The following is a 105673-nucleotide window of genomic DNA, read 5'->3' as shown; positions in this document are numbered from 1 at the left end:
AAAGCGACATCTGCATCGGCACGCCGATCGCCAATCGCCAACGGGCCGAACTGGAGCCGCTGATCGGCTTCTTCGTCAACACGCTGGTGCTGCGCACCCAGGTTGACGGCGATGCCGCGTTCAGCGACTTGCTGCAACAAGTGCGCGCCACCGCGCTGGGCGCGTACGCGCACCAGGACCTGCCTTTCGAACAGCTGGTCGAGGCGCTGAACCCGGAGCGCCACGCCAGCCATGCGCCGCTGTTCCAGGTGATGCTGGCGTTGCAGAACGCACCGATGAGCGGGCTGGCACTGCCGGGCTTGACCATCGAAGTACTGCCCGGTGCGGAGGCGCCGGCCAAGTTCGACCTGACCTGGAATGTGCGGGAAGAGGGTGGGCAATTGCTCAACACCTTCGAATACAGCACCGACCTGTTCGACGCGGCGACGATGCAGCGTATGGCGGGGCATTTGACGCGCCTGCTGGAAGCGGTGGTGGCCGAGCCGGACATGCGCGTGGCCGACCTGCCGCTGCTGCGGGACGCCGAGCGGGACCAGTTGCTGGTGGCGTGGAACCAGACCGGACAAGCGTATCCGACCGAACTGTGCATCGAGCAGCTGTTCGAGGCGCAAGTGGCGCGCACACCGGAGCGGGTGGCGCTCAGCTGCGCCGGCGTGGAACTCAGCTACGCGCAATTGAACCAGCGCGCCAACCGCGTCGCCCACCTGCTGCGCCGCCGGGGCATCGGCCCGGGCGCGGTGGTCGGGGTGTGCCTGGAACGCAACGCGGACCTGATCGTCGCCCTGCTGGCGGTGCTCAAAGCCGGCGCCGCCTACCTGCCGCTGGATCCGGACTACCCGCGCGAACGCATCGCCTTCATGCTCGAAGACGCCGGCGTGGCGCTGGTGCTGGCGCATGCGCGCTTCCAGGACTTGCTGAGTACCTGCCAGGCGCCCATCGCCCTGGTCGACGAGCAGCTCGGCCAGGCGGAAGCGGGCGACAACCCGGCGCCGCTGGCCGGCGCGCGCGACCTGGCCTACGTCATCTACACCTCCGGTTCGACCGGCCAGCCGAAGGGCGTGGCCATCGAGCACCGCGCCACCGTCACCCTGCTGCACTGGGCGCGCGACACCTTCACGCCGGAGCAACGCGCCGGCATGCTGGCCTCGACCTCGGTCTGCTTCGACCTGTCGGTCTTCGAAATCTTCGTTCCGCTCAGCTGGGGCGGGCGCATCTTGCTGATTGAAAACGCCCTGCACCTGCCGGCGCTGCAAGACAAGAGCGCCCTGACCTTCATCAACACCGTTCCCTCGGCGATGACCGAACTGGTGCGCATGGGCCAGGTGCCGGCCAGCGTCAAGGTGGTCGGCCTGGCCGGCGAACCGCTGCAAAACGCGCTGGTGCAAAGCATTTACCAGGCCGGCGTGGACAGCGTCTACAACCTCTACGGCCCGTCCGAAGACACCACCTATTCGACCTTCGTGCGGCTGGAACGGGGCAGTACGCAAGCGGTGTCGATCGGCCGGCCGATTGCCAACACCCGGCTGTATATCCTCGACGCGCGCATGGAGCCGGTGCCGCTGGGCGTGGCGGGCGAACTCTACATCGGCGGCGACGGGCTGGCGCGCGGCTATCTGCACCGCGCCGAGCTGACGCGCGAGAAATTCATCGCCGACCCGTTCAGCGGCGACCCCGCCGCGCGCCTCTACAAGACCGGCGACCTGGTGCGCTACCGCGCCGACGGGCAGGTCGACTTCCTCGGCCGGCTCGACCACCAGGTCAAGCTGCGCGGCTACCGCATCGAGCTGGGCGACATCGAAGCGGCGCTGCTGGCGCACGGGCAGGTGCGCGAAGCGGTGCTGCAGGTGCGCGAGGACCAGCCGGGCGACCGGCGTCTGGTGGCCTACCTGGTGGCGGCGACGGCGGAGGCGCCGGGCGCGGCCGAGCTGCGCGCCTTCCTGCAGGACAAGCTGCCGGGCTACATGATCCCGTCGGCCTTCGTGCCGCTGCCGCAGATGCCGCTGACGCCGAACGGCAAGATCGACCGCAAGGCCTTGCCGGCGCCGCAAGGCGCGGCGCTGGCCAGCGCCGCGCAGTACCTGGCGCCCGCCAGTGCCACCGAAAAGCAGGTGGCGGCGGTCTGGCAAACGGTGCTGGGGGTGGAGCGGGTTGGCGTACACGACAACTTCTTCGACCTCGGCGGCCATTCGCTGCTGGCGATTCAGCTGGTGGCGCGCCTGCGCGACGCGGTGTCCATCGACATACCGTTGCATACGCTGTTCCAGACGCCCAGCCTGGCTGAATTCAGCCAGCGCATCGACACCTTGCGCGCCCAGGCGGGCGGGCGGGTATCCGCTATCCCCCGGGTTTCCCGCGACGCGCCGCTGCCGCTGTCTTTTGCCCAGCAGGGTGTGTGGTTCATGCATCGCTTCGAAGGCGCCAATCCGGCCTATAGCATGCCGGCGGCGATCCGGCTGGAAGGACACCTCGACACGGCGCTGCTGCAACTGGCCTTCAATGAAATCATCCGGCGCCACGAAGTGTTGCGTACCACCTTCCCCGAGGTGGACGGCCAGGCGACGCAAAAAGTGGGCGTGGCGTTCAACCTGGACATCCCACTCGTCGACCTGAGCGGCCGGCACGTCGATGCCGCCCGGGACGCCATGCGCCAGGCGGTGAAGCAACTGGCGCTGCACCGATTCGACCTGGCCACGGGGCCGTTAATCCAAGTCGCCTTGTTCCGCCTGGGAGCGCGCGAGCATGTGCTGTTCTTGAATCCCCATCACATTGTTTTCGATGGATGGTCGATGCACATCCTGATTCGAGAGATGGGCGCGCTGTACCAGGCATTGCTGGAAAACAAAGCATCGCCGTTGCCCGAGTTGCCCATCCAGTATGGGGATTTTGCACATTGGCAGCGGACCTGCTTACAGGGGGAGGAGTGGGCCTCGCAGTTGCAATATTGGCAGCGGCAACTGGCACACGCGCCGGTGCTGTTGGCGCTGCCGACCGACCGGCCGCGGCCCGAGGTGCAAACCTTCGAGTCCAGCATGGTGCATTTCGAAGTCAGCGCGGAACTGTTGACGCGCCTCAAGAATATTTCACAACAAGCCGGGGTGACGCTGTTCATGACCCTGCTGTCGGCCTTCGGCACGCTGCTCTCGGTCTACAGCCGCCAGAGCGACATCGTGATTGGTTCGCCGATCGCCAACCGGGTCCGCACCGAGGTGGAGTCGTTGATTGGATTCTTCGTCAATACGCTGGTGTTGCGCATCGATCTGGCCGGCGATCCGCTCTTTATGACGCTGCTCGAACGTGTCAAACGGGTCACGCTGGAGGCCTATGCGCATCAGGACGTGCCGTTTGAAAAGCTGGTCGACGTGCTGCGGCCGCAACGTAGCGTCAGCCATACGCCTATTTTCCAGGTCTGGTTCAATTATCAGAGCAACGTCGACGTCAATTTGACGTTGCCGGATCTCCAGATGACCCCGCTGTACCTGGACGAGACCGTTGCGAAGTTCGATGTGATGTTGAATCTGACGGAAACCGGGCCGACGTTGACGGGTTCGCTGGCATGTAACGCGCAGCTGTTCGATGCCTACACGGTCACGCAGTTGAGTGTCATGTTCGGCATTTTGCTGGAAGAAATTGCCAACCGGGCCGAGCTTGCCGTCAGCGAGTTGGGAGCCGCGCTCGACAACAAAATGAGGGTAATCAATGCGGAGAAAAATACCCAACTTGCCAGCGCCGACAGAGAGCTACTGCATGGCTTGATCAATAAACGAAGGAACAAGCAAACTGTTGTTAAAAAATAATTCTATTACACAATTGATATCAATGTAATAATATGCAACATTGATTTTCAGGGAACAGCGAGACTGCCGCGGCTGCGCAATTTCAGCGCCAGGCACCTCAAGAACAATATCCGTACTAGAGGGTTTGGCCGATGATTGATAAGAAAATGGACGATATTCAAGAGGCGGGGGAGCTGTACGCCCTCTCTCCTCAACAAAAACATCTGTGGTCGATACAAGAAAATGGCAGTCCGGCCTATCGTTCCCAATGTGCGATCGAAGTCAGCGGCGCGGTGGATAAAGATCGGCTAAGGAAGGCGGTGCGCGACGTGGTCAGCCGCCATGAGGTGTTGCGCACCCGCTTCATCGCCTCATCCGGTACGCGGTTTCCGCGCCAGATGGTGGCGGACGAGGCGGCGTTTGTCGCGCAGGAATACGACTTTTCGCTCGATCTCCCATCTACCGCGCCCAGCCTGGAGGCGCTGTGGCAGGAAATGGCAACGCTGCATGTCGACCTTGTGGACGGGCCGGCCCTGCACTATGCGATCGCCATATTGTCCGAACACAAGAGCTTGTTCTTGCTGTGCCTACCGGCCCTGTATAGCGACAAAACCGGGCTGGAAACATTGGCCCGTGAGATTTGGCATTCCTACGCGTCGCTGTCGCAAGGCGCGCGGCGGCCCGACGAGCCGGTTCAGTATGTCGACCTGTCCGAATGGCTGAACACGCTGCTGGAGTCGGATGAACGGGCTGCCGGCCGCGGATATTGGGCGAAACAGGGACAGTATGTCGACCTTCCCTTGCCGCTTGATCGGACGCCGTATGCGGCGGCGGCGTTTCAGCCCCGCAGCGTCGACTTTGCCATTGACGCGTCCCTGATGGCACGCATTGACGACATCGTCGGCGAAAAGAATATCTCCGTGGAGGCATTTCTATTCTCGTGCTGGCAGTGCCTGATCGCACGCCTGACGCTGTCGCAGCATATTCCAATCCGGCTGGGATCGAGCGGGCGCCGGCACGCCGAAGTAGCGGAAGCGGTGGGCTTGCTTGGAAAATATGTGCCGGTCCATGCGCTGGTCGAATTTGATCAGCCGTTTTTGACGGTACTGATGGCGACGGCGCAGTCCTGTCGCGACGCCCACGAGTGGCAAGAGTATTTTCACGCCGCCGACGCCGCGCCGGGCGGCCGGACCTATCCGCTCTTCTTTGAGTTGACGACGTGGCCGCAAGACTTTCATGCCGCCGATCTGTCTTTTTCGTTTAAAAAACACTTCGCGTGTATCGACAGATTTAAAATCCTGCTGTCCTGTGCGCGTGCCGGGAAGCAGGTGAACGCGCAATTGGCCTACGATGCGCAGGCGTTTTCCGAGGATTACGTCAAAATTCTTGCGAAACAATACCTGGCCCTGCTGGCGAGCGCGCTCCAAGATCCGCATGCGCCGGTATCGACACTGGTGGTAGTCGGGGAGGATGAGAAGCGCAGCTTGCTGGTCGATTTTAACGATACGGATCGCGACTATCCAAGCGGACCATGCCTTCATCAGCTATTTGAAGAACAAGCCGGCAGAACCCCGGCCAAGATCGCGGTTAGTTGCGGCGACCAGCAGCTCAGCTATGCCGAACTGAATGGGCGCGCCAATCAACTGGCCGGCCATTTGCGCGGCATCGGCGTCACGACGGAAACCCTGGTCGGCGTGTGCCTGGAGCGTTCGCTCGACCTGGTGGTCGCGCTGCTGGGCATACTGAAGGCCGGCGGCGCCTACGTGCCGCTGGACCCGGCCTATCCGAGCGCCCGGCTGGCGTATATGCTGGAGCACGCCGGACCGCGCGTATTGCTCACCCAGGACAGCCTGCTCAAGGGCTTGCCGGCCTGTTCGGCCCAACTGTTTTGCATGGACCGCGACTGGCCGATGGCGGCGCGGCATGCCGGCGGCAATCCGGAGTATCCGGTCGAGGGCGAGCACATCGCGTACGTCATTTACACCTCGGGTTCGACCGGCAAGCCCAAGGGCGTGCAGGTGCCGCACCGCGGCGTCGTCAACTTCCTGCACACCATGCGGGAAACGCCCGGCGTCGCCGCCGACGACGTGGTGCTGAACGTCACCTCGCTGTCTTTCGATATCGCCGTGCTGGAAGTGTTTCTGCCGCTGGTGAGCGGCGCCCGCACCGTGCTGTGCCCCGGCGCCGTGGCGAACGATCCGCAACAGCTCGCCGCGCTGATCGAACGCGCGCAGGTCACGGTCATGCAGGCCACGCCAGTCACCTGGCGCATGCTGGCCGAGCATGGCTGGCCGCGGCAGGGACACCAGTTGAAGGTATTGTGCGGCGGCGAAGCCTTGCCGATCGATCTGGCCCGCCAACTGCTGACGCACGTGCCGGCGGTCTGGAATATGTACGGCCCCACCGAAACCACGGTGTGGTCGACGCTGCACTGCTTCGAACAGAACGCGGCAAGCCTGTCGATCGGCCGTCCCGTCGCCAACACGCGCATTTACGTGCTTGACGAGCACCTCAACCCGGTGCCGATCGGCGTCGCGGGCGAATTGCACATCGCCGGCGAGGGGGTGGCGCGCGGCTATTTGAACCGTCCCGACCTCACCGGCGAACGTTTTATACCGGACCCGTTTTCCGCCAGCGGCAGCCGCATGTACAAGACCGGCGATTTGGCCAGGTATTTGCCGGACGGCGCGATCGAATGCCTGGGACGGATGGACCACCAGGTCAAGATCCGCGGCTTTCGCATCGAGTTGGAGGAAATTGAAACGGCGCTGGCGCAGCACGCCGGCGTGCGCGAAGCGGTGGTGCTGGCGCGCGAGGACGCGCCGGGCGACAAGCGCCTGGTGGCCTATGTCGTGCCGCACACCGGCGATATGGCGGCGCCGGTGGCGGCCGACGACATCAGCTTCAGCCTGTTTTACTTCGGCGCGGATACTTATGCCGAGGACAATAAGTACCAACTGTATCTGGAGTCCGCTAAATTTGCCGACGAGCATGGGTTTGAAGCGCTCTGGACGCCGGAGCGGCATTTCCATCAAGTCGGCAGTCTGTACCCCAATCCGTCCGTGCTGAACGCGGCGCTGGCAGTGCTGACCAAGAACGTCAAGCTGCGCGCCGGCAGCGTGGTATTGCCATTGCACCATCCGGCCCGGGTGGCCGAAGAATGGGCGGTGGTGGATAACCTGTCGCACGGACGGGTGGGGCTGGCGATTGCCGCCGGATGGCACCCGCGCGACTTCGTCCTGGCGCCGGGGAATTTTGCGCCGGCCGCGCGTCTGGCGGCCGTGCGCGACGGTATTCAAACGCTGCAAGCCTTGTGGGCGGGCGAGGCGGTGACGCTGGCCGACGGAGCCGGGAAGTTCTCCGAGGTGCGGGTCTTCCCCCGTCCGGTGCAGCCGGAACTGCCGCTGTGGATTACCGCGGCCGGCAACATCGAGACCTTTCTGTATGCGGCCCAGATCGGCGCGAATGTCCTGACCCATTTGCTTGGCCAGACGGTGGAGGAAGTGGCCGAGAAAATCAAGCTTTACCGCACGGCCCTGCTGGCGCACGGGCACGACCCGGCCACCCGCACGGTGACGCTGATGGTGCACACATTTGTCGGCGGCGACTTCGAGAGCACGCTGCGGCAGGCGCGCGGGCCGTTCATGAATTACATGCGCGCGCACTTGGGACTGATGGAGTCCCTGGTCAAGAGCTTGAATATTTCAATCGACAATCCTAGCGCGCAGGATCTCGAACATGCGGTTGAATTCGCTTTTGAACGCTACTCCAGGAGCGCGTCGCTGATCGGCACGCCTGAGACTTGTCTGCCAGTGGTGCACCGGCTCAAGGATATCGGCGTCGACGAGATTGCCTGCATGGTCGACTGGATGGATACGCCCGATGTGCTGGCCGGCCTGGCGTCGCTGCAAGTGCTGCGCGAGCGCGCCCGCATGGCGCGCCCGGTGAGCGCCGGCGCCCTGCAGCGGCACTGCCGCAACAGCTTGCCGGACTACATGGTGCCAAGTGCCGTGGTTTTGCTCGACCAATTGCCGCTGACGCAAAACGGCAAGATCGACCGCAAGGCGCTGCCGGCTCCCGAGGTGGACGGCGGCGACGTCGAGTACCTTGCCCCGCGCACTGCATTGGAGGAAAACCTGGCCGCGATCTGGCGGCAGGTATTGAAATGCCAGCGCGTCGGCATCCTGGACAATTTCTTCCATATCGGCGGCGATTCGATCCTGGCCATTCAAGTCATCGCCAGGTCGCGACAGGGCGGCTTGCATTTCACGCCCAAGCAGTTGTTCCAGCATCCGACCATTTTCGAACTGGCGCCGGTCGTGGAATTTGCCGCCGTTATCTCGGCGGACCAGGGCCGGGTGGACGGCGCCGCTCCTTTGACGCCGATCCAACACTGGTTCTTCGCGCAGGACCTTGCCGCGGTGGAACACTTCAACCAATCGCTGTTTTTCACGGTGCGGCAGCGCCTCGATGTGGCCGTGCTCAAGGAGGCCTTGGAGGCCCTGGTCGCGCAGCACGACGCCCTGCGGCTCGGCTTCGCCCGCAGCGGCGATGGGTGGCGCCAGGCGCACCAGGACAGCGTGGCGGACAAGTTGCTCACCAGCGTAGACCTGGCGCATTTGAATTCGGCCGATCAATTGCTGGCCATGCAGGCCGGCGCGCAGCAAATGCAGGCCGAGTGCGACCTGGCCGCCGGCCCCTTGTTCCGGGTCGGCTATTTCCAATTGGGCGGGCAGGGCAGCCGCCTGTTATTGGTATGCCACCACTTGATCATCGACGGTATTTCCTGGCGCATTCTGCTGGAAGACCTCCAGACGGCGTACCTGCAACGGTTGAAGGGGCAGCCTATCGCCTTGCCTTTGAAGACCTCGTCGTTCAAGGAATGGGGCGAGCGCCTGACGGCCTATGCGGCCTCGGCCGCCTTGGCCGGCGAGGTCGACTTCTGGGCGGCGGCGTCGGCGCACACCGCGCTGCCGGCCGACGCCCTGGCCGACGCTCTGGCGGAGGTCGCCACCGCCGGGTCCAGCCGAACGCTATCGGTGGAATTGAACGAACACGACACCGGCCTGCTTTTGAGCAGCGTGCCGGCGGCATACCGCACCCAGATCAACGACGTGCTGTTGACGGCCCTGGCGCTGGCAATGACCGATTGGCTTGGAGGAAACGCGATCACCATCAGCGTGGAAGGGCACGGTCGCGAAGATCTGTTCCCGGATGCCGACTTCGGCCGCACCGTCGGCTGGTTTACCTCGCTGTTTCCGGTACGCCTGGAGCTGGGCGGCGGGCGCGATTACGGCACCGCCCTGAAAGCCGTCAAGGAACAACTGCGCGCGCTGCCCAACAAGGGCATCGGTTATGGACTGTTGCGCTACCTGGCCAATGAACCGGCGTTGAGCGGCCAGCCGGCCGGCTCCTTGTGCTTCAATTACCTGGGCCAAACCGGCCAGGAATTGGACGAGGCGGCGCTGTTCGAGCCGGCGTCGGAGCCGCACGGGTCGGAGCGCGCGCGGGCGAACCGCGCGCCGCACGATATGGAAGTGAATGCGATCGTGGTCCAGGGACGCTTGAGCGTGGGCTGGGACTATCGCGGCGAGCGTTTTGCGGCCGCCACCGTGGCGGCGCTTGCCCAGAACTATTTGGCGCATCTGCAAGGCTTGATCCGCCACTGCACTGAAGGCGCCGGCGGCTATACCCCTTCCGATTTCCCGCTGGTCAAACTGAAGCAGTCCTGGCTCGATGCGCGGCACGCGCAACACGACGCGCTGGAAGACATGTATCCGCTCACGTCGATGCAGCAGGGCGTGCTGTTTCACGCCATGATGGCGCCGGAATCGGGCGTCTACGTCCAGCAAATGCGCTGCACGCTGGACGCGTCGATGGATCTGGACGCGTTCGAGCAGGCGCTGCAGACCATGGTTGACCGGCACGCCGCCTTGCGCGCGGCGGTGGTCTGGCAAGACGTCGACGTGCCGATGACGGTGGTGCATGCCAAACGCGGCATCGCCATCGCCCGGCAGGATTGGCGCGGGCTGTCCGACGGCGACAGGCAATTGCAGATGGAGCGCTTCCTGGCCGACGACCGGCGCCAAGGCTTCGACCTGAGCCAGGCGCCGCTGCAACGCTTCGCCCTGATCCGCCTGGAGGACGAGGCCTACCACTTTGTCTGGACGTGCCATTATCTGTTGTTCGATGGCTGGTCATTTGCCGCGCTGTTGCAGGAACTGCTGGCCAATTACACCGGCCTGGTGGAAGGGCGGCCCCACACCCGTGAGCCGGTACGCCCGTTCCGCGACTATGTCGCCTGGCTGCAGCGGCAAGACCTCGCCAAGGCGGAAGACTATTGGCGCGCCGCCTTGGCCGGATTCGCCGCGCCGACGCCGCTGTCGATAGAGCGCCGCAACCCGCAGCGCTCCGGCTACGCCGAGCGCCAGCACAGCTTTGGCGCGGCCTTGACCCAATCGCTGTCCGCCCTGGTGCAGGGCCATGGCATTACGATGAACACCTTCACCCAGGGTGTGTGGGCCATTCTATTGAGCCGCTACAGCCAGCAAGACGATGTCGTGTTCGGTAGTACCGTGTCCGGGCGTCCGGCCGAGATTCACGGCATCGAGTCGATGATCGGGCTGTTTATCAATAGTTTGCCGGTGCGAACACGGGTGCCGCGCGAGGCCAATTTCATCGACTGGCTGAAACAGCTGCAAGTCCAGAACGTTGAAATGCGCCAATTCGAGTTCGCGCCGTTGACGCGGATTCAGTCCTGGAGCGAGATCCCATCCGGCCTGGCCTTGTTCGACAGCCTGTTCGTGTTCGAGAATTTCCCGGTCGACGAATCGCTGGCCCGGGCCGGCCACAAGCTGGCGATCAGCCAGGTGCGGGTGTCCGAGCAAACCAATTTTCCGCTGACCCTGACGGTGGTTGGCGGCGCCCGCCTGTCCGTCAGCTTCAGCTACGACCGCGGTCGCTTCGACGATGCGGCAATCGAACGCCTGGTTGAAAACTTCAAGACCCTGGTCGAGAGTATCGCCGCCTCGCCCAACGCGCGCATCGAAGAGTTCACGGTGTTGTCGCCGGCCGAGCGGGACCAGTTGCTGGTGGCGTGGAACCAGACCGGGCAAGCGTATCCGACCGAACTGTGCATCCAGCAGCTGTTCGAGGCGCAAGTGGCGCGCACACCGGAGCGGGTGGCGCTCAGTTGCGCCGGCGTGGAACTCAGCTACGCGCAATTGAACCAGCGCGCCAACCGCGTCGCCCACCTGCTGCGCCGCCAGGGCATCGGCCCGGGCGCGGTGGTCGGGGTGTGCCTGGAGCGCAACGCGGACCTGATCGTCGCCCTGCTGGCGGTACTCAAAGCCGGCGCCGCCTACCTGCCGCTGGACCCGGACTACCCGCGCGAACGCATCGCCTTCATGCTCGACGACGCCGGCGTGGCGCTGGTGCTGGCGCATGCGCGCTTCCAGGACTTGCTGAGTACCTGCCAGGCGCCCATCGCCCTGGTCGACGAGCAGCTCGGCCAGGCGGAAGCGGGCGACAACCCGGCGCCGCTGGCCGGCGCGCGCGACCTGGCCTACGTCATCTACACCTCCGGTTCGACCGGCCAGCCGAAGGGCGTGGCCATCGAGCACCGCGCCACCGTCACCCTGCTGCACTGGGCGCGCGACACCTTCACGCCGGAGCAACGCGCCGGCATGCTGGCCTCGACCTCGGTCTGCTTCGACCTGTCGGTCTTCGAGATCTTCGTCCCGCTCAGCTGGGGCGGGCGCATCCTGCTGATTGAAAACGCCCTGCACCTGCCGGCGCTGCAAGACAAGAGCGCCCTGACCTTCATCAACACCGTGCCCTCGGCGATGACCGAACTGGTGCGCATGGGCCAGGTGCCGGCCAGCGTCAAGGTGGTCGGCCTGGCCGGCGAACCGCTGCAAAACGCGCTGGTGCAAAGCATTTACCAGGCCGGCGTGGACAGCGTCTACAACCTCTACGGCCCGTCCGAAGACACCACCTATTCGACCTTCGTGCGGCTGGAGCGGGGCAGTACGCAAGCGGTGTCGATCGGCCGGCCGATTGCCAACACCCGGCTGTATATCCTCGACGCGCGCATGGAGCCGGTGCCGCTGGGCGTGGCGGGCGAACTCTACATCGGCGGCGACGGGCTGGCGCGCGGCTATCTGCACCGCGCCGAGCTGACGCGCGAGAAATTCATCGCCGACCCGTTCAGCGGCGACCCCGCCGCGCGCCTCTACAAGACCGGCGACCTGGTGCGCTACCGCGCCGACGGGCAGGTCGACTTCCTCGGCCGGCTCGACCACCAGGTCAAGCTGCGCGGCTACCGCATCGAGCTGGGCGACATCGAAGCGGCGCTGCTGGCGCACGGGCAGGTGCGCGAAGCGGTGCTGCAGGTGCGCGAGGACCAGCCGGGCGACCGGCGTCTGGTGGCCTACCTGGTGGCGGCGACGGCGGAGGCGCCGGGCGCGGCCGAGCTGCGCGCCTTCCTGCAGGACAAGCTGCCGGGCTACATGATCCCGTCGGCCTTCGTGCCGCTGCCGCAGATGCCGCTGACGCCGAACGGCAAGATCGACCGCAAGGCCTTGCCGGCGCCGCAGGGCGCGGCGCTGGCCAGCGCCGCGCAGTACCTGGCGCCGGCCAGCGCCACCGAAAAGCAGGTGGCGGCGATTTGGCGAACGGTGCTGGGGGTGGAGCGGGTTGGCGTACACGACAACTTCTTCGACCTCGGCGGCCATTCGCTGCTGCTGTTGCAGGCGTACAGCAAATTCGGCGAACTGGCCAAGAACGGCGCGACGCTGTCCCTGGTCGACCTGTTCGCCTATCCGACAGTCAGGGCGCTGGCCGATCACATCGACCAAAACCAGGGCGGCCGGCAAGTGACGGCGGAAAAAATCCAGCAGCAAGCGGCGAAGCAGAAGCAATCCTTGAGAAAAAATAGACAAAAACACAATGGATCACACAATGTTCGATAAAAACACAGACATGGAAACGCCGGCCGACGCGATTGCGATCATCGGTCTCAGCGGCCGGTTTCCGGGCGCCGCCAATGTGCGGCAATTTTGGGAAAACCTGCGCGCAGGCAAGGAGTCGATTCGCTTCTTCAGCGACCGCGACATGGCCGAGGCGGGCGTCGACGCGGCCCTGCTCAAGGACCCCGGGTATGTCAAGGCGGGCGCCGCGCTCGATGGCGCCGAGGATTTCGCCGCGTCCTTTTTCGGTTTCACGCCCAAGGAAGCCGAACTGACCGATCCGCAGCACCGCGTTTTCATCGAGTGCGCGTGGGAAGCGATGGAGGACGCCGGCTATGTCGCCGAGCATTTCCAGGGCCGCATCGGCGTCTACGCCGGCACGGGGCTGAACACCTATATGATCGCGAACCTGTTGCCGAACTACCGTTTGCTGGAATCGATGGGCGTACTGCAATTGGTGATCGGGAACAAAGCCGATTTCATGCCGACCAAGGTGTCCTACAAGCTGAACCTGAACGGCGCCAGCGTGAATGTGAACACCGCCTGTTCCACCTCGCTGGTGGCGGTCCACATGGCTTGCCGCAGCCTGCTCAACTACGAATGCGACATGGTGTTGGCCGGCGGCGTGACGATCGAAGTGCCGCAGCAGAAGGGCTATCTGTACCAGCAAGGCGGCGTCTTGTCGCCGGACGGCCATTGCCGCGCCTTCGACGCGAAGGCGCAGGGCACGGTCAGCGGCAGCGGCGCCGGCGTGGTGCTGCTCAAGCGCCTGGAAGAGGCGCTGCAGGATGGCGACCATATATACGCAGTGATCCGCGGCTCGGCGATCAACAACGACGGCGCGCAAAAAATCGGCTATACCGCGCCCAGCGTCGAAGGCCAGAAGGAGGTCATCGCGCTGGCGCTGGCCATGGCCGAAGTCGAGCCGGACAGCATCAGTTACGTGGAAGCGCACGGCACCGGCACCGCGCTGGGCGATCCGATTGAAGTGAGCGCCTTGACGCAGGCGTTCCGCATGGGTACCGATCAAAACAATTTTTGCGCGATCGGCTCGGTGAAAACGAATATCGGCCACTTGGACGCGGCCGCCGGCATCGCCAGCCTGATCAAGACCGCGCTGTGCCTGGAGCACCGTGAACTGGTGCCCAGCCTGCATTACGAGCAGGCCAATCCCAGCATCGATTTCGCCAGCACGCCGTTCTACGTCAATACCGCGCTGCGCCCGTGGACGGCGGGCCGGGACGGCGCGCCGCTGCGCGCCGGGGTCAGTTCCTTCGGCATCGGCGGCACCAATGCGCACGTGATATTGGAACAGGCGCCGCAGGGCGCGCGCGCCGACAGCCGCCGGCAATGGCAGTTGTTGCTGTTGTCGGCGCAGAGCGGGACGGCGCTGGAAGCGGCGACCGACAATTTGCAGCGGCATCTGCGCCACGGCCCCGGCGCCAAGCTGGCCGACGTCGCCTATACGCTGCAGACGGGACGCCGGGCCTTCCCGCACCGGCGCATGGTGGTGTGCAAGGACAGCGGCGATGCCGCCACCGCGCTGGAGCTGCGCGACCCCAAGCGCAGCCTGTGCGGCGTTGCCGCGGCGCGCGAGAGCGGCGGCGCCGACGTGGTCTTCATGTTCCCGGGCATCGGCGACCAGAGCGTCAACATGGCGGCCGGCCTGTACCGGGAGGTGCCGGTGTTTCGCGAAACCATCGACGCCTGCGCCGCCATCCTGCGCCCGCTGCTGGGCCTGGACTTGCGCGAGCTGCTGTATCCGCAAGGCGGCGCGCAGGAAGAGGCGGCGCACGGCACTATGGACCTGCGCAAAATGTTGAGCCGCCCGGCCCAGGGCGCCGCCGCGCAAGAGCCGGAGCGCGCCGGCCCGGCGTGGATGCGCAAGACCAGCCTGGTGCATCCGGCGCTGTTCATGGTCGAATACGCTTTGGCCAAAACCTACATCGATCTGGGCGTGCGGCCGGCGGCGATGATCGGCCACAGCCTGGGTGAATATGTGGCGGCCTGCGTGGCCGGCGTGATGTCGCTGGAAGATGCGCTGACGGTCGTGGCCCGTCGCGCCAGCCTGATCCAGGACCTTCCCGAAGGGCGCATGCTGGCCGTCGCGCTGGCGGCCGCGGCCTTGCAGCCGATGGTTGCCGACGGCCTGTCGGTCGCGGCAATCAACGGGCCGGCGGCGTCGGTCGTGGCCGGGCCGGGCGCGCTGATGGGCGCGCTGGAACGGCATCTGAAGAACCAGGGCATTGCGCACCTGCCGGTGCAATCCTCGCACGCCTTCCATTCCAGCATGCTGGCGCCGTTGCAGGCGCCGTTGCGGGCTTTGTTCGCGTCGATCGAACTGAAGGCGCCGCTGCTGCCCTACATTTCGAACTTGAGTGGCACCTGGATCAGCGCCGAGCAGGCCACCGATCCAGACTACTGGGTCAAGCATACCTGCCAGACGGTGCGCTTCGGCGACGGCATCCAGACGCTGTGCGACGGCGCGGCCGCCACCTTTATCGAAATGGGACCGGGCCAGACCCTGTCCAGCTTCCTGCAGCAACACCCGGCGGCGCAGGCGCGCGACAACATCGTCGCGCTGCCGTCCTTGCCCGGCGCGCACGGCGGCGCCGCCGACGCCTTCGTGCTGACGCACACGATCGGTACGCTCTGGTGCCTCGGCCATCCGATCGACTGGGCCAGTTATCAGCGCGATGAAACGCCGGCGCGCGTGTCCCTGCCGACGTATCCGTTCGAGCGCGAACGCTATTGGATCGACGCGCTCAACGCGCCGGCGCGCACCGGTGCGCCCGCGCCGCAACAGGGCGCGGGCTTGCTGTATCAGCCGGTCTGGTCGAGCAGCCGCATCGGCGCCGACGCGGCGCGCGCCGTCGAAAGGCGCCATTGGCTGGTTTTCCAGGACGAGGGGCCGATCGCCGCCGCGCTGGTGCAGCGGCTGTTGCAGCGCAATCAACTGGTGGTACTGGTCGGTCGCGGCGAGCGCTTCGAGCGCCGCGGCGACGCTTCCTATACCGTGCGCGCCGGCAGCCTGGACGACTACGCGATGCTGGCCGCCGCGCTGAAGGACGGCGCGGTGACGCCGCACAATGTGCTGCATCTGTGGGCGCTGGCGCAGCGGGACGACGTCGGCGAGACCTATGCCAGCCTGCTTTGCCTGGCCAGGACGTTTGGCGCCGCCGAAGCGGATGCCGGCGCGACCTTGCAGCTGGCGGTGGTGACGGAGGGGCTCCACGCGGTCACCGGGGAGGAACAGGCGGCGTCGGAAAAAGCGCTGCTGCTGGGACCTTGCCGGGTGCTGCCGCTGGAGTTTCCGAATATCCGCTGCTGCAATATCGACGTGGCGATGTCCGGCGCGGCGCAAGCCGGCGAACGGATGATCGACGGCGTCATGCATGAATTCGACAGCGGCCTGCCACGGGACATCGCGGCATACCGCGGCTACCTGCGCTGGACGCGCGCCTACCAGGCCCTGGCGCCGCTGGCGGCGGCGCCGCCGGTGCCGCGGCAAGACGCGGTCTACCTCATCGGCGACTATCGCGCCGGCGACCTGTCGCACCTGCTGGCCGGCTACCTGGCGCGGCAGGGCGGCGCGACGCTGCTGTTGATGGTGCAGGCGGCGTTGCCGCCGCGCGATGAGTGGGCGCGCCACCTGGCGGCGCCGCAGGAGCGGGCGGCGCTGTGCGAAACCATGCGCGGCGTGCTGGAAATCGAAAACCTGGGCGCGCGCGTCGAGCTGTTCGATGGACTCGGCCAGGGCGGCGACGCGGCGGCGTACCGGCAGGTCGCGGCGCGCCACCCGCGCCTGGCCGGCGTGCTGCACGCGCTGCCATCGTTCGGCTACGGCCTGATCCAGTTCGAGAACGCCGCGCTGGGGGCCGCCGTGGCGGCGCAAACGCAGCGCGCGCGCGCCTTGACGCTGGCGCTGGAGCAACTGGCGCCGGATTTCGTCGCGTTCTTTTCATCCAACCTCGGACTGGCCGGCGCCGCCGGCCAGCTCGACGCCTGCAGCGCCAACGCCTATATCCAGAGTTGCGCCGACCAGTTGTTCGCGGCGCGCCGCAAACCGGTCCTGTCGATATCCATCGACGTGCGGGGCCTGGGCACGGCGGACGACGCCTCGGCGGCCTTTCCACCGGCACTCTCGGGCGCCATCGAGGCGGGCCGGCAACGCTATGCGATCGACCGGGAACAACTGGACGCGGTGCTGGCGGACGTCTTGCGCGCCGGCAAAGCCCAGCTTGCCGTCAGCGCAAGCGAACTGGGCGCGGTGATCGACGGGCTGCGCGGCGCCACGCTGCCGGCCTTGCTGCAGCAGGTCAAGCAGGCCGGCGCCGTCCGCTCGCACGGCCAGCGGCCGCCCTACGCCGCGCCGCAGACGGATATCGAACTACAGGTCGCGGCGATCTGGGAAAACCTGCTCGGCTCGAAGCAGATCGGCCTGGACGACAATTTCTTCAACCTGGGCGGTAATTCGCTGCTGGCGGTGCAGTTCATTTCGCGGGTGCGCGAGGCGTATCAGATCGACCTGTCGCTGAAGAGCCTGTTCCAGGCCGCGACGGTGGGCGAAGTCTCCGGCGTCGTCGAAGGCATCCTGCTGCGGGAAATCGAAGCCTTGTCCGACGACGAGGTCGGGCGGCGCATGCGGCAAGCGGCCGAGCCGGCCGACGCCGAAGCCGACCGCGACCGCGACAGCGACCGCGGCCGCACCAGCGTCGAGCCGAGCCGCTACGAATTGCCGAACAAGCTGGTGGTGCAGCAATTCAACCAGGTGGAAACCGACCACTTCTACCATGACATTTTCGAGTCGAAGGTGTATTTCAGGAACGGCATCACGCTCGATGACGGCGCCGTCATTTTCGACGTCGGCGCCAACATCGGCCTGTTCTCGCTGTTCGCCCACCATCAATGCAAGGATGCGCGGATCTACGCGTTCGAACCGGCGCCGCCGGTATTCGAGCTGCTGCAAATGAACCTCAAGGCGTATGCGGTCAACGCCACCTTGTTCAAATGCGGCGTCGCCGATCTGAGCCGCAAGGAAAAGCTGACCTTCTATCCGCACAGCACCGGCATGTCGTCTTTCCACGCCGACAAGGAAGATGAAAAAGACGTGCTGCGCGCGATCATGCACAACCAACTCGACGAAGGCATGCCCGGCATGCAACAGGTGATGGCCCACGTCGACGAGATCCTGGAGGAACGCTTCAGGGATACCTCGTACGAATGCGAACTGGTCACCTTGTCGGACATCATCGGCAGCCATCGCGTGGAACGCATCGACCTGCTCAAGATCGATGTGCAGAAAAGCGAGCTGGAGGTGCTGGAAGGCATACAGGCGCGGCACTGGCGGATCATCCGCCAGCTGGTCATCGAGGTGCACGACCTGGATGGCCGCGTCGAGCGCGTGCGCGCCTTGCTGGAGGCGCGGGGTTATCGCGTCGTGGTGCAACAGGAACTGCTGTATCGCACCTCCAGCATTTCCAATCTGTATGCGATACGGGCATAAAAGTAGATAAAAGCAGTTGAACGTAGTCGATCGTTGAGCGTTTCAAGAACAATGGGAGAACGGAAGATGAATGTAGTCGGTGTGATAGGCGGCGGCGTGATGGGCGTGGGGGTGGCGCAGAACCTTGCCGAATCCGGTTTCGAGGTGATCTTGATCGACCTCGCCGACGCGGTGCTGGAGCGCGCCAGGACGGACATCAAGAACAACCTGCGTTTCCAGGGATTGTTGAACCAGTCCGGGCGTCGCAGCGACGTCGGCGAGACCATGCAAAGGATCGCCTTCACGACCTCGTACGAGGGCTTGGCGCGGGCCGATTTCGTGATTGAGAACGTGGTCGAGAAATGGGAAGTCAAGAAGCGGGTATATCCGCTGCTGGAACAGCATTGCCCCGCGCATTGCGTCTTTGCCGCGAACACCTCGGCGATTCCGATTACGCGCATCGCCGCGGTCACCCGGCGCGCGCCGCAGGTGATCGGCATCCATTTCATGAACCCGGTGCCGATGAAAAAGACCGTGGAAGTGATCAAGGGCTTTCATACGACCGAGGCGACGATCGAGATCACCGCCGGCCTGTTGCAGCGCATGGGCAAGGACTTCGTGTTGGTCAACGATTCGCCCGGCTTTGTTTCGAACCGCGTGTTGATGCTGACGATTAACGAAGCGATCAACCTGGTCCAGGAGCAGGTCAGCTCGGCGGAGCAGGTCGACCAGATTTTCAAGTCTTGCTTCGGCCACAAGATGGGGCCGCTGGAAACCGCCGACCTGATCGGCCTCGACACGATCCTGTATTCGATCGAGGTGCTGCAAGAGTGTTTCGCGGACAGCAAATATCGACCCAGTCCGCTGCTCAAGAAAATGGTCGACGCCGGCCTGCACGGGCGCAAGAGCGGGCGCGGTTTTTATCACTACCCTACGCACTGAGAGCCGCAATGGACGGTATTTATATGGAAGACGGAACGCACATGAATGAAATCAAGGAAACACTGAGAACGTTTATCGGCGGCTTTGTCCGCAGCAAACAGTTCAAGGACAGCGACAATATTTTCGAGGCCGGATTTGTCAACTCGATGTTCGTCATGCAATTGATCCTCTTCATCGAGAAGGAGTATGCGCTGGCGGTCGACAACGCCGACCTTGAATTGAAAAATTTCAGCAGCGTCGACGCGATGGGCGCCTTTGTTTCAAGCAAGCTGGGCACGCCACATGCCCAAGCTTCCTGAGGCCATGACCATGCTTGCGGAAAAGAGCGCACCGGCGCGGCGCCAGCACCTGCGCGAGGTCATCGCCAAGGCCGTCGGCGCGCAGGCCGGCCAATTCGACCTGGACCAGAAAATTCCGGCCGGCCTGATCGCCGAATTGGCGGCGGAGGGCATGCTGGGCGCCCATGTGCCGGCCGAGTACGGCGGCGCGCCGGTCGACGCGCGCCAGTTCGGCGAGCTGTGCGAAGACATCGGTTACGCCAGCGCCTCCGTGTTGAGCCTGCTGACCGTGCATACGATGGTGTCGGCGGCGATCGCCAAGTGGGGCAGTGCGGCCCAGAAAGACCGGTGGCTGCCGCGCCTGGCCAGCGGCGCCACCATCGGCGCCTTCGCCTTGAGCGAACCGAACGTCGGCAGCGACGCGAAAAACGTCGAAACCAGCATGCGCCGCGAAGGCGATGCCTTCATCGTCAGCGGCACCAAGAAGTGGATTTCCTTCGCCCAGATCGCCCAGCTGTTTCTGGTGATCGGCAATTGCGAGGGCCGGGTGACGGCGCTGCTGGTGGCGCGCGACACGCCGGGCCTGACGGTCGAGCCTATCCACGACATGCTGGGCTTTCGCGCCGCGATGCTGGGTCAATTGCACCTGGACGAATGCGTGATCGGCAAGGAAAACCTGATCGGCAGCCTCGATTTCGGTTACGCGCAGGTGGTCGGCTCGGTGCTCGATCAAGGCCGCTATTGCATCGCCTGGGGCTGCGTCGGGCTGGCGCAGGCCTGCCTGGACGCTTGCCTCGACTATACGGAGCAGCGCCAGACCTTCGGCCAATACCTGAAGGAGCACCAGCTGGTGCAGCGCAGCATGGCCGACATGATCACCAACGTCCAGGCCGCGCGCTTGCTGTGCGAGGACGCCGCGCGGCTGCGCGCCGGCGGCGACCCGGGCATGATCATGGCGACCGCCACCGCGAAGTACTTCGCGGCGCGGACGGTTGAAAGCGCCGCCAACGACGCGGTGCAGATCCACGGCGCGAACGGCTGCGGCAGCGAGTATCCGGTGCAGCGTTACTTCCGCGACGCGAAAATCATGAACATCATCGAGGGCAGCGCTCAGATGCAGCAGATTCTGATTGCCCAGCACGGCTATCGGCGCTAACGGCCGCGGCAAACCAAGCGAGAACCTTATGCAAAGAGACCAAATGGCGGCGCCGGACGCACGGCGCGGCAAAGTGAAGTGCCTGGTGTGGGACCTGGACCACACCTTGTGGCAGGGCGTGCTGTCGGAAGGCGACCAGGCCACGCCGGCGCCCGGGGTGGCGCAGATTATCGAGAGCCTGGACCGGCGCGGCATCCTGCAGTCGATCGCCAGCAAGAATGACGCCGCCTTTGCGATGGCGCGCCTGCGGCAACTGGGGCTGGCCGACTATTTCTTGTATCCGCAAATTAATTGGGGGCCGAAAAGCGCGTCGATCCAGCAAATCGCCGAGCGCCTCAACATCGGCGTCGACGCGATCGCCTTTGTCGACGACCAGGCTTTCGAGCGCGACGAAGTGGCGTTTTCGCTGCCCGCCGTGCTGTGCCTGGGCGCCGCCGACTTGGGCGGCCTGCTGGAACTGCCGGAATTGACGCCGCGCTTCCTGACCGACGAATCGCGCACCCGCAGGCTGATGTATGCGCACGACGCCGCCCGCGGCGTGGAGGAAGACAGCTTCGCCGGACCCAAGGAGGAATTCCTCGCCGCGCTGAACATGACGTTCTCGGTGGCGCCGGCGCTGGAAGTGGACTTGCACCGGCTGGAGGAATTGACGGCGCGCACCAACCAGCTCAATACCACCGGCTATATCTATTCGTACGAGGAACTGGATTTTTTCCGCACCTCGGACCGCCACGAATTGCTGGTGGCGGCGCTGGAGGACCGCTACGGGCCGTATGGAAAGATCGGTTTGACCTTGATTGAAAAATCCGACACGGTTTGGACCATCAAGCTGATGCTGATGTCGTGCCGGGTGATGTCGCGCGGGGTCGGGACCATTCTGCTGAACTCGGTGATGAACATGGCGCGCGCGCGCGGCGTCAAATTGCGCGCCGAAATGATCTTGAACGAGCGCAACCGCATGATGTACGTGACCTACAAGTTCGCCGGATTCCTTGCGCTGGAAAAGCATGGCAACACCGAGATTCTCGAACACGATTTGCAGGGGGTTGCCGCCGTGCCAGGCTATGTGCAGCTCCACTTGGCGCCGGCGCTGTCCGGAGTTTGATTAAAGAATCAGAACCCCACTATTGTAAAGACTATATGGACAAGAAAATTTTGCCGGCGGGCAGTGCCGCCGATATGCAGGCCAGGCGCTCGAATCTTTCCGACGAGAAGCGGAAACTGTTGGCGCTGCGCCTCAAGGGCGCGGCCGCGGGACCGGCCAAAGCGGCCGGCATCGCCCGGCGCGGCGCCAGCGGCCCCCAGCAATTGTCGTTCGCCCAGCAGCGCCTGTGGTTCCTGGATCAATTAATGCCGGGCAATCCGTACTACAACGTACCCTCGGCCCATTTCATCGAGGGCGCGCTGCGTGTTGCCGTCCTGGAAAAAAGCATCAACGAGATCGTGCGGCGCCACGAAGCGCTGCGTACCACCATCGTCACCGAGGGCAACGAGCCGCTGCAAGTGGTCCAGCCGTTCGCGCCGACCACGCTGGCGCTAGTCGATTGCCGGGGTCTCGGCGCCGATGAGCGCGACGCGCACATCGCCGAGCTGGTCCAGGCGGAAGCGGCGGCGCCTTTCGATTTGTCCCAGTCGGTACTGCGCGTCAAGGTGGTGCGGCTCGGCCCCGAGCTGCATCTGCTGCTGCTGACGATGCACCATATCGTCACCGACGGCTGGTCGAACGGCGTTTTCATGCGCGAGTTGATGGAACTGTACCTGGCGTTTTCGATGGGTCTGCCGTCGCCGCTGGCGGAGTTGCCGATACAATACGGCGACTTTTCACAATGGCAGCGCGAGCGCCTGCAGGGCGGCCTGGAGCAAACCCAGGTCGGCTACTGGAAACAGCAATTGCGCGACGCGCCGCTGCTGCTGCAATTGCCGATCGATCGCCTGCGCCCGGCGACCCAGTCCTTCCGCGGCGCGGTGCAGAACATCCGGCTCGACGCCGAACTGACCCGGGCCTTGCGCAGCCTGAGCGAGCAAAGCGGCGGCACGCTGTTCATGACGCTGCTGGCCGGTTTCAGCGCGCTGCTGTTCCGCTATAGCGGCCAGCGCGACATGGTGATCGGCACGCCGACGGCGAACCGCAACCACACCTCGATCGAGCCGCTGATCGGCTTTTTCGTCAACACGCTGGCCTTGCGCATGCAGGTCAGCGGCGAACTGAGTTTTTCGCAATTGCTGGCGCAGGTGCGCGACGTCACCTTGCAGGCCTACGACCACCAGGACGTGCCGTTCGAAAAATTGATCGACGAGCTGGGGCTGGAACGCGACATGAGCCGCAATCCGCTGATCCAGGCCACCTTCGCGCTGCAGAACGCGCCGGCGGTATCGGCGCAGGTGCCGAACCTGAGCATCCGGCCGTACGATACGCCGGTGGAAGCGGTGCGCTTCGACATGGAGGTGCACCTGTTCGAGGACGCCGGCGAACTGTCCGGCTGTTTCGTCTACTGCACCGATCTGTTCGACGCCGCCACCATGGCGCGCATGGTCGGGCATTATGAAAACCTGCTGCGCGCCGCCGTTGCGCAACTCGACCGGCCGCTGTCGACGCTGGCGCTGCTGAAGCCGGAGGAAAGAAAACAACTACTGAGCGACTGGAACCAGACCGACGCCGACTACCCGCGCGAGCACTGCGCGTACCAGTTGTTCGAGCAGCAGGTGCTGCGCACGCCGGCGGCGGTTGCCGCCGAATGCGCCGGCGCCACGCTGAGCTACGCCGAACTCAACGAGCGCGCCAATCGCGTCGCGCGCACGCTGCGGGCGCGCGGCGTCGGGCTGGAGAGCCTGGTCGGCGTGTGTTTCGAACGTTCCCTCGACCTGGTCGTCGCGCTGCTGGCGGTATGGAAGGCCGGCGCCGCCTACGTGCCGCTGGACCCGGCCCATCCGGCCGAGCGCCTGGCGTTCATGGTCAAGGATTCGCAATCGTCGCTGGTGCTGACCCAGGCTTCGCTGCGCGCCGCGCTGGCCGGCTGCGGCGTGCCGTTGTGGTGCCTGGATACCGAACGCGACGGCCTGGCCGACGCCGCCGGTGCCAACCTGGAGCCGCTGGCGCGGCCGGACAACCTGGCCTACGTGATCTATACGTCCGGCTCGACCGGCCTGCCGAAGGGCGTGGCGATCGAACATCGCGGACTGGTCAACTACCTGAGCTGGTGCGGCAAGGCCTACCACGTCGAGGCGGGGTATGGCGCGCCGGTGCATTCATCGATCGGCTTCGACGCCACCATCACCAGCCTGTACGCGCCGTTGCTGGCCGGCCGGCGTGTCATCCTGGTGCCCGACGGCGACGAAATCGCCGGCTTGATCGAGGTCCTCAACGCCGACCACCGCTTCAGCCTGATCAAGATCACGCCGGCGCACCTGGACTTGCTCAACCACGCGCACGGCTTGCGCAGCAAACAGCCGCAGACCTTTGTTATCGGCGGCGAGGCGTTGCTGGGCAGTACCCTGGCCACCTGGCGTTTGCGCGCCCCGGCGAGCCGCTTCGTCAACGAGTACGGCCCGACCGAAACCGTGGTCGGCTGCTGCGTCTACGACGTGCCGGCCGGCGCCGGGCTGAACGGGCCGGTGCCGATCGGGCGGCCGATCGCTAATACCCGGCTGTATATCCTCGACGGGCATGGCGAGCCGGTGCCGGTCGGCATCGCCGGCGAGTTGCACATCGGCGGCGACGGCGTGGCGCGCGGCTATTTGCACCGGCCCGAACTGACCAAGGAAAAATTCATCCCCGATCTGCTGAGCGGGCGCCCGGGCCAGCGCCTGTACAAGACCGGCGACCTGGCGCGCTACCTGCCGGACGGCACCATCGAATTCCTCGGCCGCCTGGACCACCAGGTGAAGATCCGCGGCTACCGCATCGAGTTGGGTGAAATCGAGGCGGCGCTGCTGAGTCATCCCGACGTGCTGGAGGCTGTCGCGCTGGCGCGCGAAGAGCGCGCCGGCGACAAGCGCCTGGTGGCCTATGTGGTGGCGCGCGATGTGGCGCAACAGTCCGGCGGACAGGCCCGGGGCGCCGTCGGCGGCGCGGCGCGCGACGAGATGGTCTTGCAATGGCAGCAGGTGTTCCAGGACAGCTATGGCAAATCGGCGGCGCGCGACCAGGCGGTGCCGGACTTCGCCGGCTGGAACAGCAGTTATACCGGCCTGCCGATCGCCGACGCGGAAATGCGGGAGTGGGTCGACAACACCGTCGCGCGCATCGCCGGCTTGCGGCCGGTACGCCTGATGGAGATCGGTTGCGGCACCGGTTTGCTGTTGAATAAACTGGCGCCGTCGTGCGACTACTACCTCGGCACCGACTTCTCGCGCGAAGCCTTGCACCACACCCAGCGCATGCTGGAAGCCTCGCCCGTGCGCGCGCACATCGAACTGCTGCACCAGCCGGCCCACGATTTCCGCAAACTGGAGGGCAAGTCCTTCGATACCGTGGTGCTCAATTCGGTGATCCAGTACTTCCCGAATCTGGACTATCTGCTGGACGTGCTGAAAAACGCCGTCGCCGCGGTCGCCGCGGGCGGCCAGATTTTCATCGGCGACGTCCGTAGCCTGCCGCTGCTGGAGGCCTTCCATGCGTCGGTGCAGGCCTTCAAGGCGAGCCAGCCCTTGAGCCGGGAGGAGGCCGGGGCGCGGGTACGGCAGCGCGCGGCGATGGAGGAGGAACTGCTGATTCATCCACACTTTTTCTATTCGCTGCAGCAGCAATTTCCGCAGATTAGCCACGTCCAGGTGCTGGTGACGCGCGCCCGCTACCATAACGAGCTGTCCAAGTTCCGCTACGACGTCGTGCTGCACGTCGCACGGCCGGTACAGCGGGTCGCGGCCATCGACTGGCTCGATTGGCGCGCCGCTCCGCTGACCAGCGACTATATTAAGCGGCAACTGCTGCTGGACCGGCAGCCGACCGTCGCCATCAGGAACATCGCCAACGCCCGTCTGCAGCACGAGGTTCGCCTGCTCGGCTGGTTGCATGGCGCCGACGCCGGCCAGCCGATGCCGGCGCCTGCGGCCAGCGGCGACGCGGCCATCGATCCCGAGCTGCTGTGGGCGCTGGGTAGCGAGCTGGGTTACCACACGGAGATTCGTTACGCCGCGACGGCAGAGGGCGAGTTCGACGCCATTTTCACCCGCCGCTCCGGGGAGGAAGCTTTGCTGTGCTTCGACGATGCCGTGGCGACGGCCACGCCGCCGGCCGGCGGCTGGTCGAACAATCCGCTGCAAAACGCCTTCAAACGGCAACTGGCGGTGGCGTTGCGGCAGCATATCAAGACCAAGCTGCCGGCGTTCATGCTGCCGTCGGCCTATGTCGTGCTCGACGCGCTGCCGCTCACGCAAAACGGCAAGGTCGACCGCGATCTGCTGCCGCCTTCGGCTGGCCTGGGGGGCGAGCCGGAGGGCGCGCATATCGCGCCGCGCACTGAAACCGAACGGGTCCTTGCCGCCCTGTGGTCCGAGCTGCTGGGGGTGGAGCGGGTCGGTGCGGAAGATAATTTCTTCGACCTGGGCGGACACTCCTTGTTGACCACGCAAGTCATTGCCCGCGTGCGCGACTTGTTCAAATTGAACCTGCCACTGAGCATACTGTTCCAGCAGCCGACCGTCGCCGCGCTGGCGCAGGTCATCGACGCCGCTGTGCGCGACGGCATCACCGACGTGCCGGCCCCCAACGCACGCGTCAACCTGGCCGCGGAAGTCGTGCTCGACGCGGCGATTCAACCGCTCTCGGCGTTGCCGCAGATCGCCAACCAGGCTGCCGCCAAGGCGATTTTCCTGACCGGCGGTTCCGGCTTCCTGGGCGCCTATCTGCTGCACGACCTGCTGCGCGGCAGCGACGCCCGCCTGTACTGCCTGATACGGGCGGACGGCGAGGAAGAGGGTTTGCAGCGGATCAAGGACAACCTGGCCACTTATGGCTTGTGGCATGCGTCGCTGGCCGCCCGTATCTGCCCGGTGCCGGGCGACTTGGCGGCGCCGCTGCTCGGCCTCACGCCCGAGCGCTTCGCCGCGCTGGCGCAGCAAATCGACGTCATTTATCACAACGGCGCATGGGTCAACTTCACCTTCCCGTATCAAAGCCTGAAGGCGTCGAACGTGGCGGGGACCCAGGAAGTGATCCGGCTGGCCAGCCAGACCCGCAGGAAGCCCTTGCATTTCATCTCGACGGTGTCGGTGTTCCCGGCAACCAAAGACGCCGCCCTCACGATGCTGGAATCGGACCCGCTCAACAATTGGGAAGGTCTTTCCAGCGGTTATGCACAGAGCAAATGGGTGGCGGAAAAACTCGTCAGCCTGGCGGGCGAGCGCGGGCTTCCGGTCAGCATTTACCGGCCCGGCACCATCACCGGCGACAGCAAGACCGGCACCTGCAATACCAGCGATCTGATTTTCCGGATGCTCAAGGGTTGCGTGCAGCTCGGGCTGGCGCCGCAGACCGACGCGATGGTGGGCATGGTGGCGGTGGACTACGTCAGCGCGGCGATCGTGCATCTGTCGCGCCAGCAGGCGTCGCTGTCGCGGGCCTTCCATATCGTCAATCCACGCTATGCGCCGTTGAACGAGCTGGTCGGCATCGTGGTTGCCCTGGGATATACGATCGACATGACGACGTACGCGCAGTGGCGCGCCGAGCTGCTGCGCCGCACCCGGCAGCCGGCCGACAATGCGCTGCATCCTTTCCTGCCGATGTTTACCGAGCAGTCGTCCGATGAACGGGAGCCGCAGTTCGATTGCCGCTACACGCTCGACGGGCTGGCCGGAACGGGTATTGCCTGCCCCGAGGTGGACGAGCAATTGATGCGGACGTATTTCCACTACTTCAATCAAAGCGGTTTCCTGAGCCGGGAGGGCGCTGCGGAGCCGCGCTAAGGAAAGCAGTCGAATCGGCTGCGGCGCACGCACTTGCCGCAGCCGCTAGTCACGTTCTGCCATCAAGACCGCAGATGTACTTGCCAGGCCAACACAGCACGCCAACTATGAAATTGCATTATGAAAATGATTAACTACCTGTTCCGCCAGTCTTGGAAGTTGCTGCTTTTCTCGACCGTGTGCGCGATCATCAGCGGTATCAGCGGAGCCGGGCTGGCCGCGGTGATTGGCAGTGAGATCAATGGCAACGTCCCCGGCGCAACGCTGGCATGGTTGTTTGTGGCACTGGGCCTGATCTCCTTGCTTACCAGAACCTGTTCCGCTTTTTCCTTGATGCATCTGGTGCAAACCGCGATTCTGCGGCTGCGCATAAATATCAGCGGCCGGTTGCTGCAAACCTCGTTTAAAAAACTACAGGAACTGGGCAAGCCGGCGCTGCTGGCGATTTTGACGAACGATATTAGCACCTTGATCAACGCGTTTCATTTGCTGCCGATTACCTTTGGCAACGCAATTCTGATCGTCATCTGCCTGGGATACCTGGCCTGGGTGTCGTTGCCGGTATTTTCGGTGATCGCGGTGATTCTGGTTACCGGTATCTTTCTTTACCATTGGCTCGAACGCAAGCCCTTGCAATCGATGGCGGAACTGCGCGAACACATGGATATCCTGTACCGAAATTTCCGCAGCCTGATCGACGGCAGCAGGGAGCTGCAATTGAATGCGCAGCGCGGCACCTTATTCGTTGACAAGGTCATCGCGCCGGCCGCGCTGGACAACAAACGCCTCTTCATCGCGGCAATGAAGGGCTATATATTCGCCGACAATATCGGCACCTTGATGTTTTATTGCGGCTTTGGCGCGCTGCTGTTCGTCGTGCCGTTTTGGATCGCGCCGGATACCGATACCCTGACCAAATTCACCATCGTCCTGCTGTTCCTTATCGGGCCGATTTCCCAGTTGATGGGGGCGCTGCCGGTACTGCGCAACGCCGAGATTTCCCTCAAGAAAATTCAGCAGCTGGAAGGCAGCCTGGCCGCCGAGAATATGCGGAAATTACTGCGCGACCCCTTCGCCCACGGCTTGCCTTTGCATCTGGAATTGCGTGGCGTCTGCCACCATTATTCCCTGGCCGGCGAGAGTAACCGTTTTATGCTCGGGCCGCTCGACCTGAGTATTCGGCAGGGCGAAACCTTGTTCGTGGTGGGCGGCAATGGCAGCGGCAAAACCACGTTGGCGATGCTGCTGCTTGGCTTTTACCAGGCGGAGCAGGGAAATATCCTGTTGAACGGGAAAGCGGTGAACGCGGAAAACCTGGGCAACTACCGCGAATACTTTTCCGCGATATTCTCCGACTTCCATTTATTCGAGCAATTATTGCTGGCGGATCAGGACGAGTTGAGCGAGCGCGCGGCGCACTACGTCAGGGAATTCGGCTTGGCGCACAAGGTCAACGTGGTGAATGGAAAGTTCACCACGATTGATCTTTCCACGGGTCAACGCAAGAGATTGGCCATGGTATCATCGTATCTCGAAGATCGCCCCGTATATCTCTTCGACGAGTGGGCGGCCGACCAGGACCCGGTGTTCAAACGGGTCTTCTACACCGAGCTGTTACCCGAGCTGAAAGCGCGCGGCAAGACCATCATCGTCATCACGCACGATGACACTTACTTCTCCTATGCCGACCGCGTCATCAAAATCGAACATGGACAAATTCAATCTATCGATAACGGCATGGCAATCCATGCAATGAGTGGGAGTTAATCTTGAAAAAACTGGTGTATAGCGGATTGGTCCTGACCGTGCTGGCGCTGGGCGCCGGCTTTGCCAACAGCAAATATCTGAATGCCGGAATCAAGGTGAAGACGGTGGCGGTCGAGCGCGGGGCAATCACGACTTTCGTGTCGGCGCCCGGCAACGTCATCAACCGTGAAGAATTGACGGTGAATACCCCGGTCGCGGCGCAACTGCTGAAGGTCCACGTCGCGGAAGGGGATAAGGTTGAAAAGGGACAGGTGCTGGCCGAGTTCGACGATCGCGAAAATGCGATCCAGATCGGCATGGCGCGCGCCACCCTGACCTTCGCCGAGCAAACCCAGGTGGAGGCGCGCGGCGCGCTGCTGCGCATCCGGCAGATATTCGAGGTCGGCGGCGAATCGCGCAACGCCGTCGAGGCGGCGCAACAGCGGGTTCAGGGCGCGCAGAAAGATATCGAGTTGGCCAAGGCGGAACTGCAAAAAATCCAGCTGCAGCGCAGCCAGCTTCAAATCGTTGCGCCCAGAGCCGGTGTGATCACCGCCAGCCAGGCCCGCGCCGGCGTCTGGAGCAAGCCCGGCGACAGCTTGTTCAAGTTGGCGCCGGACGGCGTGCGCGAAATAGAGATCAGGCTCGATGCGGCCGACGGCGCCGCCGCCACGCCGGGAAAAAGCGTCGCTGTCACCAGCGATGCTTTCGCCGATCGCGGCTGGAACGAGAAGGTTACCTGGGTGGCGCCGGTGACCAACAAGGACAGCATGGCCAATTCCCTGAGCGTGCGCATCAGTCTGGGCGCGGACGCCCCGGCGCTGGTGCTGGGCCAGCAAGTCGACGTGAAAATTTCCACCGCGACGCGCGGCCAAATCCTGAAAATACCCTCGGGGGCGATCACTTTGATGCAGGGCAAACCCATGGCGGCGGTGGTGGAGAACGACAGCGTGCATTTCGTGCCGATCGAGGTTGGCATCGGCGATATCACCCATACCGAAGTGGTGCGGGGTCTGAGCGCGGGACAGCGGATCATCTTGGCACAGGGCAAGCCATTGAAGGAAGGCGACAAGCTGCATCTGGATGCGGAGCGGGAGCGGCAATGATCGTTTTGCGGGATGTCTATAAGTCCTATATGTTGGGCGAAGTGCCGATTCCGGTCTTGAAGGGGATTTCCTTGCAGATAAAACGCGGCGAATTCGTCGCGATCATGGGCCCTTCCGGTTCCGGCAAATCGACCTTGCTCAATTTGATAGGCTGCCTGGACAACGTCGACCAGGGCGACTATACGCTGGCCGGCGTGCCGATCGCGGGGGCGTCCGAAGACGCGCTGGCCGAAATACGCAGCCAGCGCCTTGGATTCGTCTTCCAAATGTTCAATCTGATACCGCGCATCAACGCATTGAGGAATGTCGAACTGCCGCTGGTGTATTCCGCGACGCCGCCGACGCAGAGGAAGCAGCGCGCCAGGGAGATGTTGGAGGCGGTCGGCCTGGCCAACCGGGCCGACCATGCGCCGTCGCAACTGTCCGGTGGACAGCAGCAGCGCGTGGCCATCGCCAGGGCGCTGGTGAACCGCCCAGATGTGTTGATTGCCGATGAACCCACTGGCAGCCTCGATTCGCAAGCGGGGGAGGGAATCATGCAGTTGTTCGACCAGTTGAACCAGAGTGGTATCACCATCGTGATGGTGACCCATGAAGAAGATGTCGCGGCGCACGCCGGGCGCGTGATCCGCTTGCGCGACGGCGTGATTGAACAGGATGTGCGGCGATGAATATATTTTCCTCCAAACGCTGGCGCTTTTTCCTCGACGGTATTGGCCAGTCGAGCCTGGCACTGAAGGACAATCGCCTGCGTACGGTGCTGAGCATACTCGGCATTACGATAGGCATTGCCGCGGTGATGGCAATCGGCACCGTCAGCAAGGGCGGGCATTTCCTGGTGCTGAATGAATTGCGCACCTTCGGCTTGAATTCGGTCTGGATTTACCGCGCCAACGCCGAAAAAGATCCGAATCGTATCGTCCGCCAAGGCACCGGCATCGAAGTCGGGGACCTGAGCGTGCTGGGCGCCTCGTGCTGCTCGGCGGTGCGTCGGATTTCCCCGCTTGTCTACAATATCGGGCAGGTCCGCCGGGTGATCCGGGTCGGCAATCGCTTCAGCAATGCGGAGGTGTCCGGTGTCGGCGCGGAATTCGCCGCGATCAATAACGACGTCCTGACGGCCGGTTATTTCCTGCGGACGGAAGACGTCGCGCGCCGGCGCGCGGTGGCGGTGATCGGCACGACCGCGCGCGACGATCTGTTCGGTCCGGCGGCCGATCCCATCGGCAAGGAATTTCATATCGGCGATAAAAAATACACGGTCATCGGCTTGCTCGAACACAAGAAAAGGGATTTCCTGGCCAGCATTCGGTCGATCGAGGACGCCAACAACCGGATTCTCTTGCCGTATACGACGTTTCATGTGCTGAGAGGCAACCAGGATGTCCACGCGGTCCAGGCCGAAGCGACCGAACCGGAATATGCCGACCTGGCCGTGGCGCAAATTACCGGCGTGCTCGATCGCCTGCATAACCGCCGCTTCGCCTACAAATCGGAGACCATGGAAACGTATATCGGCACCACGGACCGTATTTTGCGGGGCGTCTCACTGATCGGTATCTTGGCCGCCTCGATTTCCCTGCTGGTCGGTGGCATGGGCATCATGAATGTCGTCAGCAATTCAGTTCTGGAGCGTACCAAGGAAATTGGCTTGCGCAAGGCCATTGGCGCTTCCCAGGCCCACATCATGTTCCAGTTCCTGATGGAGTCGGTGATCATTAGTACCATCGGCGGCGTGTTGGGATTAACGCTAGGGGCGGTGCTCAGTCTGATATTGACCTGGGTAACAGGATTGCCATTGATCCCCTCGTGGTCGCTGGTGATCACGGCATTGGTCGTTTCGATCATGGTCGGGGTGTTGTCGGGTTATTACCCGGCGCGCCGCGCGGCGCGCTTGCGTCCGGTGATCGCGCTGCGCTATGAATAGGGTATTCGGCGGCCGGCGCGCGCTTGGCCGGGATAGTTGACACAAGATGCTAGAACTCGACGTGGAAGATATTCATCTGTGGTGCGTTTTCTATGAGCAGATAAACGACCCGCTGTTATTGGCCCGGTACGACGCCCTGTTGTCGCCCGCTGAACGCGAACGCATGCAACGTTTTCATTTTGCCAAAGACCGGCATTGCTTCCTGGTGAGCCGTGTCCTGGTACGCACCGCGTTGTCGCGCTATTCGAGCGTCGCACCGCAACAGTGGTCGTTTCACGCCAGTCCCCATGGCAAGCCGCGGATCGCCAACGGCGAACTGGATGCGCAAGACCTGTCATTCAACCTGTCGCATACGCAGGGCATGGTGGTACTTGGACTTACCCGGCGGATGGCACTGGGCGTCGACGTCGAAAATATGGCCCACCGCACGGCCCCGCTGGATGTCGCCGAGCGTTTTTTTTCGCGCGCTGAAGTCGCCCAGCTGCATGCGCTGCCGGTCGCGCAAAGGCAGGAGCGTTTTTTTCGATTATGGACACTCAAGGAGTCGTATATCAAAGCGCGTGGCCTGGGCTTGTCGATTCCGCTGGACCGGTTCGGGTTTGATTTCACAGAGGAGGGCGTCGCGAAGATGTCGATTGATCGGGAATTAAACGATGATTCCGCCAACTGGCGTTTCTGGCAATGCCGGCCAAGCGCCGACCATCTGCTCGCAGTCTGTTCGGCACATGGCGGACGGGCGGGGCGGAAGCTGGTGGTAAAAAGTATAGTTCCCCTGACCGGGGCGGAGAGTTTGATCGCAATTGTATAGTTCAATGAAAACCACTCGGGCGTACCGAGCCAGATACCAACATGATGAATAAAAAAATACTGAGCAAACTTCTCTGCCTGAGCCTCGGCGCCGGCGCGCAAGGCATGGCAGGCGCGGCCCCCGCCATCGATTATCCGACCGGCTTTACCGATGCGATCCGGCTAGCCCAGGCGCGGCGCGTCGAGTTGAAAATCGCAGGAATCAATGTTGACAGCACGGATGCGCGGATCGACGAAGCCAAGGGAGCCAACTTGCCTTCGCTTAACGCCTATTCGACGGTTCAACGCATCAAGTCATACCAGGATTTTAGCGGGGTGGAGGTGGAAGCGGTGGTCAACAACGTTACCATTCCCGTGGACGTCAGGAGCGTCACTCCGGGATATCAGATCCATGCCGGCCTGGAACTGAGCCAGGCCCTGTATTCCGGCGGCTTGAATCAGGCGCGGATTGACGAGAGTTTGGCGGTAAAGCGCGGCGTCCAGGCGCAGCAAGAAATAGTTCGGAAAAAAATTGTCCTTGAAGTCAGCGGCGCCTATTGGGACTTGTATAAGGCGCAGCTCAAATATGCGCTGATGGAGCGGCGTGTCGAACACGCGAAGGAAGCGGTAACGTTGGCCCAGGATCAGCTCAGCAAGGGCCGGATTGCGCAAATCGAGCTAACGACCAAAGGCTTGTTAGTGGAAACAGCGGAAATCGAGCTGCGCAATCAGGCGCGCCGCATCAGCGACGGCCGGCGCCGCTATGTCCGTGCCGTGGGCGGGGACGCCGTGGCCGAGCGTAATGGCACTTCTCCGCCGCTGAATGGCAGAACGGAGGAGATCGAAGCGCTGCTTGCCGATTTTCGACCTGCGCCGTCGCCCGAAATGCTGATTGCCCAAGCCGACCTGGACGGCGTGAAAGCGCGCGCGCTGCAGGTGGAGTCGGAATATAAACCGACGATCGACCTGTTCGCCCGCTACAACGGTATCGGACGCGACAACGGCAACATGGGCGATGCGATATCCCGCTACGGCAGGGATAATTTGAGCATTGGGGTGCGCTTCAAATGGAATTTGTTCGATGGTTACCGCAGCAATGCGCGCGCTTTGAAGGCGTCCTTGGAAACCGAACAGGTGCGCCTCAAGTTGGAGCAGACCCGGCGCGAACTGGAGAACGATTTTCAGGACAAGCAGTCGCTTGAAGCGGAGCTGCAAGACCAGCTTTCACTTGCCATCAAACAAGCGGATGTGGCGCAAAGCGAACTCAAGATCGCCAACAAGCGTTGGGAAAACCGTCTGATTTCCATGGTTGACCTGCACGGCGCGCAATTGCGGGTAGAGGAGGCGCAGGATAAAATCAAGGTCGCACAGATCGACGTAATGATCGCGCGGCTTGCCGCCACGCTGGCGAAGACAAACTAGCGCATGGTGAAGTGGCTATGAGAATTGCACATTGCCTGCCTCTCAGAGTACAGGCAATGCGCATTAACCCGTGGTCGAACAGCGTTGTTCAGAATGTCATCAACGGTGGGGTTGCTTAATTCGATGCGAAGCGTTTTTCCGCGTGTTTTTCCGGCAAGCCGTCTTGAAACAGCGTATCGAACATGATGACCCTGGCCTCTAAGCCGGATATGAAATACTCGTCATGCGTTGAGATCAGCATGGTACGGCTAGTCCGCGAGGCTTTCACAAGGCCGATCAACACTTCGCGCGCCGCCAGATCCAAGCCATTGCTCGGTTCATCGAATAGCATGACGAGCGGCTCGCCGATCCACGCGGCGGCCAGCATGGTTTTCTTTTGCGTGCCAAGCGACATGTCCGAAATCCGGGTGTCGAGGTGCTCCGCCAAGCCGAGGCTTGCCGCGATTCGGAAAACCTCCGCGCTGATCTGGCATTGCTTGGCGTACGCGACAAACTTCAAAAATTCGCGGCCTGTCATGAACGGATACACCGGACATTCGTCGGGAACGTAAGACAGGCAGGCCTTGGCAAGCAGGGGGGAATTCCGCATGGAGTGCGGACCGATCTGAATTTTTCCGCTGTCTGGTTCGACTATGCCAGCCAACATGCTCAACAGTGTCGACTTACCAATTCCATTCGGCCCGCGTAGAGCGAATACGCCATGGCCTAAGCGATCAGTAGCGTTGTTCAGAACATGTTTATGTCCAAACGACTTACACAGCTTGTCAAAATGCAGCACGATTCGCCCCTAAAGATGCACAAATAATGTCAGCACGGCCCATAGCGCGGCGCTTACTGAGCTTAAAAAAACGGCTTGGCGTTCCGCATTGACTTGTGGCAAGCGGAGTATCCCTATCAGCGCGACGTAGGTTGCGCTGGCAAGGAGTACGGCGGCAAGCAATCGGGCGTGATGAAATACGATCACGCTGCCGAGCACCGCGGCGAAGGGCATGCCCAGCAGCATCAGTAGCGCCGTGTCAAACTTGCGTTCCCATTTGTCGGGCAGCGGAAGCGCGGCGACGATGGGCCTGGCGGCGCTATGCGCCATGTGCAAGTCGCGATACAAGCCGCTGATCACCAGCGCAATGCAGGCTAGCGCAATGACCGCCAACGGAACAATGCGTTCGTCATATTCCCACACTGCCATCAGTCCCAGCGCCAGCGCCGCGATGCCGATTGAGACGACGACTTTTCCCAGCGTTTCCGCAAGGGATTGGCGCAGCAGGAAATGTAATGGGATAAAGGCCGCCGGATGCACACGTGACAGTGACGCCATCGAGAGGGCTTTGAAAAAACTATTCTGCAAGGCGCGCACGAAGGGGATATGGGCGGGGGCCGGGACTACGGACTCCCACAGGCCGACACTGGCCAGTGTCAATCCCAGTAGGATCAACTGTGCCGTTGGGCTGCTGCCCGGTGCCCAAGCCAGCAAGATATTGGCGAATGCAATGCCGGTCCAGGCGGTATATTGTCGATGCAGGGCTTGAAGTTGGGTGATGGTCATCAGCACCAAAAAAACCAGGATGAACAGACAGTGCAGGAGCCATGCGAATGCGCTCTGATCCTGGACGAAGAACCAGCATATTGCCGCAATCGGCATGAGGAATAGGGGACTGTTTGCGGTCGACACGATGAGCAGGTCGACCGTGCTCCGCTGCTTGCGCGTCAACGGAAGGGACTGCGCGTACTGCATGAATTCGCCACCGCCGACTTGATCGCGTTGCATCATTATCCAGATCACCGCGAGCGCCTGCATGGTGCAGATATATGTATAGCGCCACGCAAAGCTATCTTCCGGCGACATTAACAGCAGCACCGGAAAGGCCAGCGATTTAACCTGGGATAGCAGCGAAACACCCATAGGCGCAAGTACGGCGAGAGTCAGCAGGAGTGCCTGCCAGCGTCGCAGCAACAGGCGGCCGGTAGCGAGGGCGTACCATCGCAGCCGGCTGCGCAAGAGAATTTCGATCATTTATTTGCGTGAGGCGGGAGGCGAAGGTGCTGTTCCAGCACTGGAGCGGATGGTGGCTTCATAGATGGCAATTGCGTCCGTTAGCGACTCTTTTTCTCTTCAGCGGCGAGATACTCGGCCAAATCGGCAATGGTTGAAAAATCCCAGGCCAGCGTCGGGGATAGTTTCAAATTCAATAAATCGGACAGTTCGCCGGAGAGGGTGAAGGCTTCAACTGACTCCAGGCCGAAGTCGGACAGTCGGTCGCTTACGCTGATCTTGCTGGGTTTCACTCCGAGCAAGCTAGCCGTGCGCTCGACAATCCAGGACTGAATCGATTCGACAGTATGCTCCAATGCGAGCGCGGTATGTACCTCAGCCATAGATCTCCACCATGATGTTTTGTAATGTGATGTGAAAGCGCGGGTGCTACGAAGGGTGTGGCATAGCTCTGCCGAAGGGCTGAACTATCTAATGTAATGATAAAAATGCATGGTATAGCAATTAACAACGCTGATCAAGCGAAATCCTGAGGCCGGCGGCGCGCTTCGCCGAAGGGAGATCAGCTTGTTGCTCATATTGAAATTGTTTACTATTATATAATATTCTCACATATCCGAGGCGGCAATTCGGTGAAAGAGTGAATGCTTGCTACAGTGAAATAAAATGTGCTAAGCCGCATGTCGATGCTGTCTGTAAGGCCATACAAGGGTGCAAATATGGAAAACAACGTGGTACATCGCGCGGCGGAAGACCTTGAAAAACACTTGGGCGACCCCCGACGGGAAGAGAATCCATTTTCTTATCGTCAGGCACTTCTTGACGATGAAAAGGAGAGCTTTCCTGAGGCGCTATACGAGGCGCTGAATACTTGGGGGATGGCTTCTTACTATATCCCCCCCGCCATTGGCGGCCGCCTGCACTCGTTTCAGGAGCTGGTCGCAATAGTGAAGGTCGTCGCCAGACGAGATCTGACCGCCGCGATTGCGCACACCGCGATTTACCTCGGTTCGGCGGCTGTTTGGCTGGCCGGTACACAAGCCCAGAAGGAGGGGCTGGCGAGAACTGTCCAGGGCGGCGGTCCGGTGGCCTTTGGCTTGACTGAAAAAGAACACGGCAGCGACCTCCTTGCCTGTGAAGTTAGCGCAGTAAGCGTGGACGGCGGCTTTCTGCTCTCGGGGCAAAAATGGTTGATTAATAACGCCCAACGTAGCGCGGCGATGGTGGTGTACGCAAAAACCTCCGCGCAGGGCGGGCCTAGAGGATTTTCCTTGTTTGTCCTGGATAAAGAGCAACTGGATAAAAATAACTACGAGTACATCCCTAAATTAAAAACCCACGGTATCCGCGGAGCGGATATCTGCGGAATCACGTTTGATCGCTGTTTTGTTGCATCGGATGCAATCATTGGAATGCCCGGGTCCGGGCTTGAGTTGACGCTCAAGTCATTGCAGGTGACCCGGACAATGTGCGCCGCATTGGCCCTCGGCAGCGCCAACACGGCATTGTTCACGACCCTCGATTTTTCCCTTTCGCGCGCTCTATACGGAGGCAGCATAACGGACATTCCAGCCGTGCGAAGAAAACTGGTGAATGCCTTTCTCGACATGCTGATTAATGACTGCGTGACGACTGCCGCGGCTCGCGGACTGCATATCGTGCCTGAGCAGTTCAGCACCTGGTCGTCTGTGGTGAAATATTTTGTTCCCGTTACGACTGAAAACATGATGCATGATTTGTCGTCGCTGTTGGGGGCGCGGTATTATCTCAGGGAAGGAAACGAGGCAATCTTCCAGAAAACCTTGCGCGACAGTGCGATCATTAGTCTTTTCGACGGAAACACGGCGGTCAATCTTCAAAATATCGCTTTGCAACTGCGTTTTTTGTTGAGTGGCTCAGGTGGGGGCAGCAAGGGGAATGAGGGACTCGCCGACCGTCTCGACAAGGTATTTTGCCTGGGGACCGAATTGCCGGCATTCGACGCCGCCAAGCTTGCATTGTTTAATCATGGGCAGGATGACGTGCTACAAGGCTTGCCGCGATGCGTAGAGCTTCTGCATACTCTTAAAGAACAATCCGTCGGCAACCGCCTACTGGTCGATAAGCTGCTCGGTTTCTCCGACCGGATCGCCCAGGCTCTTGCGTCGATCTTGAACAGAGTGCAGGACGAGGGGGTGCGATCCGATAGGGGCCGTTTGAAATCGCCTGTGGTATTCGAACTCGCCGAGGAATATTGTTCTTGCCATGCCGCCGCATCCTGCCTGCAAATGTGGCTGTACAATCGGGATATCCTGGATGCCTATTTCTCTCGCGGCGAATGGTTGCTCTTGGCACTAGCCAGGTTGTTGAAAGTGGAAAATTACTCCGTAGATTCGCCGTTGTTCGACAATGCGTTTGACAAATTAAAAGATATGCATGCAGCTGATCAATTCATTTCCATATTGCCGTTCAAGATGGCCGCGAAGTGAGCACGCTGCCGTCGAATTGATACGACTTTCAGAGCTAGTAACAGGTTTTAAGTAGCCTGGTTAAATCCAAATTCAACGTTTCCAGAACTTTTTCACTCTCGGTGTTGATGAAAAAGTGATCTCCTTCAAACCAGTTGAAATTGCATGCCGCCGCAGTCTCTTCCGCCCATCCGAAAATTTTCTCCGGTGAGACTTCTTTATCTAGTTTTCCGGCTAGTACGGTGATAGGGATGTCAAAATTATCGAACGGTTTATACTGAAAACTCTCAAGAAGAGAAAAATCGTCTCGGATGGGCGGCAGGAACAGTCCGATCAACTCTCGATTTTGCAAAATTTCGATAGGAGTGCCGTTATAAGCTTTGAGTTTTTCGATCAACTCGTCGTCGGCAAGGTCGGAGAATTTTTCTTTGAGGTCAAGTAATTGCGGCGCGGAAGAGGCGGAAAGGAATAGCATCGTTGGCGGCGGGATGCTATTTCTGAGGCAATGCCGTGCCAGTTCGAATGCAATTAAGCCGCCTAAGCTATGGCCAAAAAAGGCGAAGGGCAGGTCGCTATTGTCCTTGATCACATAGGCTAGCACTTCAATCAACTGGGGAAACGACCTGATTGGCTTTTCGTTAAAGCGCGCGCCGCGACCGGGCAGTCTGATTGCGCAAATCTCTATCTCAGGGGAGACCATGTCCTGCCAGCGCGAGAATATGCTGGACGAGCCGCCCGCGTAGGCGAAGCAAAACAATCGGAATTTTCGCCGCGGGCCGGTTGCCCGTCCTAACCAAGAGTCTGATTTCATCGTTCTTCTTAAAATATACAATCCAAGGCCGCACCGCCCCGTCCGGACTTGGGGGCGGCGGAATAGAACGCTATTGTCTCAGGAATGCGCTATGGCCGGCACTGTTTACGTGCAAATAAATCAATATTTTCCCTGCAAGGGGCGTGCGTGCTTAAGGGCTTGGCTGGACGCGCCAAGCGTTGCGAAATCCGCGCTGGCGGGGAAGTCAGGCGGAGGAAATGTCACCGATTGTCACTTCGGGACGGGCAATTATTCCGCTTGACTTGGCATTGTGATCACGCTATCTTTTACTTAAATGGAAAACAATTTTGCTTATTCAGCATTTTTGTTGGATGATTCAATTGGTGGCTATGCGCCGTCGCGAGCGTTGGAAGGCGGCTGCTATCGACAGTTCCGTGAGACTTAAGGACCCGGATGACAATGCTAAAGAATAGAATTAAGACCTTGGCCGGCTATGGCTTGATCGTGGCGCTGGGACTGGGCGCCGGCTATGGTTTGTCTCTGCTCCCGGCCGCTCTCAAGCCGGCCTATACCGAAGGCGACTACGCGGCTTACTTCCCCGACAAAAACGTCAAGGTGGTGTTGTATGGCACCACCCGCTGCGGCTTCTGCGCCAAGGCGCGCGCCCATTTCGCGGAAAACAACATTCCCTTTACCGATCTCGATATCGACCAATCGCCGCAAGCGAAGTCCGAGTTCGCCAAGTTGGGCGGCGGCGGCGTGCCGCTTCTGCTGATCGGCAACCGGCGCATTCAGGGATTCAATCCCGGCGCGATTGGCGCGGCCCTGAAAAAGTTAAGCGACTAATATCCGTGCGCTGGTTTTGATGGCGCGGCATGAACTAGACGCGCCGCTGCGGAAGAATCCTCCGGTGAGCCGCGTTTGTGCTTACAATCGTGGCATGACCACGCCTTTCCCACTCCAATGAGCAGTACCCCGTCCGGTGCGGCGTTCAGCGCGGCCCGTCAACAAGCCGTCGTGGCCGCTTTGCTGGCGGTGCTGCCGCAGCGTTGCGTGCTGGCCGATGCCGAGGACACGCGCCCGTATGAATGCGACGGTCTGGCCGCCTACCGGCGGTTGCCGATGGTGGTCACGCTGCCCGACGACGAGGAGCAGGTGCTGGCGGTGCTGAAGGTGTGCCGCGCGCTGGGCGTGCCGATCGTGCCGCGCGGCGCCGGCACCGGCCTGTCCGGCGGCGCGCTGCCGATCGCCGACGGCGTGGTGCTGTCGACCGCGCGCCTGAACCATATCCTGCGCGTCGACGCCTACGCGCGCACGGCGGTGGTGCAGCCGGGCGTGCGCAACCTGGCCATTTCCGACGCCGCCGCGCCGCACGGCCTGTACTACGCGCCCGACCCGTCGTCGCAGATCGCCTGCACCATCGGCGGCAACGTCGCCGAGAATTCCGGCGGCGTGCATTGCCTCAAGTACGGCCTGACCGTGCACAACGTGTTGCGCGTGCGCATGGTAACGATGGACGGCGAGGTGGTGGTGCTGGGCGGCGAGTCGCTCGACGCGCCCGGCCTGGACCTGCTGGCGGTGTTTATCGGTTCCGAAGGCATGCTCGGCATCGTCACCGAGGTCACTGTCAAGCTGATCCCCAAGCCGGCGACGGCGCGCGTGATCATGGCCTCGTTCGGCGACATCGTCACCGGCGGCAACGCGGTGGCCGACGTGATCGCCGCCGGCATCATCCCGGCCGGGTTGGAGATGATGGACCAGACCAGCGCGCGCATGGTCGAGCCCTTCGTCAAGGCCGGCTACGACCTCGACGCCGCCGCCATCCTGCTGTGCGAGGCCGACGGCACGCACGAGGAGGTGGAGGAGGAGATCGCGCGCATGACGGCGGTGCTGCGCGGCGCCGGCGCCAGCGCCATCTCGGTGTCCGGCTCGGAGGCCGAGCGCTTGAAGTTCTGGTCCGGGCGCAAGAACGCCTTCCCGGCGGCCGGCCGCATTTCGCCCGATTACTATTGCATGGACGGCACCATTCCGCGCAAGCGGCTGGCGCAGGTGCTCACCGGCATCGCCCAGATGGAGGTGAAGTACGGCCTGCGCTGCGCCAACGTGTTCCACGCCGGCGACGGCAACCTGCATCCCTTGATCCTGTTCGACGCCAACCAGCCCGACGAGTTTGCGCGCGCCGAGGCCTTCGGCGCCGAGATCCTGGCGCTGTGCGTCGAGGTCGGCGGCACCATCACCGGCGAGCACGGCGTCGGCATGGAAAAGATCAATTCGATGTGCGTCCAGTTCACGGCGCAGGAAATCACCGCGTTCACGGCGCTCAAGCGCGCCTTCGACCCGGCCTACCTGCTGAATCCGGACAAGGCGATTCCGACCCTGAACCGCTGCGCCGAATTCGGCAAGATGCATGTGGCCGGCGGTCAGTTGAAGTTCGCGCATTTGCCGCGTTTTTAAGATTTGGAGCGAGTGTGCAAGAGATGATCGAACAATTCAGGGCGCGCATCCTGGCGGCGGGCGCCACCGGCACCGCGCTGCGCCTGCGCGGCGGCGGCAGCAAGGATTGGTACGGCCAGGCGCCGGCCGGCGAACTGCTCGACACGCGCGCCTACGCCGGCATTGTCGACTACGAGCCGACCGAGCTGGTGATCACGGCGCGCTGCGGCACGCCGCTGGCCGAGATCGAGGCGGCGCTGGCGCAGAAACGGCAGATGCTGGCGTTCGAGCCGCCGCATTTCGGGCCGGGCGCGACCATCGGCGGCGTCGTCGCCAGCGCGCTGTCGGGGCCGCGCCGCGCCAGCGCCGGCGCGGTGCGCGACTTCATGCTGGGCGCGGTGCTGATGGACGGCAAGGGCGAGGTGCTGACCTTCGGCGGGCAGGTGATGAAAAACGTCGCCGGTTACGACGTGTCGCGCCTGCTGGCCGGATCGCTCGGCACGCTGGGGCTGATTTTGCAGGTATCGCTGAAGGTGCTGCCGCTGCCCTTGTGCGTGGCCAGCCTGCGCTTTGAAGCCGATGAAATCGCGGCGCTGCGCATGCTCAACGAATGGGCCGGCCGGCCGCTGCCGATCTCGGCCAGTTGCTGGCACGACGGCGCGCTGAGCGTGCGCCTGTCCGGCGCCGACGCGGCGGTGGCGGCGGCGCGGCGCGAGCTGGGCGGCGAGGAGTTGGCCGACGCGGCGGCGTTCTGGGCCAGCCTGCGCGAGCAGACCCACGCCTTTTTCGCCGACGCCGGCCCGCTGTGGCGCCTGTCGCTGCCGCCGGCCGCCAGCGCCATTATTTTGAAGGGCGAGCACCTGGTCGAGTGGGGCGGCGCGCAGCGCTGGCTGAAGGCCGGCGGCGACGCCGCCACCGCCGCCGGCATCCGCGGCAGCGTGGCGGCGGCCGGTGGCCACGCCGTGCTGTTTCGCGGCGGCGACAAGGGTGTCGGCGTGTTTCATCCCTTGGCGCCGGCCGTGGCCGGCATCCACCAGCGCCTGAAGCTGGCGTTCGACCCGGCCGGGGTGTTCAATCCGGGGCGGATGTACCCCGCCGTATCCGTTCAGCCGGATCTGTTAAGTTAGCCGACCATGCAAACCAATCTCGCCGATTTTATCAAACACACCCGCGAGGGCGCCGAGGCCGAAGCGATTCTGCGCGCCTGCGTCCACTGTGGTTTTTGCACCGCGACCTGCCCGACCTACCAGTTGCTGGGCGACGAGTTGGACGGCCCGCGCGGGCGCATTTACTTGATCAAGCAGGTGCTCGAGGGCGAGCCGGTGACGGTCAAGACCCAGACCCATCTGGACCGCTGCCTGACTTGCCGCAACTGCGAAACGACCTGTCCGTCCGGGGTGCAGTACGGGCGCCTGCTCGACATCGGCCGCAAGGTTGTCGAGCAGCGCGTGCAGCGCCCGCTGGCCGAACGGGCGATGCGTTTCGTGCTCAAGCAGGGCTTGCCGCGCCGGTGGTTGTTTACGGCGGCGCTGCGGGCCGGGCAGTTGGTCAAGCCGGTGCTGTCGAAGCCGATGCAGGACAAGCTGCCGCGCCTCGCCTTCGCCGGGCGCTGGCCAACGCGCACGCACGCGCGCAAGATGCTGGTGCTGGCCGGCTGCGCCCAGCCGGCGTTGGCGCCGAACATCAACGCCGCCGCCGCGCGCGTGTTCGACGCGCTCGGGGTGCAACTGCTGGTGGCGCGCAAGGCCGGCTGCTGCGGCGCGCTGCGGCACCATTTGAACGAGCAGGAGGCGGCGCTGGACGACGTGCGCCGCAATATCGACGCCTGGTGGCCGTATGTGGCCGGCGCCGACGCGGTCGAGGCGATCGTCATGACGGCGTCCGGTTGCGGCGTGATGGTGAAGGATTACGGCCATTTGCTGGCGCACGACCAGGCCTACGCCGCCAAGGCGCAACGCATCGCCGCGCTGACGCGCGACTTGAGCGAGGTGCTGCCGCAGTTCCAGGCGGAGCTGGCCGGCAAGCTGGCCGGCGGCGGCGCCGGCAAGGCCGCGCAACGGGTGGCTTACCATCCGCCTTGCACCCTGCAGCACGGCCAGCAGATCCGCGGCAAGGTTGAAGGCCTGCTGCGCGCCGCCGGGGTCGACGTGCGGCTGTGCGGCGACAGCCATTTGTGCTGCGGCTCGGCCGGCACCTATTCGATCTTGCAGCCGGAGCTGGCGTTGCAGCTGCGCGACCGCAAGCTGGCCGCTCTGGCCGACACCGAGGCCGGGCTGATCGTTTCGGCCAACGTCGGCTGCCAGGTGCATTTGCAGTCGGGCACCGAGACGCCGGTCAAGCATTGGATCGAGTTGATCGACGACGCGCTGGCGGCGCCGGCCGTTTGAGGCGCCGCTGTTTTTGAGCTTACGCGGCGTTGCGCCCGGCCACGGCGCGCCACGCCGGCGCCGGCGCGAACCCGGCCGCCCACTTCAGCACGGCGTCGGCCGGCATCGGCCGGGCGATGCCGTGGCCCTGCGCCAGGTCGCAGCCCAACGCCATCAGACGGGTGCCGTGCGCCACCGTTTCGACGCCCTCGGCGATCACCGCCAGGTTGAACGATTTCGCCAAGCCGATGACGGCGCTCACCAGGTGCAGGTCGTCCTGGTCGGAGAGCATGTTGCGCACGAAGCTTTGGTCGATTTTCAGGATGTTGGCCGGCAGCCGCTTCAGGTAGGACATCGACGAATAGCCGGTGCCGAAGTCGTCCAGCGCGAAGGTGATGCCGAGCGCCTGGCAGGCGGTCATCACGCGGCGCACGTGTTCGATGTCGTCGAGCGCCGACGATTCGAGGATCTCCAGTTCGAGCATGCTGGCGCGCACGCCGGGGAATTCGGCCAGGATGGCGTTCAGGCGCGAGACGAAGTCGGGCTGCTGGAAGTGGCGCGCGGCGATGTTGACGCTGACCACCCAGTGGCGCCCGGCCGCGGTCCAGCGCTGCATTTGCCACAGCGCCTGGCGCAGCACCCATTCGCCGATGTCGATGATCAGGTCGGTGTGCTCGACCATCGGCAGGAATTGCACCGGCGCCAGCACGCCGCGGCGCGGGTGCTGCCAGCGCAGCAGCGCCTCCATGCCGACCACGGTGCCGGCGCGCATGTTTACCTTCGGCTGGTGGTACAGGCGGAATTCGCCGGCCAGCAGCGCCTGGCGGATCTCGGTGCGCTGGTTGTGGTGGGTGCGCACCTCCTCGTCGAGGCCGGCGTCGAAGAAGTGGTAGCGGTTGCGCCCGCTCAGCTTGGCCTGGTAGACGGCGTGGTCGGCGTGGCGCAGCAGCGTCTCGGTGCTGCTTTCGCGCCCGGCGTCGACGGCGACGCCGGCGCTCAGCGACAGCGCCAGCGGCTGGCCGTCGCATTGGTAGGGCTGGGCCAGCTCCCGCAGCAACTGGGCGACGCCGCGTTCGACCGCGTCGAGCTCGCTCTGGCCGGCCAGCAGCAGGACGAATTCGTCGCCGGCCAGGCGCGCCGCATAGTGTTGCTGGCCGGCGAAGACGTGCAGCCGCGCCGCCACCTGCTTGAGGATGTCGTCGCCGGACTCGGCGCCGAAGCGGTCGTTGACGCCTTTGAAATGGTCGAGGTCGATGAGGCACACCGCCAGCAGGTGCTGGCGCTCGCGCGCCAGGAATAGCTCCTGTTCGAAGCGCGCCGCCAGCGCGGTGCGGTTCGGCAGCCCGGTCAGCACGTCGTGGTAGTTCTGCCACGACATTTGTTGCAGCGCGCTTTGCATCTGCACCGTTTGCGCCAATTGGTCGCCCAGGCTGGTTTCGCTGGCGCGCAGCGAGTTCACCAGGGTCTGCACCTGCGCGGCCATGTTATTGAAGGTGCCGGCCAGCGCGCGCGACTCGGGCGTGCCGCCAACGTCCATGCGCGCGCTGTAGTCGCCGTGCTGGAAGCGCTCGGCGGCCAGCGCCAGTTGCCTGAGCATGTGGCGGTTGGCGGCCAGGATCAGGCCTAGCAGCAAATAAATCAGCAAGATGCTGATGGCGCTGATGCCGGCCTGCTTGAGCAGGGCGTCCCAGATGCGGTTGACCGGCAGCGTCGGCGCGAAGCGCAGCGACAGCGTGCCGCTGCCGCCCGGCTGCAGCGCGACCGGGAAGCTGGTGCGCAGTTCGCCCAGGCCGGTCAGCGCGCCGAACCAGTCCGGGTAGAGCGGGCGCGGCGCGGTCGGGTTGTGGATGTCAAGGTGCTGGCGCGGGCCGTCCCAGCCGATGCTGGCGATGTCGCCGTTCAGCGGCAGCGCGCTGGTGAGGATGGCACGGAAGGCGGCGGCGTCGCGTTCGCCGGCGATCGGCACCAGCGTGGCGGCGAGGTATTTGCCGATTTGCTGCGCCTCGGCGCGGTAGCGCGCGCTGACGCTGGCCGTTTCGGCGTCGATCAGCAGTTTGTAGCGCACCGCCGAGACGGCGACGATGAGGAAGAAGATGGGGGTGAACAGGCGGGAATAGATTCCCATCCGCATCCATGCCTCTATGATTTTCCGCAATACTGGCATCGTTGTCTGGTCCGGTTCGGCACGCTAAATCTGCCAGCATTATCACCGAAAAGGCGGGTGAAAGGCGTGCCGAACTGCAAACGATTGCAAAAAAATACGCCGCCGACTGCTGCTTTACTGCGCCAACAGTTTTTCAATGTCGGCCACCAGCTCGGCCGGGGCGGTGGTGGGCGCGTAGCGCTGGTAGACGGTGCCGTCCTTGCGTACCAGGAACTTGGTGAAGTTCCATTTGATCGCCTCGGTGCCGAGCAGGCCGGGCGCCTGTTTCTTCAGCTGGGCGAACAGCGGGTGGGTGGCGGCGCCGTTGACGTCGATCTTGGCGAACAGCGGGAAGGTGACGCCGAAGTTCTTTTCGCAAAAGCTGCCGATGTCGGCGGCGCTGCCCGGCTCCTGCGCACCGAACTGGTTGCAGGGAAAGCCCAGCACCACCGCGCCCCGGTCTCTGAACTGCTGGTAGACTTCCTCCAGCCCCTTGTACTGCGGCGTGAAGCCGCATTTGCTGGCGGTGTTGACGATCAGCAGGACTTTGCCCTTGTACTGGTTCAATGCCACCGGCGCGCCGGCCAGGCTGTCGGCGCTGAGGTCCAACATGGTGTTCGCAGTCGTCATCAGATAATTCCCAGGTGTTCCGTTCCCGCCGACAGGTCGCGGGTTTGGGCGGCTTTGCCTTGCAGCTTGATCGACAGGCGCAAATCGTTGACCGAGTCGGCGTTGCGCAAGGCGTCTTCATAACTGATCTTGTCGTCTTCGAACAGGTCGAACAGCGACTGGTCGAAAGTCTGCATGCCCAGTTCGCGCGATTTTTTCATCAGCTCCTTGATCTCGTGCACCTGGCCCTTGAAGATCAGGTCCGAGATCAAGGGTGAATTTAACAGGATTTCGATGGCCACGCAGCGGCCCTTGCTTTCCTTGAGCGGAATCAGGCGCTGCGAGATCATGCCCTTCAGGTTCAGCGACAGGTCCATCAGCAATTGCTGGCGGCGTTCCTCGGGGAAAAAATTGATGATGCGGTCGAGCGCCTGGTTGGCGCTGTTGGCGTGCAGCGTGGCCAGGCACAGGTGGCCGGTCTCGGCGAAGGCGATGGCGTGGTCCATGGTTTCGCGGTCGCGGATTTCGCCGATCTGGATGACGTCCGGCGCCTGGCGCAGCGTGTTTTTCAGCGCCGTGGCCCAGTCGTCGGTGTCGACGCCGACCTCGCGCTGGGTAACGATGCAATTCTTGTGCGGATGCACGTACTCGACCGGGTCCTCGATCGTGATGATGTGGCCGTAGCTGTTCTCGTTGCGGTAGCCGACCATCGCCGCCAGCGTGGTCGACTTGCCCGAGCCGGTGGCGCCGACCATGATGACCAGGCCGCGCTTGCTCATGACGACTTCCTGCAGCACCGCCGGCAGGCCGAGCGCTTCGAGCTTGGGGATCTCGGTGGTAATGGTGCGCAAGACCATGCCGACGCAGCTCATCTGCACGAAGGCGGACACGCGGAAGCGGCCCAGGTCGCCCGGGCTGATGGCGAAGTTGGCCTCCTTGCTCAGCTCGAACGACGCGGTTTGCTTGTCGTTCATGATCGAGCGCGCCAGGTCGGTGGTGTGGGCCGCCGTCAGTACCTGGGTCGACACCGGCGTCAGCTTGCCGTCGATCTTGATGGCGGGCGGAAAGCCGGCCGTGATGAACAAATCGGAACCGTGCTTGCTGACCATCAGGCGCAGCAAGTCGAACATGAATTTTGAAGCTTGGTCGCGTTCCATGGTGTGGTCCTTGATGATTAACCCGGGAAATTGTCCGGCGTTTTGGCCGCCGAGCGCGCGGCCGCGGCCGAGATCACGTTGCGTCGCACCAGGTCGGTCAGGGTCTGGTCCAGCGTCTGCATGCCGACGTTGCTGCCGGTCTGGATCGCCGAATACATCTGGGCGATCTTGGCTTCGCGGATCAGGTTGCGGATGGCCGGCGTGGCGATCATGATTTCATGCGCGGCGACGCGGCCGCTGCCGTCCTTGGTCTTGAGCAGCGTCTGTGAAATCACCGCCTGCAGCGACTCCGACAGCATGGCCCGGACCATTTCCTTTTCATCGGCCGGGAACACGTCGACGATGCGGTCGATGGTCTTGGCGGCCGACGAGGTGTGCAGGGTGCCGAACACCAAGTGGCCGGTTTCGGCGGCCGACAGCGCCAGGCGGATGGTTTCCAGGTCGCGCAGCTCGCCGACCAGGATCACGTCGGGGTCTTCCCGCAGCGCCGAGCGCAGCGCGTTGTTGAACGAGAGCGTGTGCGGTCCCACTTCGCGCTGGTTGATCAGGCATTTTTTCGACTCGTGCACGAACTCGATCGGGTCTTCGATCGTCAGGATGTGGCCGTACTCGGTTTCGTTGACGTGGTTCACCATCGCCGCCAGCGTGGTCGACTTGCCCGAGCCGGTCGGCCCCGTCACCAGCACCAGGCCGCGCGGCTTCAGCGCCAAGTCGGTGAAGATGCGCGGGCAATTGAGTTCTTCCAGGCTCATGATCTTGGACGGGATCGTGCGCAGCACCGCCGAGGCGCCGCGCTCCTGGTTGAAGGCGTTGACGCGGAAGCGCGCCAGGCCGGGAATGGCGAAGGAAAAGTCGCATTCGAGCATTTCCTCGTAGGCCTTGCGCTGGCCGTCGTTCATGATGTCATAAATCATGCCGTGGACGTCCTTGTGCTCCAGCGGCGGCAGATTGATGCGGCGCACGTCGCCGTGCACCCGTATCATCGGCGGCAGGCCGGCCGACAGGTGCAAGTCGGAGGCTTTGTTCTTGACGGAGAATGCGAGTAGTTCGGAAATGTCCATTTATAATCCCTGTGCCTGCAGTGAAGGGGCGCAAGGCCCGGTCCTGTTCACCGGTATTGCTTTACATTACCCCGCAAAATGATTATGTCCACAATCGAGCAGAACTTGCAAGCAGTCCATCATAGTATCGTTGCCGCCGTTCGAGAGGCGCGCCGCGCGCCGGAAGGCGTCGCCCTGTTGGCCGTCTCGAAGACCTTCGGCGCCGACGCGGTGGTCGAGGCGGTGCGCGCCGGCCAATGCGCGTTCGGCGAAAATTATCTGCAGGAAGCGATCGACAAGATCGCCGCCGTCGCCGCCGCCGTGCCGCGGGCCAAGCTGGAGTGGCATTTCATCGGCCCGATCCAGAGCAACAAGACGCGGCCGATCGCCGAGCATTTCGACTGGGTCCACACGGTCGAGCGCGAAAAAATCGCCCAGCGCCTGTCGGAGCAACGCCCGACCGGACTGGCACCGCTGAATATTTGCCTGCAAGTGAACATCAGCGGCGAGGCCAGCAAGAGCGGCGTCGCGCCCGCGCAATTGCGCGCGCTGGCGCAGCAGGTCGCCGCGTTGCCGAACCTGCGTCTGCGCGGCTTGATGGCGATACCCGAGCCGGCCGCCGAGTTCGAGCGGCAACGCGCCGCGTTCCGCCAGTTGCGCCTGCTGTACGAGCAGTTGCGCGGCGACGGGCTGGCGCTCGACACCTTGTCGATGGGCATGTCGGCCGATATGCGCGCCGCGGTCGTCGAGGGCGCCACCATCGTGCGTGTGGGCAGCGCCATCTTTGGCTCGCGAGATTACTCTTAACCATACACAGCAACGGAGACGGAACATGAACACAGGCAACACTGAATTGAAAATCGCCTTTATCGGCGGCGGCAATATGGCGGCGGCGCTGATCGCCGGCCTGGCCGGCAAGCTGACCGCGGGCGGCAACATCCACGTGGTCGACCCGAACGCCGCCTCGCTGGCCAGGCTGAGCGGCCAGTTCGGCGTCACCACCGCGCCGGCGGCGGACGCGGCGCTGGGCGCCTGCGACGTCGTCGTGCTGGCGGTCAAGCCGCAAAGCATGCGCGAAGTGGCGGCGCAGCTGCTGCCGTTTTTGGGCGGCGCCAAGCGAGCGCTGATCCTGTCGATCGCCGCCGGCATCCGCGGCGCCGACCTGTCGCGCTGGCTGGGCGGCTACGCCGCCATCGTGCGCTGCATGCCGAACACGCCGGCGCTGATCGGCCTGGGCATCACCGGCATGGTCGCCAGCGCCGGCGTCGACGCCGCGCAAAAGGACGCGGCCGACGCCATCTTGAAGGCGGTCGGCGCCACCGTGTGGCTGGACGACGAAGCCTTGATCGACCCGGTCACGGCGGTGTCGGGCAGCGGCCCGGCCTATGTGTTTTACTTCATCGAGGCGATGCAGGAAGCGGCGGCCGAGCTGGGCCTGACGGCGCAGCAGGGCACGCAGCTGGCGCTGGCGACCTTCGTTGGCGCTGCGCAACTGGCGGCCCAGTCGGACGAGCCGGTGGCCTTGCTGCGCGAGCGCGTCACGTCCAAGGGCGGCACCACCTACGCGGCGTTGACCAGCATGGAGGACAGCGGCGTCAAGGCGGCGATCAAGGCGGCGGTGAGGGCGGCCGCGCAGCGCGGCAAGGAAATGGGCGAGGAGCTGGGCGGCGTTGCCTGAGCCAGCCGTGGTTTGTTGGGGCTATCGCGTGAAGCGGCTGGCGATGCGCTGCACCAGCGGCAGCGCGCCGCGGGCGCTTTTCCACAGCGCGGCGCCGGTCATCAGCATCGGCAGGATGCGTTTCGGGCGCGTCGCCAGCAAGCCCAGCGCGGCGCCACCGAGGATCAGCGGTATTTTCAGGCGCGCGCCCAGGGTCGCGCGCAGGTGGTCGCGGTCCAGCGGCGCCAGCAGGTTTCTCGCTTCGACCGCCAAGGCTTGGCGCTGCCGATCGCATTTGCCGATCAGCGCGTCGCGCCTGGCCAACAGCCGGCCGCTCACCGGGCCTCCCCCAGGCTTTTCATGCTCGCCACGTCCTTGTGCAACTCGGCCAGCGTAAACGACAGCAGTTTCGGTTTGTGGCGGAAGCTGGCGCGCACGCCCATGCCGATGATCAGACCCAGCGCGGCGAAGCCGCCGGCGGCGCCGACGATGGCGGCGATCCGGTGCGTGTCCCAGAACAGGACGATGACGAGGAAGGCCGCCAGCACGATGGCTATGGCCAGGCACAGCATCGCCAGCAGCGCCAGCGCCAGGTAGCCGAGGAAGCGTAGCGACTCCTCTTCCATTTCCACCGCCGCCAGTTCCAGCCGCGTCTGCACAATCGCCACCAGCGTGGCCGCCATCCTGCCCAATGTGTGTCCGATTGCCATGGAATACCTTTGTTTAGGCCGAGAGGCGCTGGCCGGTGTTAGCGGCGCGCAACCAGCAAACCGAACAAGATACCGACCGCCGCGCCCACACCAACCGATTTCCACGGATTGTCGTTGACATAGGTGTCGGTGGCCTGGGCCGCCAGCTTGGCCTTGGCCATCATGCTCGCCTCCAGCTTCATCAGGTCGGTCTTCGCCGTTTGCAGTGTGTGCTCGAAGCGTTCCTTGACGGCGTTGATTTCTTCGCCACTGCGCGTCCCCGTTTTGCCGAGCCAGTCCTCGGCGTCATGGATGACGTTTTTCATGTCGCTCATGAGCTTTTCACGGGCGTCGCCGGCGCCGGCGTGCGCGTTCAGGTCGGCGCCGCTGTCGCCGCCATTGCTGGTTTGGGTTGAATTCATGGATTACCTCATCGAAGAAAAAGGACAGGGAAAGATCAGTGTAGGGACCGGAAAAACCGGCGCTTTGCGCCATCTCAATCGCGCGGACCGGGTGCCGCGCGCCGTCTGAAATTGTACAGCGAGGCCCGGTTCGCCGCGCTGCCGGAAAATGCGCGGATTGTTGCAATTTCCGTCCGAGGCGACGTGAACGAGCGCGTCGGCGATTTTTTCTTCGCTGCGCCCTGCTTATCTTAAAATATTATATTTATATTACTTTTTCGAATTATAAATATTTATTCAATGCTAAAATTTTAGGTCTGCACCTGGTTTTTTTATCGTCTTCGTTCAAGCAAAGGGAACAATCGTGATCTCTGTTAAAAAAGCAATGCTTGTGTTTTTCGTCGCCCTCGGTTTCGCCGGCGGTATCGCACAGGCCCGTGACTTCGAATACTGCGAGCAACTGATGGGCGATTGCATCGAGGGCAATAGCGCCGCCTGTCTGCACTGGACGCGGGTTTGCCAAACGATCTAGCCCGCGGCAAAACCAATTATTCGAATATTGAATGCTTAATCAAGAATGCACTCTGCCGCACCACCGAGGTTTTTCGTCGATTCATTCACTTCCAAGGAATACCAATGATCTCTGTCAAAAAAGCTGTGTTCGTGTTTTTCGTCTCTGTCGGTTTCGCCGCCGCCTTTAGCGGCAGCGCGACGGCCCGGCCTAGCGATACCTATTGCGGCGACCTGTTAAGCGAGTGCGCGGACGGCGTTCCCGGCGCCTGCGATCGTTGGGAGCGGATTTGCGCGCTTTGGGGTTAAGCCGTCGTTGCGGCGGGCGCCAGCTGCGCCGGCAAAAAACGCCCCGAGGGGCGTTTTTTTACGTCCGCGCTAGGGGCGGAACGCGTAGTCGAGCGCGACTCCGGCGAACACGGCCGCGCCGAGCCAGTTGTTGTGGCGGAAGGCGGCGAAGCAGGGCATCCGTTCGCGCCCGCGGATCAGGGTGTAGTGGTAGAGCGCGCAGCCGGCCGCCAGCGCCAGGCCGGCGAGGTACCAGCCGCGCAGGCCGAGCTGCCAGCCGCAGGCCAGCCAAATCAGCCCGGCGGCCAGGTAGCAGGCCATGACGGCGGCGACGTCGTAGCGGCCGAAGGTGATGGCCGAGGTTTTGATGCCGATTTTTAAGTCGTCGTCGCGGTCGACCATCGCGTACTCGGTGTCGTAGGCGACGGCCCAGAACACATTGCCCAGCAATAACAACCAGGCCACGGACGGCACCGCGTTTTGCACGGCGGCGAAGGCCATCGGGATGCCGAAGCCGAAGGCGATGCCGAGGTAGGCTTGCGGAAGCGCAAAGAAGCGCTTGAAATACGGATAGGTAGCGGCGATGACGACGGCGGCCACCGACAATTGCTTGGTCAGCGCGTTGAGCGGCAGGATCAGCGCGAACGCCAGCAGGGCCAGCACGGCGGCCACGGCCAGCGCCTCCTTGCCGCTGATGCGCCCGCTGGTGAGGGGGCGTTCGGCGGTGCGCTTGACGTGCCTGTCGATATCCTGGTCGGCATAGTCGTTGACGGCGCAGCCGGCCGAGCGCATCAGGAAGGTGCCCAGCGTGAAAATCAGCAGCAGGCGCCAGTCCGGCGCGCCGGCGGCGGCCAGCCACAGCGCGCACAGCGTCGGCCACAGCAGCAACACCGTGCCGATGGGTTTGTCGAGCCGGATCAGGCGGAAATACAGCGCCAGTTTATTCTTCATGTGGTCGGTCAATTCGAGGCAAGGCGGCATTATCGCAAATCGCTTGCGTTATTTGGCGGCGCCGTTCAGGTGCGTCACGCCCGGCAGGTGGCAGGCGGCGACGGCGTCGCACAGCGCGTCGATGGCGGCTTTGCGGGTGAAGCTTTTGCGCCAGACGATGACCACGCGGCGCGACGGCGCCGGGCTGTCGAACGGGCGGAATTGCAGCAGGCCGTCGCGCGTGTCCATGTCCGGCACCGAGGCGCGCGGCAGCACGGTCAAGCCAATGCCGCTGGCGACCATGTGGCGGATGGTTTCCAGCGAAGAGCCTTCGAAGGTGCGCTGCATGCCGTTGCCGGGCGTGGAGAAGCGCGCCATTTCCGGGCACACTTCCAGCACCTGGTCGCGGAAGCAGTGGCCATTGCCCAGCAGTAGCATGTTTTCCGCCTTCAGGTCCTCGGCCGGAATGCTGTGGCGGGCGGCCCAGTCATGGCTTTTCGGCATCGCCACGACAAAGGGCTCGTCGTACATCGGCAGTATCGACATGCCGTGTTCGGGCAGCGGCAGGGCCATGACGGCCACGTCCAGCTCGCCCTGGCGCAGCAGTTCCAACAGGCGCACGGTGAAGTTTTCCTGCAGGATCAGGGGCATTTGCGGCACCTTGGCGATCATCGCCGTCACCAGCGGCGGCAGCAGCGACGGCCCGATCGTGTAAATCACGCCCAGGCGCAGCGGTCCGGCCAGCGGGTCCTTGTTTTGTTTCGCCAGTTCCTTGATGGCGGCGGTCTGCTCCAGCACCCGTTCGGCCTGGGCGATGATTTGCGCGCCCAGCGGCGTGACCGAGATTTCGGCGCCGCCGCGCTCGAACAACACCACGCCGAGTTCGTCTTCGAGTTTCTTGATGGCGACCGACAGCGTCGGCTGCGCAACGAAACAGGCTTCGGCGGCGTGGCCAAAGTGTTTCGCGCGCGCGACAGCAACAATGTATTTGAGTTCGGTTAGTGTCATAAAGTTATTGAAGCACAGGCTGAGCCGTAGCGCAACGATTGAAAGCAAGCTTTCAGCGGCGCCGAAAACGCCAAAATGCGGCGAAGAAAGGGTATTGTAGCGGAATAGGACGCCGGCCGGACCGAGGGGCGGCGGCGGCCGGCATCCCCACTGCCCCCTCGCGGAAAGGCGCGCATGTCATCCACGTTTGGCCCCGAAGAGGCGCTGGCCTACATCCACAAGCTGCTCAAGGTGATGCACCACATGGGCGGCTCGGACTTGTTCATTTCCGCCGATTTCCCGCCCAGTATCAAGTCGCAGGGCGCGATGAAGCCGCTGAGCCAGCAGCGCCTGAGCGGCGAGGTGACGCGGGCGCTGGCGCTGGCCATCATGAACGACAAGCAAAAGCGCGAGTTCGAGCAGGAAATGGAGTGCAATTTCGCCATTTCGCTGCCCGAGGTCTGCCGTTTCCGCGTCAATGTCTACGTACAGCAACAAAACGTCGCGATGGTGGTGCGCACCATCGCCTCGGAAATACCGAATTTCGAGAAGCTCGAGCTGCCCGAGGTGCTCAAGGACGTCATCATGACCAAGCGCGGCCTGGTGCTGGTCGTCGGCGGCACCGGCTCGGGCAAGTCGACCACGCTGGCGGCGATGATCGACTACCGCAACGCCAATTCGGCCGGCCACATCATCACCGTCGAGGACCCGGTCGAGTACGTGCACAAGAACAAGCGTTGCCTGGTCACCCACCGCGAGGTCGGCGTCGACACGCTGTCGTGGCACAACGCGCTGAAAAACACGCTGCGCCAGGCGCCGGACGTGATCCTGATCGGCGAAATCCGCGACACCGAGACGATGGAGCACGCCATCGCCTTCGCCGAGACCGGCCACCTGTGCCTGGGCACCTTGCACGCGAACAACTCCAACCAGACCATGGACCGCATCATCAACTTCTTCCCCGAGGAGCGCCGCGGGCAGTTGCTGATGGACCTGTCGTCGAACCTGCGCGCCATCGTCTCGCAGCGCCTGGTGCGCACCGAGGACGGCCAGGGCCGCAAGGCGGCCATCGAGATTTTGCTGAACACGCCGACGATCGCCGAGATGGTATTGAAGGGCAATTTCCAGGCGATCAAGGAAATTATGCATAAATCGCGCGAACTGGGCATGTGCACCTTCGACCAGGCGCTGTATGAACTCTATAATAAGGGCTATATCGGCTACGACGAGGCGATCCGCAACGCCGACTCGGCCAACGGCCTGCGCCTGCAGATCAAGCTGCGCGGCGACCGCAAGGAGCCGGGCGGCGCGGCGGCAGGCGCGGCCGACCAGTTCAGCATGCAGATCGACGCCGAGGACGAGAAGGAAGAACCGGGCCATTAACAAAGCGCCGGCCCCACCCACCCCAACCTAGATGAGCCATGCCCGAATTCGAAACCAAGATTTGCAGCCGTAACGATTTGCGGGAGCGCGTCGCCGCGCTGCCCAAGCCGGTCGTCGTCACCAACGGCGTGTTTGACATTTTGCACCGCGGCCACGTGACCTACCTGGCGCAGGCGCGCGCGCTGGGCGCCTCGCTGGTGGTGGCGATCAACACCGACGCCTCGGTCAAGCGCCTGGGCAAGGGCGACGACCGGCCGCTGAACGGCTGCGAGGACCGCATGGCGGTGCTGGCGGCGCTCGAATCGGTCAGCCTGGTGGTGCCGTTTTCCGAGGACAGCGCGCTCGAAGTGGTGCAGGAAACCCGGCCGCAGATCTACGTCAAGGGCGGCGACTACGACATGGCGGCGATCCCCGAAGGGCGGGCGGTGCTGGCCTACGGCGGCCAGGCGGTGGCGATCGACTTCGCGCACGACCGCTCCACCAGCAAGCTGCTTAGCAAGGTGCGCGGCGGCTAGATGCGCCGACAGCTTGTGTAGCTCGGGTTAGCCCAAGGGGCGCAACCCGACTGGCGTCGACGGCGGCCCTGACGTCGGATGACGCTTCGCTGATCCGACCTACCAGGCGCCAATTGGCTCGGCCCCGGCGCTTCGCCGCAAACGCCGCCTTACGCGCCGCCGGCGTAGCCGTTCTGCCGCCACGCCTCGAACACCACCACCGCCACCGTGTTCGACAGGTTCAGGCTGCGGTTGTCCGGGCGCATCGGCAGGCGGATGCGCTGGCCGGGCGGGAACGATGCGCGCAGCGCCGGGTCCAGCCCCTTGGTCTCGGAGCCGAACACGAACACGTCGCCCGGCTGGAACGCGGCCTGGCCGAACGGCGACGAGCCGTGCGTGGTCATGGCGAACATGCGCGCCGGGTCCGGCGACGTGGCGGCGATGAAGGCGTCCCAGTTGGCGTGCACCTTCATGGTGGCGTAGTCGTGGTAGTCGAGGCCGGCGCGCTTCATCTTGGCGTCGTCGAGCGGGAAGCCGAGCGGTTCGATCAGATGCAACTGGGCGCCGGTGTTGGCGCACAGGCGGATGACGTTGCCGGTGTTGGGCGGGATTTCGGGTTCTACCAAGACGACGTGAAACAATTCATTCTCCTTATTAAGTAAACACTAGTGCGGCGGCGTGCGCGCGAAGACCAGGTTGGTCACGCGCGCGGCGCCGTGGCGTTTCAACGTGGCGGCCAGCTCCCCCAGCGTGCGGCCGCTGGTGATGACGTCGTCGACGACGCCGACGTGGCGCCCGCGCAGCAGCGCGGCGGCGTGCGGCGCCAGCGCGAACGCCTGTTGCATATTGAGGCCGCGCTCGTGCGGCGCGACCCGGCTCTGGGCCCGCGTGTCATGGACCCTGGCCGCCAGCGCCGGGTGCAGCGCGACGCCGAGCGCGCGCGCCAGCGGCCGGGCGATTTCCAGCGCCTGGTTGAAGCCTCGCTCGGCCAGCCGGCGCGGCCCCAGCGGTACCGGGCAGAGCAGGGCGGGCAGCGCGACGTCGCCGCGTTCGAGCACGGCGTCGCGCAGCAGTCGCGCAAACAGCGGCGCCAGCGCCAGGCGGCCGCCGAATTTCAGCTGCAGCAGCAACTGGTCGACCGGCGCGGCGTAGTCGGCCGCCACCACGGTGGCGTCGAAGGCCGGCGGGCGCGCCAGGCAGCGCCCGCACGGGCCGCCGTCGGCGCCGCCGTCGTGCGGCAGCGGATTGGCGCATTGCCGGCAGCGCGGCCGGCGCCGGCCCAGGTACTGCGCCTGGCAGGGCGCGCACAGCGCGCCGTCGCAGCGCCCGCCGCACAGCGCGCAGGCGGCCGGCAGCAGCGCGCGCAGCAGGGCCGGCCCCAGCGCGCGCCATTCGAACGGCGCACGGTCTCGCATCGCTTGGCCTCGTTCCATGTACACTGCCGGCATTATCTCACCTTCATCCGATTCAACTATGACCCCGCCCAAAATGAGCGCGCCGATCGACACGGTGCGCGTGCGTGAACTGTTTTCGCGGCCGGCGCGCGTGCAGCCGTCCGATTTCCTGCGCCGCGAGATCGCCGCGCGCATGCACGAGCGCCTGACGCTGGTGAAGATCGCGCCGCAGCGCGTACTCGACGCCGGCTGCGGGCCGGGCCTGGACCTGGCGCTGCTGCAAAAGGACTTCCCGGCGGCGCAGATCCTCGGCCTGGACGCCGCCGCGGCGATGGTCGGCGCGGCCAAGGCGCCGGCCACCAAGCTGGCGGCGCTGAACCAGTTCCTCAGCAAGATGCTGCCGGCCAAGGCCGGCATCGACCTGCTGTGCGGCGACTTCTCCCAGCTGCCGCTGGGGCCGGCCACGCTCGACCTGGTCTGGTCCAACCTGGCGCTGCACTGGCATCCGCTGCCCGACCGCGTCTTCGCCGAATGGCGCCGCGCGCTGCGCAACGACGGCTTGCTGATGTTCTCCTGCTTCGGCCCGGACACCTTCAAGGAGCTGCGCGCGGCGTTCGCCGCGGCGGGCCTGGCGGCGCCGGCGCTGCCCTTCGTCGACATGCACGACTTCGGCGACATGTTGGTCGAGGTCGGTTTTTCGACGCCGGTGCTGGACATGGAAACCATCACCGTCACCTACCCGAACGCCGCCGCCTTGCTGGCCGACGTGCGCGCCTGGGGCGGCAATCCGCTGGAGACGCGCCGCCGCGGCCTGATGGGCAGGGCGGCCTGGGACCGCATGCTGGCGGCGCTGCGGGCGCTGCGCCGGCCGGACGGCACGCTGGGGCTGAGTTTCGAGATTATTTACGGCCACGCGTTCCGGCCGGCGCCGCGCACGACCCAGGCCGGCGAGGCAATTATCCGCTTCGATTTGCCGCGCAAACCGAAATAAACCGGACTGGGCCGATGCGGCGGCTCTACTATCGTTGCAAAGGGGTGTGAAAGGGGCGAATGCGGTCCCGCAGAGTGGATTATCCCTTGATGAAGTGTGGAATTCTTGATTATAATCGTTGACTAATTTTGTCAGCACTGGACGCGGCCCGAAAGCTCGGGCGGCCGGGGCGACAAACGGGCAAGGGTAAGCCAGCGTTCATGGGTGATATAGGTTCACCGGTGGCGATGTCAAGGTTCCAGCCGGACTTTTCGTGCGATGTGTTTTTGTCGCGCGGGGCCGGCATGGGACCTGTAGGTGTTTAGCGCAAGGCGGCAACATGGCCGTGGCGCAGTTAGCGGAGCGACGGCGGTTCGGATGGTCGAATCCCGGCGCCGTTTAAAAAAATATTTTTATTTTTGGGTGGTTGGGGAAAACATGAAACATGCAAAGCGACTTCAATCGTTGATGCTCGGGCTGTCGTTGACAGCGGCCGGCGTCCCGGCGTGGGCGGCCGATACCGCCGCGGCGGCGGGCAAGTATGCGGGCACGGGCGGACCAGTTCCGTTTGAAATGAACCTGCAACCACCGGCGACGCAAATCGCGCACGAGATCTACGATCTGCACACCTGGATGATGATCATCTGCCTGGTGATCTTCGTCGCCGTGTTCGGCGTGATGTTTTACTCGATCTTCAAACACCGCAAATCGCTGGGCCACAAGCCGGCCACCTTCCACGAAAGCACCACCGTCGAAATCGCCTGGACCGTGGTGCCGTTCCTGATCGTGATCGGCATGGCCCTGCCGGCGACCCGCACCGTGGTCGGCATGAAGGACACCTCGAACGCCGACATCACCATCAAGGCCACCGGCATGCAGTGGAAATGGGGCTACGACTACCTCAAGGGCGAAGGCGAGGGCATTGCCTTCCTGTCGAACCTGTCGACCCCGCGCGCGCAAGTGGGTTCGCCCGGCGTGCAGCCGAGCGAGAAACGCGGCGACAACTACCTGATCGAAGTCGACAACGAAGTCGTGGTCCCGGTTAACAAGAAAATCCGCATCGTCCTGACCGCCAACGACGTCATCCACGCCTGGTCGGTGCCGGCCTTCGGCGTCAAGCAAGACGCCATTCCGGGCTTCGTGCGCGACACCTGGTTCAAGGCCGACCACGTCGGCAAGTTCCGCGGCAATTGCGCCGAGCTGTGCGGCAAGGAACACGCGTTCATGCCCATCGTCGTCAATGTGGTCTCGGCCGAAGACTATAAAGTCTGGGTGGACGGCAAGAAGAAAGAAATGGCCGCGCTGGCCGACGATCCAAGCAAGACCTGGACCATCGACGAGCTGAAAACCAAGGGCGAAAAAGTCTACACCACCAATTGCATCGTTTGCCACCAGGCCAACGGCAAGGGCTTGCCGGGCGCCTTCGCCGCGCTGGACGGCTCGAAAGTGGTGAACGGTCCGAAGGCCGAGCAGATCAAGGTACTGTTGCACGGCCAGAAGAGCGGCGCCTACCCGTCGGAAATGCCAGCATGGAAGCAGTTGTCGGATACGGACATTGCGGCGGTGATCACCTACACCCGCAACAACTGGTCGAACAAGGCCGAAGAAAACATCGTTCAACCAGCCGAAGTTCTGGCTGCACGCAAGTAATTAGGAGCTTCATATGAGCACAAGCACAGTGGATCACGCGCACGACCACGGCCACGATCACGCCCACGATCACCCGCACGGCCTGCAACGCTGGTTGTTCGCAACCAACCATAAAGATATCGGTACCTTGTACCTGTGGTTCTCCTTCGTCATGCTGATGTCGGGCGGCGTTCTCGCCCTGCTGATCCGCAGCGAGTTGTTCCAGCCGGGCCTGCAGTTCTTCCAGCCGGAGTTCTTCAACCAGCTGACCACGATGCACGGCCTGGTGATGGTGTTCGGCGCCATCATGCCGGCCTTCGTCGGCTACGCCAACTGGATGATCCCGCTGCAAGTGGGCGCCTCCGACATGGCGTTCGCGCGCATGAACAACTTCTCGTTCTGGCTGCTGCCGCCGGCGGCGATCCTGCTGGCGACCTCGTTCCTGGTGCCGGGTGGCGCCACCGCCGCCGGCTGGACGCTGTACGCGCCGCTGTCGACGCAAATGGGACCGGGGATGGACATGGCGATTTTCGCCATGCATCTGATGGGCGCCTCGTCGATCATGGGTTCGATCAACATCATCGTCACCATCCTGAACATGCGCTGCCCTGGCATGACCTTGATGAAAATGCCGATGTTCTGCTGGACCTGGCTGATCACCGCCTACCTGCTGATCGCCGTCATGCCGGTACTGGCGGGCGCCATCACCATGACCCTGACCGACCGCCACTTCGGCACCTCGTTCTTCAACGCCGCCGGCGGCGGCGACCCGGTCATGTACCAGCACATTTTCTGGTTCTTCGGCCATCCCGAAGTCTACATCATGATTTTGCCGGCTTTCGGCATCGTCTCGCAGATCCTGCCGGCCTTCGCCCGCAAGGCGCTGTTCGGTTACGCCTCGATGGTCTACGCCACCGCGTCGATCGCCATCCTGTCGTTCATCGTCTGGGCCCACCACATGTTTACCACCGGCATGCCGGTGACCAGCCAGCTGTTCTTCATGTACGCGACGATGTTGATCGCGGTGCCGACCGGCGTCAAAGTGTTCAACTGGATCGCCACGATGTGGCGCGGTTCGATGTCGTTTGAAACCCCGATGCTGTTCGCGGTCGGCTTCATCTTCGTGTTCACCATCGGCGGCTTCACCGGCCTGATCCTGGCGGTGACGCCGATCGACATCCAACTGCAGGACACCTACTACGTGGTGGCGCACTTCCACTACGTGCTGGTGGCCGGCTCGCTGTTCGCCCTGTTCGCCGGTTTCTACTACTGGTCGCCGAAATGGACCGGCCACATGTACAACGAATTCCGCGGCAAGGTGCACTTCTGGGCTTCGCTGGTGACCTTCAACATCACCTTCTTCCCGATGCACTTCCTGGGCCTGGCCGGCATGCCGCGCCGCTACGCCGACTACCCGGCGCAGTTCACCGACTTCAACATGTGGGCCACCATCGGCGCCTTCGGCTTCGGCCTGTGCCAGGTGTACTTCCTGTTCTTCGTCGTGATCCCGACCATCCGCGGCGGCAAAAAAGCCGAAGCGAAGCCATGGGACGGCGCCGAAGGCCTGGAATGGACCGTGCCTAGCCCGGCCCCGTTCCACACCTTTGAAACCCCGCCGACGGTAAAATAATGGCGTTGACGGGCCGGAGCGTCATCCGGCCCGCACTTGATTGAACGAAAAGCAGACTGCCATGTCAGACCAGAAAAAACCGAACAACCTGAAGACCGGCCTGATCATCGGCTCGATCGCGCTGGTGTTCTTCCTCTCCGTCTTCGTCAAGCACATTTGGCTGAGCTGACGTGAGCGACGACGCGCAAGAAGTCAAAGGCTTGAACCGCAAGATGCTCGGCAAGTTGCTGGTCGTCGCGGTGTTGATGTTTGGCTTCGGCTACGCGCTGATCCCGGTCTACAAACAGATTTGCGAGGTGTTGGGCGTGAACGTGCTGACCCAACCGGACGGCACGGTCGAGTACGACAAGAACACCCAGGTCGACAAGAGCCGCACCGTCACCGTCGATTTCGACGGCAACGCGCAGGGACCCTGGCGCTTCCGCCCGGTGGTCAACAGCATGAAGGTGCACCCGGGCGAACTGGCGACGGTAATGTACGAAGTGGTCAACACCCAGGCGCGCACGGTCAACGCGCAAGCGATACCGAGCTACGCGCCGCAAAGCGCGACGCCGCACTTCAAGAAGGTCGAATGCTTCTGCTTTAAACAGCAGACGTTGAAACCGAACGAGGCGCGCCAGATGCCGGTGGTGTTCTTCATCGACCCGGCGCTGCCGAAGGACGTGAAGACCATCACCCTGTCGTACACGTTTTTTGAAATCGCCGGCCTGAGCCAGGCGCAGTGAGCATGACAACGGGGATGGCGGCATGAGCGAGTTGAAAAACCGGCCGAAGCAGGCGTCCTTCCTGTATTCGCTGAAGGCGGTGGTGTGGTCGTTCACCGGCCTGCGCCGCAAAAGCGATTTCGACGCCGACGCGGCCAAGTTGAACCCGGTCCACATCGTCATCGCCGGCTTGCTGGCGGTGGCCTGCCTGGTCGGCGTCCTGATCGGCATCGTCAAGTTTGTCGTGTTGTAAACATCAGTAAAAAAAATTAGCAGTTCACCGAATACAGATTGATTTAGGAGATGAAGATGAGTTCAACACACGCCGCCGCGCCGTACTACTTCGTGCCAGGCCCATCCAAGTGGCCTATGCTGGCCGGCCTGAGCCTGCTCTTGACGATGATCGGCGCCTCGGCGTGGGTCAACGACGCCGGCTGGGGTCCGTACCTGACGTTCGTCGGCCTGTTCGGCGCCATCGCGGTGCTGTACTTCTGGTTCGGCGACGCCATCGGCGAATCCGAAAAGGGCCTGTACAGCCAGCGCATCGACTACTCCTTCCGCTGGAGCATGAGCTGGTTCATCTTCTCCGAAGTGATGTTCTTCGGCGCCTTCTTCGGCGCGCTGTTCTACGCCCGCAGCATTTCGATGCCGTGGTTGGGCGATCTGGACCATAAATTCATCTGGCCGGACTTCGCCGCCCACTGGGGCAACACCGGCCCGGCCGGCGTGGTGCAGGAATTCACCACCATGGGTCCTTTCCCCATCCCGACCATCAACACCGCCCTGCTGCTGCTGTCCGGCGTTACGCTGACCATCTCGCACCACGCGCTGCGCGAAGGCCAGCGCGCCAAAACCGCGCTGTTCCTCGCCGCCACCGTGCTGCTGGGCGCCGTCTTCATGGGCTTCCAGGTGTACGAATACATGCACGCTTACAGCGAGCTGAACCTGAAAATGACCTCGGGCATCTACGGTTCGACCTTCTTCATGCTGACCGGTTTCCACGGCTTCCACGTGACCCTGGGCGCGATCATGCTGTCGGTGATTCTGTACCGCGTCATGAAGGGCCACTTCACGCCGGAGCAGCATTTCGGCTTCGAAGGCGCGGCCTGGTACTGGCACTTCGTCGACGTCGTCTGGCTCGGCCTGTACGTCGTCGTATATTGGTTATAATCTGCTTGCAATCGGCGGCGGGCGACCGCCTCGTTGAAAAGCCGCACGCTGGGGACCCCGCGTGCGGCTTTTTTCGTGGCGGCTTGTTTGGTTGTTATGGCAACAGTTAAGCCAAGCAATACCGGGGACAGACCACGATTTCCGGGAAATACTTTCCCGGAAATCGTGGTCTGTCCCCGGTGTTCAGCGGATGCCGGTGGGGGTGATGTAGCCGAGCTTGTAGCCGAGCAGGATCAGCAGGAACAGCGTGATCGACAAGCCGACGCGTAGGGCCAGCGCGTGCACCGTGCGGTTGCTTTTGCCCTTGTCGCGCATCAGGTAGAACAGCGCCGAGCCGAGGCTGCCGAGGATCAGGATGAAGGCGATGGCGACGACGATTTTCATGGATGGTGGTGGTGGTTTTGATGAGGACTCCATTGTAATGCGTATCCGTTTCCGTTTTAGGTGGATTCCCTTCGTCGCCACGCTGCTGGTGGTGGCGCTGGGCGTGTCGCTGGGCCAGTGGCAGGACCGCCGCGCGGCGCAAAAAACCGCGCTGCAGGCCAGGCTGGCCGCCGGCAACGCCGCCGCGCCGCTGGCGCTGGGGCCGCGGCCGTTGGCGCCGGCGCAGGTCGAGTTCCGCCGCGTCGCCGTCAGCGGCCAGTTCGTGCCGGGCTGGGCGCTGTACCTGGACAACCGGCCCTACCAGGGCCGCGCCGGCTTTTACCTGTTAATGCCGTTTAAAATCGCCGGCTCGGACCAGCACGTGCTGGTGGCGCGCGGCTGGCTGCCGCGCCACAGCGCCGACCGCGCCCGCCTGCCGGTCTACGCGACGCCGGCCGGCGTTGTCAGCATCGAGGGCATCGCCAGGCTCAACGCCGGCCACGTGATGCAACTGGGAACCGCCGCGCCGCTGCGCCCGGACGCCATCGTGCAAAACCTTGACATCGGCGAATTGGTCAAGGCCAGCGGGTTGCGCCTGCAGCCGTTCATCATCGAGCAGAGCGGCGCGGCGGCGGCCGGCGACGCGCTGGTGCGCGACTGGCCGGCGCCTGCGCTGGGCGTCGACAAACACCGCGGCTACGCGTTCCAGTGGTACGCGCTGGCGTTGATGGCCCTTTTATTTTTTGTTTTTACAGGATTTCGCCGTGGACCAAACTAAACCGACTACCCCGCAAGTGGACCAGCAGCAGCAAAACCGCGGCCGCTGGAAGCTGCTGATGGTGCTGGGCGTGTGCGCCTTCCCGCTGATCGCCTCCTACGTCACCTATTACGTGATCAAGCCGAGCGGACGCACCAACTACGGCGCGCTGATCGACCCGCGCGCCTACCCGATCCCGGCGCTGGGCGCGACCACGCTGGAAGGCAAGCCGACCGGCCTGGAAGCCTACAAGGGCAAGTGGATCATGCTGCAAAGCGGCCCGTCCGACTGCCAGCAGGCGTGCAAGAAGCAGTTGTTCGCCATGCGCCAGTTGCGCCTGATGCAGGGCAAGGAAATGGAGCGTCTGGAGCGCGTCTGGCTGGTCACCGACGGGCAGCCGCTCGACACCACCGTCATGCGCGAGTTCGACGGCACCCACATGCTGCGCGTGCAGGCGCCGGCCTTGAAGGCCTGGCTGCCGGTGGAGGCGGGCGGCAACGCGGCCGAACACATGTACCTGATCGACCCGCTCGGCAACCTGATGATGCGCTTCCCGAAGGACGCCGACCCGTCCAAGGTGAAGAAGGACATCGGCAAGCTGCTCAAAGCGTCCGCGATAGGCTAAACCATGCACCTGACCCTGGCCCAACTGGCCGTCACCGGCCTGCTGATCGCGCTGCTGCCGCTGGCGATGGTGTGGACGTCGTCGGACCCCCACAAATACCGCAAGCTGGTGTGGATCGCGGTGTTCCTGACGTTCGACCTGATCATGTTCGGCGCCTTCACGCGCCTGACCGATTCGGGCCTCGGCTGTCCCGACTGGCCCGGCTGCTACGGCCTGGCCAACCCCTTCCTGGCGCACCAGGAGATCCGCGCCGCCGAGGCCTTGATGCCGAGCGGCCCGGTGACGCTGGCCAAGGCCTGGATCGAGATGATCCACCGCTACCTGGCGATGGCGATCGGCGTGCTGATCGTGGCGCTGATGGCGCAGGCCTGGCGCCAGTGGCGCGCCAGCCGGCGCGCCGAATTCTCGCCGTGGCTGCCGACGGCGCTGTTCGTCTTCGTCTGCGTGCAGGGCGCGTTCGGCGCCTGGACCGTGACCTTGAAGCTGCAGCCGCTGATCGTCACCATCCACCTGCTGCTGGGCATGGGCTTGCTGGCGATGCTGGTGTGGCTGGGCGCGCGCCAGGACAGCGCGCTGGCGCCGCCGCCGCCGCGCACCGGGCCGCTGCCGGTGATGCGGCGCGTCCGCGCGCTGGCGCTGTTCTCGGCGCTGCTGCTGCTGGTGCAGATCGCGCTGGGCGGCTGGGTCAGCACCAACTACGCGACGCTGGCCTGCACCGACTTCCCGCTGTGCGCCGGCGCGCTGGTGCCGGCGATGGACTTCGAGCACGGCTTCACGCTGTGGCGCGAGCTGGGCAAGACCGCCGCCGGCCACTACCTGCCGTTCTCGGCGCTGACGGCGATCCACTGGGTGCACCGCAGCTTCGCGCTGCTGCTGCTGCTGGGCGTAGGCTACACCGCCCACCGCGCCTGGGGCCACCCGTCGCTGCACCGGCTGGCGCGCGGTATCGCCGCGGTGTTGGCGCTGCAGGCGTGCAGCGGCATCGCCACCATCTACTTCGACTGGCCGCTGGCCATCGCCGTGCTGCACAACGGCGGCGCCGCGTTGCTGGTGCTGCTGCTGACCATGTTAAACTACCGGGCCAAGCTGCAACTTGAGATTGCGCGCCGAGCCGCCTCCAGCGCCGCACCCACGCAATTTTCGCCTGTGAAACACCACCAATGACGACCCAGACCGCTACCCATAAATCCACCCACCGCATCGCCCAGTACTGGGCGCTGACCAAACCGCGCGTGACCCAGCTGGCGGTGTTTTGCGCCGTCATCGGCATGTTCATGGCCACCGACGAGCTGCCCGACTGGCGCGTGGTGGTCGCCGCCACCGTCGGCATCTGGCTGCTGGCCGGCGCGGCCTTCGCCGTCAACTGCCTGGCCGAGCGCGAAATCGACGCGCGCATGGCGCGCACCGCGCGCCGGCCGATGGCCATGGGCGACATTTCGGTGACGCAGACGGCGGTGTTCTCGGCCGTCATCGGTGGCGCCGGCATGTGGATCCTGTACGCGCTGGTGAACCCGCTGACGATGTGGCTGACCTTCGTCACCTTCGTCGGCTACGCCGTCATCTACACCATGATACTGAAACCGGCGACGCCGCAAAACATCGTCATCGGCGGCCTGTCGGGCGCCATGCCGCCGGCGCTGGGCTGGGCCGCGGTGGCCAACGACGTGCCGATGCAAGCCTGGCTGCTGGTGCTGATCATCTTCGTCTGGACCCCGCCGCACTTCTGGGCGCTGGCGATGTACCGGCGCGACGACTACGCCAAGTCCGGCCTGCCGATGCTGCCGGTGACGCACGGCCTGCCGTTCACCCAGTTCCACGTCTGGCTGTACTCGATCGCGTTGGCCGCCACCACGCTGCTGCCGTTCGCGGTGCACATGAGCGGCATGATCTACCTGGTCTCGGCGGTGCTGCTGAACGCCGTGTTCCTGCGCCACTCGTGGAAAATCTACCGCCACTACACCGACCTGATCGCCCGCAAGGCGTTCACCTATTCGATCGTCTACCTGTCGCTGCTGTTCGCGGCCCTGCTGGTCGACCACTACATCAAACTCTAAAACATGAAAAAAATCCTCGGCTCGACCCTGCTGGCCCTGGCCATGGCCTTGGCGCTGACCGGTTGCGGCCAGCAGGCGTCGGCGCCCAAGCTGGCATTCAAGAACACCGACCTGACCGGCCTCGATTACGCCAGGGACTTCGCGCTGACCGACCACACCGGCAAGGCGCGCACGCTGGCCGACTTCAAGGGCAAGCTGGTGGTGGTGTTCTTCGGCTACACCCAGTGTCCGGACGTGTGCCCGACCACGATGGCCGAGATGGCCGCCGTGATGAAGGACCTCGGCCCGCAGGCCGAGCAGGTGCAGGTGGCGTTCGTCACCGTCGACCCGGAGCGCGACACCCAGGCCCTGCTGGCCGAATACGTGCCGGCTTTCGATACACGCTTCCTCGGCCTGTACGGCGACGCCGCCGCCACCGCCAAGGTGGCCAAGGAATTCAAGGTGTTCTACGCCAAGGTGCCCGGCAAGACGCCCGGCAGTTACACCGTCGACCACACCGCCGGCAGCTACGTGTTCGACCGCAACGGCAAGCTGCGCCTGTTCGTGCGCCACGGCCAGGGCGCCGCGCCCATCGTCCACGACCTCAAGCAACTGCTGTCCTGAACGCCGCCGCGCCGGCCGGCCGATTGACTCCACCAGAAGGGTTGTAAGGCATGGAAAAACGTTTCGAGGCGGTGGTGCGCATGGCCGCCATCCTGTTTTTGCTGATCGGCTGCTTCTACGTGCTGCGGCCGTTCCTGGCGGCGATGCTGTTCGCCGCCTGCGTCAGCATCTCCAGCTGGCCGCTGTACCAATTCCTGTTGGCGCGGCTGAAGGGGCGGCGCAATCTGGCCGCCGCCATCATGACGCTGTCGCTGGTGCTGTTGATCATCGTGCCGCTGGCACTGGTGACCTACAACCTGGCCGACAACGTGGCGCGCATCTACGACCAGATCAAGCTTGCGCTCGACTCCGGCTCGCTGGCGGCGCCGGCCTGGCTCAAGCAGGTGCCGCTGGTCGGCGAGACGCTGGACGGGTATGTCAGCCGGCTGATCGGCAGCAAGGCTGAAATGCTGGAGCTGGCCAAGAACCTGCTGGAACCGGCGCGCCGCTTCGTGCTGGCCGGCGGCCTGCTGCTGGGCCGCGGCGTGGCGCAGACCAGTCTGGCGGTATTCGTCAGCTTCTTCCTGTACCGCGACGGCGAGGCGCTGCTGGCGGCGCTGTCGGCCGGCATGCAGCGCATCATCGGCGAGAACGCGGCGCAGGTGTCGCTGACGGTCAGCCGCACCGTGCGCGGCGTCATGTACGGCCTGCTGGGCACGGCGTTGGCGCAATCGCTGGTGGCGGTGCTCGGCTTCCTGATCGCCGGCGTGCCGGCGGTGGCGCTGCTGGGCCTGGGCACCTTCCTGTTTTCGCTGATCCCGGTCGGCCCGCCGCTGCTGTGGGGCGGCGCCGCGGTCTGGCTGTTCAACCACGGCCAGACCGGCTGGGGCATCTTCATGCTGGCCTGGGGCCTGTTCCTCATCAGCGGCGTCGACAACGTGGTCAAACCGATGCTGATCAGCCGCGGCAGCAGCCTGCCGTTCCTGCTGGTGTTGCTCGGCGTGCTGGGCGGCGTGCTGGCGTTCGGCTTCGTCGGCCTGTTCATCGGCCCGACGCTGTTGGCGGTGCTGTACGGCCTGCTGCGCAACTGGACCGGCATCCCGCCGGAGAAACTCTAGCGCGGTTGTAGTAGGTCGGCTTGCGCCGGCCTCGGCGGCCCCGGTGGCTAGTCGTGGGCGTGGGCGTCGGCGTCCGGCTCGTTCGGGTAGTTAAGCATGCCGGCGGCCAGGTCGGCGTCGACGTGGCGTTCGAAGATCGCCCTCAGCGTGCCGTCGGCGCGCATCTCGCGCAGGTGCTTGTCGAACAGTTCGACGGTTTCCAAGGGCACGCTCTGGCGCGACAGCACCAGCGCGCCCACCAGGGTGTCCCTGGGCGCCCAGTCCATGGCGCGGAACGCGTCGCTAAATTCGGGGTTTTTGAAGAGCTGGCCCCAGCTGGTGGCCAGGCTCAGCACCGCCTGCACGCGGCCGATCTTGAGCAGCTTGATCAGGGCGGTATATTCGGCGACGTCGTAGACCCGTCCCTGGGCGCGTAGTTTGTCGAGCCAGGCGTCGTAGGTCGGGCCGTGCTTGAAGCTTTTGACGACGCCGATCTTGTAGCCGGGGTCGGCCAGGAATTCGTCGAGGTTGCGCACTTTCGCCGCCACGCCCTTCGGCAGCAGCAGGTAGTTGCGCGCCGCCAGGTAGGGGACGAACCGCGCGTATTTATGCCGTTCCGGGGTGGCGATGCCCGACACCGTCATGTCCAGCGCGCCGCTTTGCAGCATGGCCCAGATGCGCACGCGCGATTCGGTCAGCGGGAAGAAGCGGCAGCCGCTGCGCCGCGCCAGTTCGTTGACGACGTCCTGGTCGATGCCGGTCCAGCCGCCCTCGGCGCCGCGGTAGTGCAGCGCGCCGTGGTCGTAGAAGCCGACGCTGAGCAGGCCGCAGCCGGGCGCGGCGGGCTCGCGCGCCTGGGAGACGGCGGCGCCGCCCAGCAGGGTGCAGCACAGGAGGAGGCGCTGTAGCACGTCGGTTTTCCCTCAAAGTTGCCACCACTCTAGCAGAAGCGCGGCCGCCTTCCAACAGGTTTAGCCCGGCGCAGCCGTTCAGTCCTGCTCGTCCGGCCCGTGGCGTTCGAGTTTCGGAATCACTTTGATGAGGACGATGCGTGGCCCGTTCATTTTCTTGACGACAATGTCGAAGTCGGCGAAGTCGATGCGCTGGCCCTGTTTGGGAATGTCGCCCAGCTTGACCATGATCAGGCCGCCGACCGACTCGACGTCGTCCAGGCCGAGTTCCTCGTTTTCGATGTCGATGCCGAGGATGCGTTCAAGCGAGAAGATCGGCAGGCTGGCCTTGCCGACCAGGGTGCCGTCGGGCTGGCGCAGCCAATCGTTCTCGTTGAGGCGGAATTCGTCGCGGATTTCGCCGACCATCGCGCCCAGCAGGTTGTCGAGCGTGATGAAGCCGAGCGGGCGCTTGCCCTTTTCGCCGATCAGCGCGAAATGCGGCGCGCCGTCGCGGAAGCGGCGGAACAGCTCCAGCGCCGGGGTGCGCGCCGAAATGATGTCGACCGGACGCAGGAACGGCGTCATCGAGGTGATCGGCTTGCCGGCCTGTTGGGCGAAGAACAGGTCCTTCAGGTGGATCACGCCGAGTACGTCGTCGCCGTTCTGGTCGAAATACGGATAGCGGCTGAAGCGGTTGCGCAGCACCGTCTGCAGGTTCTCTTGCAGCGACTTGGAGGCGTGCAGGGCGATCACCTCGTTGATCGGGCGCATCAGGTCCGCCACCGTCAGCTGCTCGAAGTCGAGCGACTGGGCCAGGATGTTGCGCTCGTCGCGGGTGAATTTTTCGCCCGGCTGGCTGGTGCGCAGGATCAGCTTCAGCTCTTCGGTCGAATAGTGCGAGTCGTGGCCGCCGGTGCCGGACAGGCCGGCCAGGCGCAGCACCGCGTTGGCGCTGGCGTTCAAGACCCAGATGGCCGGGTACATCGACCAGTAGAAGCCGTACAGCGGCAGCGCGCACCACAGGCCGATGGCCTCGGGGTTGCGGATCGCCAGGGTTTTCGGCGCCAGTTCGCCGACGACGATGTGCAGGAAGGAGATGACGCTGAAGGCGAAGGCGATGGAAATGCCGTGGATCAGTTGCTGCGAGGTCACGCCGAGCGCGCCGAACAGCGGTTCAAGCAGGCTGGCGAAGGCCGGTTCGCCGACCCAGCCCAGGCCCAGCGAGGCCAGGGTGATGCCGAGCTGGCAGGCCGACAGGTAGACGTCGAGCTCGCCATGGACCTTGCCCAGGATGCGCCCGCGCAGGCCCTGCGACCTGGCGATGGCGCGGATGCGGGTGCGGCGCAGTTTGACGATGCCGAATTCGGCGGCCACGAAGAAACCGTTGAGGGCGACCAGGAACAGGGCGAGTACGACCAGAAAAACGTTATGCATATGTGCCGTTATGGCTGTTAAAACAAGCATCATAAACGACGACGGCACAACAACGCGGATTTTCAATTCCACAGTTGCGCCGGGGTAAGCCCGGCGCCGGCCGTCGCGTCGGCCGGCGCCGCCGCCGGCCCGCCGCTGGCCGCGGCTACGGCGCCGCCGGCGCCCCGACGCGGCGCCAGAACTGCACCTTCGGCGGCAGCGCCGGCGACACCACGATGTTGACCTGGAGCAGGTCGGGGCCGGCCAGGCCCATCAGGCAATCGTAGCTGGCGTCGCGCTCGCGGTTGTAGATGCGGCCTTGCCACTGGCCGTCGGCGGCCGGGGCGAAGTCTTGCAGGATGCCCAGGCCGAGCAGCGGGCGCGCGTTCGCCGGCGGCGGCGCCATGGCCGCCGCCGCCGGCCCGCTCATCGACCGGTTGGCGATGACCTTGACGACGGTGCCGCACAGGGATTGGCCGCAGGCGGCGATGTCGACTTCGAGGTTGCCGCTTTCGGTCAGCCAGCGCCCGGCCGGCGCCGGGCTTTGCGCGGCGCTCCAGCCGGCGGCGGCCAGGCCGATTGCGGCGGCGATCAAGTGGGTAGCGTTCATGGTGTGTTCCTGGTAGGTTGGGTGGCAAGCGCCAGAACGTATTGGAACGCGGCGGGATTGCTCGCATGTGTCGGCGGGTGGGTTTTTTGTAATCCAGTGTATCCGCGGCGGCGGTGGAAACCTTGTGTTACAAAAAACGCCGACGCGGCGCGAAAATCGGCTATAAAGCGGTATGCAACACATAGATCACATCCTGGTCGTCGACGACGACGCGGAAATCCGCGAACTGCTGGCCGCCTACCTGAGCAGGAACGGCTTCCAGGTGACGACGGCGGCCGGCGGCCGCCACATGCGCGCCGCGCTGGCCGGCGCCGCCGTCGACCTGCTGGTGCTGGACCTGATGCTGCCGGGCGAGGACGGCCTGACCCTGTGCCGCGACCTGCGCGCCGGCGCGGCGGCGGCGCTGCCGATCCTGATGCTGACCGCGCGCAACGAGGAGGCCGACCGCATCGTCGGCCTGGAGATGGGCGCCGACGACTACCTGACCAAGCCGTTCGCGCCGCGCGAGCTGCTGGCGCGCATCCGCGCGGTGCTGCGCCGCACCCGCATGCTGCCGCCGGCGCTGCGCGCGGCCGAGGCGGCGCACGTGCTGGCGTTCGGCGCGTGGCGGCTCGACACCACCGGCCGCCACCTGCTCGACGCCGACGGCACCATGGTTTCGCTGAGCGGCGCCGAATACCGCCTGCTGCGGGTCTTCCTCGACCATCCGCGGCGGGTGCTCAGCCGCGACCAGTTGCTCAACCTGACGCAGGGCCGCGAGGCCGAGCTGTTCGACCGCTCGATCGACATCCTGGTGAGCCGGCTGCGCCAGCGCCTGGGCGACGACTCGCGCGAGGCGCGCTACATCAAGACGGTGCGCAGCGAGGGCTATGTGTTCTCGACCGCGGTGGAGGCCGGCGCCGCCGGCGCGGGCGACGCGTGAGCGGGGCGCTGCGGCGGCTGTGGCCGGGTTCGCTGTTCGGCCGCCTCAGCGCGATCCTCTGCCTGGGCCTGGCGCTGTCCTACGCGCTGAACCTGCAACTGCTGCGCTACGAGCGCCGCGAAACCGGCAAGAACATGATGGTGTACTACCTGGCGCAGGACCTGGCCGCGTCGGTCGCCATCCTGGAGCGGGTGGCGCCGCTCGAACGCGCCGAGTGGCGGCTGCGCTTCGCCCGCCAGAACTACCGCTATACCGACGCGCCGGCGCAGCCGGGCGCGCCGCTGCACTCGCCGCTGGCGCTGCAGGTCGGCGGCGCGGTCGCGGCGGCGCTGGGGCCGCGCTATCCGCTGGCGCTCAGCGCGCGCGACGGCCGCATGTACCTGCAACTGCGGCTGGCCGACGCCACCCCGCTGACGGTGGAACTGGTGGCGACGGAGATGGCGCTGTCGCCGTGGTCGCGGCTGCTGTCGGCGCTGCAATTGCTGATGCTGACGCTGTTCACCTGGCTGGCGGTGCGCTGGACGACCCGGCCGCTGGCGCAACTGGCGCGCGCGGCCGACGCGCTCGGGCCGGAGCAGCGCGGCGCGCCGCTGCCGGAAGACGGCCCGCTGGAAGTGGCGCGGGCCGCGCGCGCCTTCAACGACATGCAGCGCCGCATCGCCACCCACTTGGCCGAGCGGATGCACATCCTGGCCGCCATCTCGCACGATTTGCAGACGCCGATCACGCGCCTGCGCCTGCGCGCCGACATGCTCGACAGCGCGGCCCTGCGCGACAAGTTCCAGGGCGACCTGGACGCGATGCAGGTGATGGTGGAGGAGGGCATCGCCTACGCGCGCAGCACCGGGGGCGCCAGCGAAAAGCCCTGCCGCACCGACCTCGACGCGCTACTCGACAGCCTGGTGTGCGACTACCGCGACGTCGGCCAGCACGTGACGCTGAGCGGCAGGGTCGGGCGCGCGGCCAGCACCCGGCCGCACGCGCTGCGCCGGGTGGTCGGCAATCTGCTCGACAACGCCATCAAGTTCGGCGGCGCGGCGGCGGTGGAGGTGGCGGTGCGGGCGGCGCCCGGCGGCGGCGTGGAAATCGCCGTGCTCGACCGCGGCCCCGGCATTCCCCCCGGCGAGCTGTACGCCGTGCTGCAACCGTTCTACCGGGTCGAAGGCTCGCGCAACCGCGCCACCGGCGGCACCGGACTGGGGTTGGCGATCGCGCAGCAACTGGCGCTCGCGCTGGGCGGCAGCCTGGCGCTGGCGAACCGCGCCGGCGGCGGCCTGGAGGCGCGCCTGCTACTGCCGTTGGACGGGGTGTAAGCCGATGCCGACGCCAGTCGGCTTATCCTCGTCGCGTCACAGCGGAGGGCTACGCCGACCCGCGACCAGCGCCGGCCGGCAACGCTGACAATCAAGCCGAGGCAGGCAGCCGGGGTCGCGCCTTCAGGCCCGCCCCCTGGGTTACGTCCTTGCTGTTCAGTTTCGACTCATTTCGCCGCGCTGGGCCGCAGCCCCGGCGCGGTTTCGCCCGGCAGCCACTTGGCGTAGATGGCGCCGAAGCTGCCGTCGCGCTTCATGCCGTCCAGGCCGGCCTGCCACTGCTGCACCAGCGCGTCCGCGGTCTGGCGCGAAAACGCGATGTAGTACTGCGATTCCATGAAGGTGTAGACCAGCTCGGCGTCGCCGGCCTTGGCGCCGACGTTGAGCAGCAGCGCGTCGATGGTCAGGTTGTCGCCGACCATCAGCTCGCGCCGCCCGGCCATCAGCATGCGCACCATGATGTCGGGCCGGGTCACCGGTTGCAGGTTGGTGAAACCGTTTTGCAGCAGCACCTGGTGCGAATAATATTCGCGCGGCACCAGGATCGCGCCCGCCGACTTCGCCTGGGCCAGGCTGGCCACGTGCACGCCGGCGCCGCGCCTGGCGTAAAAGCCGGTCTTCACGGTGGCGATCGGGCCGACCCATTTGAACTGGGCTTCGCGCTCGGCGGTGCGCATGGTCGCGAACAGCGCCACGTTCGCCTCCTGCTGCAGGATGGCGTAGGCGCGCGCCCACGGCAGCACTTGCGGCGCGACGGCGCTCTTCAGGCGGCGCTGGATGGCGTTGACGACATCGCTGCCCAGGCCGGCGGCCTTGCCGTTTTCGCTAAACGAGATCGGCGGGTTTTCCTCTGTCAGCACCTGGAGTTCGGCGGCGCCCGCGCCGGGGCCGCCGCCCAGCAGCGCGAGGGCGCATAGCCAGCCGGCGGCGCCGCGTCGTCTTGTCATGCCAGCCATCGCCGTTTCCCTTGGTTTGTCCAGTTGCTTCAAAAAATTATACCCGTATTGTTTGTGTCGCGAGCGTCAAAGATGCCGTTTTGTAGATCGGGCTAGCCGGAACGGCCCGACCCGACCGGCGTCGTCGGCGGCGCGGCGTCGGATGACGCTGTCGCTCATCGGACCTACGCGACTTTATTCGGCGGCATCAGGCAACGACCCGGGGTTGCGCCGTTGGTTTGTCTCAAGCCGCCGGCGCCGGCCGCCGCATGCTCCATACCATCAGCGCCGACACCAATGCCGGGATCGCCACGACCAGGAAAATGGTGCTGTTGGGCCAGTTCAGGCGGATCAGTTCGCCGCCCAGCACCGGTCCGATGATCGAGCCGATGCGTCCGATACCCAGGCTCCAGCCGATGCCGGTCGAGCGCAGCGTGGTCGGGTAGTAGCTGGCGGCGAGGGCGTTGACGGCCGGCTGGCCGCCGACGACGCAAAAGCCGGCCACGCCGATCGTCGCGAACAGGAACAGCAGCGACACGTCGGGGCGGCCGATCAGCGCAATCGCCACGGCCGCCACCACGAAGCAGGGCAGCAGCACGCGGCGGAAGCTGGAACGGTCGATCAGCTGGCCCATGACGATGGTGCCGACGGTGCCGCCGACTTGCAGCGCGGTGCCGGCGAGCACCGCGTTGGCGGTCGACAGCCCGGCGTCCTTGGCGATGGTGGGCAGCCAGTTCGACAGGAAATACAGGTTCAGCAGGTTCATAAAGTTCATCACCCACAGCAGCACGGTCATCTTGGCGCGGCCCTCGCGGAACAACTGCAACACCGGCGCGCCCTTGTGCTCCTTTTCCTGCACCACGAAGCGGGTAGCGCCGTCGATGACGGCGTCGGGCGCGATGCGTTTCAGCCAGAGCGCCACCTGGTTGAGGTTCTTCTTGCGCAGCACCAGGAATTGCATCGATTCCGGCAGCAGGAAGAACATCAGGATGCCGATGATCAGCGGCGCCACGCCGCCGACGTAAAACACCGACTGCCAGCCGAAAGTGGGAATCAGGGCGGCCGACAGCAGGCCGCCGAGCACCGCGCCGACCGTGAAGCCGCAGGAGACCAGCATCATCAGCGTGACCTTCTTGCGCAGCGGACTGTATTCGCCGGCCAGCGCCATCGCGTTCGGCATCACCGCGCCCAGGCCCAGGCCGGTGACGAAGCGGATCAGCTGCAATTGCTCGATGCTGCCGGCCAGCGGCGTGAGCAGCATGCAGACCGCAAAGAACAGGGTCGAGCCGATCAACACCGGGCGGCGGCCAATCTTGTCGGCGGCCACGCTGAATAGCAGCGAGCCGACCAGCATGCCCAGCAGGCCGGCGCCGAACACCGGTCCCAGGTTGGCTTTGCTGACGTGCCAGTCGGCGATGATGGCCGGGGCGACATAACCCATCGCCTGGACGTCGAAGCCGTCCATGATCACGCACAGGCCGCATAGGACCAGCATGCCGGTCTGGAAGCGGCCGATTTTGCTGCTGTTGATCAGATCGGGAATATCGATCGTATTGCTCATATTGCTGGACTCCTGGGGTGGATTGCTTGGGCTGGCGGCCGCCATGCCGAATGCGGTGTCCAGTGCTGCATTACAATCGACTTCAATCTATTATTCAAACGGTATTTTCGAATGGATTTATCAGCTTTCCTTGTGAATCGGCGGCGCTCGGGCGCGCCGGCGCGGCGCCATGTATGTCGTGGCGCATATAGGGATCATCATTTTCCCGTTGCGTTGGCGCGGGCGGGAGCGGGTAAGCTGCAGGCAGCGCACGAACCGTGCACAGCATTACGCCGGCAGAATCGTCGATTCTGCACCTCACTCCATGGAGAATTGATGAAATTTGCAGCCTTGCACGAACCGACCGACATTAACGCCGAGATCATCCCGCTGGCCCCCGAAGTGGCGGCGGCGCGCGCGCCGATCGACGATTACCTGAACGGCCATATCACCGGCGAGGCCAGCTACATGCGCAAGGCCTTCCATCCGGACGCCCGCATTGTTTCCTTCCGCGACGGCAAGTTGCACGCGCTGACGGTGGACGAATTTTCCGCGCGCTTCCAGGGCCAGCCGGCCGCCGACGAGGCGCAGCGCACCCGCCGCATCGAGTTTTTCGAAGTCACCGGCAACGCCGCGACCGCGAAGGTGGTGCTGGAGTATCCGGAAGTGACGTTCACCGATTACATGGTGTTGCTGGAAATCGACGGCGAGTGGAAGATCACCAACAAGACCTTCAGCGCCGCGCCGGTGCAGCAGTAAGCCAGCCGGCGCGCCGTGACAGCCGCCATACACCAACGCCAAAGAACCGGGGCCGGACTTGACGCCCCGGCCCCGGGGCGACGCCCCGGGCGTTAACGCGCCAACCCCTCAATCCCGGCTGGCGCTGGCAAACAAGCCGTTGTGCACCGTCGCCAGGATCGCCACGACGGCCGGATGTTCGATCTTGCGCGCGGCCGAGATGGCGTAGAAGTGCTCGCGCAGCTCGGGCACGTCGCCGACCATGTCGGCGTTGAATTGCTCCTTGATGTCGTACTCCAGCGCGGCCGGCGCGAAAAACAGCCCGAAGCCGTTGCGCCCGAAGGTGTTGAGCATCGCGTTGTCCTCGAATTCCCCCACCACGTCCGGACGCACGCCGTGCGTCACCAGCCATTCGTCGATGCGCCCGCGCAGCGCGTTGTTGCGCGTCGGTAGCAGCAGCGGCGCGCCGTTCAGGCTGCCGGGAAAGCCGCCGCGGTAGCGCTGCGCCAATTCCTTCACGCCGAACAGCTTCATCGCGCTTTCGCCCAGCAGGTGGCTGAACACGCGCACCCCGGCGCCGCTCGGCACCGCGCGGTCGGTCAGCACCACGTCGAGCTTGTGCAGCGCCAGGTCGGCCAGCAGCGACTCGAATTCATCCTCATAGCAGGCCAGCTTGACCTGCACCGCCAGGTGCCGGGTCGGCTCCAGGATGCGGTAGGCGATCAGTTTCGGCAGCGAGTCGGAAATGCCGACCGTCAGGCGCATTTTCTCGGTGTCGGACTCGGCCAGCGCGTCCTGCAACTGCTCGCCGAGCAGGAATATCTGGTCGGCGTAACCGAGCGCCAGCCGGCCGGCCTCGGTCGGCACCAGGCGCCGCCCCTGCGGCGCCAGCAGCGACTTGCCGACCGATTGTTCGAGCAGCGCCAACTGGCTGCTGATGGTCTGCACCGCCAGCCCGAGTCGTTCGGCGGCGCGCGTGACGCCCCCTTCTTTCGCGACAACCCAGAAGAAATACAAGTGTCGCAAGTTGAGTCCGGTTGTTTTCATCTTCTGTTTTTCCGATGTGATACTTCGATTATCTCCTATTTTTAAATAATCCGATGTTGGTTACACTGCACTTCGTTGACTTATTTATGAAGGGGTTTCAATGAAACATTTTAGAATTTCTTTCCTGGTCACGGCGGTTTGTCTGGCCGTGGCAGGCTGGTGGGGTTACAGCCACAACGGCATGTCGGGCATGTGGTCGGCGCTGGGTATCGCCGCCATCCTGGGTATCATGGAAGTGTCGCTGTCGTTCGACAACGCGGTCGTCAACGCCTCGGTGCTGAAGACCTGGGACGATTTCTGGCAGAAGTTGTTCCTCGGCGTAGGTATCATCATCGCGGTGTTCGGTATGCGTTTGCTGTTTCCGCTGGTGATCGTGGCGCAGGCCGCGGACCTGGGCTTGATGGAAGTGTGGCACCTGGCGCTGAACGATCCGATAGCCTATTCGACGCACTTGACCAACCACCACGCGGAAGTGGCGGCCTTCGGCGGTATTTTCCTGCTGCTGGTGTTCCTGAACTTCCTGCTGGACGATGAAAAAGAAATGCATTGGCTGGGCCGCCTGGAAGAAAAGCTGGGCGCGCTGGGCAAGATTTCCTCGGTGTCGGTGATGCTTGCGCTGGGTACCTTGATGGCCAGCCTGTCGATGGTGGAAGAAGGCCAGAAACTGGTGGTGCTGACGGCCGGCCTGTGGGGCGTGCTGACGTATGTCGGCGTCGACGTGGTCAGCGGTTTGCTGGAAAAAGAGGACAGCGGCAGCAATGTCGGCGATCTGGTCAAGCGCGGCGGTATCGGCGGTTTCCTGTACCTGGAAGTGCTGGACGCGTCGTTCTCCTTCGACGGCGTGATCGGCGCGTTCGCGATCACCAAGGACGTGGTGATCATTATGTTGGGCCTGGCGATCGGCGCGATGTTCGTACGGTCGATGACGGTGTTCTTGGTGAAAAAGGGTACCCTTGACGAGTTCGTTTTCCTGGAGCACGGCGCGCACTATGCGATCGGTATCCTGGCGGTGATTATGTTGGCGAGCATGAAATTCCACATTCCGGAAATCTTTACCGGTCTGATTGGTGTAGCCTTCATCCTGGCGTCGCTGTGGTCGTCGGTACGTTACAAACGCAAACAGGGCGGGCTCGAAGTGGCCGCCTAACGAAGCCTTAAGTATCACAGTGCAGTATCAGTGCGGCAATCGATGAACACCGGTTCGCCGCCGGCAGTACCCAGGCGCCAGTGCCGGCTCCGCAAGGCGGAACGGCGGCGGCGCCAGGTGTTCATGAAGCACAGCAACACTTTTTCATCACATAGGAGAAACACATCATGGCAATCAGTCTGCAAAAAGGCGGCAACGTTAATCTGAGCAAAGAAGCGCCGGGCTTGTCGAAAATGGTTCTTGGTCTGGGTTGGGATGCGCGCGCCACCGACGGCGCCGCGTTCGACATCGACGGCTCCGCGTTCCTGCTGAAGGTCGACGGCAAAGTGCGCGCCGACCTCGACATGATTTTCTATAACAACCTGAAGTCGAGCGACGGTTCGGTCACCCACTCGGGCGACAACCGCACCGGCGCCGGCGACGGCGACGACGAAACCGTCTCGGTCGACCTGGCCATGGTGCCGGCCGACGTCGACAAGATTTCGGTCTGCGTGACGATCCACGACGCCGAAGCGCGCAAGCAAAACTTCGGCATGGTACAGAAGGCGTATGTGCGCTGCATCAACGCCAACGGCAATACCGAAATCGCCCGCTTCGACCTGTCCGAGGACGGTTCGGCGGAAACCGCGATGGTCTTCGGCGAGATCTACCGCAACGGCGCCGATTGGAAATTCAAGGCCATCGGCCAAGGCTACAAAGGCGGCCTGGGTCCTCTGGCGGCGTCGTTCGGCGTCGGCGTGTAATACGCGCCTGGCCGCGGTCCGCGTGGCGGGCCGCGGCCAGCTTGGATGCATTCGCAGGCCTGCTTTCAGGCGACAAGGAAAGTTCAAATGCCAGTTTTTAGCATCACAGGGGATGTGGACCCGTTTCTGCACGTATCGCTTGCGAAGGGCGAAAAAATCTATTGCGAATCGGACGCGATGGTGATGATGGAGTCCAACCTGGACTTGAAGGGCAAGATGACCGGCGGTATCGGCAGCGCCATCATGCGCCGCTTCGCTAACGGCGAGTCGTTTTTCCAGCAGCACATCGAGGCGCTGCGCGGCGACGGCGATTGCCTGCTCTCGCCAACCCTGCCGGGCGCGATGCAGATCGTCGACGTCGGCGCCAACCAGTACATGCTCAGCGACGGCGCCTTCGTGGCCGCCAGCTCGGGTGTGGACTTGAAGGTGCGCACGCAAAGCCTGGGCAACGCGCTGTTCGCGCAGAGCGGCGGTTTTTTCATCACCGAGACGGCCGGCAGCGGCCAGGTCGCGGTGTCCGGCTTCGGCTCGATGTCGCAGCTGGAGGTCACGCCGGGCAAGGACATCGTCATCGACAATTCCCACGTGGTGTGTTGGGACAGCCGGTTGAAGTACGAAATTTCCATTACCACCGGCAGCAGCGGCGGTTTCCTCGGCAACCTGGTCAACAGCCAGACCAGCGGCGAGGGCATGGTGTTGAAGTTTTCGGGCCAGGGTAAGGTTTTGGTGTGTTCGCGCAACCGCGCCGCCTTCCTGAACTGGACCCAGCGCAAGCAGTCGTAATTTATATACATACAACATCTAGGAGCTACTATGTCAGTCAATTTGAGCAAGGGCCAGAAAATCTCTCTGGACAAGGAAGCCGGCGCCACGCTGAGCCGTATCACCATGGGCTTGGGCTGGGATTCGATCAAGACCAAGGGTTTCTTCGGCTTTGGCGCGAAGACCGAGGCGATCGACTTGGACGCGTCGTGCGTGATGTTCGACGAGGGCAACAACAAGTCCGACATCGTCTGGTTCCGCCAGCTGAAAAGCCGTGACGGCAGCGTCGTCCACACCGGCGACAACCGCACCGGCGCCGGCGACGGCGACGACGAACAGATCAACGTCGACCTGAGCCAAGTGCCGGCCAACGTGAAAAGCCTGGTGTTTACCGTCAACAGTTTCACCGGCCAGAATTTTTCGCAGGTGGAAAACGCCTACTGCCGTATCCTCAACGCCAGCAACAACCAGGAAGTGGCGCGCTTCAACCTGTCGGTGCAGGGCGCGCACACGGCGCAGATCATGGCCAAGCTGTACCGCCACAACGGCGAGTGGAAGATGCACGCGATCGGCGAAAACGGCAACGGCCGCACCTTCGACGACCTGATGCCGCAAATCACCCCGCACCTGTAAGGCCACCGCGGCGGCGCCCGCCGCCGCGTCCGTTTTATTCTTATCCGGTCCGCTGATGCTGATCCGCGACTTACGCGCCGGCGAGGAAAGCGATCCGGGGGCGCTGTCCTTCGGGGCGGTGCACGCATTGGCGGCCCGGCATTATGCAGCGGCGCGCTGGCTCGGCGGCACCGAAATTGGCTCGCAGGGATAGTATTCTGTTTGCTAAAAAAGCACCATTTCTGTTCTAATTATTCCATACGGCGGGACCGCAACGTTCCGTTCAGATTCTTTGGCGCTGCCGCGATCCGGCCGCGCCGGGCCCGCCCCGCGTGCGGGCCGCATCCGAATTCACATCTCACATGGAAAAAATTATGCGCAAAGTTGCAGGTATATTGACGCTGGTACTGCTGGCGGGCGCCTTGCCGGCGCGGGCGATGGAGGCGCTGGCGCCGACCGCGATGGAGGAGACGCACGTGTTTACGGTCGAGGTGTTGCAGGTCACCGACATCGAGCCGTTCCAGGAGGCCATGACGGGGTTTCTGACGGGGTTGAAGAACAATGGCATCGTGCCGGGCAAAAATTTGCGCTTGAACCGCGTGAAGATCGATTTCGACGTCGAAAAGGGCGGCTTCTGGAGCCGGATCGGCGTCTTGATGCGCATCCGCGAGGAGGCCACCCGCATCGCCGCCGCCAAGCCCGACCTGGTGCTGACCATCGGCACGCCGGCCACCCGCTACGCCCGCGGCATTCTGGAGGACGCCGGCATTCCGCTGGTGTTTACGGCCGTCGCCGATCCGAAGGAGGCCGGCTGCGTCTCGCTGGTCGACGGCGGCGAGGGCGTCACCGGCGCCACCCTGCACACCGACATGGGCGACACGGTCAAGCTGGTGCAGCAGATTTTCCCGCAGGTGCGGCGCATCGGCATGGTCCACACCGACGATGAAAACGGCGTCGCCAACGTCAACGCCGCCACATCCAGCGCCGGCCAATTGGGCATCGCCGTGTCGTCCAAACTGGTGGGCAAGAGCGACAGCATCGTGCCGTCGCTGAAGCAGTTGTACGGGCAGGGCGGGGTGCAGATGTTCGCCGTGCCGCTGGACACCTATTACGGCCTGCGCAAGTACGAGCCGGCCACCGACCTGGGCGATTTCGGCGTCGAGAACCAGGTGCCGGTGGTGACGTTGGCGCTGATGCGCCTGCCCGGCGCGGTGCTGTATGTCGGCGCCGATTTCGGTTACGTCGGCGCGCTCTCGGGCAACCAGGCGGCGCGCATATTGCAGCGCCACGTCAAGCCGGACGTGATGCCCATCCTCAAGCAGGAGGAGCCGACGGTGCTGATCGACCCGCGGCGCCTGGCCGCGCTGAACGTCGCGCTGCCGTCGGCGATCATGGCGCGCACCTCGGTCGGCCGCGACGGCTTCTGGCAGATCGGCGCCGCCAAGTAGGCGTTGAAGCTGGCGGCGCGATAGTCAGGGCGGGCCGTCGCGCCGCAGCACCGGGTTGGCCGGGTCGCTGCTCCAGGCGCACCAGCCGCCGTCGTAGACGCTGATGCGCGGCCAGTCCATCAGCCAGGCGTAGTAGAAGGCCAGCGAGGCGCGCCAGCCGGTGCCGCAGTAGAAGGCGGTGTCCTGGCCGGCGTGGATGCCGGCCTCGGCCCAGATGGCGCGGATGGCGGCGGCGTCGCGCATGCTGCCGTCCGGGTGGTGGAACTCGCTCATGCTGTTGACGTCGTCGCCGCTACCGGCGTGGCCCCAGCGCGCGCCGGGAATGTCGCCGCGGGCGTCGATGTAGCTGTAGCCCGAGGTGCGGCCGATGAACTCGTTCCAGGTGCGGATGCTGACCAGCGCGCCGTCCGGCTGCAGCAGCAGTTGCCGCACGCGGCCGGTGTCGATCAGGTAGTCGGGGCGGGCCGGGAAGGGCGCGCCGAACGCGGCCGCGGGCGGGTGGCGCCGCGCCGCGCCCGTCGCCAGCGCGCCGCCGGCGCCGTTCCAGGCCGCCAGGCCGCCGTCGAGCAGGCGTACGTCGGCGACGCCGGCGTACAGCATCAGGTGCGCGGCGCGCGCCGCCGCCAGCGGATGGCGTCCGTACAGTAGCACGGTGCTGTCGTGGCGCACGCCGTGCGCCAGCAGCAGTTGCAGCAGCGCCGGGTCGGGCACCTTGTCCCACAACGGCGCCCGCTCCAGTTGCGCGGTGTCGAGGTAGCCGGCGCCGGGGATGTGGCCGGCGCTAAACAGCGCGGCGTCGCCGCAGCCGACTTCGAACAGGCGCCAGTGCCCGGCCGGCGCGGCGGCCACCGGCGCGCCGGCGATCAGCGCCGCCAGCCACGCCGGCGGCACCAGCTGCCGCCAGCGCACCAGGTCGCCGCGCCAGGCGGTGGGGATGGTTTGCGTCATGGAAGGGGGCATCGGCGCGGCTTGCTGCGGAAAGGGATCAGCCCGTATTTTAACGCCTGCCTGTGCTCCAGCCGCCGGCGCGCCGGTGCGATTTTCGTAGGTCGGGTTAGCCGGTCAGATTCCATGCGGCGGCGTCACGCCGGCGCGAACGCGGCCAGCATGCGCCGCTGGCCGGCCGCCGAGACGCTCAGCGCGCGGCTGTCGAGGTCTTGCTCGGCCCAGCCGCGCTTGAGCGCCAGTTGCAGCAGCGCCGCGCCGAGCGCGCCGCCGATGTGCGGGCGGCGCTCGCTCCAGTCCAGGCAGGGGCAGGCGAAACGCCGCCTCAGCTTGCGCAGCGCCGCCAAGTCCAGGCCGAGCCGCTCGAAGCCGGCCGCGCCCTGCGCCGACAGCGTGTAGTCGGCCGCGCCCGGCGCCGCCGCCAGCAACCAGCCCTGCGCGGCGATCTGGTCGTGCAGCGCCACCGCCACCGAGCCGGCCATGTGGTCGTAGCAGGTGCGGGCGTGGCGCAGCCGGCTTGGCGTGTTCGGCGTGAATTCGGGGCGCGGCAAACCGGCCACCACCAGCAGCGCTTCCAAGGCCTTGGCGACGTCGGCGCCGGCCAGTTGGTAGTAGCGGTGCTTGCCCTGCGCCACCATCTGCACCAGGCGTTCGTCGCGCAGGCGGTTCAGGTGCGCGCTGGCGGTCGATGGACTCACCTCTGCCACCACCGACAGTTCGGTGCTGGTGCGGGCGCGGCCGTCGAGCAGGCAGCACAGCATGCGCGCCCGCGCCGGTTCGGCGATGGCGCCGGCGACGGCGGACAGGGAGGTGTCGGCGTTTTTTGCATCCATGCTTCGTTGGTGAGCGAATCGTTGCGGCGGGAATGCCAGGATACTGCACTGTATCCCGACATGCAATGAGAGCAGAGCAGATGACAGAACAGATGACGGCAATCGATGCGCTGGCGGCGCCGACGCGCGCCGATCCCTATCCGTATTACGCCGAACTGGCGGCCGGCCCGGCGCTGGCGTTCGACGCGCGCCTGGGCCTGTGGCTGGCGGCCGGCGCCGCCGCCGTCGAGGCGGTGCTGGGCGAGCCGCGCTGCCGCGTGCGCCCGCTCGCCGAGCCGGTGCCGGCGGCGCTGGCGGGGGGCGGCGCCGGCGCCATCTTCGGCGAACTGGTGCGCATGAACGACGGCGCCCGCCACCGCCAGCCCAAGCTGGCCTTGCAGCGCGCGCTGGCCGGCGTCGACCCGCTGGCGTTGCGGGCCGGCGCCGCGGCCGTCGCCGCCGCCTCGGCGGCGACGCGCGACCTGCGCCAGCCGGCGCAACTGTCCGACTGGATGGTCGAGGTGCCGCTGTATACCGTTGCCGGCCTGATCGGCTTTCCTCGGTCGCAATGGCCGGCGCTGGCGGCCTGGATGGCCGACTTCGTCGCCTGCCTGTCGCCGCTGAGCAGCGCCGCGCAGATCGCCGGGGCCAACGCCGCCGCGCAGCAACTGTTGCATAGTTTTGAGGCCTTGCTGCGGCAAGCCGCGCCGCAGCCGGGCAGCCTGTTGCAGGCGGTGCTGCGCGAAGCGGCCGAGGTTGGCTGGGACGGGGCCGGCGCCATCCTGGCCAACCTGGTCGGCTTGCTGTCGCAAACCTACGAGGCGACGGCTGGCCTGGTCGGCAACAGCATCGTCGCCTTGCTGAGCCAGCCCGGCCTGGCGCGCGCCGTCGGCGCCGCGCCGGAGCGCGTCGACGCGCTGGTGCACGAGGTCAGCCGCTTCGACCCGCCGGTGCACAACACGCGGCGCTACATGGCCCAGGCCGGCACGCTGTGCGGCGTCGACGTCGCGGCCGGGCAGACCATTCTGGTGCTGCTCGCCGCCGCCAGCCGCGACCCGGCCGCCAACCCGCGGCCGCACGAATTCTTGCTGGAGCGGCCGGCGCGGCGGGTGTTCGGCTTCGGCCACGGGCCGCACGCCTGCCCCGGCCACGCGCTGGCGTGCAGCATCGCGGCGGCGGCCGTGGCCGAGTGGCGCCGCCGGCCGCCGGCGCCGGGGGCGCTGGCGTGGCGCTACCGCCGCTCGGTGAACGCGCGCATTCCGGTTTTCCACCTCGCGCAGGGGCAAGCATGATCGCGGTTATTTTCGAAGTCTGGCCGCATCCCGGGGCCAGGCGGGCCGCGGTGTTCCGCGATTACCGGCTGCGCCGCGCCGGCGTCAGCTGATGGTCACTTTGACGGTGACGCGGTAATGCGGCTCCGGCGCGTGCAGCGCCGGCGGCGCGGCGGGATCGACCGAGACCAGCGTGAACGTGAGTTTTTGCTGGGTCACTTCGGGGCTGCCGCCGGGCATCGAGTCGGACAGCGTGAACGAGGACGCGCCGGTGCCGTCGCTCAGCGTGAAACTGTAGCTGACGTAGCCGGCCCAGACGCACACCGCGCCGGTTTTGCAGCGGCTGTCGTTGACCCGGTCGAGCTTGAGGGTGGCGGTGGGGGTGACGGCCACGCTTTGGCCGACCGCCATCACGTGCGTGACGCTGCCGGCCGGCGGGTTGTCGGCGGCGCTGCTGGCCGCGCCGCAGGCGCCCAGCAGCGCCAGGCAGGCGCACAGGGCGGGCAGGATCAGCCATAAACGCAGAATGTTTCGCTTCATATTCTTCCTTTCGGTGCCGCGGGCCGGGGAGCCGGCCACAGTGGATCGGGGACGAGGATAACAAAATTGCCATTTCGGTGGCGCGCAAACAAAATCGATGGCGCGCCGGATACTGCGTAAAATGGCGTTTTGAAATAAACGAGGACGGAAACAATGAAAAAGACCGGAATGGCGAAGAGCGATGCCAAAAAACTCATGGGGAAAATGGTCGCCCCTGGCGCGGCCGGTTTCGGTAAAGAAGACGTGGCCGTGCTGGACCGCCGCGAGCAGCGCAAGCTGGACCAGGCGCTGGGCCTGGTGCCGTTCGCCGTCAAGCTGAACAGCGACCTGGTGCTGCAGTTGCAAACGCTGGCCAAAGAGCGCGGCGTCGATCTGAACGAGGTGGTCGCCGACGTGCTGGCCAAGGGCTTGGCCGCGTAAAGTCAGAAGGCCGAAGGCCGGCGCCGGCGCCTGCCGATGGCATGAAAAAAGGCGCCCGTGTGAGCGCCTTTTTTGTGCCTGCCGCGGCGTCGCTTACACGAAGGCGGCCAGGGCGCCCTTCATTTTCTTCAGCGCCGCCGTTTCAATCTGGCGGATGCGCTCGGCCGAGACGCCGAACTCGTTGGCCAGCGTGTGCAGCGTGGCGCCGGAGCCGTCGTCGTTGGCCAGCCAGCGCGCTTCGACGATGCGGCGCGAACGGGCGTCGAGCTTGCCCAGCGCCGTTTCCAGCCCCTCCGATTGCAGGCGCGTCACCTGTTCCGCTTCCAGCACCTTGGTCGGCTCGCTTTGCTCCGACGACAGGTAGGCGATCGGCGAGAACTTGTCGTCCTCGTCGTCGGTCGGCGATTCGAGCGCGATGTCGCGCCCGCTCAGGCGGGTTTCCATCTCGATCACTTCTTCGCGCTTGACGTCCAGCAGCTTCGCCAGCGCGTCGATTTGCGTCGGCGTCATCGCGTCCAGGCCGGTCTTGTGGCTGCGCAGGTTGAAGAACAGCTTGCGCTGCGCCTTCGTCGTCGCCACTTTCACCAGGCGCCAGTTTTTCAAGATGTATTCATGCATCTCGGCCTTGATCCAGTGCATCGCGTACGACACCAGGCGCACGCCCTGGTCCGGGTCGAAACGCTTGACCGCCTTCATCAGGCCGATGTTGCCTTCCTGGATCAGGTCGGCGTGCGGCAGGCCGTAGCCCAGGTAACCGCGGGCGATCGACACCACCAGGCGCAGATGGGACAGCACCAGTTCTTGCGCGGCGGCCAGGTCGTTGCTGGCGCGCAGACGCGTCGCCAGCGATTTTTCCTCGTCGTGCGATAGCATCGGCAGACGGTTGACGGCGGAAATATAGGCATCCAGGTTACCCAGATTGCCGGTAAACCCGAGGCCCAGCGCGTTACTCTTGGTCGTAACCAATGCGGACGGTGCGGACATCATAGTCATATATCTTCCTCGCTCTTGTAGTCTTGCTCTGTTACCAATGTGCCATCGGGGTCCGGGGTCGACACGGACTGTTACGGTTTGTTACCTGTTGCGTCTTGCCGGAGGCGGGGGCGGCGTCATCTTGCTTAAACCGCGTCCCGACCATGATTGTTGCGTATATTAGCACTCTGCCGTGGAGAGTGCCAATCGCGTCAACTAATCGCGACGATAGCATAAATACTATGAACCTATCATACGCGATGGTGATGTTTAAAGTCGGAAGCACACTGTCTTTTCAGCAATCCTTGCTCCACGTCAAATAACAGAGGGTCTTTGCCGCACTATCCACTTGAAAACTTAGAGTGGACGCCGCAGGGATAGTTCTTCCGTGCGTCAGCGCGATACAGTATGGGAGAGCTTACTGAAGACTGGCTTAAGAAAGGGCGGGAATGTGCGCGCCGCCGGGGCGCACCGGCGCCGCGGTTTTTTCAGCGTTGCCGGCGCGCCATTAATTCAGCCGCGCCAGGTGGCGTTGCACCGACAGCACGGCGCCGACCAGCCCCAGGCCGGCGCTGAGCGCCAGCAGGCCGGCCATCGCCAGCGGCTCCAGCGGCGCCAATTGGAATTCCGACGCGTACAGCCGCGCGAACTCGGCGATGGCGACGTTCAACGGCCGCAACGCCAGCGCCACCGCGCCCAGCGCGACGCCGCCGGCGCACAGGCCCAGCAGCGCGCCGGTATAGTAGAACGGCCGGTGGATGAAGGTGTCGGTGGCGCCAATCAGCTTGGAGACGCTGATCTCGTCGCGCTGCGTCATCACTTGCAGGCGGATGGTGTTGAACACCACGGCGATGACGACCGTGCCCAGCGTTACCGCCAGCAGCAGCAGCGCCAGGCGCAGCACGCCCAGCAGCGCGGCCAGGCGTTTGACCCAGGCCGAATCGACCTGCACCGAATCGACGCCCGGCAGCGCGCGCAGTTGCTCGGCGACGGCGTCGACCCGGCCGGCGTCGGCGGCGTTCTTGAAGGCGTCGAGCTTGAGCACGTAGCTGTCGGGCAGCGGGTTGTCGCCCAGCGTGTCGAGCACGTCGCTCAGGCCGCTCTTGTTCTTCAGCGCGTCGAGCGCCTGCTCGCGCGGCACGAAGACGATTTTCGCCTTGCCGTCGGCCAGCACGCGGCGCAGCGCCGGCGCCATCGCCACGGCCTGCTCGCGCGGCACGCCCGGTTGCAGGAACAGGCTCAATTCCGGGTCGACCGACATCTGCTCCGACATCGGCCGCACGTTGTCGAGCAAGGTCACGCCGGCGAACGGCAGCGCCAGCGCGATGGCGACGACGAAGATGTTGAAGACGAAGCTGCCGGGCGCCTTGCGCAGGTGGATCAGGGCCGAGCCGAGCGCGAAGCCGTGTTGGCGGAACCAGCTTTTCATGCGTCCTCCCCGCTGACGATGTGGCCTAGTTTCAGGTGGATCACGCGCGCCGCCGATTCGATCACCCGTTCGTCGTGGGTCGAGATCAGGCAGGTCACGCCGACCGAATGGAAGGCTTTCAGGGCGTCGAGCACCTTGTCGGCGCTGGCGCGGTCGAGGTTGGCGGTGGGTTCGTCGGCCAGGATGATCTGCGGCCGGTTGACGATGGCGCGGGCGATCGCCACGCGCTGCTGTTCGCCGCCGGACAGCGCCAGCGGCCGCGCCAGCGCGCGTTCCAGCAGGCCGACCTTGTCCAGGGCGGCGCGGGCGCGCTGCTCGGCCTGGGCCTTGGAGGCGCCGGTGACCAGCAGCGGCAGCATGACGTTGGCCAGGATGGAGCGGTCGGTCAGCAGGCGTTGCTGCTGGAAGATCAAGCCCAGGTTGCGGCGCAGGAAGGGCACGCCGGCCGGCTTGATCTTGCCGATGTCCTGGCCGTTGACGATGACGCGCCCGGAAGTGGGGCGCTCCATCGCCGCGATCATCTTCAGCAGCGTCGACTTGCCGGCGCCGGACGGGCCGGCCAAAAACACCAGCTCGCCTTTCGCGACCGACAGCGAAATGTCGCTCAGCGCCGTGGCGTCGGGGGAATATTGTTTGTTGACGTGCTCGAATTCGATCATCGGCTTATCCGAGCAGCGCTTCGACGAATTCGGCGGCCACGAAGGGTTGCAAGTCCTCGATCTGCTCGCCGACGCCGATGAAGTACACCGGCACCGGGCGCACCCGGGCGATCGCCGCCAGCACGCCGCCCTTGGCCGTGCCGTCGAGCTTGGTGATGACGATGCCGCTCAGTTGCAGCGCGTCGTCGAAGGCCTTGACCTGGGTCAGCGCGTTCTGGCCGGTGTTGCCGTCGATCACCAGCAGGATTTCGTGCGGCGCGCCCTCCATGCCCTTGCCGATGACGCGCTTGATCTTCTTCAATTCTTCCATCAGGTGCAACTGGGTCGGCAGGCGGCCGGCGGTGTCGACCATGACGACGTCGATTTTCTTCGCCTTGGCCGATTGCACCGCGTCGAAGGCGACGGCGGCCGGGTCGCCCGACTCCTGCGAAATCACGGTGACGTTGTTGCGCGCGCCCCAGACCATCAACTGCTCGCGCGCGGCGGCGCGGAAGGTGTCGCCGGCGGCCAGCAGCACCGACTGGCCGTTGGCCTGCATGTGCTTGGCCAGCTTGCCGATCGAGGTGGTCTTGCCGGCGCCGTTGACGCCGGCGATCATCATCACCAGCGGCTGGTGGCGGCCCAGCTCGAACGGTTTTTGCAGCGGCAGCAACAGCTCGGTCAGTAAGACCTTCAGCGCGGCCTTGACGGCGGCGGCGTCGAGTAGCTTGTCCTCCTTGACGCGTTTTTTCAGCTCACCGAGCAGGAAGGCGGTGGCGTCGATGCCGGCGTCGGACATCAGCAGCGCCGCCTCCAGCTCCTCGTACAGGTCGTCGTCGATCTTGGCGCCGACGAACAACACGCTCAGCGTCGACGAGGTCTTCGACAGGCCGCTCTTCAGGCGCGCTATCCAGCTCTGCTTCTTGACGGCGTCAAGGCTGGCGCTGGCGGCGATCGGCGCGACCACGGCGGGCGTGGGCGCGGCCGGGGCGGCGGCAACGGGCGCGGCGATCTCGGCGGGTTGCGGTGCAACGGGGGTGGGGGCTGGTTTTTTCTTGAAGAAACTAAACATGGGAGTGTGGTTGGGGACGCTTCAAGCGCAGGCCCGGCGGCGCCGGGCGGGTGAATCGACAGCGGCTATTCTACCAGAGCGGGCCGGCGGGCCGCCGCCGCCTTGTTTCATTTGGCAACATTATGCCGGCGCGCCACGGTGGCGCCGGCGCCAGTCGGCCAGCGCGGCCGCGACCTGCGCCAGATCGAGCACGCGGACGAAGGCGGGCGGGCGCTTTTGCAGGGCCAGGCAACTGCCGCCGGCCCACAGCTCGACGCCCGCCGGCGCCCGGGCGCGCAGTTCGCCGAGGCCGTCGGCGGCCTGGCGCGCGTTCATCGCGCCGGAAAACGACAGCGCGATCACGTCGCTGCGCTGGCTGAGCGAGGCGTCGACGATGTCTTGCAGCGGCGTCTGCACGCCCAGCGAGGTGCAATGCGCGCCCTCGGCAAGGAACAGCGCCTCGGCCATCAGCAGGCCCAGGCCGTGGCGCTCCTGCGGCAGCGTGGTCAGCAGAATGCGCGGCGCGCGCGGGCCGGGCCGGGCCGCCCGCGGCATCGAAAAAATCGCGTGGCGCAACACCCTTTGCAGCAATTCCGTATACAGGTGCTCGCCGAACACGGCCAGTTGGCCGCAGGCCCAGGTGTCGCCGACCAGGGTCGTCAACGGCGCCGCCAGCGCGGTGACGAAGTCGCGCAAACCCATCTCCGGCAGCGCCTGCAGCAGCGCCGCGCCGAGGGCCTCCATATCGTGGCCCTGGCACAGCGCCAGGCAGTGCCGTACGCGCGGGTCGGGCGGCGCGGCGCCGGCGCGCGCGGCGCCGGCGTTCTGTTCGGCCAGCGCCTGCAGTTGCGCGCTGCTGTGGCCGATGATTTTGCCGGGGCGGAAACCCAGGTCGAGCAAGCGCTTCACCAGGCGCAGCTTGTCCACCTGCTCGGCCGGATACACGCGCTCGCCGAAGGGATCGCGCCGCGGCTGCGGGAAAGCGTAGCGGCGTTCCCACACGCGCAGGGTTTCCTTGGCCAGGCCGGTGTCGCGTTCGACATCGCTGATGCTGCTCGCTACGGCTAAGGGTGGAATGTCAGTGTCCATAAGGTGCTGCGGCCGGATCGGCCCGCCGGGGGGGGGGGGCGCGGCCCGGCCCGGCCTGCTAATAAATACATCCACGCTGGATGGGATTGGCATTTTACCTTTTTCTATAAGGCAGGCGCAGGCGGCGCCGGCGTCGCTCTCCGGCACCGCCCTTCGCGCACTCCGCATTTTGTTGCATGGCTGCAAATAGTTGAATCCGACGCTAAGCACTGCCGCGTATATACCGGTGAAGCGCGCTACCACCGACGCCGCCAGACAAAATTGACTTTCATCAACGTTTGCTGGATTATGCGATAGGAAGGCGTTTTGTCCTGGACAAAATAGGTTTTTATGGCGGATATAATGAAAATAGCAGTCGTTGGTGCCGGAATTTCAGGTTTATCGTGTGCCCATCGTTTGGTGCAGGCGGGGCAGGAGGTCACGCTGTTCGAGGCGGGCGCGTATTTTGGCGGGCACAGCCATACGGTCGACCTGCGCCTCGACGGCGTCACCCACGCGGTCGACACCGGCTTCCTGGTGTTCAACCACGCCACCTATCCGAACCTGGTCAAGCTGTTCGAGCAGCTCGACGTCGAGGCGGTCGACAGCCACATGTCGTTCTCGGTCAAGATGCCGGTCGGCCCCGGCGCCGGGGCGCGCGTGCTGGAATGGGCCGGCGGCAGCCTCGACACGGTGTTCGCGCAAAGGAGCAACCTGCTGCGCCCGCGATTTTTGCGCATGTTGCGCGACATCCTGCGCTTCAACCGCCAGGCCGGCGCGCTGGCGCTGGCCGGCGCCGCGCCCGACGTCCCGCTCGGCGCCTTCCTCGACGCCAACGGTTACGGCGCCACCTTCCGCCACTGGTATCTGTTGCCGATGGCCGCCTGCATCTGGTCGTGCCCGGCCGAACAGATGCTGGCGTTCCCGCTGTCGACCTTCATCCGCTTTTGCCACAACCACGGCCTGCTGCAGGTCAGCGACCGGCCGCAGTGGCGCACCGTGCGCGGCGGTTCGCGCGTCTACGTCGAGAAGCTGCTGGCCGGCATTCCCGACCGGCGCCTGGCCAGCCCGGTGCTGTCGGTGCGCCGGCTCGGCGGCGACGGCGCCCGCTCGGTGGCGCTGCGCAGCGCCGCCGGCACCGAGCATTTCGACCACGTGGTGATGGCCTGCCACAGCGACCAGTCGCTGGCGCTGCTGGGCGACGTGCGCGACGACGAGCGCGCGGTGCTGGAGGCGATCCGCTACCAGCCCAACCGCGCCGTGCTGCACACCGACACCGGCTGCCTGCCGGCCAGCCGCAAGGCCTGGTCGGCCTGGAACTACCAGGGCCGCGCCGGCGCCACGCCGCAGGTGTGCGTGCATTACCTGATCAACCTGCTACAACCGCTGCCGCGGTGCCGCCCGGTGATCGTCTCGCTCAATCCGCTCGACGAGCCCGACCCGGCCCAGGTGCATGGCGAGTTCGCCTATTCGCACCCGGTGTTCGACGCTGCGGCGGTGGCCGCCCAGGCCCGCCTGGCCACGTTCCAGGGCCGCCAGCACACCTGGTTCGCCGGCGCCTGGACCGGCTACGGCTTCCACGAGGACGGCCTGAAGTCCGGCCTGGCGGTGGCGATGGCGCTGGCGCGGACGGCGGCGCTCGACTATGCGGCCTGAACCCGCCCCGGCCGGCGCCAACGCGCCGCAGTTGTGCGTCGGCCAGGTGCGCCACAAGCGCCTGCGCCCGCGCGCGCATTTTTTCAGCTACGGCATCTACTACCTGCGCCTGCCGCTGCGCAGCATGGGCGAGGCCGGCTTCGGCGCGCGCCTGCTGTCGCGCAACCGCTTCAATCTGCTGTCGTTTCGCGACCGCGACCACGGCGACGGCGCCCAGCCGCTGCTGGCCTGGATCGACGCGCTGCTGCGCGGCGAGGGCGTGGCCGACGCCGACGGCGAAATCTGGCTGCAAACCATGCCGCGCGTGCTCGGCTACGTCTTCAACCCGATCAGCTTCTGGTTTTGCCACCGCGCCGACGGCGCCCTGCGCGCCGTGCTGTGCGACGTGCGCAACACCTTCGGCGAACGCCACCTATACCTGCTTGAAACCGGCGCGGCGATCCCCTACGGCGCCGAACTGAGCGCCCGCAAAATCTTCCACGTCTCGCCGTTTTGCCAGGTGCAGGGCGGCTACCGCTTCCGCTTCATGCGCGCGCCGCGGCCGCGCCACGGCGCGCCATGCGAACGGCACCTGGCCTGCGTCGACTACGACGACGACAACGGGGCGCTGCTGCAAACCAGCCTGTCCGGGCGCGACTGCGGCAGCGGCGACCTGGCCGTGGCCGGCGCCTTCCTGGCCTATCCGCTGATGAGCTTTGGCGTCGTCGCCAAGATCCATTGGCAGGCGCTGCGGCTGTGGCTGCGGCGCGTGCCGTTTTTTCCGAAACCCGCCCCACCCGCACACAAGGTATCCCGATGAGCTCCGACTCCCTGCCCACCCTGGCCACCGGCTTGGCCGCCGCCGACGCCCACGTCAAGTTCGACGGCCGCGCAATGCCGGCCGCGAGCCGCCTGATCTTGAAAATGCTGGGCGCGCTCAAGCACGGCGCGCTGCTGCTGAAAACCCCCGACGGCGCCTGCCAGTTGTACGGCGACGGCTCGTTCCCGGTCACGCTGGAACTAAAAAACTGGAACCTGTGCGGCGCCGCGCTGCGCTCCGGCGACATCGGTTTCGCCGAAACCTTCATCGCCGGCGACTGGCGCAGCGACAACCTGGCGGGCCTGATCGAGCTGCTGGCGCGCAACCGCGCCGGGATCGAGGCGCTGGTCTACGGCAGTTGGTGGGGCAGCCTGCTGTACCGCGTCAAGCATCTGCTGAACCGCAATTCCCGCGCCGGCAGCAAGAAGAACATCCACGCCCATTACGACATCGGCAACGCCTTCTACCGGCTCTGGCTGGACCCGTCGATGACGTACTCGAGCGCGCTGTTCGAGCGCGCCGCCGGCGCTGTCCCGGACCTCGACCTGGAACGCGCGCAGATGGCCAAGTACCGCCGCATCGCGCGCCAGTTGCAACTGGCGCCGGACGCGCGCGTACTGGAAATCGGCTGCGGCTGGGGCGGCTTCGCCGAGACCGCCGCGCGCGAGCACGGCGCCCACGTCACCGGCCTGACGCTGTCGACCGAGCAGCTGGCCTACGCGCAGGCGCGCCTGGCCGACGCCGGCCTGGCCGGGCGCGCCGACCTGAAACTGTGCGACTACCGCGACAGCGCCGGCGAGTACGACGCCGTCGCCTCGATCGAGATGTTCGAGGCGGTCGGCCAGCGCTACTGGCCGAGCTATTTCGCCTGCGTCGCGCGCAACCTGAAGGCCGGCGGGCGCGCCTGCATCCAGACCATCGTCATCGCCGACGAATTGTTCGAGCGCTACAGCAAGGGCACCGACTTCATCCAGCAATACATCTTCCCCGGCGGGATGCTACCGTCGCCGTCCGAGTTCCGCCGCTGCGCCGCCGAGCACGGCCTGCGCGTGGAAGACGAGTTCCGCTTCGGCCCCGACTACGCCGAGACGCTGCGCCAGTGGCGCGCCGGCTTCTGCGCCCGGCGCGCCGCGCTGGAACAGCAGGGTTTTGACGGCCGCTTCGTGCTGACCTGGGAGTTTTACCTGGCTTATTGCGAGGCCGCCTTCTGCGCCGGCAACACCGACGTGATGCAGTTCACGCTGGTGAAGCAATGAGAACGGCCGCGCTGGCTGCACTGGCGTGGCTGCTGGCGGCGCCGCCGGGCGCGTCGGCGGTCGCCGCCGAGGCAGTCTCCGCGCAGCCGGCGCAGTCGGCGCCGGCCGCGCACATCGCCCGCGCGCTGCCGCAGGCGCGGCTGGCCGGGCAGGGCGGCTACAGCTGGTTCGGCCTGAAAATCTACCACGCCCAGTTGTGGGTCGGCGAGCAGGGGTATCGCGGCGGCGCGCCCGAGGCGGCGCCGTTCGTGCTCGACCTGCGCTACCAGCGCGCGCTCGACGGCGCCAGGATCGCCGCCGCCAGCGTCGAGCAGATGCGCAAAATCGGCGCCGGCAGCGCGGCCCAGCGCCAGGCGTGGCTGCAAACCATGGAGCGCATCTTCCCCGACGTGCAAGAGGGCACGCACATCAGCGGCGCCTACCTGCCGGGCGCCGGCGCCCGCTTCTACCTCGACGGCAAAGCGCTCGCGGAGGTGCCCGACGCGGCCTTCGCGCGGGCCTTCTTCGCGATCTGGCTAGACCCCGCCAGCAGCGCCGGCGAGCTGCGCGAGGCGCTGCTGCTGGACGCCGCGCCGCGCCGATGAGCGCGCCGCGGCCGCTGGCGCCGGCGGCGCTGCTCAACTACGGCCTGTTCGGCCTGCCGCTGGCCATGGTGGCGCTGCCGGTGTACGTCTACGCGCCGCAGTTCTACGCCGGCCGCGGCGGCTTGAGCCTGGCCGCCATCGGATTGGCGCTGCTGGCCGTGCGGGTGTTGGCGGCCTTCGTCGACCCGGCGCTGGGCGCCTGGATGGAACGGGCGCGGCGCCCGTACGCGCGCTATGTCGGTCTGGCGCTGGCGCCGCTGCTGCTGGGCTTTGGCGCGCTGTTCCACCCGCCGGCGCTGGGCGGTGCCGGCGCGCTCGGCTGGTTTTTGCTGGCGCTGCTGTTGGTGTACGCGGGCCTCGGGCTGGCCACCATCGCGCACCAGAGCTGGGGCGCGGCGCTGACGCAGGCGGCCGGCGAGCGCGGCCGCGTGACGGCCGTCAGGGAGGGCTGCGGCCTGCTCGGCGTCATCGCCGCGGCCGGCCTGGCCGCCTGGCTCGGCTACGACGGCCTGACGCTGGCGTTCGGCGCCTGCCTGCTGCTGGCCGGGGCGCTGCTGCTGGCGCGCGCGCCGCGCCCGCCCGCGCCGGCGCTGGCGCACGTGGCGACGGCGAGCGCGCCGGGCCGCTCGGCGCTGGCGGCGCCGTTCGGCGGCGCGGCGTTTCGCGCGCTGTTCGCGGTGCTGTTGGTGAACGGCGTCGCGGCGGCGATTCCCGCCACGCTGTTCCTGTTTTTCGCCGAAGACCGGCTGCGCCTCGGGCGCCACGCCGGCCTGTTCCTGATCTTGTACTTCACGGCGGCGGCGGCCTCGATGCCGCTGTGGGTGGCGCTGGCGCGGCGTTTCGGCGAGGCCCGCGCCTGGGTCGGCGGCATGCTGCTGTCGGCGCTGGTGTTCGTCTGGGCCTACGCGCTGGGCGCCGGCGCCGCGCTCGGCTTCGGCGCCATCTGCCTGCTGTCGGGTCTGACGCTGGGCGCCGACCTGGCGCTGCCGCCGGCGCTGCTGGCCGGCGTGATCGCCCGCGCCGGCCACAGCGGGCGGCGCGAGGCGGCCTATTTCGGCTGGTGGAACTGGGGCGTGCAAATGAACCTGGCGCTGGCGGCCGGCATCGCCCTGCCGCTGCTCGAATGGCTCGGCTACCGGCCCGGCCAGGAGGGTCCGACGACGGCCTTGGCGGCGGCTTATGCGCTGCTGCCGTGCGCCTTGAAACTGCTGGCGGCGGCGCTGCTGTGGCGCGCGCCGTTGCGCGATTGTTGAATTTACCGGAGACCTGCATGACGCTGAAAACTTCCACCAAACCGGCCGGCACGACGCTGAAAAAACTCGCCGGCGCGCTGCACACGGCGGCGCTGGCGCTCCTGCTGACGGCCTGCTCGACGCCGGTCGGGCCGGAACACTACGCCGCCGAGGCGCCGCTGCTGGACGTGCAGCGCTACTTCAACGGCACGCTCGACGCGCACGGCATGTTCCAGGACCGCTCCGGCACGCTCGTCAAGCGCTTCACGGTGGTGATGCGCTGCCACTGGGAGGGCGACGTCGGCACCCTCGACGAGGACTTCAGCTACGCCGACGGCAGCAAGCAAAAGCGCGTCTGGACGCTGCGCAAAACGGCGCCGGGGCGCTTCGTCGGCACCGCGCCGGACGTGGTCGGCGAAGCCGTCGGGGTGGTGTCGGGCAACGCGCTGCGTTGGAAATACGTGCTGGCGCTGCCGCTCGACGGCAAGGTCTACAACGTCGATTTCGAGGACTGGATGTTCCTCATCGACGAACGCGTGATGCTGAACCGGGCCGCCATGAGCAAGTTCGGCTTCGGCCTGGGCGCGGTCACGCTGTCGTTCGACAAGCGCCCGCCGGCGCCCGTCGGGACGCCGCCGTGAACCGCAAAATAGACCACTGGGACGGCCGCCACGTGTGGCTGATCGGCGCCTCCAGCGGCATCGGCGCGGCGCTCGCCAGCCTGCTGCTGGAGCAGGGCGCGCACGTGGCCCTGTCGGCGCGCACGCTGGCGCCGCTGGAGGCGGGGTGCGGCGGCCGGGCGCGCGCGCTGGCGCTGGCGCTCGACGTCACCGACCACGCCAGCGTGCTGCGCGCGCGCGACGAGTTGTGCGAATGCTGGCCGCGGATCGACCTGGTGCTGGTGCTCGCCGGCGGCTACAACGAAATGCGCGCCGACAGTTTCGACCTGGCGGCGGCCAACCGGCTGATCGACCTGAACCTGCGCGGCGTCTTCAACTGCCTCGACGCGGTGCTGCCGGTGCTGCTCAAACAGGGCGCCGGCGGCCTTGGCATCGTCGCCTCGGTAGCCGGTTACGGCGGCCTGCCGAAGGCGCTGGTGTACGGGCCGACCAAGGCGGCTTTGATCAACCTGAGCGAGTCGCTGTACCTCGACCTGCAGCCGCGCGGCATCGACGTCTACCAGATCAATCCCGGCTTTGTCGATACGCCGCTGACCGCCGCCAACGACTTCAACATGCCGGCGCTGATGACTGCCGACGCGGCCGCCTGGGAGCTGCTGCGCGGGGTCGAACGCGGCCAGTTCCACATCCATTTTCCTAAGCGTTTCACCAACAGTTTGCGCTTGGCGCGGCTGCTGCCGTATCGTCTATATTTTTGGCTGGTGCGCAAGGTGACGGGGCTATGAGCATGGAACGCAACTACGAAGGCGAGCTGGCGCGCCTGGTGCATTTTTACGAGAACCTGAGTTTGCGGACGGTGCCCGAAGTGCGCGCCATCTACGCGCCCGACGCCAGCTTCAAGGACCCGTTCAACGAGGTGCGCGGACACGCCGCCATCGTGCATATATTCGAGCACATGTACGTGCAGGTGTACGAGCCGGGTTTTCGCGTCGTCAGTCAAATCGGGCGCGCGGACGAGGCCTTCCTGACCTGGGAATTCCGCTTCCGCATGAAGCGCCTGGTCAGCGCGCCGCAGTGCGTGCGCGGCGCCACCCACATCCGTTTCGACGCCGACGGCCTGGTGTCGATGCACCGCGATTACTGGGACGCCGCCGAGGAACTGTACGAGAAATTGCCGCTGCTGGGCGGCTTCATGCGCCTGCTGAAAAACGCCGCCAGGCGATAAATTTCCGGGTTTAAGTTTGGCTTAAGTTTCGCGGCGCCGGCGGCTTATTCACCACCGACGGCTTAGCCCAGGGATCCTATCCTCAATAGACCATTTTTCGAACACTGCGGCAACGCGTTTTCCCTATGGGAAATCACATTGCGCGTTCAATTGAAAGCGGTCTCTGCAAGAAATCTCCATGCAGTGTATGCTTCGTCCCGTTTGCGAAGTCACCTACACCCTGGCGCAATTGCAAAAACTGATCACGCGATTGGCCTTTGTTATTGAACCTGATGTCTGTCCGTCGCGGGCGCCACCAGCAATGCGTGCGGTACCGGATACAGTCTTTGCTACAACTCGTAACATCTTTGGACTTGATGGAACCACAATCGGTCGTTTATAGTGCGGCCTCAGGTGCCTATCGCGCCGATCTGGTGCGGCCGTGGTTCGTCTTGCACAGATCTGGTGACGCTGGCGCCGTCGCGCGCCGCGACAAATGTGAGCTTGCATCCGAGAGTGGATGGGGCCGCAGTAAGGCAGGTGGAGACCTTGCCCTCACGCATAAAAGCGCTTTTGAAGCGCAGCACAAGATGCACGGTCAGTATTTATTTTGCTTTAATAATAAAAGGAAACAAAAATGAAAAAATCGATCATCTCCCTGGCAGTTCTGGCAGCCGCCAGCAACGTCGCTTTCGCTCAATCGAACGTCACCATCTACGGTACCGTTGATGCAGGTATCGTCAACGAGCGCGGCGCCGCCGCCGGTTCGGTCACCAAAGTCACCAGCGGCGTGAGCTCGGCTTCGCGTCTGGGTTTCCGCGGTACTGAAGATCTGGGCAGCGGCCTGGCAGCGATCTTCGCTCTGGAAGCCGGCTTCAACGTCGACAAGGGTACCTCGACCGAAGGCGGCCTGTTCGGTCGTCAAGCATACGTTGGCCTGAAAAGCGCCAACCTGGGCACCGTTACCCTGGGTAACCAGTACACTTCGTACTACAAAGCACTGAGCGAAGTCGCTGATCCATTCGGCGCAGGTTACGCTGGCACCGCCACCAACCTGTTCCCAACCTCGCAGCGCGCTCAGAACTCGATCGTCTACGTGTCGCCAGCAGTTGCCGGTTTCACCGGCGAAGTCAACTACAGCGTCGGCGAACAAGCTGGCAGCAACAAATCGGGCCGTCAAGTTGGCGCCGCTGTTGCTTACGCTAACGGCCCGTTGAACGCACGCGTTGTGTACAACCTGACCAACAACGACCAGACCGCAACCGCCCCACGCACCAGCACCACGCTGTCGCGCAACATCCTGGTTGCAGCGAACTACGACTTCACCGTCGCTAAGGCGTTCGTCGCCTACGGCAAAGACGAAGGCGCTAACAGCGCATTCGGCGGCCGCAAGGAACTGGTTGGCGTGAACAACATCGGCCGCGCATCGGACGACAGCCAGCAAGCCTTGGTTGGCTTCACCGTGCCAGTTGGCCCGGCCGGCACCGTGATGGCTTCGTACATCCGCAAGGATGACAAAACCGCCGTCAACGCAGACGCCACGCAGTTCGCGCTGGGCTACTCGTACGCTTTGTCCAAGCGTACCAGCGCTTACACGTCGATCGCCAAGATCAACAACAAGCGCAACGCTGGCTACACCGTCGGTAACGCAACTGAAGCCGGCACCGGCGACAAAGCGTTCAACATCGGTATGCGTCACTCGTTCTAATTCCCGCGTAAGCGACATTGGAATAAGCGCCCAGGGTCCGTTCGCGGACCCGGCGCAACAAAACGCGCTGTCGGGCTTCGGTCCGGCGGCGCGTTTTGCATTTTGCGCCGCGTCGTGTGCGCGGGTTAAAATCAGCCACCACCCAACCGAAGGCTCCCATGAAAAATACCCGTCGATTCGGCCGCCGCACTGTCGCGGCCGTGCTGTTGTTGAGCGCCGTTGGCGTTGCCGCGGCCAAGGCCAGGCCGAAGGCGGCCCAGCAGGGCGTGCCGCGCTACGGCGTGATGGTGTACTCGGACCTGTGCCTGCAGGAGTCGAACGGCGACATCGGCGGCCAGCGCGTCAGCGTGCACCGCTTCGCCGAGGTCGATACCGTTTACTATGAATTCACCGCCGGCGGCCTGAGCTGGCCGCTGGTGGCCAGCGAGGTGGCCATCGACGCCGCCGGCGGCGCGCTGGCGTTCACCGTCGCCGCCGCCGACCAGGAGGAGCGCAAGATCAGCGGCAAGTTCTCCCGCGACGGGCGCACGCTGCTGCTGGACGGCGCCTATTGCGACGGCGACGCCGGCATGCCGATGCGTTTGTCGCGGGTCAGCGATTTCGGCGCGAAGCTAAAGCCCTGCAAGCCCTGTCCGGCAACCAAGGCCGCGCCCGAGCAGGCGTTGCCGGCGCCGGCCGAACCGGTGGAAATGCCGGCCAGCTGAGGTATAGATAAGTAGCGGCGCCCGCGCGGCGCCCCCGGCATTGCCGCCGCGCGCCTTACTTGGCCGCGCGCGCCGCCTCGGCGTTCTGGCGGATCGTCGCCAGCGTGGCGTTCGGCGTGATCAGGTTGCCGTCGTAGCGCAGCTCGATCAGCGCCGGCAGGCGCCGGTCTTTGGCGTGCGCCAGCGCGCGCCGCAGCGCCGGGCCGAACTGCTCGGTGGTGTTGACCACCTCGCCGTACGCGCCGTAAGCCCGCGCCAGCGCCGCGAAATCCGGATTGTGCAGCCCGGTGCCGGAGACCCGGCCGGGATAGTCGCGTTCCTGGTGCATGCGGATGGTGCCGAACATCTGGTTGTTGAAGACGATGACGACGACGCCGGCCTGGTACTGCACGGCGGTGGCCAGCTCCTGGCCGTTCATCATGAACTCGCCGTCGCCGGCGAAGGTGATGACGGTGCGCTCGGGCTGGGTGATCTTGGCGGCGACGCCGGCCGGCAGGCCGTAGCCCATCGCGCCGTTGGTCGGCGCCAGTTGCGTGCGCATGCCGCCGTAGCGGTAGAAGCGGTGCGCCCACGACGCGTAGTTGCCGGCGCCGTTGGTGACGATGGTGTCGGCCGGCGCCTGCGCCATGATTTCCTGGGTCACCTGCCACAGGTCGAGCGGCGCCTTGCCGTCCTGGAAGATGGGCGGGCGCTGCTGGTAGGCGGCCAACTCGGCCTTGGCCTCGGCCACCGTGCCGCGCCAGGCGCCGGCGTCGACCGGCGGCATCGCCGCCAGCATCGCGCACAACTGCGGCATGCCGCTGTTGATCATCAGCTCGGCCTGGTAGACGCTGCCCAGCTCCTCGGCGTCGGTGTGCACGTGCACCAGGCGCTGGCGCGGCAGCGGCGCTTCGATCAGCGTGTAGCCGCCGGTGGTCATTTCACCCAGGCGCGGCCCGAGCGCCAGGATCAGGTCGGCGTCGCGCACGCGCGCGGCCAGCTTCGGATTGATGCCGATGCCGACGTCGCCTATATAGTTGGGGTGGGCGTTGTCGAGCAAATCCTGGAAGCGGAAGGCGCAGGCCACCGGCAGCGCGTTGGCCTCGGCGAAGCGCTGCAGATCGGCGCAGGCGGCGCCGGTCCAGGTGGCGCCGCCCAGCAGCAGCAGCGGCCGCCTGGACTCTGCCAGCATGGCGCGCAGGCGCGCGATCTGGCTGTCCGCCGGCGCCGCCTGCACCGGCTGGTAGCGGCGCGTGTCGGCCACGCTGGCGGTCGAAACGAGCATGTCCTCCGGCAGCGCCAGCACCACCGGGCCGGGGCGCCCGCTGGTGGCGACCTGGAAGGCGCGCGCCACATACTCGGGAATGCGCTCGGCGCGGTCGATCTGCGTGACCCACTTGGCCATCTGGCCGTACATGCGCCGGTAGTCGATCTCCTGGAAGGCCTCGCGGTCCATGAAGTCGTTGCCCACCTGGCCGATGAACAGGATCATCGGGGTCGAGTCCTGGTAGGCGGTGTGCACGCCGATCGAGGCGTTGGTGGCGCCCGGACCGCGGGTGACGAAGCAGATGCCGGGACGCCCGGTCAACTTGCCGTGGGCCTCGGCCATAAAGGCCGCGCCGCCTTCCTGGCGGTTGACGATGAAACGGATGTCGGAGTCGTGCAGCGCGTCGAGCACATCAAGGTAGCTTTCGCCGGGTACGCCAAAGCAGGTGTCGACGCCATGGATCTTCAGGGCGTCGACCAGGATCTGGCCGCCGGTACGGGATTGTTGCGTCATGGTCAACTCTTTAAAAAGTAAACGCGAAGGCGAACGGATGATCGCCAGTAGGCCATTCTAAGCGAGTCGATTTTGCCGGGCTTTTGAAATGGCGACACGTAATTATAGTTTTGACCAGTTTAAAAAAACACAATCAAGGTTAAATATTCCATGGTCCGGCGGCTTGTCGGACGGCGCAAGGCGGCGGGTCGTCCGGTAGGGTACAATAGCGGTTGAAGCAGGCCAGACAGTCGCTGGTTGGCGCAGTAATGCGTCGACGGGAGGAAGGTCCGGACTCCATAGAGCGGGGTGACGGTTAACGGCCGTCCGCCGAAAGCCCGTCAGGCGCAAGCCGGGCGGGTATAAGGCGAGGAATAGGGCCACAGAGACGAGCGTATTAAGTTACGGTGAAACGCGGTAACCTCCACCTGGTGCAATTTCAAATAGGCACGCGATGATGCTGCTCGCGGAGCGTGCGGGTAGAAAGCTTGAGCGCCGGAGTAATTCGGCGCCTAGAGGAATGGCTGTCATAGCGCTGAACCGCAAGGGAACGCGCCGTAACAAAATCCGGCCTATCGGCCTGCTTCACTTGAATTCTTCGCCGGCGCCACCACGGCCGCGCCGGCTGGCGCCGAACACCGCTGCATATATACATATATAGGCAGCGGTGTTTTGCCGTCGGCGCCCGCCGCGGCCGCGGCTGCCGCCGCGCCGGCTGGCGATGCGCCGAGCGGCGCCCAATATCGCGCCAAAAAGGCGTATTCCGTTAGCTTTTCCTGTGTCAGGGGCCTCGCTTCCGGGGCTTTTTTTTCCGGCCAAAACAAATATTTTCCATTAAATTGTATATACAACTAGTTCGCGGTGGCTGCTTGGCTTGCCCGGTTAAAAGGTTCGACGCGCGTCCGCGAGGGCGCTCCCGGCGGTCCTGAAAAGCTGTAAAATAGCCGAATCTATCCAAAAACCACTCTTCCCCGACCCGCTTTTCCGGTGCCGGCCGGCGTTGCCGCGGCGCGACCGCATTGTTGTCCCCAGTCAACTATATGTATAAATTTTAATATTTTTCAAGCTGAGCCCTCCGCTGTTTACGGCGGGCAAACACATGTGCACAGGTGAGGTAGCACATTCACTATCTTCCA

General features: G+C 64.8%; 91 protein-coding genes and 1 other RNA gene. 61 read left to right on the top strand and 31 right to left on the bottom strand.

The annotated features are described in order from the left end of the window. The 14 genes from JANGC3_RS30990 to JANGC3_RS0125240 form a co-directional block, all read left to right on the top strand. Nucleotides 1–3794 (top strand): non-ribosomal peptide synthetase (locus JANGC3_RS30990; protein WP_017879294.1); only part of this gene is annotated, 3794 nt, incomplete at its 5' end. 131 nt (nt 3795–3925) lie between these two features. Then, the gene (locus tag JANGC3_RS0125300; protein ID WP_081612036.1) at nt 3926–12745 is read left to right on the top strand and encodes a non-ribosomal peptide synthetase; all 8820 of its coding nucleotides are present in this window, start codon (nt 3926–3928) and stop codon (nt 12743–12745) included. Continuing rightward, complete coding sequence (locus JANGC3_RS30105) at nt 12735–18248, top strand: type I polyketide synthase (RefSeq protein WP_198292104.1); 5514 nt, start codon at nt 12735–12737, stop codon at nt 18246–18248. The genes JANGC3_RS0125300 and JANGC3_RS30105 overlap by 11 nt, the downstream gene beginning before the upstream one ends. Nucleotides 18249–18314: 66 nt before the next feature. Next, nucleotides 18315–19169 carry a 3-hydroxyacyl-CoA dehydrogenase family protein gene (locus JANGC3_RS0125290; RefSeq protein WP_026133506.1) on the top strand — a complete coding sequence of 285 codons (855 nt, stop codon included), beginning with the start codon at nt 18315–18317 and terminating at the stop codon, nt 19167–19169. A gap of 41 nt (nt 19170–19210) precedes the next feature. Then, nucleotides 19211–19468, top strand: a complete 258-nt coding sequence (locus tag JANGC3_RS0125285) for an acyl carrier protein (RefSeq protein ID WP_026133505.1) — start codon at nt 19211–19213, stop codon at nt 19466–19468. Next, nucleotides 19452–20603 (top strand): acyl-CoA dehydrogenase family protein, encoded by a 1152-nt coding sequence (locus JANGC3_RS0125280; RefSeq protein ID WP_157407010.1) that lies wholly within the window; start codon nt 19452–19454, stop codon nt 20601–20603. Before JANGC3_RS0125285 ends, JANGC3_RS0125280 begins: the two co-directional genes overlap by 17 nt. Nucleotides 20604–20631: 28 nt before the next feature. Further along, nucleotides 20632–21708 carry an HAD-IIIC family phosphatase gene (locus tag JANGC3_RS0125275; RefSeq protein ID WP_157407008.1) on the top strand — a complete coding sequence of 359 codons (1077 nt, stop codon included), beginning with the start codon at nt 20632–20634 and terminating at the stop codon, nt 21706–21708. A 35-nt stretch (nt 21709–21743) separates the two neighbouring features. Next, entirely contained in the window at nt 21744–27509 is a 5766-nt protein-coding gene (locus JANGC3_RS30100) for a non-ribosomal peptide synthetase (protein WP_017879287.1), read from the top strand. Between the two features lie 120 nt (nt 27510–27629). Beyond that, complete coding sequence (locus JANGC3_RS0125265; RefSeq protein WP_017879286.1) at nt 27630–29276, top strand: cyclic peptide export ABC transporter; 1647 nt, start codon at nt 27630–27632, stop codon at nt 29274–29276. 2 nt (nt 29277–29278) lie between these two features. Continuing rightward, nucleotides 29279–30361 (top strand): efflux RND transporter periplasmic adaptor subunit, encoded by a 1083-nt coding sequence (locus tag JANGC3_RS0125260; protein ID WP_017879285.1) that lies wholly within the window; start codon nt 29279–29281, stop codon nt 30359–30361. Then, complete coding sequence (locus tag JANGC3_RS0125255; RefSeq protein ID WP_035789060.1) at nt 30358–31032, top strand: ABC transporter ATP-binding protein; 675 nt, start codon at nt 30358–30360, stop codon at nt 31030–31032. The genes JANGC3_RS0125260 and JANGC3_RS0125255 overlap by 4 nt, the downstream gene beginning before the upstream one ends. Then, nucleotides 31029–32288 carry an ABC transporter permease gene (locus JANGC3_RS0125250; RefSeq protein WP_017879283.1) on the top strand — a complete coding sequence of 420 codons (1260 nt, stop codon included), beginning with the start codon at nt 31029–31031 and terminating at the stop codon, nt 32286–32288. The genes JANGC3_RS0125255 and JANGC3_RS0125250 overlap by 4 nt, the downstream gene beginning before the upstream one ends. Before the next feature lie 46 nt (nt 32289–32334). Next, entirely contained in the window at nt 32335–33096 is a 762-nt protein-coding gene (locus JANGC3_RS30095; RefSeq protein WP_017879282.1) for a 4'-phosphopantetheinyl transferase family protein, read from the top strand. A 41-nt stretch (nt 33097–33137) separates the two neighbouring features. Beyond that, complete coding sequence (locus JANGC3_RS0125240) at nt 33138–34496, top strand: TolC family protein (protein ID WP_017879281.1); 1359 nt, start codon at nt 33138–33140, stop codon at nt 34494–34496. A 115-nt stretch (nt 34497–34611) separates the two neighbouring features. Here JANGC3_RS0125240 and JANGC3_RS30090 read toward each other — a convergent pair whose 3' ends face one another. The 3 genes from JANGC3_RS30090 to JANGC3_RS0125225 form a co-directional block, all read right to left on the bottom strand. Continuing rightward, nucleotides 34612–35274: an ATP-binding cassette domain-containing protein gene (locus JANGC3_RS30090; protein ID WP_051068415.1), complete on the bottom strand. Its 663-nt coding sequence runs from the start codon at nt 35272–35274 to the stop codon at nt 34612–34614. A 9-nt stretch (nt 35275–35283) separates the two neighbouring features. After that, the gene (locus JANGC3_RS0125230; RefSeq protein WP_017879279.1) at nt 35284–36507 is read right to left on the bottom strand and encodes a hypothetical protein; all 1224 of its coding nucleotides are present in this window, start codon (nt 36505–36507) and stop codon (nt 35284–35286) included. 80 nt (nt 36508–36587) lie between these two features. Continuing rightward, nucleotides 36588–36869 (bottom strand): acyl carrier protein, encoded by a 282-nt coding sequence (locus tag JANGC3_RS0125225; RefSeq protein WP_017879278.1) that lies wholly within the window; start codon nt 36867–36869, stop codon nt 36588–36590. Between the two features lie 336 nt (nt 36870–37205). Between JANGC3_RS0125225 and JANGC3_RS30085 the strand changes: the two genes are divergently transcribed. Next, nucleotides 37206–38954 (top strand): acyl-CoA dehydrogenase family protein, encoded by a 1749-nt coding sequence (locus tag JANGC3_RS30085; protein WP_017879277.1) that lies wholly within the window; start codon nt 37206–37208, stop codon nt 38952–38954. Nucleotides 38955–38988: 34 nt separating this feature from the next. Here JANGC3_RS30085 and JANGC3_RS0125215 read toward each other — a convergent pair whose 3' ends face one another. After that, entirely contained in the window at nt 38989–39744 is a 756-nt protein-coding gene (locus JANGC3_RS0125215) for a thioesterase II family protein (protein ID WP_157407006.1), read from the bottom strand. Between the two features lie 444 nt (nt 39745–40188). Here JANGC3_RS0125215 and JANGC3_RS0125210 point away from each other — a divergent pair, with 444 nt between their 5' ends. The 4 genes from JANGC3_RS0125210 (at nt 40189) to glcF (ending at nt 44525) form a co-directional block, all read left to right on the top strand. Further along, nucleotides 40189–40551 (top strand): glutaredoxin family protein, encoded by a 363-nt coding sequence (locus JANGC3_RS0125210; RefSeq protein WP_017879275.1) that lies wholly within the window; start codon nt 40189–40191, stop codon nt 40549–40551. 117 nt (nt 40552–40668) lie between these two features. Beyond that, entirely contained in the window at nt 40669–42159 is a 1491-nt protein-coding gene (locus JANGC3_RS0125205) for an FAD-linked oxidase C-terminal domain-containing protein (RefSeq protein WP_017879274.1), read from the top strand. Between the two features lie 23 nt (nt 42160–42182). Then, on the top strand, nt 42183–43265 hold the full coding sequence (gene glcE / locus JANGC3_RS0125200) for a glycolate oxidase subunit GlcE (protein ID WP_017879273.1): 1083 nt from the start codon (nt 42183–42185) through the stop codon (nt 43263–43265). A gap of 6 nt (nt 43266–43271) precedes the next feature. After that, nucleotides 43272–44525 (top strand): glycolate oxidase subunit GlcF, encoded by a 1254-nt coding sequence (gene glcF, locus JANGC3_RS0125195; RefSeq protein WP_017879272.1) that lies wholly within the window; start codon nt 43272–43274, stop codon nt 44523–44525. A gap of 19 nt (nt 44526–44544) precedes the next feature. Here glcF and JANGC3_RS0125190 read toward each other — a convergent pair whose 3' ends face one another. From JANGC3_RS0125190 to JANGC3_RS0125175, 4 genes are all read right to left on the bottom strand, one after another. Then, nucleotides 44545–46629: a putative bifunctional diguanylate cyclase/phosphodiesterase gene (locus tag JANGC3_RS0125190; RefSeq protein ID WP_017879271.1), complete on the bottom strand. Its 2085-nt coding sequence runs from the start codon at nt 46627–46629 to the stop codon at nt 44545–44547. Between the two features lie 153 nt (nt 46630–46782). Beyond that, entirely contained in the window at nt 46783–47277 is a 495-nt protein-coding gene (locus JANGC3_RS0125185; RefSeq protein WP_017879270.1) for a glutathione peroxidase, read from the bottom strand. Continuing rightward, nucleotides 47277–48413 (bottom strand): PilT/PilU family type 4a pilus ATPase, encoded by a 1137-nt coding sequence (locus tag JANGC3_RS0125180; RefSeq protein WP_017879269.1) that lies wholly within the window; start codon nt 48411–48413, stop codon nt 47277–47279. The genes JANGC3_RS0125185 and JANGC3_RS0125180 overlap by 1 nt, the downstream gene beginning before the upstream one ends. A 17-nt stretch (nt 48414–48430) precedes the next feature. Next, entirely contained in the window at nt 48431–49474 is a 1044-nt protein-coding gene (locus tag JANGC3_RS0125175) for a type IV pilus twitching motility protein PilT (protein ID WP_017879268.1), read from the bottom strand. An 84-nt stretch (nt 49475–49558) separates the two neighbouring features. On the opposite strand from JANGC3_RS0125175, the gene JANGC3_RS0125170 reads away from it, so the two are divergent. Together JANGC3_RS0125170 and proC are read left to right on the top strand one after the other, a co-directional pair. After that, nucleotides 49559–50260 (top strand): YggS family pyridoxal phosphate-dependent enzyme, encoded by a 702-nt coding sequence (locus JANGC3_RS0125170; protein ID WP_026133501.1) that lies wholly within the window; start codon nt 49559–49561, stop codon nt 50258–50260. A gap of 25 nt (nt 50261–50285) precedes the next feature. Beyond that, nucleotides 50286–51131: a pyrroline-5-carboxylate reductase gene (gene proC, locus JANGC3_RS0125165; RefSeq protein WP_017879266.1), complete on the top strand. Its 846-nt coding sequence runs from the start codon at nt 50286–50288 to the stop codon at nt 51129–51131. 21 nt (nt 51132–51152) lie between these two features. Here proC and JANGC3_RS0125160 read toward each other — a convergent pair whose 3' ends face one another. From JANGC3_RS0125160 to JANGC3_RS0125150, 3 genes are read right to left on the bottom strand one after another with little or no spacing between them, the layout of a single operon-like run. Next, entirely contained in the window at nt 51153–51449 is a 297-nt protein-coding gene (locus JANGC3_RS0125160) for a YqjK family protein (protein ID WP_017879265.1), read from the bottom strand. Continuing rightward, nucleotides 51446–51820 carry a phage holin family protein gene (locus JANGC3_RS0125155; protein WP_026133500.1) on the bottom strand — a complete coding sequence of 125 codons (375 nt, stop codon included), beginning with the start codon at nt 51818–51820 and terminating at the stop codon, nt 51446–51448. Before JANGC3_RS0125155 ends, JANGC3_RS0125160 begins: the two co-directional genes overlap by 4 nt. A 38-nt stretch (nt 51821–51858) precedes the next feature. Beyond that, entirely contained in the window at nt 51859–52221 is a 363-nt protein-coding gene (locus JANGC3_RS0125150) for a DUF883 family protein (RefSeq protein WP_017879263.1), read from the bottom strand. A 343-nt stretch (nt 52222–52564) separates the two neighbouring features. On the opposite strand from JANGC3_RS0125150, the gene JANGC3_RS33015 reads away from it, so the two are divergent. Further along, entirely contained in the window at nt 52565–52732 is a 168-nt protein-coding gene (locus JANGC3_RS33015; protein WP_157407004.1) for a hypothetical protein, read from the top strand. Continuing rightward, a complete protein-coding gene (locus JANGC3_RS33390) occupies nt 52717–53019 on the top strand; it encodes a hypothetical protein (protein ID WP_198292103.1) in 303 nt (100 codons plus the stop codon). The genes JANGC3_RS33015 and JANGC3_RS33390 overlap by 16 nt, the downstream gene beginning before the upstream one ends. Nucleotides 53020–53088: 69 nt before the next feature. Here the strand turns inward: JANGC3_RS33390 and ubiA are convergent, their stop codons facing one another. Continuing rightward, nucleotides 53089–53949, bottom strand: a complete 861-nt coding sequence (ubiA, locus tag JANGC3_RS0125135) for a 4-hydroxybenzoate octaprenyltransferase (protein ID WP_035789096.1) — start codon at nt 53947–53949, stop codon at nt 53089–53091. Between the two features lie 48 nt (nt 53950–53997). Beyond that, nucleotides 53998–54936, bottom strand: coding sequence for a hydrogen peroxide-inducible genes activator (locus JANGC3_RS0125130; RefSeq protein WP_017879259.1), 939 nt, complete (start codon nt 54934–54936; stop codon nt 53998–54000). 174 nt (nt 54937–55110) lie between these two features. Here JANGC3_RS0125130 and JANGC3_RS0125125 point away from each other — a divergent pair, with 174 nt between their 5' ends. Together JANGC3_RS0125125 and JANGC3_RS0125120 are read left to right on the top strand one after the other, a co-directional pair. Continuing rightward, nucleotides 55111–56298, top strand: coding sequence for a PilT/PilU family type 4a pilus ATPase (locus tag JANGC3_RS0125125; protein ID WP_017879258.1), 1188 nt, complete (start codon nt 55111–55113; stop codon nt 56296–56298). A gap of 38 nt (nt 56299–56336) precedes the next feature. Beyond that, on the top strand, nt 56337–56813 hold the full coding sequence (locus JANGC3_RS0125120; protein ID WP_017879257.1) for an adenylyltransferase/cytidyltransferase family protein: 477 nt from the start codon (nt 56337–56339) through the stop codon (nt 56811–56813). A gap of 149 nt (nt 56814–56962) precedes the next feature. Here JANGC3_RS0125120 and trmL read toward each other — a convergent pair whose 3' ends face one another. Then, nucleotides 56963–57433: a tRNA (uridine(34)/cytosine(34)/5-carboxymethylaminomethyluridine(34)-2'-O)-methyltransferase TrmL gene (gene trmL, locus JANGC3_RS0125115; RefSeq protein ID WP_026133499.1), complete on the bottom strand. Its 471-nt coding sequence runs from the start codon at nt 57431–57433 to the stop codon at nt 56963–56965. 24 nt (nt 57434–57457) lie between these two features. Then, nucleotides 57458–58207 carry a ComF family protein gene (locus JANGC3_RS0125110; protein WP_017879255.1) on the bottom strand — a complete coding sequence of 250 codons (750 nt, stop codon included), beginning with the start codon at nt 58205–58207 and terminating at the stop codon, nt 57458–57460. A 58-nt stretch (nt 58208–58265) separates the two neighbouring features. Between JANGC3_RS0125110 and JANGC3_RS0125105 the strand changes: the two genes are divergently transcribed. The 7 genes from JANGC3_RS0125105 to JANGC3_RS0125075 all read left to right on the top strand — a co-directional run bounded on the left by JANGC3_RS0125105 (nt 58266) and on the right by JANGC3_RS0125075 (nt 64289). Next, nucleotides 58266–59177 carry a methyltransferase domain-containing protein gene (locus tag JANGC3_RS0125105; protein ID WP_017879254.1) on the top strand — a complete coding sequence of 304 codons (912 nt, stop codon included), beginning with the start codon at nt 58266–58268 and terminating at the stop codon, nt 59175–59177. A 417-nt stretch (nt 59178–59594) separates the two neighbouring features. Beyond that, nucleotides 59595–60806 carry a cytochrome c oxidase subunit II gene (gene coxB / locus JANGC3_RS0125100; protein ID WP_026133497.1) on the top strand — a complete coding sequence of 404 codons (1212 nt, stop codon included), beginning with the start codon at nt 59595–59597 and terminating at the stop codon, nt 60804–60806. A gap of 13 nt (nt 60807–60819) precedes the next feature. Further along, nucleotides 60820–62415 (top strand): cytochrome c oxidase subunit I, encoded by a 1596-nt coding sequence (gene ctaD / locus JANGC3_RS0125095; RefSeq protein ID WP_026133496.1) that lies wholly within the window; start codon nt 60820–60822, stop codon nt 62413–62415. A 61-nt stretch (nt 62416–62476) separates the two neighbouring features. Beyond that, nucleotides 62477–62584: a cytochrome oxidase small assembly protein gene (locus JANGC3_RS33970; RefSeq protein ID WP_017879251.1), complete on the top strand. Its 108-nt coding sequence runs from the start codon at nt 62477–62479 to the stop codon at nt 62582–62584. A gap of 1 nt (nt 62585) precedes the next feature. Then, complete coding sequence (locus tag JANGC3_RS0125085) at nt 62586–63140, top strand: cytochrome c oxidase assembly protein (RefSeq protein WP_017879250.1); 555 nt, start codon at nt 62586–62588, stop codon at nt 63138–63140. A 22-nt stretch (nt 63141–63162) separates the two neighbouring features. Continuing rightward, complete coding sequence (locus JANGC3_RS0125080; protein ID WP_017879249.1) at nt 63163–63372, top strand: DUF2970 domain-containing protein; 210 nt, start codon at nt 63163–63165, stop codon at nt 63370–63372. Between the two features lie 56 nt (nt 63373–63428). Further along, nucleotides 63429–64289, top strand: coding sequence for a cytochrome c oxidase subunit 3 (locus tag JANGC3_RS0125075; RefSeq protein WP_026133495.1), 861 nt, complete (start codon nt 63429–63431; stop codon nt 64287–64289). Between the two features lie 183 nt (nt 64290–64472). Here the strand turns inward: JANGC3_RS0125075 and JANGC3_RS0125070 are convergent, their stop codons facing one another. Then, nucleotides 64473–64673, bottom strand: coding sequence for a twin transmembrane helix small protein (locus JANGC3_RS0125070; protein WP_017879247.1), 201 nt, complete (start codon nt 64671–64673; stop codon nt 64473–64475). 37 nt (nt 64674–64710) lie between these two features. On the opposite strand from JANGC3_RS0125070, the gene JANGC3_RS0125065 reads away from it, so the two are divergent. Genes JANGC3_RS0125065 through JANGC3_RS0125040 form a run of 6 tightly spaced genes read left to right on the top strand, consistent with a single transcriptional unit; the run spans nt 64711 to nt 69788 of the window. After that, nucleotides 64711–65430, top strand: coding sequence for an SURF1 family protein (locus tag JANGC3_RS0125065; RefSeq protein ID WP_017879246.1), 720 nt, complete (start codon nt 64711–64713; stop codon nt 65428–65430). A gap of 58 nt (nt 65431–65488) precedes the next feature. Further along, nucleotides 65489–66034 (top strand): SCO family protein, encoded by a 546-nt coding sequence (locus JANGC3_RS0125060; protein ID WP_232429825.1) that lies wholly within the window; start codon nt 65489–65491, stop codon nt 66032–66034. 3 nt (nt 66035–66037) lie between these two features. After that, nucleotides 66038–67198 (top strand): COX15/CtaA family protein, encoded by a 1161-nt coding sequence (locus tag JANGC3_RS0125055; protein ID WP_017879244.1) that lies wholly within the window; start codon nt 66038–66040, stop codon nt 67196–67198. Beyond that, nucleotides 67195–68088, top strand: a complete 894-nt coding sequence (gene cyoE / locus JANGC3_RS0125050) for a heme o synthase (protein ID WP_017879243.1) — start codon at nt 67195–67197, stop codon at nt 68086–68088. Before JANGC3_RS0125055 ends, cyoE begins: the two co-directional genes overlap by 4 nt. A 3-nt stretch (nt 68089–68091) precedes the next feature. Next, complete coding sequence (locus JANGC3_RS0125045) at nt 68092–68691, top strand: SCO family protein (protein ID WP_017879242.1); 600 nt, start codon at nt 68092–68094, stop codon at nt 68689–68691. Between the two features lie 50 nt (nt 68692–68741). Then, nucleotides 68742–69788, top strand: a complete 1047-nt coding sequence (locus JANGC3_RS0125040; RefSeq protein ID WP_017879241.1) for an AI-2E family transporter — start codon at nt 68742–68744, stop codon at nt 69786–69788. 47 nt (nt 69789–69835) lie between these two features. Here the strand turns inward: JANGC3_RS0125040 and JANGC3_RS0125035 are convergent, their stop codons facing one another. From JANGC3_RS0125035 to JANGC3_RS0125025, 3 genes are all read right to left on the bottom strand, one after another. Beyond that, nucleotides 69836–70678: a substrate-binding periplasmic protein gene (locus JANGC3_RS0125035; protein ID WP_017879240.1), complete on the bottom strand. Its 843-nt coding sequence runs from the start codon at nt 70676–70678 to the stop codon at nt 69836–69838. 78 nt (nt 70679–70756) lie between these two features. Further along, nucleotides 70757–72094, bottom strand: coding sequence for a hemolysin family protein (locus JANGC3_RS0125030; RefSeq protein WP_017879239.1), 1338 nt, complete (start codon nt 72092–72094; stop codon nt 70757–70759). Between the two features lie 145 nt (nt 72095–72239). Beyond that, nucleotides 72240–72683 (bottom strand): DUF2147 domain-containing protein, encoded by a 444-nt coding sequence (locus JANGC3_RS0125025; protein ID WP_026133493.1) that lies wholly within the window; start codon nt 72681–72683, stop codon nt 72240–72242. Nucleotides 72684–72855: 172 nt separating this feature from the next. On the opposite strand from JANGC3_RS0125025, the gene JANGC3_RS0125020 reads away from it, so the two are divergent. Continuing rightward, nucleotides 72856–73605 (top strand): response regulator, encoded by a 750-nt coding sequence (locus tag JANGC3_RS0125020; protein ID WP_017879237.1) that lies wholly within the window; start codon nt 72856–72858, stop codon nt 73603–73605. Further along, a complete protein-coding gene (locus JANGC3_RS0125015) occupies nt 73602–74918 on the top strand; it encodes an ATP-binding protein (RefSeq protein WP_017879236.1) in 1317 nt (438 codons plus the stop codon). Before JANGC3_RS0125020 ends, JANGC3_RS0125015 begins: the two co-directional genes overlap by 4 nt. Before the next feature lie 167 nt (nt 74919–75085). Here the strand turns inward: JANGC3_RS0125015 and JANGC3_RS30080 are convergent, their stop codons facing one another. Continuing rightward, nucleotides 75086–75865 (bottom strand): substrate-binding periplasmic protein, encoded by a 780-nt coding sequence (locus tag JANGC3_RS30080; protein WP_157407000.1) that lies wholly within the window; start codon nt 75863–75865, stop codon nt 75086–75088. Nucleotides 75866–76097: 232 nt separating this feature from the next. Beyond that, nucleotides 76098–77414 (bottom strand): MFS transporter, encoded by a 1317-nt coding sequence (locus JANGC3_RS0125005; protein ID WP_017879234.1) that lies wholly within the window; start codon nt 77412–77414, stop codon nt 76098–76100. A 315-nt stretch (nt 77415–77729) separates the two neighbouring features. Here JANGC3_RS0125005 and JANGC3_RS0125000 point away from each other — a divergent pair, with 315 nt between their 5' ends. Further along, nucleotides 77730–78152 (top strand): nuclear transport factor 2 family protein, encoded by a 423-nt coding sequence (locus JANGC3_RS0125000; protein WP_081612031.1) that lies wholly within the window; start codon nt 77730–77732, stop codon nt 78150–78152. Between the two features lie 108 nt (nt 78153–78260). On the opposite strand, the gene nhaR is transcribed toward JANGC3_RS0125000, so the two are convergent. Then, nucleotides 78261–79178, bottom strand: a complete 918-nt coding sequence (gene nhaR / locus JANGC3_RS0124995; RefSeq protein WP_026133491.1) for a transcriptional activator NhaR — start codon at nt 79176–79178, stop codon at nt 78261–78263. Between the two features lie 100 nt (nt 79179–79278). Between nhaR and JANGC3_RS0124990 the strand changes: the two genes are divergently transcribed. From JANGC3_RS0124990 to JANGC3_RS0124965, 6 genes are all read left to right on the top strand, one after another. Further along, nucleotides 79279–80325 carry a DUF475 domain-containing protein gene (locus tag JANGC3_RS0124990; protein WP_017879231.1) on the top strand — a complete coding sequence of 349 codons (1047 nt, stop codon included), beginning with the start codon at nt 79279–79281 and terminating at the stop codon, nt 80323–80325. Nucleotides 80326–80492: 167 nt separating this feature from the next. Then, entirely contained in the window at nt 80493–81068 is a 576-nt protein-coding gene (locus JANGC3_RS0124985; RefSeq protein WP_017879230.1) for a TerD family protein, read from the top strand. A gap of 87 nt (nt 81069–81155) precedes the next feature. Further along, on the top strand, nt 81156–81851 hold the full coding sequence (locus JANGC3_RS0124980) for a TIGR00266 family protein (RefSeq protein WP_026133490.1): 696 nt from the start codon (nt 81156–81158) through the stop codon (nt 81849–81851). A gap of 30 nt (nt 81852–81881) precedes the next feature. Next, nucleotides 81882–82463: a TerD family protein gene (locus JANGC3_RS0124975; RefSeq protein ID WP_017879228.1), complete on the top strand. Its 582-nt coding sequence runs from the start codon at nt 81882–81884 to the stop codon at nt 82461–82463. A 55-nt stretch (nt 82464–82518) separates the two neighbouring features. Next, entirely contained in the window at nt 82519–82656 is a 138-nt protein-coding gene (locus tag JANGC3_RS33010) for a hypothetical protein (RefSeq protein WP_017879227.1), read from the top strand. A gap of 160 nt (nt 82657–82816) precedes the next feature. Beyond that, a complete protein-coding gene (locus JANGC3_RS0124965; protein WP_026133489.1) occupies nt 82817–83890 on the top strand; it encodes an ABC transporter substrate-binding protein in 1074 nt (357 codons plus the stop codon). A gap of 24 nt (nt 83891–83914) precedes the next feature. Here JANGC3_RS0124965 and JANGC3_RS0124960 read toward each other — a convergent pair whose 3' ends face one another. Together JANGC3_RS0124960 and JANGC3_RS0124955 are read right to left on the bottom strand one after the other, a co-directional pair. Continuing rightward, nucleotides 83915–84838: a sulfurtransferase gene (locus tag JANGC3_RS0124960; RefSeq protein ID WP_017879225.1), complete on the bottom strand. Its 924-nt coding sequence runs from the start codon at nt 84836–84838 to the stop codon at nt 83915–83917. A gap of 134 nt (nt 84839–84972) precedes the next feature. Beyond that, on the bottom strand, nt 84973–85668 hold the full coding sequence (locus JANGC3_RS0124955) for an ArsR/SmtB family transcription factor (protein ID WP_017879224.1): 696 nt from the start codon (nt 85666–85668) through the stop codon (nt 84973–84975). Between the two features lie 92 nt (nt 85669–85760). On the opposite strand from JANGC3_RS0124955, the gene JANGC3_RS0124950 reads away from it, so the two are divergent. Then, nucleotides 85761–86939 (top strand): cytochrome P450, encoded by a 1179-nt coding sequence (locus JANGC3_RS0124950; RefSeq protein ID WP_017879223.1) that lies wholly within the window; start codon nt 85761–85763, stop codon nt 86937–86939. An 84-nt stretch (nt 86940–87023) separates the two neighbouring features. Here the strand turns inward: JANGC3_RS0124950 and JANGC3_RS0124940 are convergent, their stop codons facing one another. After that, complete coding sequence (locus JANGC3_RS0124940; RefSeq protein ID WP_026133487.1) at nt 87024–87458, bottom strand: hypothetical protein; 435 nt, start codon at nt 87456–87458, stop codon at nt 87024–87026. 153 nt (nt 87459–87611) lie between these two features. Here JANGC3_RS0124940 and JANGC3_RS0124935 point away from each other — a divergent pair, with 153 nt between their 5' ends. Continuing rightward, nucleotides 87612–87878 carry a hypothetical protein gene (locus JANGC3_RS0124935; protein ID WP_017879220.1) on the top strand — a complete coding sequence of 89 codons (267 nt, stop codon included), beginning with the start codon at nt 87612–87614 and terminating at the stop codon, nt 87876–87878. Nucleotides 87879–87971: 93 nt separating this feature from the next. Here JANGC3_RS0124935 and rpoH read toward each other — a convergent pair whose 3' ends face one another. The 5 genes from rpoH to JANGC3_RS0124910 all read right to left on the bottom strand — a co-directional run bounded on the left by rpoH (nt 87972) and on the right by JANGC3_RS0124910 (nt 93057). Further along, a complete protein-coding gene (rpoH, locus tag JANGC3_RS0124930; RefSeq protein ID WP_035789056.1) occupies nt 87972–88865 on the bottom strand; it encodes an RNA polymerase sigma factor RpoH in 894 nt (297 codons plus the stop codon). A gap of 493 nt (nt 88866–89358) precedes the next feature. Further along, nucleotides 89359–90279, bottom strand: a complete 921-nt coding sequence (gene ftsX, locus JANGC3_RS0124925; protein WP_017879218.1) for a permease-like cell division protein FtsX — start codon at nt 90277–90279, stop codon at nt 89359–89361. Further along, the gene (locus tag JANGC3_RS0124920) at nt 90276–90938 is read right to left on the bottom strand and encodes a cell division ATP-binding protein FtsE (RefSeq protein ID WP_017879217.1); all 663 of its coding nucleotides are present in this window, start codon (nt 90936–90938) and stop codon (nt 90276–90278) included. Before JANGC3_RS0124920 ends, ftsX begins: the two co-directional genes overlap by 4 nt. Before the next feature lie 4 nt (nt 90939–90942). Further along, nucleotides 90943–91989: a signal recognition particle-docking protein FtsY gene (ftsY, locus tag JANGC3_RS0124915; RefSeq protein WP_017879216.1), complete on the bottom strand. Its 1047-nt coding sequence runs from the start codon at nt 91987–91989 to the stop codon at nt 90943–90945. Between the two features lie 120 nt (nt 91990–92109). After that, complete coding sequence (locus tag JANGC3_RS0124910) at nt 92110–93057, bottom strand: MerR family transcriptional regulator (protein WP_017879215.1); 948 nt, start codon at nt 93055–93057, stop codon at nt 92110–92112. Nucleotides 93058–93399: 342 nt separating this feature from the next. Between JANGC3_RS0124910 and JANGC3_RS0124905 the strand changes: the two genes are divergently transcribed. From JANGC3_RS0124905 to JANGC3_RS0124860, 11 genes are all read left to right on the top strand, one after another. Continuing rightward, a complete protein-coding gene (locus tag JANGC3_RS0124905; RefSeq protein ID WP_026133485.1) occupies nt 93400–94692 on the top strand; it encodes an NAD(P)/FAD-dependent oxidoreductase in 1293 nt (430 codons plus the stop codon). Beyond that, entirely contained in the window at nt 94682–95491 is an 810-nt protein-coding gene (locus JANGC3_RS0124900) for a DUF1365 domain-containing protein (protein ID WP_017879213.1), read from the top strand. Before JANGC3_RS0124905 ends, JANGC3_RS0124900 begins: the two co-directional genes overlap by 11 nt. Continuing rightward, nucleotides 95488–96747, top strand: a complete 1260-nt coding sequence (locus JANGC3_RS0124895) for an SAM-dependent methyltransferase (protein WP_020480972.1) — start codon at nt 95488–95490, stop codon at nt 96745–96747. The genes JANGC3_RS0124900 and JANGC3_RS0124895 overlap by 4 nt, the downstream gene beginning before the upstream one ends. Then, entirely contained in the window at nt 96744–97331 is a 588-nt protein-coding gene (locus JANGC3_RS0124890) for a chalcone isomerase family protein (protein WP_017879211.1), read from the top strand. Before JANGC3_RS0124895 ends, JANGC3_RS0124890 begins: the two co-directional genes overlap by 4 nt. After that, a complete protein-coding gene (locus tag JANGC3_RS0124885) occupies nt 97328–98584 on the top strand; it encodes an MFS transporter (protein ID WP_017879210.1) in 1257 nt (418 codons plus the stop codon). Before JANGC3_RS0124890 ends, JANGC3_RS0124885 begins: the two co-directional genes overlap by 4 nt. A gap of 17 nt (nt 98585–98601) precedes the next feature. Beyond that, on the top strand, nt 98602–99204 hold the full coding sequence (locus JANGC3_RS0124880) for a DUF3833 domain-containing protein (protein ID WP_017879209.1): 603 nt from the start codon (nt 98602–98604) through the stop codon (nt 99202–99204). Continuing rightward, nucleotides 99201–99968, top strand: coding sequence for an SDR family NAD(P)-dependent oxidoreductase (locus JANGC3_RS0124875; RefSeq protein WP_017879208.1), 768 nt, complete (start codon nt 99201–99203; stop codon nt 99966–99968). The genes JANGC3_RS0124880 and JANGC3_RS0124875 overlap by 4 nt, the downstream gene beginning before the upstream one ends. Then, nucleotides 99965–100408 carry a nuclear transport factor 2 family protein gene (locus tag JANGC3_RS0124870; RefSeq protein ID WP_017879207.1) on the top strand — a complete coding sequence of 148 codons (444 nt, stop codon included), beginning with the start codon at nt 99965–99967 and terminating at the stop codon, nt 100406–100408. Before JANGC3_RS0124875 ends, JANGC3_RS0124870 begins: the two co-directional genes overlap by 4 nt. A 326-nt stretch (nt 100409–100734) precedes the next feature. Next, nucleotides 100735–101028, top strand: coding sequence for a hypothetical protein (locus JANGC3_RS33005; RefSeq protein ID WP_198292102.1), 294 nt, complete (start codon nt 100735–100737; stop codon nt 101026–101028). Further along, nucleotides 101025–102095 (top strand): porin, encoded by a 1071-nt coding sequence (locus tag JANGC3_RS0124865; protein WP_017879206.1) that lies wholly within the window; start codon nt 101025–101027, stop codon nt 102093–102095. The genes JANGC3_RS33005 and JANGC3_RS0124865 overlap by 4 nt, the downstream gene beginning before the upstream one ends. Before the next feature lie 158 nt (nt 102096–102253). Beyond that, complete coding sequence (locus JANGC3_RS0124860; RefSeq protein ID WP_035789054.1) at nt 102254–102799, top strand: hypothetical protein; 546 nt, start codon at nt 102254–102256, stop codon at nt 102797–102799. A 55-nt stretch (nt 102800–102854) separates the two neighbouring features. Here JANGC3_RS0124860 and JANGC3_RS0124855 read toward each other — a convergent pair whose 3' ends face one another. Further along, nucleotides 102855–104558, bottom strand: coding sequence for a thiamine pyrophosphate-binding protein (locus JANGC3_RS0124855; RefSeq protein WP_017879204.1), 1704 nt, complete (start codon nt 104556–104558; stop codon nt 102855–102857). A 214-nt stretch (nt 104559–104772) separates the two neighbouring features. On the opposite strand from JANGC3_RS0124855, the gene rnpB reads away from it, so the two are divergent. Then, an RNA gene (gene rnpB, locus JANGC3_RS31050) (RNase P RNA component class A) lies at nt 104773–105128 on the top strand. Nucleotides 105129–105673 lie beyond the last annotated feature (545 nt).

This window comes from Janthinobacterium sp. CG3 (genome assembly GCF_000344615.1).
GTDB lineage: Bacteria > Pseudomonadota > Gammaproteobacteria > Burkholderiales > Burkholderiaceae_D > Janthinobacterium.
Note: the sequence above shows the minus strand (reverse complement) of the source record. Positions and strands in the feature narration are given on the sequence as shown.

Coding starts and splice junctions, on each gene's coding strand:
- JANGC3_RS0125300 (WP_081612036.1), top strand. CDS start 3,926: ATGATTGATAAGAAAATGGACGATATTCAAGAGGCGGGGGAGCTGTAC.
- JANGC3_RS30105 (WP_198292104.1), top strand. CDS start 12,735: ATGTTCGATAAAAACACAGACATGGAAACGCCGGCCGACGCGATTGCG.
- JANGC3_RS0125290 (WP_026133506.1), top strand. CDS start 18,315: ATGAATGTAGTCGGTGTGATAGGCGGCGGCGTGATGGGCGTGGGGGTG.
- JANGC3_RS0125285 (WP_026133505.1), top strand. CDS start 19,211: ATGAATGAAATCAAGGAAACACTGAGAACGTTTATCGGCGGCTTTGTC.
- JANGC3_RS0125280 (WP_157407010.1), top strand. CDS start 19,452: ATGCCCAAGCTTCCTGAGGCCATGACCATGCTTGCGGAAAAGAGCGCA.
- JANGC3_RS0125275 (WP_157407008.1), top strand. CDS start 20,632: ATGCAAAGAGACCAAATGGCGGCGCCGGACGCACGGCGCGGCAAAGTG.
- JANGC3_RS30100 (WP_017879287.1), top strand. CDS start 21,744: ATGGACAAGAAAATTTTGCCGGCGGGCAGTGCCGCCGATATGCAGGCC.
- JANGC3_RS0125265 (WP_017879286.1), top strand. CDS start 27,630: ATGAAAATGATTAACTACCTGTTCCGCCAGTCTTGGAAGTTGCTGCTT.
- JANGC3_RS0125255 (WP_035789060.1), top strand. CDS start 30,358: ATGATCGTTTTGCGGGATGTCTATAAGTCCTATATGTTGGGCGAAGTG.
- JANGC3_RS0125250 (WP_017879283.1), top strand. CDS start 31,029: ATGAATATATTTTCCTCCAAACGCTGGCGCTTTTTCCTCGACGGTATT.
- JANGC3_RS30095 (WP_017879282.1), top strand. CDS start 32,335: ATGCTAGAACTCGACGTGGAAGATATTCATCTGTGGTGCGTTTTCTAT.
- JANGC3_RS0125240 (WP_017879281.1), top strand. CDS start 33,138: ATGATGAATAAAAAAATACTGAGCAAACTTCTCTGCCTGAGCCTCGGC.
- JANGC3_RS0125230 (WP_017879279.1), bottom strand. CDS start 36,507: ATGATCGAAATTCTCTTGCGCAGCCGGCTGCGATGGTACGCCCTCGCT.
- JANGC3_RS0125225 (WP_017879278.1), bottom strand. CDS start 36,869: ATGGCTGAGGTACATACCGCGCTCGCATTGGAGCATACTGTCGAATCG.
- JANGC3_RS30085 (WP_017879277.1), top strand. CDS start 37,206: ATGGAAAACAACGTGGTACATCGCGCGGCGGAAGACCTTGAAAAACAC.
- JANGC3_RS0125215 (WP_157407006.1), bottom strand. CDS start 39,744: ATGAAATCAGACTCTTGGTTAGGACGGGCAACCGGCCCGCGGCGAAAA.
- JANGC3_RS0125205 (WP_017879274.1), top strand. CDS start 40,669: ATGAGCAGTACCCCGTCCGGTGCGGCGTTCAGCGCGGCCCGTCAACAA.
- glcE (WP_017879273.1), top strand. CDS start 42,183: ATGATCGAACAATTCAGGGCGCGCATCCTGGCGGCGGGCGCCACCGGC.
- glcF (WP_017879272.1), top strand. CDS start 43,272: ATGCAAACCAATCTCGCCGATTTTATCAAACACACCCGCGAGGGCGCC.
- JANGC3_RS0125190 (WP_017879271.1), bottom strand. CDS start 46,629: ATGGGAATCTATTCCCGCCTGTTCACCCCCATCTTCTTCCTCATCGTC.
- JANGC3_RS0125185 (WP_017879270.1), bottom strand. CDS start 47,277: ATGACGACTGCGAACACCATGTTGGACCTCAGCGCCGACAGCCTGGCC.
- JANGC3_RS0125180 (WP_017879269.1), bottom strand. CDS start 48,413: ATGGAACGCGACCAAGCTTCAAAATTCATGTTCGACTTGCTGCGCCTG.
- JANGC3_RS0125175 (WP_017879268.1), bottom strand. CDS start 49,474: ATGGACATTTCCGAACTACTCGCATTCTCCGTCAAGAACAAAGCCTCC.
- JANGC3_RS0125170 (WP_026133501.1), top strand. CDS start 49,559: ATGTCCACAATCGAGCAGAACTTGCAAGCAGTCCATCATAGTATCGTT.
- proC (WP_017879266.1), top strand. CDS start 50,286: ATGAACACAGGCAACACTGAATTGAAAATCGCCTTTATCGGCGGCGGC.
- JANGC3_RS0125155 (WP_026133500.1), bottom strand. CDS start 51,820: ATGGCAATCGGACACACATTGGGCAGGATGGCGGCCACGCTGGTGGCG.
- JANGC3_RS0125150 (WP_017879263.1), bottom strand. CDS start 52,221: ATGAATTCAACCCAAACCAGCAATGGCGGCGACAGCGGCGCCGACCTG.
- ubiA (WP_035789096.1), bottom strand. CDS start 53,949: ATGAAGAATAAACTGGCGCTGTATTTCCGCCTGATCCGGCTCGACAAA.
- JANGC3_RS0125130 (WP_017879259.1), bottom strand. CDS start 54,936: ATGACACTAACCGAACTCAAATACATTGTTGCTGTCGCGCGCGCGAAA.
- JANGC3_RS0125125 (WP_017879258.1), top strand. CDS start 55,111: ATGTCATCCACGTTTGGCCCCGAAGAGGCGCTGGCCTACATCCACAAG.
- JANGC3_RS0125120 (WP_017879257.1), top strand. CDS start 56,337: ATGCCCGAATTCGAAACCAAGATTTGCAGCCGTAACGATTTGCGGGAG.
- JANGC3_RS0125110 (WP_017879255.1), bottom strand. CDS start 58,207: ATGCGAGACCGTGCGCCGTTCGAATGGCGCGCGCTGGGGCCGGCCCTG.
- JANGC3_RS0125105 (WP_017879254.1), top strand. CDS start 58,266: ATGACCCCGCCCAAAATGAGCGCGCCGATCGACACGGTGCGCGTGCGT.
- coxB (WP_026133497.1), top strand. CDS start 59,595: ATGAAACATGCAAAGCGACTTCAATCGTTGATGCTCGGGCTGTCGTTG.
- ctaD (WP_026133496.1), top strand. CDS start 60,820: ATGAGCACAAGCACAGTGGATCACGCGCACGACCACGGCCACGATCAC.
- JANGC3_RS33970 (WP_017879251.1), top strand. CDS start 62,477: ATGTCAGACCAGAAAAAACCGAACAACCTGAAGACCGGCCTGATCATC.
- JANGC3_RS0125080 (WP_017879249.1), top strand. CDS start 63,163: ATGAGCGAGTTGAAAAACCGGCCGAAGCAGGCGTCCTTCCTGTATTCG.
- JANGC3_RS0125075 (WP_026133495.1), top strand. CDS start 63,429: ATGAGTTCAACACACGCCGCCGCGCCGTACTACTTCGTGCCAGGCCCA.
- JANGC3_RS0125070 (WP_017879247.1), bottom strand. CDS start 64,673: ATGAAAATCGTCGTCGCCATCGCCTTCATCCTGATCCTCGGCAGCCTC.
- JANGC3_RS0125065 (WP_017879246.1), top strand. CDS start 64,711: ATGCGTATCCGTTTCCGTTTTAGGTGGATTCCCTTCGTCGCCACGCTG.
- JANGC3_RS0125060 (WP_232429825.1), top strand. CDS start 65,489: ATGGTGCTGGGCGTGTGCGCCTTCCCGCTGATCGCCTCCTACGTCACC.
- JANGC3_RS0125055 (WP_017879244.1), top strand. CDS start 66,038: ATGCACCTGACCCTGGCCCAACTGGCCGTCACCGGCCTGCTGATCGCG.
- cyoE (WP_017879243.1), top strand. CDS start 67,195: ATGACGACCCAGACCGCTACCCATAAATCCACCCACCGCATCGCCCAG.
- JANGC3_RS0125045 (WP_017879242.1), top strand. CDS start 68,092: ATGAAAAAAATCCTCGGCTCGACCCTGCTGGCCCTGGCCATGGCCTTG.
- JANGC3_RS0125040 (WP_017879241.1), top strand. CDS start 68,742: ATGGAAAAACGTTTCGAGGCGGTGGTGCGCATGGCCGCCATCCTGTTT.
- JANGC3_RS0125030 (WP_017879239.1), bottom strand. CDS start 72,094: ATGCATAACGTTTTTCTGGTCGTACTCGCCCTGTTCCTGGTCGCCCTC.
- JANGC3_RS0125025 (WP_026133493.1), bottom strand. CDS start 72,683: ATGAACGCTACCCACTTGATCGCCGCCGCAATCGGCCTGGCCGCCGCC.
- JANGC3_RS0125020 (WP_017879237.1), top strand. CDS start 72,856: ATGCAACACATAGATCACATCCTGGTCGTCGACGACGACGCGGAAATC.
- JANGC3_RS30080 (WP_157407000.1), bottom strand. CDS start 75,865: ATGACAAGACGACGCGGCGCCGCCGGCTGGCTATGCGCCCTCGCGCTG.
- JANGC3_RS0125005 (WP_017879234.1), bottom strand. CDS start 77,414: ATGAGCAATACGATCGATATTCCCGATCTGATCAACAGCAGCAAAATC.
- JANGC3_RS0125000 (WP_081612031.1), top strand. CDS start 77,730: ATGAAATTTGCAGCCTTGCACGAACCGACCGACATTAACGCCGAGATC.
- nhaR (WP_026133491.1), bottom strand. CDS start 79,178: ATGAAAACAACCGGACTCAACTTGCGACACTTGTATTTCTTCTGGGTT.
- JANGC3_RS0124990 (WP_017879231.1), top strand. CDS start 79,279: ATGAAACATTTTAGAATTTCTTTCCTGGTCACGGCGGTTTGTCTGGCC.
- JANGC3_RS0124985 (WP_017879230.1), top strand. CDS start 80,493: ATGGCAATCAGTCTGCAAAAAGGCGGCAACGTTAATCTGAGCAAAGAA.
- JANGC3_RS0124980 (WP_026133490.1), top strand. CDS start 81,156: ATGCCAGTTTTTAGCATCACAGGGGATGTGGACCCGTTTCTGCACGTA.
- JANGC3_RS0124975 (WP_017879228.1), top strand. CDS start 81,882: ATGTCAGTCAATTTGAGCAAGGGCCAGAAAATCTCTCTGGACAAGGAA.
- JANGC3_RS33010 (WP_017879227.1), top strand. CDS start 82,519: ATGCTGATCCGCGACTTACGCGCCGGCGAGGAAAGCGATCCGGGGGCG.
- JANGC3_RS0124965 (WP_026133489.1), top strand. CDS start 82,817: ATGCGCAAAGTTGCAGGTATATTGACGCTGGTACTGCTGGCGGGCGCC.
- JANGC3_RS0124960 (WP_017879225.1), bottom strand. CDS start 84,838: ATGACGCAAACCATCCCCACCGCCTGGCGCGGCGACCTGGTGCGCTGG.
- JANGC3_RS0124955 (WP_017879224.1), bottom strand. CDS start 85,668: ATGGATGCAAAAAACGCCGACACCTCCCTGTCCGCCGTCGCCGGCGCC.
- JANGC3_RS0124950 (WP_017879223.1), top strand. CDS start 85,761: ATGACGGCAATCGATGCGCTGGCGGCGCCGACGCGCGCCGATCCCTAT.
- JANGC3_RS0124940 (WP_026133487.1), bottom strand. CDS start 87,458: ATGAAGCGAAACATTCTGCGTTTATGGCTGATCCTGCCCGCCCTGTGC.
- JANGC3_RS0124935 (WP_017879220.1), top strand. CDS start 87,612: ATGAAAAAGACCGGAATGGCGAAGAGCGATGCCAAAAAACTCATGGGG.
- rpoH (WP_035789056.1), bottom strand. CDS start 88,865: ATGATGTCCGCACCGTCCGCATTGGTTACGACCAAGAGTAACGCGCTG.
- ftsX (WP_017879218.1), bottom strand. CDS start 90,279: ATGAAAAGCTGGTTCCGCCAACACGGCTTCGCGCTCGGCTCGGCCCTG.
- JANGC3_RS0124920 (WP_017879217.1), bottom strand. CDS start 90,938: ATGATCGAATTCGAGCACGTCAACAAACAATATTCCCCCGACGCCACG.
- ftsY (WP_017879216.1), bottom strand. CDS start 91,989: ATGTTTAGTTTCTTCAAGAAAAAACCAGCCCCCACCCCCGTTGCACCG.
- JANGC3_RS0124910 (WP_017879215.1), bottom strand. CDS start 93,057: ATGGACACTGACATTCCACCCTTAGCCGTAGCGAGCAGCATCAGCGAT.
- JANGC3_RS0124905 (WP_026133485.1), top strand. CDS start 93,400: ATGAAAATAGCAGTCGTTGGTGCCGGAATTTCAGGTTTATCGTGTGCC.
- JANGC3_RS0124900 (WP_017879213.1), top strand. CDS start 94,682: ATGCGGCCTGAACCCGCCCCGGCCGGCGCCAACGCGCCGCAGTTGTGC.
- JANGC3_RS0124895 (WP_020480972.1), top strand. CDS start 95,488: ATGAGCTCCGACTCCCTGCCCACCCTGGCCACCGGCTTGGCCGCCGCC.
- JANGC3_RS0124890 (WP_017879211.1), top strand. CDS start 96,744: ATGAGAACGGCCGCGCTGGCTGCACTGGCGTGGCTGCTGGCGGCGCCG.
- JANGC3_RS0124885 (WP_017879210.1), top strand. CDS start 97,328: ATGAGCGCGCCGCGGCCGCTGGCGCCGGCGGCGCTGCTCAACTACGGC.
- JANGC3_RS0124880 (WP_017879209.1), top strand. CDS start 98,602: ATGACGCTGAAAACTTCCACCAAACCGGCCGGCACGACGCTGAAAAAA.
- JANGC3_RS0124870 (WP_017879207.1), top strand. CDS start 99,965: ATGAGCATGGAACGCAACTACGAAGGCGAGCTGGCGCGCCTGGTGCAT.
- JANGC3_RS0124865 (WP_017879206.1), top strand. CDS start 101,025: ATGAAAAAATCGATCATCTCCCTGGCAGTTCTGGCAGCCGCCAGCAAC.
- JANGC3_RS0124860 (WP_035789054.1), top strand. CDS start 102,254: ATGAAAAATACCCGTCGATTCGGCCGCCGCACTGTCGCGGCCGTGCTG.
- JANGC3_RS0124855 (WP_017879204.1), bottom strand. CDS start 104,558: ATGACGCAACAATCCCGTACCGGCGGCCAGATCCTGGTCGACGCCCTG.